Genomic DNA, 113,884 nt, shown 5'->3' with positions numbered 1-113,884 from the left:
CCTTGCCTTCCACCAGTGCGGCGGGGGCGGGCGCGGCCAGTACGGACAGCGGGCTCAGGGCCAGCAGCAACAGCATCAGGCGGGGCATCAACGTCATCTACATCCATCTCCATCGGAAAAAACAACGCCGGCCCAGTGCCGGCGTGGCGGTGAACATAACCCGCCGCCTGGGCGGGGCGCATCTGTCATCGGTCCCGGACAGCCGTCATTGGCGTGCACCGCCCACGGCCGAACGCGGCGCGGCGGTGGCCACGTCATCGGCGCGGTTGTGCAGGCCCTGCAGGTAGCTGCCCAGTGCCTGGATTTCCTGCTCGGTCAGCGACTTGGCAATGGTGGCCATGATCTGGAAGTGCGCCTTGTCGGTCTGTTGGGTCACGCCCGCCTGGTACTCCTGCAGCCGCCGCGCCACATACGAGGCGTGCTGGCCGCCCACGTGCGGGTAGGCCGGGCCCGGGTTGCCGGCCCCGGTGGGGCCGTGGCAGGCCATGCACGCCGGAATGCCACGCTGGGCATCGCCGCCGCGGTAGAGCTGCTGGCCGATTTCGTAGAACTTCTTGTCCTTGTAGGGACCTTCGGCCACCAGGCTGTCATCGGCAAGCCCGGCGCTGGCCTTCTGCGTTGCGAAATACGCACCGATGTCGCGCATGTCCTGCGGGCTGAGGTCCTGCACGAACGGCACCATCGCTGCCGATGCCCCCGACGTGCGCTGGCCGTTGGCGATCAGGGCCATCTGCTGCGAAGAATAGCGCTCGCTCTGGCCGGCGATGCTGGGGTACATCTCCACGGTCGAGTTGCCATCGGCCGAGTGGCACGCCGCGCACGCGGCAGCCTTGGTCTGGCCCGCCTTGGCATCGCCCCACGTGGTCTTGCTGAAATCGACTTCGAGCGACGCCGTCCTCACCGGCGTGTTGTCCGGCAGCGGGGTCACTGCGGTCTGGGCATAGGCAACAGCGGCGAGCAACGATACAGCGACAGCGGAAACGGCAAGAACGCGAGCATGGCGCATGCGGAAGCTCCGTGTGGACCGGCCTGGCGTGTGCAGGCTGCACACGCGGGGATCGCCCGATTATCCATGCCGTTTCACGCCGGGGTCAACGCGGCAGTGCGGCAAAACCCGTGACCGGCAGCACGCGGCGGGCCCGGACATGCGATCCTATGCCCATGTCATTGCTCCTCGAACGCGCCCATTACCTGCTCTCGGCCCACAATACCCGGCAATTGCCGGACGACGTGGGGGCCGAAGTGGCCTTTGCCGGCCGCTCCAACGCCGGCAAATCCAGTGCCCTCAACGCCCTGACCCGCCAGAACAGCCTGGCCCGGGTGTCCAAGACCCCCGGCCGCACCCAGCAGCTGGTGTTCTTCGAAGTCACCCCCGAGGCCAAGCTGGTCGACCTGCCCGGTTACGGCTACGCCAAGGTGCCGCTGGACCTGCAGGCGCACTGGCAGGCCTTCATCGACCAGTACTTCCGCACCCGCGAGGCCCTGCGCGGGCTGGTGGTGGTGATGGACATCCGCCACCCGCTGAAGGACTACGACCGGCAGATGCTGGCCTACGCGGTCCGGCGCGGGTTGCCGGCGCACGCGCTGCTGACCAAGGCCGACAAGCTCGGCCGTGGCCAGCAGGGCATTGCCCTGCAGAAGGTGCGCAAGGAACTGCAGTCCGCCTTTGGCGACACCGTCAGCGTGCAGACCTTCTCCGGCCCGGCCCGCCAGGGCGTGGACGAGGCGCGCGGGATCATCGGCGGCTGGCTGGGCCTGAACAAACCGGCGCCCGACGCGCCCTGATTGCTGTCACCCGACCAACGGTCGGGTGCTGCCGGCAGGTACCGACCGTTGCTCGGTGCATGCGTCAGCGCGCAGGCAAGGGTGCGAATTCGCCCGGTACCCAGGCGAAGGCTTCGCCTTCCCGACGGACATGCCCCAGGCCCGGGAACGGCAGGTGGGCACCGGCGACCCACCACCCCCCATCGGCGGCCTGCGCCATCATCGCGCGACGGCTGGCAATGGCGGCCGTGCGGTCGCTGTCGGCTTCGTAGGCGGCCTGCGGCTGGGCGAACTGCACGGCATGGAAGTGCACGATGTCGCCCCACACCAGGACCGCCTGCCGCTCACCGCCGTCGATCTTCCAGGACACATGGCCCGGGGTATGCCCGTGGCTGTCCAGCGCGGTGACGCCGTTCGGCAGCGCCTGCCCGGGACGGAAGCGGTGCAGCTTGCCGCTGGCCACGTAGGGCGCCACGGCCTTGCGGGCCAACGCGAAGGCAAAACGCACGCCCTGCGGCGCGCTGGCCTCGCTGGCCGGATCCAGCCAATACGCAGCATCGGCGTCGGACAGCCACACCGTGGCATTGGGATACGCGACCTGGTCCTGCGCATCGAGCAGGCCGCACAGGTGGTCGGGGTGGGCATGGGTGAGCAGGACATCATCCACCTCGGCCGGGTCGTAGCCGGCCTTGCGCAGGTTGCCCAGCACCTGGCCCAGCCCCGGGCCGAAGCAGCCGGCGGTGCCGGTGTCGACCAGGGTAAGGTGGTTGCCGCGCTGGATCAGGTAAGCGTTGACCGCGGTCTGCAGGCCCTTGCCGTCTTCGGGCACGTAGCGGTGGTCGAGCAGGCGGGTGACCGCGCCCGGTGCGATGCCGACCAGTTCCGAGCGACCCAGGGCCACGGTGCCGTCGAACAGGGCGGTGACCTCCAGGTCGCCGACCTGCTGGTGGTACACGCCGGGCACCTGTTGCAGCGGGTGGTGGGTGGTGGTGGCGAACGCAGGTGCGGCAACCGCGGCCAGCAGCAGGGCGGTGGCAAGGACACGCACACGGGGGAAGGACATGATCGTTTCCGTACAAGGCGGCAGCGCCGCGGTGCCTGCATGGTGCGCGGGGCGGGCGCGGCGTTCCGCTCAGAATGCGCGGCGAAACGCTCGCGGTGCGCTCAGCTGTTGCCGATCGCTGTCGGTTCCAGCCCGTAGCGCGCGGCGAAGCGCTTGCTGAAACTGCCCGGCGAGCGGTAGCCGACCCGCGCGGCCACGGTCTTGAGTGGCAGTTGGGTGGTGTAGAGCAGGTTCATGGCGTGGGCCAGGCGCGCATCGGCGAGCAGCTCGCGCACGCTGGACTGCTCGCTGGCCAGGCGCCGCCGCAGGGTGGCGCCGCTGAGACCGAGCTGGTCTTCGAAATCGCGCGATTGCCAGTCGCGTTCGGGCTGGGCGGCAATCAGGTCGCGGATGCGTTCGCCCAGGCTGGGCTCGGGTGGCACCAGCAGGCTGCCGTGGCCGCGCCGGCAGAACGCCAGCACCAGCGAAGCCAGGGCCAGGCGGGCTTCGGTGTACTGGGCGTGCTCCAGTGCCTGGCGCCATTGGCGCAGGGTGTCGGCATGGTCGTGCAGCGACAGTCTGGCCAATGCGTCGCCGGCCTCGGGCAGCGGCTCGTTCCACAGCACGCGTGCGGCCGACAGCGCTTCGGCGCACAGCGGCACGATCGCGCTGAGGTACAGCCCGGTCTGCGGATCGGGCGTGTTGACCACGTCGATCCGGCAGCGTCGGGTGATCAGGAACAGATCGCCGGGCACCAGTTGCAGGATCTGGTGCGCGGTGCGCACCTGCTTGCGCCCCTGCAGCAGGATGGCGAACTGCGGTTGCGGAATGTCCACCGACTGGGCGCCGTGTTCACGGCGGGCGGTGATGCAGGCATACCCGCCCGCGCGCTGGCAGTCGGCAAGGCTGGCCATCTCGGCCAGCAGCGGATCGGGGGTAACGGGCATGTCCATGAGGATGCAGTATCGGCCAAGCGGCCGCGCCATGCTGCTGCCACGCGCCGGGCCAACGCGCGCAAGCCAATGGCGGCGGGCATGGCAGGCGGTCAAGTCCCATCCAATAGGATGCAGAAAACCGTCACGGTGGCATGACGGCCGGAACCGCCACCCTATACTGCGCCCTTGCGATGCGGGGCGATCAGCCCCACATCCCCGTCCAGTCCAGAATCCCTGCGAGCCTCCCCTTGTCGAGCCCCAGCCACGTCGCCGAGACGCCGATCACCGACCGTAATGAACTGGTCGCCACGTTGGCCTCCGGCGAAAAGCCCAAGGCGCAGTGGCGCATCGGCACCGAACACGAGAAGTTCGGCTTCCGGCTGGACGACCTGCGCCCGCCCACCTTCGATGGCGAGCGCGGCATCGAAGCGCTGCTCACCGGGCTGACCCGCTTCGGCTGGGCGCCGGTGCAGGAGAACGGTCGCACCATCGCGCTGCTGCGTGACAACGCGTCGGTGACGCTGGAGCCGGCCGGGCAGCTGGAACTGTCGGGCGCGGCGCTGGAAAGCATCCACCAGACCTGTGTGGAAACCGGCACGCACCTCAACGAGGTGGCGCAGGTGGCGGCGGAGCTGGAGCTGGGCTTCCTGGGCATGGGCTTCCAGCCGAAGTGGACGCGCGAAGAGATGCCGTGGATGCCGAAGGGCCGCTACCGCATCATGCGCGATTACATGCCGAAGGTGGGTTCGCTTGGGCTGGACATGATGACGCGCACCTGCACGGTGCAGGTGAACCTGGATTACGCCACCGAAGCGGACATGGTGAAGAAGTTCCGGGTGTCGCTGGCGCTGCAGCCGATCGCCACCGCGCTGTTTGCCGATTCGCCGTTCACCGAGGGCAAGCCGAACGGTTACCTGAGTTACCGCTCGCACATCTGGACGGATACGGACGCGGACCGTACGGGCATGCTCGACTTCGTGTTCGAGGATGGCTTCGGTTACGAGCGTTACGTGGATTACCTGCTCGATGTGCCGATGTATTTCTCTTACCGCGATGGCGTGTACCACGATGCCAGCGGGCAGAGCTTCCGCGATTTCATGGTGGGCAAGCTGCCGGTGCTGCCGGGCCAGCTGCCGACGCTGCGCGACTGGTCGGACCACATGACCACGGCATTCCCGGAAGTGCGTTTGAAGAAGTACCTGGAAATGCGTGGGGCCGATGGTGGCCCGTGGGCACGGCTGTGTGCGTTGCCGGCGTTCTGGGTGGGCTTGCTGTACGACGATGCGGCGCTGGATGCGGCGTGGGACCTGGTGCGTGACTTCAGCCTGGTGGAGCGCCATGCGCTGCGCGATGGGGTGCCGAAGCATGCGCTGAACCTGCCGTTCCGCGGTGGCACGGTGCGCGACCTGGCGGCCGAGGCGTTGAAGATCGCTGTTGCTGGCCTGAAGCGGCGCGCGGCGCGCAATGCGGACGGGCAGGATGAAAGCCACTTCCTGGACGTGCTGCAGGAGATCGTGGCGTCGGGCATCACGCCGGCCGAGCGCAAGCTGGCGCTGTACCACGGTGAGTGGAACCAGAGCGTGGACCCGGTATTCAAGCAGTTCGCGTACTGAACCCCGAAAAAACCCCGGCCAGGCCGGGGTTTTTTCTTCTACATCATGCCGCCAACGTTGCCATGTCGATCACGAACCGGTAGCGCACATCGTTTTTCGCCATGCGCGCCCAGGCTTCATTGACGGTCTTGATGTCGATCACTTCCACGTCGCTGACGATGTTGTGTTCGGCACAGAAATCCATCATTTCCTGGGTTTCGGCCATGCCGCCGATCGCCGAGCCGGTCACGTGCTTGCGGCCGAAGATCACGCTGGAACCCATCAGTGGCGGGTCCAGTTCGGTGATCACGCCCACCAGGCACATGGTGGCGTCGCGCTTGAGCAGCTGCATGTACGGGTTGGTGTCGTGGCTGACCGGGATGGTGTTGAGCAGGAAGTCAAAGCTGTTGGCATGGGCCTTCATCTGCGCCGGGTCGCGCGAGACCAGCACTTCATCGGCGCCCAGGCGCTTGGCATCGGCACCCTTTTCCGGGGTGGTGGTGATCATCACCACGGTGGCGCCCATCGCCTTGGCGAACTTCACGCCCATGTGGCCGAGGCCGCCCAGGCCGATCACGCCGACCTTCTGGCCGGGGCCGACTTTCCAGTGGCGCAGGGGGGAGTAGGTGGTGATGCCGGCGCACAGCAGCGGGGCGGCCGCCTTCAGGTCAAGCGTGTCGGCGACCTTCACCACGAAGCGCTGTTCAACCACGATGTGGTCGGAGTAGCCGCCGAAGGTGAGCTGGTCGCTGCCGCGCTCCTTGCTGTTGTAGGTGTAGGTCGGGCCCTTTTCGCAGTACTGCTCCAGGTCGTGGTCGCAGGCGTCGCAATGGCGGCAGGAGTCGACCATGCAGCCGACGCCGGCGAAGTCGCCGACCTTGAAGCGGGTGACGTTGGCGCCGACTTCGGTGACCCGGCCGATGATTTCGTGGCCCGGCACCATCGGGAACTGGGCGCCGCCCCAGTCGTCGCGGGCCTGGTGCAGGTCGGAATGGCAGATGCCGCTGTAGAGGATCTGGATGCGGACATCGTCGGCACCGACCGGGCGGCGCTCGAAGGAGAACGGCACCAGCGGCGCGGTCTGGTCATGCACGGCATAGCCATGGGCGAGGGACATGGAGATATCCTGGGATTTATGGAAAGGCGCTTTACAATACGCCCGCTTTCCATGGGTATACAGTCAGTATATCGGCATGATTCATCAAGGCAGACTGCACAATCGTGGCTACTGACAACCTGACCCACCTGGCCGCGTTCGCGGCGGTAGCCCGCCACCGCAGCTTCCGCCGTGCCGGGGCGGAACTGGCGCTGTCGACCTCGGCGGTGAGCTACGCCATCCGCGCGCTGGAAGAGCGGTTGGGGGTGGGGTTGTTCCACCGCACTACCCGCAGCGTGGCGCTGACCGAGGCCGGGCAGCGGCTGCTTGATCGCCTGCAGCCGGCGCTGGGCCAGGTGCATGACGCGCTGGAGGAGATGAACCACTTCCGTGCGGCGCCGGCCGGGCTGCTGCGCATCAATGCCACCCGCGCGGCGGTGCATACCGAGCTGGGCCCCCGCCTGGCGCATTACCTGCGCGCGCACCCCGATGTACGGCTGGAGGTGGCGCAGGACGATGGCCTGGTGGATATCGTGGCCGAGGGCTACGACGCGGGGGTGCGGCTGCATGAGTTCGTGCCCGAAGACATGGTGGCGGTGCCGCTGGGGCCGCCGTTGCGCGGGTTGATCGTGGCGTCGCCGGCCTATCTGCAGGGCCGGGCGGTGCCACTGCACCCGCGCGAGCTCGTGGAGCATGAGTGCGTGCGCTTCCGCTTTGCCAGCGGCCATCTGTACAAGTGGCAGTTCGAGCGCGATGGACAGACGCTCGACATCGATGTGCCGGGCCGGCTCACGCTCGGGGATCAGCACACGATCCTGCAGGTGGTGCTGGACGGCCTGGGCCTGGCCTACGTGCTGGAGGATGCGGCGCGCCCGTACCTGGACGACGGCCGGCTGGTGGCGGTGCTGGAAGACTGGAGCGAACCGTTCGCCGGCTGGGTGCTGTACTACCCACGCCAACGGCAGATGTCCTCGGCATTGCGCGCGTTCGTGGATATGCTGCGCGGGACCGATTGAAAAAGGGGAACCTGCATGATCCGTTCGATCCTGGTGGTGCTGTGCACGCTGGCGTTGCTGCTACCGGGGGCGGTGAAGGCCACCGCGCAGATTTCGGACACGATCGAGGTGAACGGCGAGAAATTCCCGCTCAACACCAATCCGCTGTCCGCGCATCTGAAACGGATCGGCTGGACGCCGCCGGAAGACGCCGTGATATCCAGCGCGAACTGGCGCGGCTACGTGGCCCGCTGGCGCATCGACCAGGACCAGCTGGTGCTGGCATCGATGACCATCCGGGTATCCCCGGAGGAAACCAAGGAGCTGCTTCCGACCCTGTTTCCCAACGTTGCGCGCGTGTTGGCCGACTGGTACAGCGGTACGCTGGTGATCCCCGATGGGAGCCAGATCCGGCACGTGCACATGGGCTATGGGTCCCTCTACGACCACTACCAGCTGATCCGGGTGGAGGCCGGAAAGGTGGTCGAACGCAAGGCGATGGACGCTGCGGCGTTCGAGGCCTACCGCGCGGCGAAGTTCGAGGCTTACCAGAAAACAGCGGAATTCCAGCGCGATTTTGCCGACGCCCGCAAGAGCGGCATGTCCAAGCGAGAGGCAGATGATTTCCTGCGCGCTTTTTCCGCCGAACAGTACCTGTCGCACTGATGACGCGCGTCAGTCGCTGATCTCGTCGTAGCCACGGCCGAGGAACTGCAGCAGGCAGAAGCCGTGGCCGAACGGATCGGCGAGCAGGGCGATGCGTCCCCAGGCATGGGTTTCCGGCGGCCGTTCCACGCGTGCGCCTGCGGCCACGGCGCGTGCCAGGGCGACATCCAGGTCCTTCACTATCCAGTCCAGGTGCAGCGGCGTCCAATGCCGGCGGTAGTCGCGGCGGTCTCGCACCTGCGGCGTGGCCGAGGTGCCTGATGCCTTGACCAGCAGGTAGATCGGTGCCGGTCCACCCAGCAGCTCCACGCCGTCGCCTCCGAAGCGCCGTCCCGCGCGCAGCTCGAACGCGCGCGTGTAAAACGCCAGCGCGTCATCAAGGTTATCGACATCGATGTTGACCAGAAACTCCATACAGGATCCTCAAGAAGCCAACAGTCACCCCGGCGCCATCGTAGAGCCAGGCCCTGCCTGGCTGCCACGTTCAGTACATTTACTGACCTTCGCCGGCCAGAATGGTGCAACGATGGTTTCCAGATTAGCGGACCCGCACCACTCCCTTGAGCTCGGCCACCCCGGAGCACCGGTCATGTCGTTCTCCCTGCCGTCCCGCAACAGCCTCTTCATCCTCGGCCTGCTGACACTGGTGTTGGCGTTCGCCCCATGCGCCCACGCCGTAGAACCGCTGGACGCCGTCAGTGTACGTGTCAGCGGCTATGTGACGTCGTTCGATACCGAGATCCGTGCCGATGGCGAAGGCAGGCGCGGCACCGACATCGACCTCCACCGCGACCTGGGCCTGGGCGACGACAACCTGGTAGCCAACGTCGGCCTCACCTGGCGCCCGTGGGAAAAGCATGAGTTCGCACTCTCGTACTACACGCAGAGCGCCGATGCGACCCGCCAGATCAACCGCGACATCGAATTCGACGGCACGCTCTACGAAGCGTCCAGCACGATACGAACCGATGTGGATATCGATGCCTACGAGGCGTCGTATACCTGGTGGGCAGCATCGCGCAACCAGTGGGCATTGGGTCCGCGCGTCGGCCTGGTCTGGTACCGCATGGAGCTGGGCATCAAGCTCGATGTGGACGTGGGTGGCAACCAGGGCGGTGGCGCAGCCAGCAGCCGGGTATCGGCCGATGTGCCGGCGCCGATGATCGGCGCCGGCTGGCGTTGGACGCCGTCAGAGGACTGGCGCCTTTCCGCCGACGTGGGCTACTTCACCGTGAGCGTCGACGACATCGACGGCGACATCTACTTCGGCCGCGCCGGTGTGGAATGGTTCCCCTGGGAGCGCACCGGCTTCACCCTCGACTACACCTATACCCGCATCGAAGCAGACGCCGACAAGGACAGCTTCAGCGGCAACGTCGACTTCAAGGACGCAGGCCTGCGGCTCGGATTTGTGTATCGGTTCTGAGGCTATGTGGCGAGTAGTTTGCGGATCTGTGCTTCGGTTGCCGCGTAATCGCCTTCGCCGAAATGCCGGTAGACGATGCGGCCTTCCTGGTCGATCAGGTACAGCGCCGGCCAGTACTGGTTTCCGTACGCGCGCCAGGTCTGGTAGGCGTTGTCCTGCGCTACCGGCCAGGTGACACCGAGCCGCTTCACTGCCGCCGCCACGTTGCGCGGCAGCTTTTCATAGCCGAACTCGGGGGTGTGCACGCCGATCACGGTCAGGCCCTGGCTGGCGTAGGTGTCATGCCACCGCTTCACGTGCGGCATCACGTTGAGGCAGTTGATGCAGGAGTAGGTCCAGAACTCCACCAGCACCACCTTGCCGCGCAGCTGCTGCAGCGATTGCGGCGGGCCGTTGAGCCAATGCTCGATGCCGGTGAACTCCGGCGCCTGCGGCGCCGGCATGTTGGGGCTGGGCGGGACCGGGTCGGCCGCTGCGCCCGGCGTACAGGCGCTGGCGGAGATGCACGCGGCCAGCAGGGTGATGATCGGGCGAAGCATGCGCATGGTCCTTCTCCTCAGGCGAGTGAGAGCTGTACGTCGATGTTGCCGCGCGTGGCCTTGGAGTACGGGCAGGTGAGGTGCGCAGCCTCCACCAGTGCCGTGGCCTGCGCGCGGTCCATGCCGGGCACGCTGACAAGCAGCCGTGCCTGCAGCTGGTAATCCTCGCCGACCATGCCGAGGTCGACTTCGGCGTCAACGGCGGTGTCGGCGGGCAGGGTCAGGTTCAAGCTGCGCGCGGCCTTGGCCATCGCGCCCTGGAAGCAGGCTGACCAGCCGGCCGCGAACAGCTGCTCGGGATTGGTGCCCGGCTTGCCGCTTCCCGGCGGGGACAGGGCGATATCCAGTTGGCCGTCGTCGCTGTACGCGCGTCCGGCGCGACCGCCGACGGTGTGGGTCTTGCCGGTGTACAGAACCTTGTCGATTGCATTCATGGGAATTGCCTCGGTATGGATGAAGGGGGCGGATCAGAGTGCAGCGGCGTCAATCACCGCCTGGACGAACGCCTGCGGTGCTTCCTGCGGCGGGTTGTGGCCCACGCCGCCCTGCAGCAGGCGATGCTCATAAGGCCCGGTGAACTTGGCGGCATAGGCCTCGGCCTTGGGGTGCGGCGCGCCGTTGGCATCGCCCTCCAGGGTGATGGTCGGTACGCCGATGGTCGGCGCCTGCGCCAGGCGCTGCTCCAGCGCGGCGTACTTCGGCTCGCCATCGGCCAGGCCCAGGCGCCAGCGGTAGTTGTGCACGACGATGGCCACGTGGTCGGGGTTGTCGAGCGCGGCGGCGCTGCGCGCGAACGTGGCATCGTCGAAGCGCCACTGCGGCGAGGCCAGCTGCCAGATCTGGCGGGCGAAGTCGTGCGTGTAGCGTGCGTAACCGGCCTGGCCGCGATCGGTGGCGAAGTAGAACTGGTACCACCACTGCAGTTCGGCCTGCGGTGGCAGCGGCGTCTTGCCGGCTTCCTGGCTGCCGATGAGATAGCCGCTGACCGAGACCAGCGACTTGACCCGTTCCGGCCACAGCGCGGCAACGATGTCGGCCGAGCGTGCGCCCCAGTCGAAGCCGGCCAGGTTGGCGCGCGGGATGTGCAGGGCATCAAGCAGGTTCAGCACATCGGAAGCAAGCGCCGCCGGTTCACCATTGCGCGGCGTCTGCGCCGACAGGAAGCGGGTGCTGCCATAGCCACGCAGGTGCGGCACGATCACCCGGTAACCCTTGGCCGCCAGCTGCGGCGCGACCTCGGCATAGGCATTGATGTCATAGGGCCAGCCGTGCAGCAGTACGACCACCTCGCCGTCGGCCGGGCCCAGCTCGGCGTAGGCCACGTCCAGGTCGCCAGCGACGACATGCTTGTTCGCCTGCAGCGGGGGCGGCGCGTGTGCGACGGCCACCGTCGGCGCGGGGACGGGCAGGGCAGGTGATGCGATGGCGGATGCAGAGGCCGCCAGGGCCATCGCCATGCCCAGCAGGGAGGCGCCGAACGACCGCGGCGAATGGGACAGCGGGAAAGAAGAAGGGGTGTGCATGGTGCTCTCCGTTGACGTTCAGATGGCCCAGCCGCCATCGATGGTCAGGCTGGAACCGGTCATGTAGGCCGCTTCATGGCTGGCAAGCCAGGCGGTGAGTCCTGCGACTTCATCGGGCTGGCCGACCCGGCCAAGCGGGTTGCGCTGCACCAGCTGGTCGACGAAGTCGGCGGTGATGTCGGTGGCGATCGGTCCGGGCTGGATGTTGTTGATCGTGATCCGGCGCGGCGCCAGGTCCAGCGCCAGTTCGCGCACCAGCGTGGCCACGGCGGACTTGGTCATCGCATAGACGCTGCTGCCGACCGCACCGCTGCGCACGGCGGTGTTGCTGCCGATGGTGATCAGGCGACCCCCATCGTTCATGGCAGCGGCGGCGGCCTGCACGGCGAGGAACACGCCACGCACGTTCACGGCCAGCATCCGGTCCAGCAGGTCGGTGGGAAAGTCGGCCAGCGGGCTGCCCTGGTAGATGCCGGCATTGACCACCGCCACCTGCAGCGGGCCAAAGGTGTCCACCGCTTGTTTGACCGCTGACGCGATGGCCCGCGCATCGGCGCTGTCAGCCTGCAGGGCGATGGCCTGGCCGCCGTCGGCCTGGATCGAGGCGACCACCGCGGCGGCTTTCTCAGGCTGGGAGACGAAGGTCAGCGCCACGGGATGACCCTCGCGGGCCAGCCGCCTGGCAATGGCGGCGCCAATGCCACGGGAGCCGCCGAAGACCAGCGCGGTGTTGGAACGGGGGGAGACGGTGGCATTCATGCAGATGTCCTCGGGGTAGGCGGCCAGCGGAGGAGCCGCCGGCGTTGGAGGCCATTCAACGCCTGCCCCGTATCCGGCAGGTGTCGGCGAACCCGGAGATTTGTCGCCTTTCCGCACCACGGCGGCGGTTGATACACAGTCATACAAATGGATGTCCCCGCCGGCCCGCAGCACCGCGCCGGCGGCGATACCATGCGTCCACGGGCCCGCAGCGGGTCGCCGATGGCCACCACGCGGAGCAGGCATGAGCACCCACACCGACCACATACTGGTTGTCGATGACGACGCCGATATCCGCCAGCTGGTCGGCGACTACCTGCGCCGCAACGGCCTGCGCGTAAGCCAGGCGGCCGACGGGCGCGAGATGCGCGCCACGCTGGAGACCAGTGACGTGGACCTGATCGTGCTGGACGTGATGATGCCGGGCGAGGACGGGCTGTCGCTGTGCCGCAACCTGCGTGCCGGCAAGCACCGCGCCGTACCCGTGGTGATGCTGACTGCGCGCGATGATGAAACCGACCGCATCATCGGCCTGGAAATGGGCGCCGACGATTACGTGGTCAAGCCGTTCTCCTCGCGCGAGCTGCTGGCGCGCATCACTGCGGTGATCCGGCGCGCGCGCATGCTTCCCCCGAACCTGCAGGTGAGCGAGGCCGCACGGTTGATCCGCTTTGGCAGCTGGCGGCTGGATACCAGTGCGCGGCACCTGCTGGACGAGGCCGGCACGGTCTATCCGCTCAGTGGCGGCGAGTTCCGCCTGCTGCGCGTGTTCATCGACCATCCGCAGCGCGTGCTCAGCCGCGACCAGCTGCTCAACCTGACCCAGGGCCGCGACGCCGAACTGTTCGACCGCTCCATCGACCTGCTGGTCAGCCGCCTGCGCCAGCGCCTGGGCGATGGTGCGCGCGAACAGACCTTCATCAAGACCGTGCGCAGCGAAGGCTATGTGTTCAGCCAGCCGGTCGTGCTGCTCGACGAGGACGCATGAACGTCCCGGCGCATCGCCGTAGGTTCTCCTGGTTGCCGCGCACGCTGGGTGCCCGCCTGTTGCTGATCCTGGCCGCCGGCATGCTGCTCGCGCACGGCCTGTCGTTCGCGCTGCTGTTCCACGAGCGCGCCACCGCTACCCGCGCGATGATGTTGAGCAACATGGAGGACGACGTGCCGCTCAGCGTGGCGCTGCTCGAGCATCTTTCACCGGCCGAACGCACGGCATGGCTGCCGCAGCTGGAACGGCGCACTTACCGCTATCTGCTGCGCCCCGCCCAGCCGGGCAGCGCGCTGGCCAGCGAGCGCGCGCGCCAGGTGGCCGGGCTGATCGATGATTCGCTGGCGCATCGCTACGCATTGCGGCCGCGCGCGGTCTCCGCCTCGCCGGAGCGATACGAAGTGGAGCTGACCTTGGCCGACGGCCAGCCGTTGACCATCGAAGTCACCCCGTCGCTGCTTCCGATCGCGCGCTGGCTGCCGTGGGTGCTCGCCGCGCAGGTGCTGGTGTTGCTGGGCTGCGTGTGGCTGGCGGTGCGCCTGGCCACACGCCCGCTGGTACGGCTGGCCGAAGCCGCCGACCGCCTGGACGTGGCCGGGCAGGGCGATGCGATCAGCGAACAGGGACCGCAGGAAGTGGAGGCCGCGGCACGCGCGCTGAACGCGCTGCAATCGCGCGTGGCCGCCCACGTCAGCGAACGCATGCAGATACTGGCGGCAATCTCGCACGACCTGCAGACGCCGATCACCCGGCTGCGCCTGCGCATCGAATCGCTGGACGAGACGCCCACGCAGGAGCGCCTGCTGGGCGACGTGACCCAGCTCAGCCAGCTGGTGCGCGAGGGCATCGATTACGCGCGCAGCGCAACTGTCAGCATGGGCACTCCCGTGCAGCTCGACCTGCCCGCGTTCCTCGACAGCGTGGTGGGCGACTACGAGGAGGTGGGCAAGCCGGTGCGGCGCGTGGCCGGTGCGCAGGCCACGCTGCCGACCCATCCGCAGGTCCTGCGGCGGGTGGTGCAGAACCTGATCGACAACGCGCTGGCGTACGCCGGCAGCGCCGACGTGGGCCTGACCGTAGGCGCGCACGGCGAGGTGAGCATTGATGTGATGGACCGTGGGCCAGGCATTCCCGAGGCGTCGCTTGCGGCGGTGCTGCAGCCCTTCCATCGGCTGGAGCCTTCGCGTGGCCGCGCCAGTGGCGGCACCGGGCTGGGCCTGGCCATCGCCGACCAGCTGGCCCGGGCGCTGGGGGGGCGGTTGATCCTGGCCAATCGGGAGGATGGCGGGCTGCGCGCAACCTTGGAGCTGCGCCGGGAAAATGCTGCACTGCGCACAAAGCCGGCGCTTGAATCGATCTAAACTGGCCCCTCGATGATCTGGCATGGGAGGGCAGGGCATGGGGTTTCGCAGCACGATGATGGTGGCCGCAGCACTGGCGGCAGCAGTTTCATTTGGCGCGGTGGCCGCGCCGATGTCCGGCAACCCGATCCTGCCGGGCTGGTATGCCGATCCTGAGGCGGCGGTGTTCGGCAAGACCTATTGGATCTTCCCCACCAGCTCGCGACCGTATGCCGAGCAGACAGCGTTCGACGCGTTTTCGTCGCCCGACCTGGTGCAGTGGACCCGGCATCCGGGTGTGCTGAAGATCGAGGCGGTGTCCTGGGCAAAAGAAGCACTGTGGGCCCCGTCGGTGGTGGAGAAGGACGGAAAGTACTATTTCTTCTTCTCCGCCAACGACATCAAGAACGACAGCGAAGTGGGCGGCATCGGCGTGGCCGTGGCCGACCGGCCGGAGGGCCCGTACCGCGACCTGCTGGGCAAGCCGCTGATCGGTTCGTTCCACAACGGAGCGCAGCCCATCGACCAGTTCGTCTTCAAGGACGACGACGGCACCTGGTACATGCTCTACGGCGGCTGGAAGCACGCCAACATCGTGCGGTTGAAGGACGATTTCACCGGCATCGTGCCGCTGTCCGACGGCACGCTGTACAAGGAGATCACCCCCGCGCCGGAATATGTCGAGGGCTCGCTGATGTTCAAGCGCGGCGGCCGCTATTACTACATGTGGTCCGAGGGCGGCTGGGGCGAGCCGGACTATTCGGTGGCCTACGCCATTGCCGACGCGCCCACCGGGCCGTTCAAGCGGATCGGCCGGATCCTGCAGCAGGACCCGGCGGTCGCCACCAGCGCTGGCCACCACTCGCTCATCCATGCGCCTGACGATGACAGCTGGTACATCGTCTACCACCGCCGCCCGCTGGGCCGGACCGGCCGCAATGAACGGGCCACCGCCATCGATCGCATGGAGTTCGATGCGCAGGGGCATATCCTGCCCGTGAAGATGACCCACGAAGGCGTGCCGGCGCATCCTTTGCCCTGACGCGGTTTATGGCAAAGTTGCGCCATGGCTTACCCGCCATGGCTACAAGGAGAGCAGGGATGATGAACAGGAGCGTATGGGTGCTGGCGCTGTGCCTGATGGCCGGCGCGGCGATGGCTGACAGTGTCCGGTTCGGCAACAATCTGGTGAATTCGGGCGACAACGCAGGCCGGGTCGTCCAGGTGGCCGGCAAGCCGGACCGGGTCATCCAGGAAGAAAGTGACCAGGGCGGAAACCTGGGCGAGCGCTGGGAGTATTACCAGTCGCGCAAGACCGTCCAGATTGTTTTCCGGGACGGCCGGGTCACTGCCATCCGGGAAATCTTCAACTGACCACGCCGGCGGCGGACCATTCGTCCGCCAATACGTTGCGCACCCCCGTGATGTGCCATGCTTCCTCCTTCCAACAGGGAGCATGCCGTCATGGCCAAGGGTCTGGACAAGCAGAAAGAGCAGAAGAAGAAACCTGCCAAGACTGCGAAGGAAAAGAAGGCGGAAAAAAACGAGAAGAAGAACACGCGCGGTTTCGCACCGACCTGATCCCTTCCGTTCGCTTCACCGCTTTCACAACGTAGGGGCTCTACCCCCGGCAGTACAAGTACCGGTCGTGAAACCGTGCAAGTTCGGTTTCGCGGCCGGCGTTGCCGACGCATCCTGTCCCACCGGAACCGGGTAACTCCGATGCCGTTGCTGAGCTTCACCGACTTCGAGGCCTACGCAGACGCGCTCGCCGGCGTGGACGGCCTGATGCGCGTGACCGGACCGGTGGGCCGTGCATGGACACTGGACATCCTGGACGCCGGTGACGTCACCGCGATGCTCGGCGTGGACGGCGCCCCGGCGCTGTACAACGGGCTGAGCCAGCCCGGTCGATACGTGGTCCACATCTCGCTGCCCGGCAGCGATGCGTTCATGCAGGGGAGCGCGACCGCCGATGACCAGTTCGTCTGGTTCGCACCGGGTGTGGAAGTGCACGGCTTTACCCGCAGGCAATCACAGTTCCTCGCGCTGGACATGGACGCCGCTGCGGTGGTGCAGCGTGCGCGCGAAGTGGCCGGACTGTTCGACGACCATATCGATCGTACCTACGCGGTGAATGTCGGCCGTGCCGAGATGGCACCGATCATTACCCTGGTCACCCGCGCACTGGCGATCCATCGGCAGACCCCCAGCGTGTTCGATGAGCCCAGTGTGCGCCGCTCGTTCAGTGGCCAGGTGATCCACGCACTGCTGCGCTGCATGGTGCTGGCCAATCCCGAAGCCGTGCGGCGCACCCGCGGTCGGCCGACCTTGCCGCGCAACGAGATCATCCGCCTCAGCCTGGACCACATCCACAAGAGCATCCGGGGGGAAGCGGTGATCGGTGACCTGGTGCTGAGCGCGGGCACCTCGCAGCGTTCGTTGAGCCGCGCGTTCGATGAAGTGTTCGGCATGGGGCCGCACCAGTACTTCATGCTGGAACGGCTGCACGTGATCCGCAAGGCGCTGCGCGAGGCAACCCCGGGCGACACCGTCACCTCGGTGTGCGCACGCTACGGGGTGTGGGACCAGGGGCGCTTTGCCGGCATGTACCACCGCACGTTCGGCCTGCATCCGTCGATGGAGCTGGCGGCGGCGCTGGAGTCATGGCGGGCCAATACAACCGCCAGGGACAAACGCTGAGGCGCCGCGCCGCGGCCTAGCGTGTCTCAGCCAGTACCGCGCGCACGCGCGACGCCAGGGTATCCACGTTGAACGGCTTGCCGATCAGCTGTACGCCCGGGGCGATCACCCCATCGCGCTCCAGCGCGTTGCGGCTGTAGCCAGTGGTGAACAGCACCTTGAGATCCGGTCGGCGACGCAGGGCCTCGTCGGCCAGCTCGCGTCCGTTGACCTCCGGCATCACCACATCGGTGAAAAGCAGCGCGATGTCCGCATGCTGGTCAAGCAACACCAGCGCCGCGGCCGCGCCATCCGCGGCCAGCACGTCATAGCCCAGTGCAGTGAGCGCTTCCACCGAGAACTGCCGCACGGTCGGCTCGTCTTCCACCACCAGGATCAGCTCGCGGCTGCCTGCGGGCATCCGAAGCCCAGCCGGTGCCGCAGGCGCCACCGGCGCCACCTCGGCCACCAGTCGGGGCAGGTAGAGTTTCACCGTGGTTCCCCGGCCGATTTCCGAGCACAGCTTCACGTGGCCGGCCGACTGTTTGACGAACCCATAGACCTGCGACAGCCCCAGCCCGGTGCCCTGACCGACCTGCTTGGTGGTGAAGAACGGATCGAAGGCCTTGGCCACCACTTCGGGTGACATGCCGCAGCCGTTGTCGGCCACGGTGATGAGGATGTACTCGCCACGGGGCACCCCGGGGTGCTGCTCGGCGTTGCCGGCGTCGATCGTGCAGTTGGACGTCTCCACTGCCAGCCGCCCGCCACCGGGCATGGCGTCGCGCGCGTTGACCGCCAGGTTGAGGATGACGTTCTCCAGCTGGTTGGCGTCGGCGAAGGCCAGCCACAGGTCGGCCGCCAGCAGGGTTTCCAGCCGGATCGTGCCCCCGAGCGAGTGCACGAACAGGTCGGACATGCCCGACACCAGCCGGTTGGCATCCACCGGCACCGGCTGCAGCGGCTGCTGGCGGGAAAACGCGAGCAGCCGCTGGGTAAGCTGGGCGGCGCGGTTGGCGCCATCGATGGCCATGTCGATGTAACGGCTGACCAGCGGGTCGCTCTCGCCCAGGCGCAGTGACAGCAGGTCCAGCGGTCCGATCACGGACGCGAGCATGTTGTTGAAATCGTGCGCGATACCGCCGGTGAGCTGGCCTACCGCTTCCATCTTCTGGCTCTGCCGGAGCGCATCCTCGACCCGGGTGCGCTCGGCGACTTCCTCTGCCACCCGGATCTCAAGGTGCTCATTGAGTTCCTTCAGGCGGGCCTCGGCGGCTTTGCGCGCGGTGACCTCGATCGCCACGCCGACCACGCGCACGCAGCGGTCGCCCTCGAAGTGGCCCCGGCCCTTCGCCGCGACCCAGCGCACCACGCCGTCCTCCTTGCCGATGGTGCGGTATTCCACATCGTAAAGCGCGCGTTGCGCAGGATCGGCGGCGGCCGCGAAGGCGGCGCTGGTGGCCTCGCGGTCGAGCGGATGCAGGCCGTTGTAGAAATCGTCCAGGCGCACCGCAACGTCGGGTGAGATGCCGAACATCGCCTTGGTGCGCGGCGGCCAGATCAGCACGTCGTGCACCAGGTCCACGTCCCAGAAGCCCATGTCACCGGCCTCGGTGGCGAAACGCAGCCGTTCCTCGCTTTCGGCCAGGGCGGCTTCGGCTGCCTTGCGCCCGGACAGGTCGAGCATCGCGCCGATCATGCGCACCGGCTCGCCCGCCGTGCCGCGCAGCACCGCGCCGCGGTCCAGCACGTCCGCGTAGCTGCCATCGGCGCGGCGGAAGCGGTACTCGCCGTACCAGATCGTGCCGCCGCCGTCGATCACGGTGTGGATGTCGGCATCAATGCGCGGGCGGTCGTCGGGATGGATGTGGTCGAGCCACCACCGCGCGTCGGTTTCCATCCGGTCGTGGCCGAACAGGTCGGCCAGCGCCTCGTTCCAGACCACCTGGCCATCGGCCATGCGCCAATCCCAGATCGCATCGTTGGTGGCGCGTGCCGCCAACCGATAGCGCTCTTCGATCTCCCGGTGACGTGCTTCGGCGGCCTTGCGCTCGGTGATGTCCAGCGAGGTGCCGATCAGCCCCACCACGTTGCCGTCGGCATCGCGAAGGGGGGCCTTGGTCGAGAGCCAGTAGGCGCGACGGCCGTCCGGGAAGCTGATGTCCTCCTCCAGCTGCTGGGACTGGCCGGTGGCCATGATGCGTTCATCGGTGGCCATCACGGCAGCGGCCTGCACCGGGTCGTTGAGCAGTTCCGCATCGGTGCGCCCGACGTACTGCTCCGGCGGCAGCCCGATCAGCTCGGTCGTGCCGTGGTTGCCCATCAACAGCCGGCCCTGGCGGTCCTTGGCGTAGACCACGCCGGGGGCCGCGTCCAGGAAGGAGCGCAGCAACGTCTGCGCCTGGTCGCGCTCGGTCTCGATCAGGCGGCGTTCGTCGATATCGATCAGCACGCCCTGGAACCCGGTGGCGCGCCCCTGCGCATCCAGGTCGACCCGGCCGATGGCCTCGAGCCATCGGTACTCGCCGTCGGCATTGCGCGCGCGGTACTGGTGCGCATAACGCCCGCCGCGCATGAGCGCATCGCTGATGGCCGCTGCCAGCTCCGCATGATCGTCAGGGTGTACTGCGGACAGCACCTGTTCCAGGCGCAGCTCGCGATGCGATGAGCCCGGCTCCAGCCCGAACGCGTGGGTCAGCGCGTCGTCCACGGTCAGCCGGTCGTGGGCCACGTCCCAGAACCACGTGCCGACGATGGCGCCGGCGGCAAGCGCCATCTTCACCCGCTCGGTGTCGCGCCCGCTGTGCTTGTCGGTGGGATCGGTAACGTTCAAAGGGCTCTCGCGGGCGAAATGGGGCGTGCGCAGGCCGGGTAGATTATCTGATCGCGTGTAGCGACCATGAAGACGGGCCCGGCCCGGCCGGCGCGCGAGCTGAAGGCTTCATCCCGGGTCGCCCAACGCCGCGCGCCGCGCGCGGTACACCTCCGGCGTCTGGGGCTTGACGAACAGCGCCACCAGCTCCGGGTACTCCTGTTTGACCGCGCGTTCGATACGCGTGATGCATGCCTCGATCTGCGGGGTGGTGCGGTCGTCCTCGAATTCGGCGCTCAGCATCGCCACCACCTGGTCCGGGCCCATCTGCATGGTGGTCACCCCGTTGGCCTTGCGCAGGTCCGCATCGGTGTTGGCCACGGCCATGATGCGCTGTGCCACGTGCGGGTGGGCCGGCTCGCCGACCAGCAGCCCCTTGGTCTCGCGCGCCAGCAGGAACGCGGTGGCGGCCAGGACGCCGGCAATGCACAGCGAGGCCACGCCGTCGAGGACCGGCATGTCGAGCCATTGCGCCGCGGCCAGGCCGATGGCGGCGAACGCCAGGCCGAGCAACGCGGCGCTGTCTTCCAGCAACACGGTGAAGGTGGTGGGGTCCTTGCTGCGCCGGAAGGCTTCGAAATAGCCCTGCGACCCCTTGGTCGCGCGGAATTCGCGCAGCGCCACCCACCAGGAAACGCCCTCGAACACGAACGAGATACCCAGCACCACGTAGCTCACCGTGTGGTTGGTGGCCGGTTCCGGGTGGCGGATGTGCTGGATGCCCTCGTAGGCCGAAACCCCCGCACCGGCGGCGAACACCAGCAGCGCCACGATGAAGCTCCAGAAGTACAGCTCACGGCCATAGCCGAACGGGTGCAGGGTGTCGGGCTTCTTGTCGGCGCGGTGCAGGCCGTACAGCAGCAGGAGTTCATTGGTGGTGTCGACCAGCGAGTGCACGCCCTCGCTGAGCATCGCCGAACTGCCGGAAAGCCCGGCCGCGACGAACTTGGCGATGGCGATGCACAGGTTGCCGACCAGCGCGGCGTAGACAACAAGACGGGAGCCGGACGGCTTGGCCATGGCGTGCCTTCCGAGTGCAGGGCGCCGCTCAGAAGCGGATGGTGACCATCGGCGCGCTGCGGCGCGTGGCGCTGTCGCGCAGCACCGGTGCCGGGGCGGTACTGGCATCGAGTCGTGCGTGGCTGATGGCCTGGTGCGAGCCGCACTGTTCGCAGCGGAACAGCGCGCCACCGGGCAGGTGGATCAGCTGGCTGGATCCGCAGGAGGAGGTCGTACCGCAATTGCAGTCCACGGTCAGCGACAGGATCCGCTCGACACTGCCGGACGCGGCGTAGTTGGCTTCGAAGGAGCGGACAACGAAGGAGGGGGCGTCGGGCATCGTCGGTCCGGGTGGGGTGGGGTTGGAACGAGCATCCATGGACGGCCGTGACGGCCTCGTGCAGCACCCGGATTCGATCTGTGTATACTATCCCCCAGTATAGTTCTCTGGTCGCGCTGCCGTGCCGCATTCCCCGGAAGAAAAGAAAAAGGTCCTGGCCCGGGTGCGGCGCATCCGCGGCCAGTGCGATGCGCTGGACCGCGCGCTGGAATCCGGCGCCGAGTGCGGGCCGGTGCTGCAGCAGATCGCCGCCATCCGTGGCGCCGTCAACGGGCTGATGTCCGAGGTGATGGAAGCCCACCTGCGCGAAGAATTCGGCCAGCCGGCGCAGTCCGATGCGCAGCGTGCCGAGCGCGTGCGCGACATGAGCGCGCTGATCCGTTCCTACCTGAAGTAAGCGCGCGTCCTGCCGCGCGCTGTCCCGTCCTGTCATCTGTCCTGGAGCCTTCCCCATGAAATCCCGTGCTGCCGTTGCCTTCGCCGCTGGCGAACCGCTGAAGATCGTCGAAATCGACGTTGCCCCGCCGCAGAAGGGCGAAGTGCTGGTGCGCATCACCCACACCGGGGTCTGCCACACCGATGCCTTCACCCTGTCCGGTGATGATCCGGAAGGCCTGTTCCCGGCCGTGCTGGGCCATGAAGGTGCCGGCATCGTGGTGGAAGTGGGCGAGGGCGTGACCAGCGTCAAGCCGGGCGACCACGTCATTCCGCTGTACACCGCCGAATGTGGTGAGTGCCTGTTCTGTACCTCGGGCAAGACCAACCTGTGCGTGGCGGTGCGCGCCACCCAGGGCAAGGGCGTGATGCCTGATGGCACCACCCGCTTCTCCTACAACGGCCAGCCGATCTACCACTACATGGGCTGCTCGACCTTCAGCGAGTACACCGTGGTGGCCGAAGTCTCGCTGGCGAAGATCAATCCGGAGGCCAACCCGGAACACGTGTGCCTGCTGGGCTGCGGCGTCACCACCGGCATCGGCGCGGTGCACAATACCGCCAAGGTGCAGGAAGGCGATTCGGTGGCCGTGTTCGGGCTGGGCGGCATCGGCCTGGCAGTGATCCAGGGCGCACGCCAGGCCAAGGCCGGCCGCATCTTCGCTATCGACACCAATCCGTCCAAGTTCGAGCTGGCCAAGCAGTTCGGCGCCACCGACTGCATCAACCCGAAGGACTTCGACAAGCCGATCCAGCAGGTCATCGTCGAAATGACCACCTGGGGCGTGGACCACACCTTCGAATGCATCGGCAACGTCAACGTGATGCGCGCGGCGCTGGAATGCGCGCACCGTGGCTGGGGCCAGTCGGTGATCATCGGTGTGGCCGGCTCGGGCCAGGAAATCTCCACCCGCCCGTTCCAGCTGGTCACCGGCCGCTCGTGGAAGGGCACTGCCTTCGGTGGCGTCAAGGGCCGCAGCCAGCTGCCGGGCATGGTTGAAGATGCGATGAAGGGCGATATCGAACTGGCGCCGTTCGTCACCCACACCATGGGCCTGGAAGCGATCAACGAAGCCTTCGACCTGATGCATGAAGGCAAGTCGATCCGCTCGGTCGTCCACTACTGATCACGGCGGGAATGCCCATGGAACGCATCGAACACCGCGCCGCCTTCGGCGGTTGGCAGGACGTATACCAGCACCGCTCGGCGGTGCTCAACTGCGACATGAAGGTGGCCGTGTACCTGCCGCCGCAGGCGGCCACGCAGAAGCTGCCGGTGCTGTATTGGCTGAGCGGGCTGACCTGTACCGAGCAGAACTTCATCACCAAGGCCGGCGCGCAGCGGTACGCGGCCGAACACGGGGTGATCCTGGTCGCGCCCGATACCAGCCCGCGCGGCGATGATGTGGCCGATGCCGAGGGCTATGACCTGGGCAAGGGCGCTGGGTTCTACCTCAATGCCACCGAGCAGCCCTGGGCGGCGCACTACCGCATGCACGACTACATCGTCGACGAGCTGCCGGCGTTGATAGAGGCGCACCTGCCGGCCAGTGGCGCGCGCAGCATCAGCGGGCATTCGATGGGCGGGCATGGCGCGCTGGTGATCGCGCTGCGCAATCCGGGGCGCTACCGCAGCGTCTCGGCGTTCTCGCCGATCGTGGCCCCGACCCGGGTGCCGTGGGGGCAGAAGGCCTTCGGCGCGTACCTGGGCGAGGATCGCAGCGGCTGGGCGCAGTGGGATGCCAGCGAACTGGTGGCCACGGCCGCCGAAAAGCTGCCGCTGCTGGTCGACCAGGGCGCAGGCGATGAATTCCTGGACAGCCAGCTGCAGCCGCAGTGGCTGCAGGCTGCGTGCACCGCGGCAGGGCATCCGTTGCAACTGCGGATGCAGCCGGGGTATGACCACAGCTACTACTTCATCGGTACGTTCATCGGCGAGCACATCGCGTATCACGCCAAGGCGTTGTACGCCTGACGCTTACGCGTCCTCTTCTTCCGCCGCTTCGCGGCCCTGCTGGCGGATCAGCGCTTCTTCGCGCGCATCGTTGATGGCGTGGCGGACGCTGTCCAGGTCGATGGTGGATTCGTCGTGGACGAATTCACCGGTCAGCGGGCTGTCCGGCAGCAGGTCACCGGCCTCGAACAACGCCCACATCTCTTCGCCGTACCAGGTGTCCAGCAGCTCCGGGGCCGAACGCCCCAGGTAGGCGGTGAGGTTGTTGACGTCGCGCAGCAGCATGCTGCGCGCGGCGTTGTTGCCCCCGGCGCTCACCACCTGCGGGAAATCGATCACCACCGGGCCATCGGGGCCTACCAGCACGTTGTACGGCGACAGATCGCCGTGGATCAGGCCGCAGCACAGCATCAGGACCACCTGGCGCACCAGGATCCGGTGGAACTCACGGGCCTGGTCCGGCTCCAGTTCGACCTCGCCCAAGCGCGCGGCGGAGAAGCCTTCGGCATCGGTCACCAGCTCCATCACCAGCACGCCGTGGAAATACCCATGCGGCTCGGGAACGCGCACGCCGGCATCGCGCAGCTGGTACAGCGCATCGACCTCGGTGTTCTTCCAGGCGGTTTCCTGCTGCTTGCGGCCGTACTTGCTGGCCTTGCCCACCGCGCGCGCCTCGCGGCTGCCCCGCACCTTGCGGCCTTCCTGGTACTGCACGCGCTGCTGGAAGCTGCGCTGGGCCATGTCCTTGTATACCTTGGCGCAGCGCACGTCGTCGCCGCTGCGTACGACGTACACGGCCGCTTCCTTGCCGCTCTTGAGCGGGCGCAGTACTTCGTCGATCACGCCGTCTTCGATCAGCGCCTGCAGGCTTTCGGGGGTCTTCACGTAATCTCGGTCAGGAGGGCGGCGCCAATGCGCCAACCGGCAAGGGAGGGCCGGCGATTCTCGCACCTTCGCGGCGGCCGGGCCAATTGCGCACCCCATCCCGGTTCAGCCAGGCCGGCCGGGCAGGGCTCAGGGCAGGGCCTGCTCACCGCGCAGCACCGGGTAAGGATTGAGCGACTCGCCCTTCCACCACTGCTTCTCCGGGCCCAGCCGGTGGATCTCGAAGTGCAGGTGGGGGGCGTCCGGGCTGGCGTTGCCGGTATGCCCGACATAGCCGATCACGTCGCCGCGCTTGACCGCCTGCTTCTCGGCCAGCCCGTCGGCGTAGCGCTGCAGGTGGGCGTAGTAGTAACAGTAGGTACCGCCCGGCTCGAACTGGTACACGGTCAGCCCGCCGCGCTCGCTGTCGAACAGCTTCTCGATGGTGCCGTCGGCCACCGCCAGCACCGGCGTGCCCTCGGCGGCCAGGATATCGATGGCATCGTGCACCCGGCCCTGGCTGCGCGCATCGGTAAAGGTGTCCTGCAGCTGCGCGGCCGTGATCCCCTGCACCGGCAACAGCAGCCCCGACGGGGCTGCGGCAGCGCCTGGCCCTGCCTGGGTGCCTTCGGCAGGTGCTGCAGGTGCAAGCGGATCCGCCCCGGGTGCGCCAGGCCCTGCCTTGCGGCTTTCAGCCACGGGCGCCGCTGCCACCGGCGCGGCCATCACCTGCGCCGCAGTCGCCTTCTCCGGGACATCATTCCCGGACGCCAGCAACCACCACCCGGCCACGCCAATCACCACACCCAGTGCCAGCAATCGCGTCAGCATCGTCGTTTACTCCTGCATCACCACGGGCACCGAGGCGTCCACCGCATCGGCCACCTGCAGCGCGTCCCAGTTGGTCATCCGCACGCAGCCGTGCGATTCGGTCTTGCCCACGTGGCCCGGTTCGGGGGTGCCATGCAGGCCGTAATGCGGTTTGGAAATATCGATCCAGACCGGCCCCACCGGGTTGTTCGGGCCGGGCGGCAGCGTGGCCTTGCGGTCGCCGGCCTTGGCATCCCAGAACAGCTTCGGGTTGTAGTGGAACGGCGGATCGCGGGAGATGCCCAGGATCTTCCATTCGCCGATCGGCAGCGGGTCGTGCTGGCTGCCCGACGACACCGGGAACTGCGCGTACACCTTGCCCTGCGCGTCATACAGGCGCAGCGTCGAATCGGACTTGTCGATCACCAGCTTGGCCGCCTTCTGCAGCGCAGCCGGGGCGATGTTCGGCACCTGGATCGTGCTGCCGGCCTTGCCCAGGTCCACGCCCGGGTTGAGCGCCTGCAGCAGCTTGGGATCGGCATGGAAGCGCTCGCCGAGTGCCTCGCCTGCCGAGGTGAAGCCCATTGCCTTGAGCTTGGCCTGCTCGGCAGGCTTCTTCGGAATCGGCTGGAAGGGGCCCGCCACGTCTGCGGCGGTGAGGGTGTAGCTGGCCAGGGGCGGCGTGCTGTCCGGCTGCAGTGCCTGCCAGGTGGCGTCGTCCAGCTCGCCGGTCACCTTCAGCCCGCGCGCAGCCTGGAAGCCGGCCACCGCGCGCTTCTGGTTGGAGCCCACCCTGCCGTCGATCTGTCCCGGCGAAAAGTGCGCCCGGTCCAGCAGCACCTGCGCATGCAGGTCCGAGCGCGGGCCGGTGGCCACGGCGCCGTCTTCAGCGATGGGCGCGGGCAGGGTGGCCGGTGTCTGTGCCAGTGCCGGGGTTGCGGCGGCCAGGGCAAGGGCAAGCAGGGAAGCGGAAGCAGGCAGGCGCAGCGGCATCGAATACTCCAGGGCAGGTTCAACCCCACCATGCCGGAGCGCGCTGCACAGGCCCTGTGAAATGCCTGACGGGCAGCTGACCGGCAACGCGATGTGGTGGCGTCGCCGGTCGGGTCGGTTTTTTACCGGACGTCGCGCAGTTCCCAGTGGTGGCCGGCGAGCAGGCGCAGCCGCTCCTTCAGCACATCGCTGTTGATGGTGGTGCTGACCACCAGGTTGATGCGCAGGTCCTTCTGCTCACCCGTCACGGTCGCATTCGGGTCGGTTGCACCCCACTGCGGCTCGACGGCATCGGGATCCGGCTGCTTGGCGCGCCAGCGGTCGAACAGGCCGGTGGTGCGCAGCGCGGCCTGCAGCTCCTCGGCGAAGCCGCCGGCGCTCTGCGAACGGAAAGAAAGATCGGCGTCGTTGCCGTGTGCCTTGGAAGGGTCCGGCAGGCTGATGAAATACTGCGACATGGTGGTCTCCGTTGAATGCGCCAAGGCTGGCAGATGCGCGGTGGAATCGGTGTGCAGAAACCGGCCGCTCGTCCGCTGGCTCAAGCGCTGAAGGTATGCGGTTCGTCGGCAAAACCAATCGTGACCGCGCCCTTGCCCACGTTGACCATGCCGGTCAGGCTCATCACCGATTCGTACACGTCCACCCCGTGCGCCTTGCAGGTCTCGCGCAGGCTGGCATAGCCCGGCAGCGCCTGCAGGTCGGCCAGTTCGCCGCCATAGCTCACGCACACCGTGGGCGTCATCAGGCCACCCTTGACCCGCTGGCCGACGAAGTCGAACAGCTTCTGCACCGCGTTGTCGAAGCCCTTGATCTTGGCCACCGGGCCGGTGGTACCCCGGTAGCCGTGCAGCACTGGTTTGATGTCCAGCGCGCTGCCCAGCGCCGCGCTGATCAGGCCCACGCTGCGGTCGCCCTTGTGGCGGGCGCGGGCGCGCATGTAATACAGGTCGCGGGTGACCATGTACCCGTGCACGTTCAAGGCCAGCTGCTCCAGCCGCTCGCGGATCTGCTGCACGCCGGCGCCGCTGTCGCGCAGGCGCACCGCTTCCACTGCAGTCACGCCCTGCGCGGCGAACAGGTTCTGGGTGTCCAGCACGCGCAGCGCGAACGGCGAGTTGTGGCCCGCTGCCTGGCGCACCGGCTTGTAGTCGTTGAGGATGGCGAAGCTGGCCTGCATCGCGTTGTCGTGGATCGGGCTGCGGGTCTTGGTGATCGTCATGCAGAACACATGGTCGTAATCGATCACCAGCTTGCCCAGGAACAGATCACGGATCTGCACCACGCTGAAGGGAATGGTTTCGGCCTCGGCGCCATGCTCGGCCACGTGGGCGTGCAGGAAACTCAGGGTGGCCTGTTCGTCGCGGTGGTCGGCCAGCACGGCCTCGCCAATCCGGACGGTGATGGGCAGCAGCACGATGTTGTGCTGCTGGATGAAGTCCTGCGGTAGATCACAGGCAGAGTCGACCACGATTCCGATGCGCATCCTGTTTGCCCCCTCCAGGCAGGGTGTCCGTTCGAAAGTGTGAAAGCTATCTCAAATCGCGTCCGGCTGCCTGACCACGCCGGTCAGCTTGGCCGGCTGCGCTCCACCGCCACCGGCAGCGTGTCGATCCGCTGCCATTCCGGCTGCTGCAGCAGACCGGGGTCGGCCAGCACCGCCGCCATCAGCGCGTGGCTTTCGTTGCCCCAGAACAGCTCGCCATCGATGGACAGGGTGGGGACCCCGAACACACCGGCGGCGATGGCCGCCTCGGTGTTCTGGCGCAGCTGTTCCTTGACCGACGGCGCCGAGACGGCGACCACGACGTCGCCCACGTCCAGCATTGCCGCCGGCAGGGCCAAGGCCTGTGGCGTATCGGCCGCGCGGCCGTCGCGCCAGATCCAGTTGAACAGGATGTCCACCGACGCCGGCGTGGCGTCCGCCGCCAGGCACAGGCGCAGGGCCGCCAGCGGGTTGAACGGGTGGCCGGGCGGGAAGCGCAGCGGCACGCCCTGCTGCTGCGCCTGCCACAGCACCTGGCGGTAGGTGAAGCGGCGCTTGGCCGGGATTTCGGCCGGGCCCAGGTTGCCCAGGTGGTGCAGCACCGCGCCCAGCGCGATCGGCACCGGGGTGATGCGCTCGAACTGCGGCAGCGTTTTCAGCTGCTGCCAGTGCAGGTAGGCGAACGGTGAGACGAAATCGAAGTACCAGCGCAGGGTCATGGGATTCCTTGGCCTTCCGCCAGGCAGGGCCTGGCTCTACGGGTCGTGTGAGGGGACCTTATCGCGAATACGCCCTGGGTTCGCTGGTGGCGGGGGCGGCGTAGCGGTCGCGCAGTTCGGTCTGGCGCGAGCGCATCGGCATGGCGCGGCCCCCCAGCCAGACCTGCTCGGCGTAGTGGCCCACGTCCAGCGGGTCGCCTTCCCACAGCACCAGGTCGGCCAGCTTGCCCGGCTCGATGCTGCCCAGCGTGTCACCCACGCCCAGCACCTGCGCCGGCACCCGGGTCAGCCCGGCCAGGCCATCCTGCCAGGGCAGGCCGTTGGCCACGGCATTACCGGCCAGCTGCCGCATCTTGCGCGCGTTGTGCGAGGCATCGTCGCGCTGGGCGAAGCTGACCTGCACCCCGGCGGCGCGCAACCGTGCGGCGTTTTCCAGGGTCGCGCCGAGCTGGTCGAAACTGGTGGGCAGGTTGCCCAGCGCATCGACGAACACCGGCACCTTCGCCTGCGCCAGCAGCGGTGCCACCCGCCACGCCTCGGCACCGCCGGCAATGGCGATGCTCACCTTCTCGCGCGCCGCCCAGCGCAGCAGCTGGCGGATGTCCGCCGCGCGGTCCACCTCCACCACCAGCCGCCCCTGGCCGGCCAGGTAGCGGGCCAGCGTGGCGCGGCCGGCGGGGGTGAGCAGGGCATGCGGCGAATCGACCGGCACCCGGTTGCGCGCTTCGCTCACCATCTGCTCCAGCAGCATCCACTGCGCCGCCCGCGAGCTGCCGGTGAGTTCGGCACCGGACGCGCCGAGCCGGATGAACAGCGCGCGCGGGCCGATCGGATCGGCGCTGCCGTCCAGCCGCATCACCCCACCCTGGCCGGCGATGAAGCTGCCACTGGTGTTGGCCCCCAGGGCGGTGAAGCCGATGCCGTCCAGCCGTGCCACCGGGATCAGTACCGAGGCCGGGTTGTAGGCCAGCGTCACGTCGAACTCGGGGCGCAGCGGCTGGTCTTCCAGCTTGAGGCCGCTGTCCACCGTGGTGGACTCACCGGACACTTCGTCGATGCCGATGTCGGTGATGCCGCCAAACAACGCCGGGGTGAGCGGGCGACCGTTGGCCTCCACCACCGTGGCGCCGGCCGGCGCGACCAATCCGGTGCCCACGGCGCGGATCACGCCGCCCTGGACCAGCACATCGCCGTGCTCCAGGCTGCCGCGCGCGCTGGCGGTGTGTACCGTGGCATTGCGGATCAGCAGATCCTGCGCCCAGCTCGCCGGCGCGGCGCCAAGCAGTGCAAGAAGCAGCAGGCTGCGCTGCAGTACGCGGGTGGCGGTCATGGGCGTGCCTCCTGGCCAAGCATGAAGTCCGACAGTGGCTGCCGGCGCACGTCCTGACGGTCGTAGACCTGGTGACCGTCGATGTAGACCTTCTCGGCCAGCGCGTAGGAACTGAAGGGGCTGCCGTTCCACACCACCACATCGCCCATCTTGCCCACCTCCAGGCTGCCGGTCTGCTTCTCCACGCCCAGCGAGCGGGCGGCGTTGAAGGTCAGCCAGCCGATGGCGCGCTCGGGCGCGATCTGCATGCCGGCGCGGCGCGCGTTGGCGATCACCTTGGCCGCCTCCTGGTTGAGCCGCTGGATGCCTTCGGGCGAATCCGAATGCACGATCGCGCAGCTGTTGGCCGGGCGGTCCACCAGCGCGATGTTTTCCTGGATGCCGTCGAAGGCTTCCATCTTGAAGCCCCACCAGTCGGCCCAGAGCGCACCGCAGACGCCTTCTGCGGCCAGCCGGTCGGCCAGCTTGTAGGCCTCCACGCCGTGGTGGAACGCGGCGATCTTGAAGCCGAACTCCTTGGACAGGTCCAGCATGGTGGCCATTTCATCGGCGCGGTAGCAGTGGATGTGCACGCGGATGTCGCCGTCGATGGCGCCGGCCAGCGTGTCGAGCTTCAGGTCGCGCTTGCCACCGGTATCGCCGGCGCTGTCGCCCTTGTCGCTGCCGCCGAACCAGCGCTTCTTCTTGACCTTCTTCGGGGCGTTCTTGGCCAGGTATTCGCTGGCGTCGATGAAGGCAGCGCGGTAGCCGGCCACGTTGCCCATGCGCGTACCCGGCGCAACACCTTTGCCGCCGCCATACACCCGCTTGGGGTTTTCGCCGCAGGCCATCTTCAGGCCCCACGGCGCACCGGGGAACTTCATGGCCTGGTAGGTGGTGGCCGAGACGTTCTTCAAGGTCACCCCGCGCCCGCCGACCAGGTTGGCCGAGCCGGGCAGCACCTGCATCGAGGTCACCCCGCCGGCCAGCGCGGCGGCAAAGCCCGGGTCCTGCGGCCATACCGAATGCTCGGCCCAGACGTTGGCGGTCACCGGTGCAGTCATTTCATTGCCATCCGCATGCGCGCCGACCCCGGGGCTGGGATACACGCCCAGGTGCGAATGCACGTCGATGATGCCGGGGGTGACCCACTTGCCGGTGCCATCGACCTGCACCGCGTTGGCCGGTGCCTCCAGCGCGTTGCCCAGCGCGGCGATGCGGCCATCGCGCAGCAGCAGGTCGGCCTGCTCCAGGCGCGCGCCGGTGCCGGTAAGCACGGTGGCGTTGCGGATCAGCACCGGCGCCGAGGCGATCGGCGCATAGGTGCTGGGGTAGGGGTCCTGGGTGAAGCGCGATGCTGCCGGCGCCGAAGGCGCGGCCAAGGTGAACAGCGCCAGGCCCAGCCCGGCGGTCAATCGTGTACGCATGTCATCCCCGATGCGGCGTGAAAGATCCCCCGCGACGCTAGCCGCTGGCCGGCGCGTTGCCAAGTGGCCAAGTGCATGCCCGGTCCGCCGCCCTCTTGCCAAGAAAACCATATCCAGATCGGTATCGAGGCGCTTAAGCTTATACGGCGCAACGGCAAGTCGGTCCGCCACCTGCGCGTTGACGAATGATGGTAATGGCATGGGTGGGCGCCGGGATGGCGCGCCGCCCGCAGGGGTAGTGAATGGACGTGGCGGCAAAAGTAGTGGAATTCTGGCGCAGCGCGGGACCGCAGCAGTGGTTCGCGCGCGATGACGCGTTCGATGCGCGTTTCCGCGAGGCATTCCTCGACGAACACTTCGCTGCCGCACGCCGTGCGCGCGAGCATTGGCTGGAAACGGCCGATGGCGCGCTGGCGCTGATGATCCTGCTCGACCAGTTCCCGCGCAACTGCTTCCGCGACACCGCCCATTCCTACGCCACCGACGGCCTGGCCCGCCACTACGCCATGCGCGCGGTGGAAGAAGGCCTGGACCTGCAGCTGGTGCCCAAGCTGCGCGCCTTCATCTACCTGCCGTTCGAGCATTCCGAAGACCCGCAGGACCAGGAACGTTCGGTCGCCATGTTCGACGTGCTGGGCGACAAGGAATACCTGCAGTATGCCGAACTGCACCGCGACATCATCCGCCGCTTCGGGCGCTTCCCGCACCGCAATGCGGTGTTGGGGCGGATGCCAACGCCGGAAGAACTGGACTACCTCGCCGAAGGCGGGTTCGCCGGCTGACAAAAAAAACGCCGGCAATGCCGGCGTTTTTTTCATCCATCGCGGTTGAACCTGCGATCAGTACTTCGGCACGCTGTTGTCCACCGCATCCGACCAGGCATCGATGCCGCCGGTGATGTTGTAGACCTTGCTGAAGCCCAGCGCACGGAACTGTTCCGCCGCCTGCGCGCTGCGGCCACCGTGGTGGCACAGGAACGCCAACGGGGTGTCCTTGGGCAGGGCCTCCAGCTCGGCACGGTTGTTGCCGTCGAACGTCTTGAAGTCGCCGCCAATCGACGCAATCGCACGCTCATCGGCCGGGCGCACATCCACCACGGTCAGGGTGCCGGCACGGCGCTGGTCGTCGGCGTCGCGAACGGCCAGTTCCTGCACGGCCTTCGGTGCGTTCGGGTTGTCGATGGCCAGGCCCTTGCCACGGATGTCGTCCACCCAGTCGATGGTGATGCCCTCGGCGCGGCGCGCGCTGGCCAGGTCGAACTGCACGCGCAGGCCGTTGGATTCGGCGGCAATGGCGTTGTCGTCGTGCGGGGCCAGCTGGAAGTTCGGCTGGAAGCTGGCATCGATGCTCAGCTGCAGCGAGGCACCCGGTGCATCAGCCAGCGCACCGCGCAGCATTTCCACTGCGGCCGGGGTCACGGTGATGCGCGGCGGGGTACGGTCCGGCGCGGCCAGGCCCAGCACGCTGCTCAGCTCACCGCTGCTGGCCATCTGCAGGATGATGTCGCTGCCGCCCACCAGTTCGCTGTCGATGTACAGCTGCGGGATGGTCGGCCAGTCGCCGTAGGCCTTGATGCCTTCGCGGATTTCCGGGTCGGCCAGCACGTTGACGTGGGCAAACTCCACGCCCAGGTCCTGCAGCGCGCCCACGGCCTTGGCCGAGAACCCGCACTGCGGCATGGTCGGCTGGCCCTTCATGAACAGCACGACGCGGTTGGCGGTAAGAATGGATTCGATGCGCGAGCGCAGGGCAGGATCAAGGGACATGGTGGTCGGGTCCGGAGTTTCGAACCGTACATTCTACGCGGCATGGCATCATGGGGCATGACCGTACCGGAAACGTTGCATCGCATTCCCCGCCGCCCGTGGCGCTGGCTGCCCTGGCTGCTGCTGTCCCAGCTGGCGGTGGTGCTGGCCTGGTGGGCCTGGGGCTGGGCCATCGGGCTGCCGTTGATGGTGGCCTCGCACGCCCTGTTCCTGGTGCCGGTGTTCCTGCCCAACAGCCGCTTCTACGCCCCGGTGCTGAGCCACCTGCCGGCCCCGGCCGGACACGTCTGGCTGACCATCGACGACGGCCCCTCGGATGAGACGCCGGCGGTGCTGGACCTGCTGGACCGCTACCAGGCCAAGGCCACCTTCTTCATGGTCGGCGAGCGCGCCGCCGCCCGGCCGGAACGGGTGCGCCAGGTGCTGGCCCGGGGCCACGACCTGGGCAACCACAGCCACCGCCATCCGCAGACCCGCTTCTGGCGGCTCGGCCCGGCCGCCATGGCCGACGAGATCGCGCAGTGCCAGCAGACCCTGACCGGGATTGCCGGCACCCCGCCGCGCTGGTACCGCTCGGTGGTGGGCATGACCAACCCGTTCGTGGCACCCGCGTTGAAGCGCTGGGGCCTGACCCGGGTGGGCTGGAGCGCGCGCGGTTTCGACGGCGTGGACTGCCAGCCGCAGGCCGTGGTCGACCGCATCGTCGCCCAGCTGCGTCCGGGCGCGATCGTGCTGCTCCACGAAGGCGCCGCCCACGGCCATAACCTCGCGATCATCGAAGCGGTGTTGCAGGCCATCCAGGCCCGTGGCCTCAGTGCGGCGTTGCCTCTGCGTCCGCTGTCGGGTGCGCATCCACCCATTGCTGGTGAATCCAGCTCCCCAGCGACGCCTGCGCCCACAACAAGGTGATCGACAGCCCCAGCGCCAGCACGCCGGTGACCCGGCGGCGCTGGTGCTGCAGCGCGCTGCCGATGCCCAGCAGCAGGCCCACCACCGTGACGCCCAGCGCCACGAACAGCATCGCAAGCACCGCCACCGGCACCTCGTGCATGCCCGCATAGCGGGGCAGGTGGGCCACATGCGCGGTCACCGCGAACAGCACCAGCGCCACCAGGCTCACCACCAGCGCGGCGATGCCCAGCGCGGAATGGCGGGGGCGCGGCGTGTTCATGCCGGCTGCCCGCGTTCGGCGGTGACCAGCCAGTTGTTGAACGGCGTATTGCCGTACAGCGGCGTCATCTCCAACTGCAGCCCGGCGGCCTCCAACGGTGCGCGCACACTGGCCGCGTCGGGATAGTGCCGGGGGCGCGTGCCCATCCAGCCGACCAGATGCGCCAGCATGTCGGTGATCCGCGTCGTGCGGTCGCGCCCGCTGTTGTCGGCCAGCGTGGTGCGGATCACCAGCCGCCCGCCGGGGGCGACCCGTGCCGCCGCTTCACGCAGCAGTACCGGCTGTGCGTCGGCCGGCAGGTACTGCAGCACGTCCAGCAGCGCCACGCTGCCGTGGTGATCGGGCAGGGAAGCGCTGGCATCCACGCAGTCGAAGCGCGCATCGTGCAGTGCCGCGCGCGCACCGGCGCGCTGTGCACGGGCAATCTTGTCCGCGTCGATATCCACGCCATGGTAGGGCTGCGTGCGCTGGTTCTGTCGCAGCACATGGGCCAGCAGGCCCAGCCCGCAGCCGATGTCCAGCAGCGGCAGCGAACAGGGCGCGAGCGCGCCGAGTACGCCCGGATACAGCGGGTCGCTGCCGAGCTTGCCCCGGCTGTAGTAGTAATCGCGCCGGTTGCCGAAGCGCTGCGCCGGCATGAAGGCATCGGCGATGCGGTGGGCCTGTTCCCTGGCCAGTGGTAACGCGTCCGTGCTCAGCGTGCTGCCTCATCATCCAGGTGGGCGCGAACGACCGGGAAGGCCCGGCGCGTCCACTCGGTATACATCGCCGCCGACGGGTGCAGGCCATCGTCGACCAGCATGTCAGGTTGCGCACCGCGTTCGCGGCTGATCGCGGTGATGTCCACGAACGCCACCGCGTGCTCGGCACAGATCGCCTGCGCCGCGGCATTGTAGGCATCCAGCTCGCGTGCGATCTGCGCCGGATCGCGGTTGTTGTCGCGCGCATACGGGGTCACGCCCCAGTCCGGAATGGACAGCACGAACACCCGCCGGCGCTGCTGCCCGGCAAAGCCGAGCGCGCGCTGCAGCAGGGCGGTGAAGCGCGGGCGGTACTCCTCCACGCTGCGGCCGCGGTACTGGTCGTTGACACCGATCAGCAGGCTCACCAGGCCGTACGGGCCCTCGGGCGCTGCGGCATCGATGCCAGCGTCCAGCTCGTCGGTGGTCCAGCCGGTGGTGGCGATGATCTGCGGCTCGGCCACCACGTGGCCCGCTTCCTGCAACGCCGTCGCCAGCTGTACCGGCCAGCGTCCGGCCGGCGCCACGCCTTCACCGATGGTGTAGGAATCGCCCAGGGCCAGGTAGGACAGCGCCACTTCAGGCCACCGCGCTGCGCGGCTTGAGCGGCACCACCTTGGTGTTGGCCTCGGCGCGGCGGGCCAGCGCCCGGTCGATGCGTGCGAACACATCGCGCATCACCTCGGCTTCCGGCAGCAGCGTCACCCGGAAATGGTGGCGGTAGGGCACGTTGAAGCTCGAACCCGGCACCACCAGCACGCCTTCCTCGTTCATCAGTTCCAGCGCGAAATCGTGGTCGTCGAAGCTGCGCGCGGCCGCGCCCACCACCGCCGGGAACGCGTACAGCGCGCCGGCCGGGGCCACCAGCGACAGATGCTCGCTGGCGTTGCAGGCCTCGATCACCGCACGGCGGGTTTCATACAGGCGGCCACCGGGGGCGCACAGCGCCGACACCGTGTCCGGCCCGTTCACCGCCGCATCGATGGCGTACTGGCCCGGCACGTTGGCGCACAGGCGCAGCGCGCTGAGCAGGTCCATCGCAGCGCGGAACTCGCCCAGCCGTTCGGCCGCACCGGACAGCATCGCCCAGCCCACGCGCCAGCCGCAGGCGCGGTGCACCTTGCTCAGGCCGCTGAAGGTGATGCAGGGGTGCTCGCCGGCCAGCGGGGCCACCGGCTGGAACCGCGCGTCGTCATACAGGATCTGGTCGTAGATCTCATCGACCATCAGCAGCAGGTTGTGCTTCGCGGCGATGGCCACGATGCGCTCCAGCAGCTCGCGCGAATAGCTGGCGCCGCTGGGGTTGTTCGGATTGATCAGCACGATGGCGCGGGTGCGCGAGGACACCAGCGTTTCGATTTCCACCGGGTCCGGCTGGAAGCCGTTCTCCGGCGCGCAGCGGTAGTACACCGGACGGCCGTCGTTGAGGATGGTCGCCGCCGACCACAGCGGGTAGTCGGGCGAGGGCACCAGCACTTCGTCGCCCGGGTTGAGCAGGGCGCGCAGCGACAGGTCGATCAGCTCGCTCACCCCATTGCCGATGAACACCCGGTCCGGGTGCGCATCGGGTGCGCCACGGCGGGCGTATGCGGCGGCAATCGCCTCGCGCGCTTCGGGCAGGCCCTGCTGGTGGGTGTACGGATCGGTGCGGCCCATGTCGTCGGCAATGGCACGCTGCAGGTGTTCCGGCGCGCGGAATCCGAAGTTGCCGGGGTTACCGATGTTCAGCTTGATCAGCTTGCGGCCCTGCGCCTCCAGCTCACGCGCTCGCCGCGCCAGTTCGCCCCGGATCTCGTAGCGGACTTCGGACAGGCGCTCGCGGGTGGCAAGCGGCTTCAGCGGGGGCGTGGACATGACTGGGCCGTGGTTCGGGCATGGAAATCGCATACTAGCGGAAATGCTGCGTTGCAGGGCAAGGGCTCCGGGGCAAATTCCCAGTATTGGCGGGCAGTTGCCGCCGATGCCTCTAGAATGGGCGCATGAGCGAACCGATCGACTACCGCGCCCTGCAGACCATGGGCTGGCCCTGGGCAGGCGCCCCCGAACTGCCTGCCTGGCAGGCCCTGTTCGAGCAGTACCCCCAGGCCCGCCCGGGCCGGGTGGTGGAACAGCACCGTACCGGCTATGTGGTGGCCGATGCCCCGGGCGCGGCGATCAAGACCGAATCGCCCGCCGAATGGCAGCGGCCGCGTTTCCCCAGCCACGAACGCGCGGCGGTGGGGGACTGGGTGCTGCTGGACGGCATCCTGATCGTGGCCCTGCTGCCCCGGCGCACCGCGATCAAGCGCGGCGCGGCCGGCGAGCATTACCACCAGCAGGTGATCGCGGCCAACATCGATACCGTGTTCATCGTCTGCGGGCTGGATGCGGACTTCAACCCGCGCCGGATCGAGCGTTACCTGATGCTGGTGGGCGGTGGCGGCGCGCAGCCGGTGGTGGTGCTGACCAAGGCCGACCAGACCGAATACAGCGAAGATGCACTGGCCGTGCTGGAAGAACTGGCCGCGCAGGACATCCCGCTGCTGGCCATCAACGGCCGCGACCCTGCCAGCGCCAGCGCACTGCTGCCGTGGCTCGGCGCCGGGCAGACCGTGGTGCTGGTCGGTTCCTCCGGTGCCGGCAAATCGACCCTGACCAACACGCTGCTCGGCTACGAGCTGATGAAGACCGCCGAAGTGCGGGGCAACGATTCCAAGGGTCGCCACACCACCACCCACCGCGCGCTGATTCCGATGCCGTCGGGCGCCTGCCTGATCGACACCCCCGGCATGCGTGAGCTCAAGCCCACCGGCGAAGAGGCGCTGGGCGAAGTAGGGTTCGCCGATGTGGAAGCGCTGGCCGCACAGTGCCGCTTCCGCGATTGCGCCCACCAGCGTGAGCCGGGGTGTGCGGTGCGCGCGGCGATCGACTCCGGTGAGCTGGATGAAGAGCGGCTGCTCAACTACTTCAAGCTGAAGGACGAAGTGGCGGCCGCGGCCGCCAAGCTGGCGGTGCGCCAGGCCCAGCAGGCACTGGAGCGCAAGCATGTGAGCAAAGGTGCGCAGTGGCGCCCGCCAGGCAAAAAACGCTGACGAAAACCCGCTGGCAATCCACTGGTAGAGCCACGCCCTGCGTGGCTGCTGTTCACGGACCCATTGCGGCTTCGGGCATGCCATGCAGCCACGCAGGGCGTGGCTCTACGCAGGGCAGGGGCCGACAGCGCGGTTCGGGCCTGCTAATGTCCGCTTCATGAGCATCGCTCCTCACCGCCCGCCGATGACCGTGGACCGGGATGTGGCCCACCACACCGAGCTGGACGCCCGGCTGGTGGAGGCCGTGGGAGGGCTGCGGCTGCTGGGCCTGACCAGTTGGCCGGCCGCCCTGCAGGCCCCGTTCCTGGCCAGCGTGGCGCGTGGCCAGCCGGTGCTGCCGGTGCTGGACTACCCGAAGCTCGATTTCGCCCGCACCCGCCGCGAACTGGCCGCGATCAGCGCCCAGTGCGATGTCGACCACCCCATCGGCCTGTACATCCGCCGCTCCGCCCACAGCTGGGACCTGGCCGCCGGCCTGCTCGAATCGCTTGGCACCGCTGCCGTGGACCGTTACTCGGTGGAGCTGTTCGGCTCGCCCGAACAGCCGCTGCCGGGCAACGGCCCCAGCACCCGCGAAGCGGCCCGGCACTTCATCCAGATCGCGCAGGAACTGGACCACGAGCTGCTTGCCCCGGAAGAGCAGGTGCCGGTCTCGGCCACCGCATTGCAGCTCCAGCTGCAGAGCGACCTGGATGCGTTTTTTGAATCGCGCATCATCAGCGTGCAGCTGGATCCGGAGTTGATCTCCAAGGCCGCTGCCGGCCCCACCCGCATCCGCCTGCGTACCAGTGCGCGCTTCAGTGCCTACGACCGCGCGCAGCTGTTCCACCATGAAGCGCTGGTGCACTCGCTCACCGCGCTCAACGGGCGCGAACAGCCGCACTTGCCCAGCCTGGCCTTGTCCTCGCCCCGGGTGACCGCCACCCAGGAAGGCTTGGCCACGTTCGCCGAACAGATCACCGGCAGCATCGACATCGAGCGGCTCAAGCGCATCAGCCTGCGCACCGAAGCGATCGCGATGGCACGCGAAGGCGCGGATTTCATCCAGGTGTTCCGCTACTTCTGCGATGCCGGGCAGAACAACGAGGAAAGCTTCGCCTCGGCGCAGCGTGTGTTCCGCGGCGTGCCCGCCACCGGCGGCGCAGCCTTCACCAAGGACACCGTGTACCTGCGTGGGCTGGTGTCGGTGCATACCTTCTTCCGCCATATGCTGGCCGAAGACCGCCTGCAGAACTGCCGGTGGTTGTTTGCCGGCAAGATGTCACTGACCGACGCGGTGGATTTCGCGCCGCTGTTCGAAGAAGGCATCCTGCGCCCACCGCGCTGGTTGCCGCATTGGGTCAGCCGCGCCAACGGGCTGGCCGGCATGCTGGCGTTCTCCTTGTTCGCCAATCGCATTCGCATGGATCAATTGGCAGCCGAGTAGGTATTGGAGCAACCGGTAGGTACCCACCGTTGGTGGGTACGCCGTTGACCGCACGCAATTCATGCGCCGTGTCGCAATTTCTATGCTCGCTCGCCTGAGCGTAAGAATCCTTTCATCTTCCGTCTCCATCATGGCCGCGCACCTGCACCACGCAGGCACCTCCATCATGTAACGGACCCTCATGCTCAACCGACCCCTGACGATCGCCGTGGCGATCGCGCTGTGCGCTGCCAATGTGCACGCCGCCGACGTGGACAGTTCCCTCGACGCCAGCGGCGCGCCCAGCGCCCGCACCCTGGACGCCGTATCGGTGATCGGCCAGGGCGAAACCCGCCAGGTGCAGCGCATTACGGCCGTGGACAAGCAGGTGCTGCCGCCCGGCACCAGCGCCCAGAAGATCCTCGACCGCCTGCCCGGCGTGTCGGTACAGTCCAACGATGCCTTCGGCGCCAACGAGGAATCGCAGACCATCAGCCTGCGCGGCTTCGACAAGAGCCGCCTGGGCTATACGCTCGATGGCATTCCGCTGGGCGACAACAGCTATGGCAACTACAACGGGTTGAGCATCGCGCGTGCGCTGATCGCAGAAAACCTGGCCGGCGCCGAACTATCGCAGGGCATCGGCTCGCTGGGCGTGGCCTCCACCAGCAACCTTGGCGGCACCATCCAGTACTTCTCGCAGGACCCGTCCACCGAATTCGGCGGCCGTGCCAGCGTCACCGTGGGCGACGACAACCAGCGTCGTGGCTTCCTGCGCGTGGATACCGGCGACCTCAACGGCTTCTCGGCGTATGTTTCCGGTGTGCACCAGGACGCGGACATGTGGGCCGAACCGAACCAGAACCAGACCACCCGGCAGTTCAACGCCAAGGCCGTGTGGAACGTGGGTGACCACCGCTTCGGCGCATTCGCCGCCACCTCGCGCGTGAGCCAGGCCAACTACGCCTATCTGTCCAAGAGCATGCTTGAGCGCGGCCTGGGCTGGGACTGGAACATCTACGCACCGGACTGGGATCGCGCCCTGGCCGCGGCCTACTGCGCGCCGGCCACCTACAACGCGCAGCGCTGCGCCTTCAGCGGTGGTGTCAACAGCATCGACGATGCGTACTACCAGAGCCGTGCGCTGCGCGATGACAACCTGTACTCGCTGGATGCCGATCTGGCACTGGGCGACAGCGCCCGCCTGAAGCTGCTGGCCTACCACCACGAGAACCGTGGCCAAGGCCACTGGTGGGCACCGGGGCAGGCGTCCAATCCAGGTACGCCGCAGGCGCTGCCGATCTCCATCCGCAGCACCAACTACACCATCAACCGGCAGGGCGTCACCGCTGCGCTGAACTGGCAGCTGGGCCTGCACGAGCTGGAAGCCGGCCTGTGGTACGAGCGCAACGACCACAATGTGGAGCGCAACTTCTACTACATCACCGGGCCGTTCCTCGATGATGGGTACCTCAACTACCCGAACCGTCGCCTGTTCGACCAGGACTACGACATCCGCACCCGCCAGTTCTACGTGCAGGACCGCATGCGTTTCCTCGACGACAGGCTGACCGTGGACGTGGGCATCAAGAGCCCGAACACGCGCATGACCGCCGTGTCCAAGCCCGGCACCGAAGCCAGCTATGCCTCCGGTACGCTGACCGCCAAGGAATCGGTGCTGCCGCAGGCCGGTATCGGCTTCAAGCTCAGCCCCAGCAACGAGGTTTTTGCCTCGTACTCGGAAAACCATGCCGCGTTCGTCGGCGGTGGCAGTGGTGGCCCGCTGCAGGTGTCGCCGGAATCGTTCGCGGCCAGCGTGGACGATCTGGAGCCGGAGAAGTCGCGTTCGTTCGAAGCGGGCTTCCGTACCTTCGGCGAGAAGTACCAGGCCTCGATCGCGGCCTACCACGTGATGTTCGACAACCGCCTGCTGTCGCTCAATCCCTGCACCAGCATTGAAGTGGGCACGCGGCCGGAGTGCATCACCCGCTTCATCAACGTCGGCTCGGTGAAGAGCCAGGGCGCGGAGCTGACCTTCATCCTCAAGCCGGTGGATGGCCTGCAGTGGTACAGCGCGGTGTCGTGGAACAAGAGCACCTACGAGGATGATTACACCTCGGGCGGCGCGGTGGTGCCGGTGGCCGGCAAGATCACCGTGGATACGCCGCAGCGGATGGCCTCCAGCGAGATCAGCTGGAACCGGGATGGCTTCTTTGCCAGCCTGCGTGCCAAGTACACCGGCAAGCGGTATTACACCTACACGAACGATCAGTCGGTGCCGGGCGTGACCACCTTCGATGCGGGCATGGGGTATTCGTTCGGGCCGGGCCTGGGCCTGCGCGACGTCAAGGTCTCGCTCAACGCCACCAACCTGACCAACAAGCGGTATGCGGGGCAGCTGAGCTCATTCGCCCCGACCGACCCGACCGGTACGCGCTACGCGATCCATGCGAGCGCGCCACGGCAGTTGTTCATGACCGTAAGCGCGGAATTCTGACGGTGGGTCGCCGCCCGACCAACGGTCGGGCGCTACCGTCGAGGGCGAAATCGATCCAGGATGCAGGGTAGGTGCCGACCGTTGGTCGGCACATTGCCCATCATCCCGGCACTGCATCAGAACATATGCAACCCGCCGTTCACGGCGTAATCGGCACCGGTGACATACGCCGCATCATCCGACGCCAGCCATGCGCACAGGCTGGCCACCTCTTCGGGCTTGCCCAGGCGGCGGATCGGCACAGACCCGGCCAAGCGATCCAGCACATCCGGCGGAAAGCTGCTGATCGACTGGCTGGCGATGTAGCCCGGCGAAATGGTGTTGACCGTCACCCCGCGCGTGGCCACTTCATTGGCCAGCGCCCGGCTGAAACCGTGCATCGCCGCCTTGGCGGTGGCGAAGTTGACCTGGCCGATCTGGCCCTTGTGCGCACTGACTGAGCCGATGTTGATGATGCGGCCCCAGCCGCGGCCGGCCATGCCGTCGATCACCTGCTTGGTGATGTTGAACAGCGCATGCAGGTTCGAGCCCATCACCGCGTTCCAGTCGTCCTGGGTCATCTGCCGGAACAGTACGTCGCGGCTGCCGCCGGCGTTGTTGACCAGCACGTCGATCTCACCCACTTCGGCCTTGACCTTGGTGAAGGCCGCCACCGTGGATTGCCAGTCCGCCGCATTGCCTTCGGAGGCGATGAAATCAAAGCCCAGCTCACGCTGTTCGCGCAGCCAGCCGGCCTTGCGCGGCGAATTGGGCGCACAGCCGGCCACCACCGTGTGCCCGGTGCGAGCCAGCTTCTGGCAGATGGCGGTGCCCACGCTGCCCATGCCGCTGGTGACGTATGCGATACGAAGGGTCATCTCGGAATCTCCCGGGTCAAGCGGCAAGGGGATACAGCGCGAACAGCAGGCTGCCGGCCATCAGCACCAGCGACACCATCACCGCCCACTTCAGGGTGAACTTCTGGTGGTCGGCAAACTCCACCTTGGCCAGGCCCACCAGCAGGTAGGTCGACGGCACCAGCGGGCTGAGCAGGTGCACCGGCTGGCCGGCCAGCGAGGCGCGTGCCATTTCGACCGGGGTGATGCCGTAGTTGCCGGCCGCCTCGGACAGGATCGGCAGCACGCCGAAGTAGAAAGCGTCGTTGGACATGAAGAACGTGAACGGCATCGAGGCCAGCGCGGTGATCACCGCCAGGTAAGGGCCCCAGGCATCGGGAATGATGGCCAGGAAGCTGTGCGACATCGCCTCCACCATGCCGGTGTTGTTGAGGATGCCGGTGAAGATGCCCGCCGCGAAGATCAGCGACACCACCGACAGCACGTTGCCGGCATGGTTCACCACGCGGCGGCGCTGCTCGGCCAGGTTCGGGTAGTTGATCACCAGTGCGATCGCAAAGCCGACCATGAACAGCACCGGCATCGGCAGCACGCCCATCACCAGCGCCGTCATCAGCGCCAGGGTCAGGCCCAGGTTCACCCACAGCAGCCTCGGTCGCTTGGTGTCTTCGGCATCTTCCACGGTGGGCAGCGCGCCGTCATCGGAAACGCTGGCATCCATCCAGCTGCCCCCCTTGGGCAGCGTCACCACGCCCAGCCGGCGTCGTTCCTTCAAGCCCAGGTACCAGGCCAGCAGCAGCACCGAAATGCAGGCCAGCACCATCGCCGGGATCAGCGGAATGAACACATCGGCCGGGTCCACGTGCAGCGCCGTGGCCGCGCGCGCGGTCGGCCCGCCCCACGGGGTGAGGTTCATCACGCCACCCGCCAGGATGGTCACGCAGGTCATGTTCAACGCGCTCATGCCCAGTCGCTGGTACAGCGGCAGCATCGCCGACACAGTGATCATGTACGTGGTCGAGCCATCGCCATCCAGCGAGATCAGCATCGCCAATGCGGCCGTGCCCAGCACGATCTTCATCGGGTCGCCCTTGACCAGGCGCAGGATGATCCGCACCAGCGGGTCGAACAGGCCCGCATCGATCATCACCCCGAAGTACAGGATGGCGAACATCAACATCACGCCGGTGGGCGCGATCTTCTTGATGCCATCCAGCATCATCTGGTCGATATCCGCACCGAAGCCGCCCATCACCGCGAACACGATGGGAATGGTGATCAGCGCGACCAGGGGCGACAGTCGTTTGCTCATGATCAAGTACATGAACGTAATGACCATGCCAAAACCGAGGATGCTCAGCATCATCTGCGGGTTTCCTTGCAAGGGGGGTTAGAAATCGAACTGCAGGCGGCCGGTAACGGCTCGGGTGTGGTCCACGGTGGCCGCGGCGAGGTAATCGCGGTTGCGGCTGTCGATCAGGTTCAGCATGAAGCGCAGATTCGGGCGCAGGTACCAGTTGCCGCCCAGGGTCCAGGCGTCGGTGCGCGCATCGATCAGGTCCGGCTGGCCGGACAGGTGCTGCTCGCCGCGCATGTGGTCGTAACGCAGCGCCAGCTCGAACGCACCGGCCTTGTGGCGGATGTCCTTGATGCGCGCGAAGCGCCCGGTCTTGCGGTCGTAGCCGCGCGATTCGCCGGTGACGAACCAGCTCAGCATCCCGTAGCCCGCCAGCACCGTGCCGCGCTGGCTGCCGTCATCGAAGGTGGCGCCGCTGAACTCGCCCTGCCACGACAGCGGGCCGCGCACCTGCGCGTATTCCAGCGACCACTTGTTGACGTCGGTATCGCGCCCGGAAGAGAAATCGATCAGGGTCAGCCGGCTGTTGTCGGACAGGTGCCCAGCCGGGCGCGGGCGGATCCGCAGCGCCGGCACGCCGTTGGCGCCCGGGGTGTCGTAGCGCTCATGCGCCAGCGACAGCCCCAGGTGCAGCACGTCGCCGGCAGTGGCGCCCGGTGCCCAGGTGGCGCGGCCGCCGGCCGCACGGCCCTTCACCTGCCACGCATCGATGCTCTCCAGACTGTAGGCACTGGCGGCCCAGGTCATGTCGTTTTTGGCAGCCTGCCACGACGCGCCCAGCCGGTACAGCGGCGCCAGCGTGGTGCCCGCGTTGCCTCGCTCCAGAAAGCTGCCGTAGTTGGAGCCGGTGCGGTCATCCAGCGAGAAGAACTGCTTGAACTGGCCCACGCTGAGCTTGCCGCCGCTGAAATCACGGCTGACGTAGACATCCTTGGCTTCCACCTGGTCGCCGGAGAAGTCGGCTTCCAGCTTGTAGTCCACCACGAAGAACCTGCCCGACATGTCCAGCCAGGCACGGCGGATCTCAGTGTCGTCCTTGTTCGGGGTGCCGCGCGCGTCGTTGTTGAAGTCGGCGAAATCCAGGTGCAGGCGGCCGCCGAAGGTGGCGGTGACCGGGCGGTCAGCATCGACCTCATCGGCGGCCCAGAGCGGGGCGATGGGCAACAACAGGGCGCAGGCGGCCAGCCCGCGGCAACGCAGGAGATTGAAGTGCATGAACCCTCCCAGGTACATGGCGGTGGGCGGGCAGGGCGTGTGGGCCATGCCAACCCGCAGGTTGTCGGGACGCGTCCGCACGGGGGTGCCTGGCGATGGCGCAGCCTAGTGCGGGGAAGCTGTCATCCACCTGTCGGCGCCTGCTGCAGCGCAGCGCAACCCACGGCACACCCCGCTCGCGCTAGGATTCCCGCACCCCCGCCTGTTTCCGCCCGATGCGCATCCTGCTGGTAGAAGACAACCCGGACCTGGCCGACGCCATCGTCCGCCGCATGCGCCGCAGTGGCCACGCGGTGGACTGGCAGAACGACGGCCTGGCCGCCGCCAGCGTGCTGCGTTACCAGAGCTTCGATCTGGTGGTGCTGGATATCGGCCTGCCCAAGCTGGACGGCCTGCGCGTGCTGGCCGGCATGCGCGAGCGTGGCGATGCCACCCCGGTGCTGATGCTCACTGCACGCGATGGCATCGAAGACCGCGTGCAGGCGCTGGACGTGGGCGCGGACGATTACCTGGGCAAGCCGTTCGACTTCCGTGAATTCGAAGCGCGCTGCCGCGTGCTGCTGCGGCGCACGCGCGGGCAGGCCAGCGAAGTGGTGCAGATTGGCGGCTTCCAGTTCGACAACGCCTCGCACCGGGTCAGCCTGGATGGCCAGCCCATTGAATTGCCCAACCGTGAGTACCGCCTGCTGGAAATCCTGATGGGCCGGCTGGGCCACGTGGTCGGCAAGGACGAGATCGGCAACGGCCTGTTCGGCTTCGATGACGAAGCCGGCCCGAATGCCATCGAACTGTATGTGGGCCGCCTGCGGAGGAAGCTGGCCGATGCGCCGCTGCGCATCGTCACCGTGCGCGGCAGCGGTTATCTGCTGGAAGCCATCGACGGCACGCCCGATGCCGAAGGCTGAAACCCGCGCGCCCAGCTCGCTACGGCGCACGCTTACCCTGTACCTGGGCGTGCTGCTGGCGGTGTTCGCCGTGGCGTTGCTGTTTGCCGCCCGCGATTACGGCCAGCGTGCCGCCAACCGCTCCTACGATCACCTGCTGGTGTCGTCGGCGCTGTCCATCATCGATTCGGTGGCGCTGGTGGACGCGCAGTGGCAGGTGGACCTGCCGTATGCCTCGCTAGATCTGTTGTCGATGGCGCCGGACGACCGCGTGTTCTACCGCGTGTTCGACGGCCAGAACCGCACCGTGACCGGCTACGCCGATCTCCCTCCGCCGCCACGCACGCCTTCCGACGAACCGCAGTTGTTCGACGCGCACTACAGCGGTGAAACCGTGCGCTTCGTGGTGGTGTCGCGCCGCGTCTCTTCGCCCTCTGCGCAGGCCGAAGTGCGCGTGCAGGTCGGCCAGACCCGCCGCGCGCGCGAAGCGGTAGCGCAGGACATCGTCAACCGCGCGTTGCTCGCCATCGGCGTGCTCTCGCTGCTGTCGCTGGCGCTGGTGGCGTTCGGCGTGCACCGCGCGTTCCGCCCGCTGGTGAAGGTGGAGCGCGAGCTGTCGCGGCGCGAGCCGTCCGACCTGAGCCCGCTGGATGCGCGCGTGCCGCGCGAGATGGACCAGATGGTGGCCGCACTGAACCGCTTCATGGCGCGCCTGTCCAGCAGCAATGAAACCCTGCGCGCGTTCATGGCCGAAGCCGCCCACCAGATGCGAACCCCGCTGGCCGCCCTGCGTGCGCAGGCACAACTGGCGCTGGACGACGACGACCCCGAAGACATGCGCCGCAGCCTGGCCGCCATCGACCGCAACGCTACCCACATGAGCCGCCTGCTCAACCAGCTGCTCAGCGATGCGAGCGTGATCCACCGGTCCAACCTGCAGCGCTTCGCCCCGGTGGACATGGTGGAAACCGTGCACCAGGCGCTGCACGAAGCGCTGCCGCAGGCCTTGCCTGCACCACGCGTGCAGCTGGCCGTGGGCGTGGCGTCTTCGCGCGTGCAGGGCGACGCACTGCTGCTGCGCGAAGCAATCAAGAACCTCATCGACAACGCCCTAAAGTACGGCGGCGACGGCCCGTTGCAGGTCGCGCTCACCGAAGAGGGTACCCACTGCGTGGTCACCATCGCCGACCATGGCCCGGGCATTTCGCCGGGCGATGCCGAGCGCGTGTTCGAGCGCTTCGCGCGTGGCGAAGATGCCGCACCGGGCGGGGCAGGGCTGGGCCTGGCCATCGTCAAGCGCGTCGTGGACAGCCACGGCGGCCAGATCGACCTGAGCAACCGGCCAACCGGCGGGCTGGTGGCCACCATCCGTTTGCCGAGGCTGCACGCATGATGCGCACCCTGTTCCTGTTGTTGATGCTGGCGGCAGGGCCGGCGTTCGCCGACCCCGGCGATGTGCAGCGCTTTCCGGCCAAGGGCACCGCCACGGCCGAGCTGCGCATCCACGGCTCCACCGACATCGAAGTGTTCGCCACCGTCATCACCGATTACCAGCGCCTGCACCCCGGCACCGAGATCGTCTACGAAGACGTCATCACCCAGGACATGTACGCCCAGTACCTGCGCCAGCGCCACAGCCCCACCGGCCCAGACATGCTGATCAGCAGCGGCATGGACCTGCAGGCCAAGCTGGTCAACGACGGCCACGCCTTGCCACACCGCTCGCCGCAGACCGACGCACTTCCCGCGTGGGCGCAATGGCGGCATGAAGCATTCGGCATCAGCTACGAACCGGTGGCGATGGTCTACAACACCCGCACCCTGCCAGCGGCCCGCGTCCCGAAAACCCGCCGCCAGCTGCTCGAACTGCTGCGCGCCCCGGACGCCCCGCTGGCCGGAAAGGTTGGCACCTATGACGTCGAACGCAGCAGCGTGGGCTACCTGCTCGCCACCCAGGATGGCCAGCGCGGCAGCATGGCCGGCGCGCTGCTCGGCGCGCTGGGCGACAACCAGGTGCAGCTCGAAGAACGCACCGGCGTATTGCTGGACCGCGTAAGCAGCGGCCAGCTCTCGCTCGTGTACAACGTACTCGGCTCATACGCCCAGGCCCGAATCGACGCCGGCGCTCCACTGGGCATCGTCGAGCCCGAGGACTACACCCTCGTCGTCCTGCGCACCGCCGTCATCCCGCGCACGGCCCAGAACGCAGCAGAAGCCCGTCGCTTCCTCGACTACCTGCTATCCCCCCGCGGCCAGCAGGTGCTCTCCCGCGAAGCGCGCCTGATGTCGATCGTCCCCACCCAGCGCGGCCGCGCCCCCGGCCGCAGCTACCGCCCGATCCTGCTGGGCCCGGGCCTGCTGGTCTACCTGGATGCCCTCAAGCGCCGCCAGTTCCTCGACGCCTGGCGAGGTAGCACGCGCCAGCAACCTCCCGGGCCAGATATCCCCTGACGGGCACCATCGCGAACCGCAACGCCCCCGTGGCGGCGCTCCGCACGGCCCAACGCCCTGCGTCGCCGCGCTCCTGACGACCCGAACGCCTGCGTAGAGCCACGCCCTGCGTGGCTGCTCTTCGCCGCACCCCAAAATGCGACCTACAATGCAGGCATGAGCGAAACCACCATCCTCGTAGCCGACGACCACCCGCTACTCCGCGCCGCCGTCGTCCACTCCCTGCGCCAGGCTCTTCCGGCCGTCCAGGTCATCGAGGTGGCCAGCGCCCAAGCCCTCGAGGCCGCCCTCAACCAGCACCCGGAAATCGAACTGGTCCTCTTGGACCTGACCATGCCCGGCGCCCGAGGCTTCTCCTCACTCCTCCACGTACGCGGCTCCCACCCGGACATCCCGGTGGTCATCGTCTCCTCCAACGACCACCCACGCGTCATCCGTCGCGCCCAGCAGTTCGGCGCCGCCGGCTTCATCCCCAAATCCGCCCCGGCCGAAACCATCGGCCAGGCCGTAGCGGCAGTACTCGACGGTGGCCTCTGGTTCCCGGCGATGGCAGCAGAGCGCAGCGAATCCGACGCATTGCTCGCAGCCCGCCTGGCCCAGCTGACCCCCCAGCAATTCCGCGTGCTCCTGTGCCTCGCCGATGGCCTGCTCAACAAGCAGATCGCCTACGAGCTGGGGCTTGCTGAGAACACCGTAAAAGTCCACGTAACCGCCATCCTGAAAAAGCTCGAATGTGTCAGCCGCACCCAGGCAGCGGTACTGGTAAAGGCCCTTGAACCAGAAGGCGACGCAGGCGCAGACCTCACCTAGGCCCGGCGTGTGTGGCAACGCGGTGCAAACCATGCGTTGCCCAACCGGTAGGGTCGCATCCCAATCGACCGCCGACGTTGTTCGGCAGCGCGATTTCGGCATGACCCGAACCGAAGGCGGCCTTTCTCTGGGAGCCTAACGCGCATCAACGGCACCAGCGCCGCTCCCGGTTCCAGCCGAGCCGATTGACGCGTCAGGCTAGTTCTACGTGCAACGTAGGGTGCGCCCGATGGTGGAGAGAGAGTTCTGTCCGCAGAATGCCTGTGCGGATCGGTCGCGTCCCGTCTCGAAACCACCCAACTCAAACGCAAAAAACCCGCCAGCGGCGGGTTCCTGAGAAAAGAGTGGCGCCGCGAGCGGGGCCAGTACGTACCTAGTGTCATCACCAGTAATGGTGGCTGGGAGAGGACGTGTTCCAAGGGCTGCAAAAAACGAAGGCTAGCAGAGCTTCCCGTTGAACAAAGGTGAACTGCAACATCGAATGGCGCCAGATGGAGCGGAACTTGGGACTTCAGGCGGGTCATGGGATTGATCTGCTCGTCGAGCGCCATGAAAACCCTCTGGATATTGTCGGGAACAATGCGGACCGAATCCTTTCCTGTAATCACGGAGCCTGGTAGCTGCTACATCAAGGGGCTGGCCACGTCACGCCCTTGTATGCAACATTGTGATCGAAAGCTGAAGGCGGTACTCGCCTCGATTCATTAAAACGTGCGGCTCTTTCGACTTAAGGCGCGCGTCATGATCCCATCTCAACCTTCCCAGTCGGTTAACACCAGTGCTGCCGGAGCGCTGCGCTTAGCAGCAGCGTCGACAACTGCCGCCGACAGTGCGGGTTCGTCCACTGCGGCGGGCATTGCAGCTGGGAGGATAGTCTTGGTAGAGAATGCTCCGCATTCGGCGACATCACTTGTTGTTGCCTCAGCGCTACAGGCGAAAGCGTTGCCCGACTCGCTGCCCTCTTCTGCTGCGCCTGGGTGTGGCGTAGGCGATCAAGCTCTCGCTGAGGGCTCCCAGCCAAAGCGAACGCTCTTCGATGTAATGAAACCGCTGATTGAGGACAACGAGAAGATCGTTCTGGGACGAACGGTCAATGACTTCGCATTGGTGGGCGAGTCCATGCGCACCAACGTTTGCCAGGTGAGTCGCCGCGTAAATTCCTTTGAGTTTACCCCTCTGCATCTGGTCATCTTGAGGACGGTGGAGGATGTCGGTTTCTGCTCGGACCGGGTAAAAGAACTGATCGACTTGGGCGCCGACGTGAATCTGATGTCAACCTACGACTGGAGTTCAATTGGTGGTCATAAGCGAATTCCGCCGCTGAAATTGGCCGAAAAGCTGCTCGCGAAGCTCGAACATGATGAGGACGCCGAGTCATGGGTGATCGACGACATGAAGGACGTGATCGAGCACTTGAAAAGGGCTGGTGCCACAACTGAAGGTGCCGCGCTCAGAACGTGTGACTCTGATGACGAAGGAAAATCCGACTGGGATTCTGAAGTAGATGAAGTTCCCGGGCGGGACAGCTCGGACTGGTAACTCCGATGCGCTTGGGTGGCTGTTGGTACGACCCGGACGACCATCCCTGCATCATTCGCCATCGGCTTACGGCTGATTCGTAAGTAGATTGCCGGAATGGTTGGCATCTTTCACCGGGGAGATCGCTTGAAGGGCATCGAGAGCAGCAACGTATCTGCATGCATATGGGGCTAATTGCGACGCGTAGTAGTGTGCGCCTATTGATACTCCAATATCATTCAAAACAAGCGATTTAACTTTGCGCGCTGCATGGTGCATGGTGTTGCCTCGGAGCTTGAAATCTCCTCGAGCACAACGATTGTGGACGTCCCATGTCGGGAGGGTGGCCAAATACAACACCTTCGCGGGAATACGTCACGCCGTGTGTGCTCGAGCGGATTTCAACCTCCCGACTCCCTCGCCATTCCGGCGAGGGAGACTTCCTTGGAGGTGGCAAATGCGTCGTTCAAGTTCGAATCTGCATTCCAACGAACAGCCCCAAACCCGCATCGGCATGCATGTGCCGGAGAGTCTGCGTGTCGGATCGTTCTCGCATCCCGGTGGTCATCCCCTGCCGGACGGTGGTCGCATTCCATGCTTGGTACTACGCGGCATGTGGATGGACCGGTTCGAGCTGCCGGTAGGCAGTCGTGTGATCGTGGAAGTAGAGAGCAAGCGGATCACGTTGACGTTGGATGAAACGCCGATTCCGGTGCCGTATAGGTATCTGGACCACACCCCGAGGAAGAGCCGCCGGGTGGCGGTTACGACAGCCAAAGAAGCGTCGGAGTAGCGAGGATTGGTCCGGTATGGCGGGATGCACCCGGTAGGGTCGCATCCCGTTCTGCCGCCGACCATGTTCGATCGATCGGTTGTGGAATGACCGTCAGCTGTTCTATCTGTCGCCGTGGGATGACGAAGAAGGGCTGGTGAAAGCAGCACGAGAACTCAAGGAGGCGTGCGGGAAGCGAAACTGCTGATCAACTGGGGGAGCGTGTGCGCAGTACCATCGTCAAGCACAAGCTTCAGAAGACGACTCGCCTTTCAAACATGAACTTGGCCAAGCTCGAAGGCGATTCCCGGACATTTGTTCCGGTCATCTATGTACTTAAATCAGATGCTCATCCAAGCATCGAACCATGGCCACCTCCATTCCCTGTGGAAATTTCGCCTTATCGCGCACTTGAACGAAACAGGGGGGCGGTCGGAATAATCGCTTCGAACTGTCCCGACAAGCAGCTGATCTTCGTACTCCAGCTTTAGTGGAGGTGAAAGAAGTCGAAACGCTACAGCACTGTCATCATGTTCTCCGCGCTCAATTCGCTCAAGGCTTGGGGTCAGTTGCGTTGCTCCAGGTGAATCCATTTGAACTGACACGTTCGAGACCGAATGTCGATCATCGATGCCAGATGCTTCGATGGTGAGCCTATATGGGGCAGCGCGGGTTCGCGGCCTGCTCGGGTCATAAGAGCCCGTAAGCCTTGCGATAAGTCTCGCATCGCCTGCGGCGCATTGAGCGCTATGGTAGTCGTAATACGTGAATCTATCGAAGACAAGTAGGAACAGCGCGGCAAGTGCTGCGACGCTTGCTAAAAGCAGGAGGTGATTTGTCCAGCGATTGGCGGTCATTGAAGACTCCGGTAGTCCCTAGAAGCGGTTTCTTAACTCACGCTCAGGTGGAGGTTCAGGCGCGGGTGTAGGTTGGTCGGGGTTTTCAATCTCGCCTATGGTCACCACGGGTATTCGGTTCGATGCGTCCAGATCTGCTGGTGTAACGGCAATCGGTCCATTTCCCCAGAGGATGTATGGAAGGATGTCGAAGAACGCATGCCCGATGAATTCGTCGGGGGAAAAGTAATTGTACGTTCCGCCGTTCAGGCGATCTGTAATGAGGTTCCCATCTCCGTCGTAAACTGCCTCGTTGTGCCCCGTCATGTCCACCCATTTCGTATTGTTCTCCCCTCCCTCACCTTGGCGATGGAAGACGCTCTGTTCCCGACTGAGTTCACGCCAATTTGAAGTATCAGTACTCGCAGTCTTCTTGTCTGGCGGTGCGGTATTTAGTGCGTTTCTGTAGTAGTGCCGAAGGTAGGCCTCACCAAGTGGTGTAGATTGTCGCCCGTCGGGATCAACCATCGAGTAAGGATTGTTGTTGGCGTAACGGTACCGGTTAAATCCTGTCAATGGTTGAACTCTCGGTGTGATTGGGTCTGTTGATACGAATCTTCCAATGTCACCATCGTAGTATCGCTGTTGCATGTAGCTGAATCCAGTGGAGGCATCGGTCACGTGGCCTGCGAACCCGGGTGTGTCTTCGCCGGAGTTCGTCAGTGGCTTGCCATAAGGATCGTACGCGTTGAAATTGATGATATTCCCAGTCAAGTCCGAAGCCGCCACCGGCGAGCCTAACGCGTCTGTGTGAATATAGCGGATCTTTGTCTGCCCGATTGCCTCGCTGGCCATCAGGGCGAAAGGGAGTATGGCGAGTGCACTGTGCACTCTACGGCTCTGCAGCAGTCGAGCGTTCATGATCATCCTCCAGTTGCAGTGAAGACGGCGGACCAAGCAGAGCAGCCGATCGGCTTGCATGCACGAACCTGGAAAGTGGCGCCGGAAGGTACACCTGAGCAGTTGAGTACTGCGGATGTCGCCGCTCCACTGTGGGTGCCACGCCCAGTGAACTCATACCACGCGGCGCCAGGTACCGAGTTCCACCTGACTGTGGAACGAACCTGCCACGGCGGGAAGGAATTGGTGACGTGTGGCGCGCCGCAAGACCGCCCACAATTTCGACCTTCTTGCCGTTGAACTCGAGGTCAGCCGGAACGCCGTCGACCCACAAGTCGGATTGCCCAAGACCATCGCAGCAGAGGGGTCCGAAGAGACCGCTCTCTTCAAAATCAATGCGGAAATAACTTTTGATGGAAAGTTTCCCGCCATCCAGAAATGATGGGTCTGATGCGATGGCTGACACCTCGAAATCTGGTGGAATTCACCTTCAGTTATTCGGCGATGCGTGTTGTAACCAATACGTCGAAGCCGAGTATGGCCAGTCTGCGCATCAGTTGAGGTGAAAGCTCCATCTCAAACCCATTCTTTTGAGCCTTCGTACTCAGTGGCACGAAGATATCCAGCTCAGCCTTCTCGATTCCGACACGTCCGAGTACGGTCTCACATTGGATGGCGCTGATCATTTGAACAATAGTCCTGGAGAGGTTGTCCAGGGGTACCCGTACGCGGTGCTCCCAGAATCCAATCTTCTGGACGATCTGCGCCCCTGAGGAGGTTGTCCGCTCTTCCCCTCGGTTCCGTGTCCGGGTAGGGCTTAGCTCCAAAAGAATCGAGGCATCTTTCGTGTCTAATGAGTCTCCATAGAGCAGGATCGCAACAGCACAAGTATCGCCATCAATGTTCGTGGTCTGGCTATTCATCGTTAAGGTTTCCAACTAGCTCTCCGTTCTGATCGATCACGTCCCCGGTTTCCGGATTGACCCCGAAATCGTGATCACCTCTCGTCCCAGGTGTGTTCTCCTTTACCCCTTTGTGGAATCGGTCCGTTCCTTCGCGGGCACCCACTCCATTTCTCCTTCCCCATTCGGCTGAACCACTGTCGGCAGGCCAATAGCCAGGCGGGAACGCGCCTGACATCATCACCCCACAAGGCGGACCGCCAGGTAGTTCGCAAGGCGAAGCCCCCATTGGCGTTGGCCAAAGCAACGCAAGTGGACCGGAGACTCTGCCCAACAGTCTTCCCGCTATGCTTAGCCATGGTACTGGAGCCGCGGCCGGCATGGGGATCGGACGAGTCGCAACGACGAGGACTGTCGCTAACGTCTCAGGCTCAGGCGGCGGAGCCTCAGGTGTTGGCTGTTTGTCCTCAAGACCTACGCCGATGCGCCCGGTCGGATCACTGAAGCGATAGGGATTACTGTTGGCGTACCTGTAGCGACTGGACTGAACCACCTGCTGCTGATAGGGCGATACCGGGTCCACGGATAGGAAGATGCCTAGCTGTGGATCCATATATCGCTGCTGCATGTAGATCAGGCCGGTTTGCTCATCTGAGACATGGCCGGCATAAGAAGGACTGTTGTCTGGAATGCCAAGTGTTGATGAGCCGTAAGGCTCATAGAATTCCGACTCAATCAGGCTTCCGTTGATGTCCGTTATCGCCACTGGTGAACCCAGAGAGTCCGTATGGATGTATCTGATTGTGGTTTGAGCGCGAGCCTCCAGTATCGAGAACATTCCACAGATGAGCAGTGCTACCCACGCTGGTGCCGCTTGGCGATCGAAGTTCTGGAGTGAAGGTTGTCGTTGAGCGCTCATGATCAACCCCCGGTTGCGGTGACGATTGCGGACCAAGCCGAACAGCCAATCGTCTTGCATGCACGAACCTGGAAAGTGGCGCCGGAAGGTACTCCTGAGTAGTTGATTACTACGGATGTCGCCGCTCCACTGTAGGTGCCACGCCCAGTGACCTCATACCACGCGGCGCCAGGTACCGAGTTCCAGCTGACTGTGTAACGAACCTGCCACGGCGGGAAGGAATTGGTGACGATGTAGCGCGCCGTAAGACCGGTAGGGGTCGTCGGAGGGACGTTCACCGTGATTGCGGCGCTGGCGCTGTACCCGCTGCACCCACCTTGATTGCAGGCAGCTACGCGGTACGCATAGGTTCCGTCACCTCGGGCTAGCCCGATCGAGGTTGATGCGTTGTTCTGCACTGCTGTCCATGCACCGCCATTGGAACTCTCCTCGATTAAATAGGTGCTCGCCCGATCAACACTACCCCAGGTCACCGTGAAGCTTCCGGTGGCCGAGCTCCCAGGTACTGAAATTGAAGGCGCGCCCGGAGGACGCATGACGACGACTGCGGTAGTTGAACCTTGGGCGCCGCAACCACCGTCATTGCAGGCCGCAGCACCATAGTAGATGGTGGCATCGGGTCGACCAGACAGCGTGGCACTTGTGCTGCCTGTGGTGAGCACCGCAGTCCAACCAGCACCTCCTACGTTCTCGTACACGGTGTAGTAGGTGGCCGCTGACACCGGCGGCCAGCTCAACGCGATGCTGCCGTCATTGGACAATGCAGGGCCGGATAGCGTGGTCGTCCCAACGGGCGGGCGAACAACCCGAATGGTCGCGATTCCGCCAGAAGGTCCGCACCCGCTGCTGTTACATGCCGAAGCGCGGTAGTTGTAGCTCCCGTCCGCCTTCTGTGAGTAGGCAGAGGATGTCGAAGCCCCGGAGTAAGCGATGGTCCAGCCGGAGCCGCCGATGCTTTCTTCCAGCCGATAGCTGCTCGCGCCCGCAACGCTTGTCCAAGTTACCGAGTAGTTACCATTTGCCGAAAGGGTCGGTGCACTAGTGGTGGGTGCCGTTGAGGGCAGTCGCAGTACCTGTACGCTACTCACAGTTCCGTACGCCCCGCATCCTGCCTCGTTGCACGCGCGGGCGCGATAGCCGTACGTACCGTCTGGCTTGGAGGCAAAACTGCGCGCCAAGGTTGCAGCGTTCTGAATCTCCGTCCAGGCGCCACCGCCTGCGCTCTCTTCCAGTCGGTAGGTGGAAGCACCTGCAACAGACTGCCATGCCACAGTGTACGTTCCATCCAACGAAAGCCCGGGAGCGCTGATGGCAGGGCCGGAAGACGGCGACGATTGCACCACGACCGAGGCGGTCGCACTCCACCCGCCGCAGACCGTGTTCCGGCACGCGCGCACGCGATACCCATAACTTCCGCCTGACCTGCCGGTGATGTTCTGCAGGTGGTCGGGCCCTGAGTAGATGTTCGACATAGGGCCGCTACCGGCCTGCTCCTGCAACTCGTAGCGGGTAGCTTGTGCGGTTTCGTTCCAACTGACCACAAAGTTCCCGTTGCTGCTCTGGGCTGGCGCTGTAATCACTGGAACCGCTGGCGCAGTAGACGTGGCGATCTCCGCCAACAGACTTCCGTTCAGGTACACATACTCGGTGCTGCTGGCGTTACGATCGTTGTCCTGCCTGCGAAGCACGCCATCCTGCCCGTAGAGGGCGGTGATCGGCCCCGTAGCTGAAGACGAAAGCACGCGGCGCCCGTGTCCGTCATAACGGTAGTTATCCTTGCCGACGACGGTGCGAAGGCGATTTCCGTAGTCGAACTGGAAACCTTGCCCGTTCTTGCTGGCAAGGTTTCCCTGGGCGTCGAAGGCAAGGCCCATCACGGTGGAGCCGCTACCATCCAGCACGTTGCTCATTCTATTGCTCGCGTCATACCAGTAGCTGTGATTGCGTACAGCCCCCAGAGCGGCGGTACGGATGTTGTCCAGAGCATCGTACGTATAAGCCATCTGGCCGTTGCCACCGAAGGCAGGTGAGTTCGCGGTAATCAACCGGTCGGCCGTGTCGAACGACATTGAGCGGGTGCGCTGAGAATTCAATCCATCCGTGATCTGAGTGACATTTCCTGCAGCGTCATAGCTGTAGCTGTTGTTCATGACCCCGCCGTCCACCACTTGCGCGGGCAGCTGTCGGTCGTTCTGCTGCATGGTGTGAACGATGCCATTGCCGTACACGAATCGCTTTACTCCACCATTTGGATGGTAAGTGACCGCAGTGGCGAAAGCACCGACATGGGTAGGTTGGCCCAAGGCGTTCGGCCCGTAGTCCAGTGTCAGCCCGCTGGGATATTGAATTGCGGCCAGCGACGCATTGGAGTCGTAGAAATACCCTACGGATTGGCTGGGAAATCCGGTCTGTACAATGGACTCGCTGGTTAACAGGCGTCGCTTGTTGTAAGTATAGTTGTTGACCACCTGGCTGCCGCCGCCATCGTTGCGGGTGGTGATCTGGCTGACCTTTCCGTCGGGCGTGTAGGTCCAGCTCTGGTCACCATTTCCGTCCGGGAAGGTGAGGGTTCGCAGGCGGTTGCGCGTATCGTAAGAGCGAGTTGCGCGTCGCGCCGCAACTGCCGGGGAGCTGCCGTCCTGCTCGCAGTCTGTTAAGCCAGGCAGACCGCCAGCAGACCAGGCTACATTGCCGGCGCCGTCATAGCCGGTCAGGGTTGCTCCGGTTTCCGGCTCCACTGTCCGGCAGAGTTCCTGATAACTGTTGTATGTGTAACTGCGGGTGACCTGAAGGCTTCCGTCGGCATTGCCGCGGGTAATACTCAGCGGTTTTCCAAAGGCATCGCGTGGAATGGTGGTAACTGCCTCCTCCGGTTGAAGGATCCGTACAGGACGCTCGAACGAGGGCGTGTCGAGCATCTGGTACCACGTACGCGTTTCAGCCCCGCGCGGATTTCTGACCAGCGCGAAAACGCCCGATGCGTCACTGAGGTAGCGGGTGGTGGTGGTAAGGGGGCCTAGTTCGGAGTCCTGAACCACCGAGACCGCCCGGCCCAGTACATCATATGTTGTCCAAGTGCCCCGATCCACATTGGCTGTTGTTGCCGGGTACGCGGCAAAGACGACCCTGCCGTCGTTGTCGTATTCGTTCCCGGAGAAGCGTGTAGTGGACGCGTCAAGGCTGTCATACTCGACACCAACAAGCGGGCGCCACAGTGCATCGTAATAGGCCACCGAGGTTCGGTTGCCCGCGGTGGTCGTTCTTCGCCAGTGCCCCGCTGCGATGCCGTACTCATCACCAGCCACCTGCGTGAAGCTTTGGTTCATCGCGTTCCACGCCGTGGAGTCCGCACTGGGGTAGTCAGTGCCCGCAAGCCTTCCCATCGCGTCGAACCGATAGGCCGTCGTATACCCGTTCTGATCCGTTACTTGGTTGATCCAGCCGCGATCATCAACCGTTGCGGTGAGGCTGGTGGCGTCGGGGAAGCCAATCGCCTGGGGAATGCCGCGCTTCCACGACCCCAGTGTGATTGTGTTTCCGTTGCCGTCGCGCAGAGACGCAATGGTACCATCGGAGTTGTAACTGATCGCTTGCGCGAACTTGCCAAACGACCAGAACTGCAGCGGGCGTGCAGTCGTTGGGTCAAAGGATGCCTGGTCGGTCAGGATGCCGTTAACTGAACGCGTTGCGACCTGTCCCAGTATCCACTTGGACTCATTGTCGTGGTAGCTGAGCGTCTCAACGGTTGTTGCCGCCAAGGCGGGAGTGAGGGCGGAAACTGTAATCAGGGTGAGAGCTCCCCACCCTTCGAGTGTTCTCAGTGTGCGATGACGCAATTTGCAATCCATATGCTTCCCCGTACATGGTTGCGGCGCGGCTCTTTCAAGCTGCGGCTCTACAGTGCGCTGTGGTCTGCCCTCAGGGCGAGCTGGACCGGGTAACCTGCGTTGGTCGGGCGTACGCGTCGAATTGATCGACGCGGTACATGAATGACTGGCCGTCCTGCGTGGTGATGCGCGACTGCAGAGGCTTTGGAACTTCCTCTTCCTTCGAGCACGCCCAGCAAGGGTTGTTTCCGATCCTTGCGTAGCTGCCGTCGGGGTTGCGCCGATACTGAAGATCAATTCGCCGGGCGACGCCCTGTGCGTTGCCGCGCTCTTCAGTAAGCATCCGCCCCTCGAGATCCCCGTACTTCTGGCTAAAGGTGTAGCGATTCCAGCTTCCATCTTCCCGGGCGACCGTGACTGTTCGGGTCTCTGGGCATGGTGTGGTGGAACAGTAGATGTGCTGTCCTGTATCGAGGCTCGCAGCGAGCGGCGAGTACTGGTAGTCCCACGTAAGGGGACTGAGGCCGGGCCCGGAGATGGTCTTGCGGTTGAGAGCGAGGACTGTCAGCAGGTGCGACTCGACTGGATAGAAGACCTGAGTAAAGGATCGGCAGGTATTCGGTGCGTTTGTCCTTCCATGGATCCTGTAGCTCAACTCAAACGTTCCGGTGGCTCCAGACGGATGGGTCATGACGACGGTCGCCGAGGAGCTCGGTCCTGGCGTGAAAGACACGAAGTCTGCGCAGTTTCGCCAGCCCCCGATGGGGTTGTCGAATGCAGCTCCCGCATTGATTGACCAGCTGGAACCGTCAGGCAAGATAACTCGGCTCAGCTTGCGTCCACCGGCTGTACCCGAATATTCGTAGTTCCATGTGCGGCCATCGGCAACTACGCTTGCTACCCCGTCTGGGCCGCGATTGATGACCATTGAGCGGCCATCGCTGGCGCTTACTACGGTCTGGTCGGTGCTGTAGGTGAAGGTGACAAAGTTGCCTTCCCGGTCCTCGACTCGCGTGACCATCGCGCGAAACTCACGCAGCCCCATTGTGCTCGTGTAATTGAACGAGCCGTTGCCGTAGTTCGCCGTCATCGTTCCGCGCGGAATGGCGATGATGCGGTCGAACCAGTAACGGTCTCCATTCGGGGCGTGCGCCATGAAGGCTTCGCCAGAAACACCGTTGCTCGTCCCAGGGAGGCAGGAGAAAACCCAGCGGTCTGCGGTAGTCCAATGATATGAATTCCCGTCTGTAGGTTGCTTTGCAGCCGCGTCCAAGATGATCATCGGCTTGCTCTCAGTGCCAGGAAGATTTAGAGAAAGGCCTCCCCAGAAGAAGTAGGGGTCAAATGCGAAGCCCACGCTTCCCTGTCCGCTTCCTACGAACTCAGAGGGTGCGCTTGCCTGCTGTGGCGCGTTCAACGGAATTGAGCATCGCCGGAGCGGCTCTCCGGGCACCATGGATACCCAGCCGCTTTGACCAAACATGCCTGAGATGTAGGGAATGTCCAAGTCCCAGTCGCTCATGGACTTGAAGGTGTCCCTTCGGCCGCCCATCTTCAGTGTGCGGGAGAACCGAACAGGAAGCGCATTGTTCCCGGGCAGATCGACGTCCACCTGGGTGAACTGCATTCCCCCTGTGTAAAGGCTGATGCGGTCCCCAAAAAGGTCGTTCCCCAGCGAGGTCAGCTCACCCAAGCCTTTTAGCCTGTCCTCATAGAAGACACCCGCCTGTGAAGATGTCAGCGGGGCGCCCGTTTGGGACAGGGCATGAGCGCAGAAGCACGAGAGGAATACCGCCAGGATAATGCTGAAGGTTCTGGATTGCGACGACACGAACGTCCCCCTGTAGTGCCGGTCGTTACCAACCGGACATGGTTCCAGTAGTGCTTCGACGCCAACAGGACAAGCTCAAGACATTTGCAATTCGAACGAGACATTAAGTTTGTCTCCTTCGTGGTTTCTGGTGCGCTGCGCGAAAACTGACCCACAACTTGCCGCGCCGCTATTGCAGTGCAGTAAATAAGGAGGTCGCACTCCCCGTGCGATGTGGCGGACATTAACTCACGTTTACATGCTGCGCAACTGGCGTGTGGAGAGTGCGCGGTGAGCTTGGCGGGATGGGTCTCGATCGCACAAGTTGCAGAGGAGGTCGCGGATATTCCATGGCGCAATCGTTGATCACGATGTGTGCGCTGGATCACGCTATGTTGGTTGCGTGTCTACCATGACGTTCGGTAGTGCGTGCCTATCGAAATCCAATATTATGCGAAACAAGCAATTTCACTTGGCGTGCGGATTAGGGCATGGTGTCGCCTCGGAGCTGGAACTTCACTTATAGCAATCGTTGATGTCCTATGTGGGAAGGGTGGCGGAGTACAACACCGTCGCGGGATTGCGCCGCGCCGTGTGCCATCAAGCGGGTTTCAGCCTCTCGAACCCCTCGCCATCACGGCGAAGGAGACTTCCACGGAGGTGGCAAACGCGTCGTTCGAATTCCGAAGTTCCCTCAATTGAGCAACTCAAGGCCTATGTCGGATGGCGGGCGCATTCCGTGCCTGATGTTGCGAGGTACGTGGATGGACCGATTTGCGCTGTCGGTAGGCGGCAAGGTAATCGTGGAAGTGGAGTCCAAGCGGATCACGTTGACGTTGGATGAAACGCCGATTCCGGTGCCGTGCCGGTATCGGGATCATTTGCCGAAGAAGAAGCGGCGGGCGACCGGTTCCGATGGGCAGGCGTGATCGGTAGGATCGCATCTCGATCGACCGCCGACCAACGCCGAACGTTCGGTAATGGCATGACCATCAACGAAGAACAGCATTGCGCACCGGTTGAGTTGCACACCGGTTTACGCCCGGTGCCGCACCAGCAGCTGCGTCATCAGCGCCCGCAAGGCCGGCGGGCGCACCGGCTTCGAGAGGAAGCCCCAGCCGTTCTCCACTGCCTGCGCCTTCAACGCATCATCCCGCTCGGCAGTAACCAGAATCACCGGCGGCCGTGCCTTCCACAGCTCGCACAGCTGCTCGTACAGGTCCGGCCCATGCCACTGACCCATGCGCACATCCAGCAGCACCAGCTGCGGCACGTTCAATGCAGAGGCAATCTCGAGCGCGGCATGCGGGCCATCAGCCAGCTCCACCCGGCAGCCCCAGCGTTCCAATAGTGCACGGGTGGCCGCACACACACGCGGATCATCATCAATGCTCCACACCCGGCACTGCCGCAGTGGGCTGTCATCGCCCGAATCCGCCGACACCGCCGGGGCAGGGGCGGGCGCCGGTATCGCATCGGCGCTGCCCAGCGGCACGGTCACGGCAAACACGCTGCCGCTGCCCAGCGTGGAGCGCAGGTTGATGCGGTGCCCCAGCAGCCGCCCGATGCGCTCCACGATCGCCAGGCCCAGCCCGGCGCCGCGCTCCTGGTCCACGCCATCATCCAGCCGCCGGAATTCCTCGAAGATCTCGCCCTGCAGGCTCTCCGGAATACCCGGGCCCTGGTCATGCACCTCAATGCGCAGCTGGTCGCCCACCCGGCGGCACCCGATCAGCACCCGCCCACGCGGCGTATAGCGCAGTGCGTTGGAGAGGAAATTCTGCAGGATGCGACGCAGCAGCGCCTCATCACTCACTACCACCGCACGGGTATCCACCCAGTCCAGCTGCAGCCCACGCGCTTTGGCGGCAATGCCAAACTCACGCGCCAGTGTTTCCAGCAGCGGCGACAGCGCAAACGCACGCACATGGGTCTGCAGCGTGCCAGATTCCAGCCGCGAGATATCCAGCAGGCTGTTGAGGATGGCATCCTGCGCGGCCAGCGCCGCATCCACATGCTCGCTCAGCTCGCGGGCGTCGCCACTCAGCTTGCCGCGCAGCACCGAGACGAACATGCGCGCCGCATTGAGCGGCTGCAGCAGGTCATGCACGGCCGAGGCCACGAAGCGGGTCTTGTAGCGGTTCGCGCGCTCGGCCTCGCGCCGCGCCTCGTCCAGGTCGCGGGTACGCTCGGCCACGCGGTGTTCCAGCGCATCGGCCAGCGAGCGCAGCTCACGCGCGGTGTTCTTGTAGGCGGTGATGTCCGCGTAGCTGGTGACGAAGCCGCCATCGGGCAGCGGGTTGCCACGAATCTCCAGCACCGTGCCGTCGTCCTTCTCGCTCTCGCGCATGTGCGGCCGGCCGCTGCGCAGGTGGTTCAGGCGACGTTCGATGGCCTCGTCAATCGGCCCCGGGCCGAGCAGGCCACGGCGGGCGTTGTACCGAAACGCCTCGGCAATGGGCACACCCACCCGGATCAGGTCCGGCGGGAACCGGAACAGCTCCAGGTAGCGCGCATTCCACGCCACCAGCCGCTGCTCGCTGTCGATCACCACCACGCCCTGCGGCAGGTGCGCCAGGCTGCGGCTGAGCCCGCTGTCGGCCTGCTGGGCGGCCTGCAGCACGCCATCCTGCGCGGTGCGCAGTTCCTGTGCGTGCTGCTGCAGCACCGCTTCCAGCTCCAGGCGGCTGCGCTGCCGGTGCGAGGCCAGGCGGCGGCGCTGCTGCACGAACAGCGCCAGGAAACAAAGCGCCAGCCATATGCCGCCGGCGGCCAGCGCGGTACTGCGGCCCACGGCGGCGCTGGCGCCGGCATCGTGCAGCAGGTGCAGCTTCCACTGCGGGTCATCCAGCACGTAGGTCTGCCACAGCATCGGGCGCGGAATGGAGGGCTGCTCCAGCCGCACCATGCGGCCGCCATCGGCCAGAACATCCAGCGTGCGCGCCTGCAGCGGTTGCAGTGAACGGTCGGCGTACTGGCGGGTGGCCAGCATCTCGTTGCGCTCTGCCGGGGAAAGCGGGCGCAGCAGGCGGTAGCGCCAGGCATCGCCGTTGGCCAGGAACACCACGTCATGCGCATCGCTGGCCATCACGATGTCGGTGCTCTGCAGCCATTCCTGCTCCAGCGCCCGCAGCTCGATCTTGATCGCGATGACACCCAGCACGTCGCCGTCGTGGTTGAGGATCGCCTGCGACAGGAAGTAGCCCGGCACCGCCGTGGTCATGCCGATGCCGTAGAAGCGCCCGGTGCCCTTGGCCATGGCCTGCTGGAAGTAAGGCCGGTAGCTGTAGTCCTCACCCACATTCGTGGTGGGCTGGTCCCAGTTGCTGGCGGCCACCGCTACGCCATGGCGGTCGATCAGGGTCAAGGTGGAGGCGCGGGTGACGTTGTTGGCCTGCTGCAGTTTCAGGTTGAGCCGGTGGCGCTCGGCGTCATCCAGCGGGTTGCTCACCGCCTGCAGCAGTTCCGGGTCCAGCGCCAGCAGCTGGGGCAGGGTGCGGAAGCGGTCGATGCGCTGCTGCAGGGTCTGCGCGTACAGGTCCAGCTGGCGGCGCACCTGGCTGCTTTCGGCTGCGAGGGCGCGCTGCTGGGCATAGCGGCCGGCAACCAGGCCAGCCAGGAGCGTACCGCCCACCATGACCAGCAGGGTCAACAGCAACGGGCGGTAGCGGGAGACGCGGTACATGGCGTCAGTTTACGGCGTGCCGGCGGGTGCGCGTTGCACGCACCCGCCGTTGAACATCAGAAGTGAACCTGCGCCCGAAGCTCGAAGATCTCCGGCTTGGTCCGCACGCCACGGCGGCTGGCATCAGCCCACACGTAGTTCGCCTGGAACTTGAAGTGGCTGGTCAGGTACCAGTTCGCACCCACGGTCCAGTCGTGCTGGCGGCCACCGAATACGTCGGCGTCGTCCAGGTCGATGCGGCTGTAACGGGCCAGCAGTTCCACCGCGCCGTAATCGTGCGCCGGCTTCACGTTGGCCACGGCGCCCGCGCTGTACGGACGCGATTCGCCGGTGACGATCCAGCTGCCCATCACGTACTGGCCATCACCGGTGTAATCCGGCTTGCCATCACGGGTGACGGTGGTGCGCAGCGCTTCGGCCTGCACCGAGAACGGGCCATGGATGTAGATGCCCTCCAGGCCGGTGCGGCGGATCTGGTCGGCGGTGACCAGCGAGCCCGAATCCACGAGGCGGATGTCGGTCAGGCCGGCTTCCGGGCGTGCGCGCAGGCGGGCGCTGGCATTGAAGTGCACGTCACGGCCGTCGCGGTAGCCGCGCGGGTTTTCCTGCGAATAAGCCAGGCCCAGGTGGATCACATCGCCCGGTGCCTTCACCGGGGTCCACACGCCGCGCACGGCCTGGGTGGTGCCGGGATTGTCACCCTGCAGGTCCTTGCCGCCATAGGCGCCCACCTGCATCAGGTACTGCGGGCGCTCCAGCACCCACTCGGCACCGGTGCGGCGGCCGGCGTAGAAGGCCTGCACGGGCAGGGCGGTTTCCACGAAGCTGCCGGCGCGCGAAGAAGTGTTGGAATCCAGGCCGACCGGGGTCTTCATGTAGCCGAAGCGGAAGCGGCCGATGTCCTTGCCGAACACAGCCTTGCTCTCGAAGCGGAAGAACACGTCCAGCCAGGTGTCGGCCTGGAAGTCGTAGTACACCATCGCGTCGTACACGCCCTTCTTCTTCAGGGTCGCGCCAAACTCCTTGCGGCGTACCGCATCGTCATCTTCGAACGCGTCGGCGCCGGAGAAATCGTTGAGGTCGTAGGCGATGTTGGCAGTGGCGGCCAGTTCGGTGCCGTCGCTGAAGGACACCTTGGTCGGCCAGTTGTCCCAGTCCGCGGCGGACGCGGCGAGGGGGGCGGACAGGGCGGTGAGGGCGATAAACAGGGGGGTCAGGCGCATGGATATGGTCTGGCTTCTAAAAAGTGGGGCAGAACAACAACGGCCGCGAGCGGGAAAACTGTTGGGCCACAAGGCCCGGAACGACACGGCCACCCGCCGCCGTGGGGGCGCGGTGCCCGTGCAGTGTAGGCACTGGGCTTGGCTGAACAGGGGGGCTAGTACCAATAGGTTATCTGCGTGGGGATGCAGCGGGCGTAAAAAGACCACGCCCGATGCCGCCGCCTGCGGCCGGCATCCCCGTGACACTGCCGGAGTTTCCCATGCACGTTCCCACCGCTGCCCCGCTTGCAGCCAAGCCGTTGCCGTTCTACCGCCATCTGTATTTCCAGGTGGTAGTGGCGATCGTGCTGGGCGCCATCCTTGGCCATTACGAGCCGGCCTTCGCCGAATCGCTCAAGCCGCTGGGCGATGGCTTCATCAAGCTGGTGAAGATGATCATCGCCCCGGTGATCTTCCTGACCATCGTCACCGGCATCGCCGGCATGACCCACCTGCGCACCGTGGGCCGGGTGTTCGCCAAGTCGATGGCCTACTTCCTGTTCTTCTCCACCCTGGCGCTGATCGTGGGCATGGTGGTGGCGCACGTGGTGCAGCCCGGCGCCGGCATGAACATCAACCCGGCCGACCTGGACCAGACGGCGGTGCACAGCTACGTGGAAAAATCCCACGAGCTGACCCTCACCGGCTTCGTCATGGACATCATCCCGGCCACCCTGGTCAGCGCATTCGTGGATGGCAACATCCTGCAGGTGCTGTTCGTGGCGGTGCTGTTCGGCATTTCGCTGGCCCTGGTGGGTGAGCGCGGCCGCCCGGTGCTGACCTTCCTGGAGGCGCTGACCGCCCCGGTGTTCCGCCTGGTCCACATCCTGATGAAGGCCGCGCCGATCGGTGCGTTTGGTGCCATCGCCTTCACCATCGGCAAGTACGGGGTGGGCTCGCTGATCAACCTGGCCTGGCTGGTGGGCTCGTTCTACCTCACCGCGTTCCTGTTCGTGGCGGTCATCCTGGGCGTGGTCTGCCGCCTGTGCGGGTTCTCGGTGTTCAAGCTGGCCCGCTACCTGAAGGCCGAACTGCTGCTGGTGCTGGGCACTTCCTCCTCGGAATCGGCGCTGCCGTCGCTGATGGAGAAGATGGAAAAGGCCGGCTGCAGCAAGTCGGTGGTGGGCCTGGTGGTCCCCACGGGCTACTCGTTCAACCTGGACGGCACCAACATCTACATGACCCTGGCGGCGCTGTTCATCGCCCAGGCCACCAACACCGAACTGACCCTGGGCCACCAGATCGCGCTGCTGCTGGTGGCGATGCTCAGCTCCAAGGGCGCCGCTGGCGTGACCGGGGCGGGCTTCATCACCCTGGCGGCCACCCTGGCGGTGGTGCCGGAAGTACCGGTGGCCGGCATGGCGCTGATCCTGGGCGTGGACCGCTTCATGAGCGAATGCCGCTCGCTGACCAACTTCATCGGCAATGCGGTGGCCACGGTGGTGGTGTCGCGCTGGGAAGGCGCGCTGGACCGCAACCGCCTGGCGCTGGCCCTGGATGGCCGCGAGGCCGAGCTGCCGCCGCTGGCCACCGACGACCTGCCGTCGCCGCTGACCGCTCCGGCGCGCTGAACACGCCCCTCCCCCTGATGTGTGTGCAGCAGGTCCGTGCCGTCCCCCCTTGGGCGGCACGGCCTGCTTTTTCATAGGGGTTTCCGGTGATGTAAGTTGTCATCGGAGCCCGTCAGGCTGGCGTGGCATACGCCGGCGCACGGCCTGCCTGATGTGCGGTCGCAGCATGATCGCGACAGCGTAGCGACAGGTCCAACACCGCCAACGGGGGTATGATCCCCTGTTCCTCTCGCCCATTCATCTGCAGAAAGCGATGTCCAACGAAGATTTCAAACAGGCCGCCCTCGACTATCACCGCATGTCGCCGCCGGGCAAGATCAAGGTCACGGCGACCAAGCCGATGCTGACCCAGCGCGACCTGTCGTTGGCCTATTCGCCGGGCGTGGCCCACGCCTGCGAAGCCATCCTGGCCGACCCGCAGCAGGCCAGCGAGCTCACCGCCCGTGGCAACCTGGTGGCCGTGATCTCCAACGGCACCGCCGTGCTGGGCCTGGGCAACATCGGCCCGCTGGCCGGCAAGCCGGTGATGGAAGGCAAGGGCGTGCTGTTCCAGAAATTTGCCGGTATCGATGTGTTCGACATCGAAATCAATGAAAACGACCCGGACAAGCTGGTCGACATCATCGCCTCGCTGGAGCCGACCTTCGGCGGCATCAACCTGGAAGACATCAAGGCGCCGGAGTGCTTCATCGTGGAGCGCAAGCTTCGCGAGCGGATGAACATCCCGGTGTTCCATGACGACCAGCACGGCACGGCGATCATCGTCGGCGCCGCGGTGCTCAACGCCATGGTCGTCACCGGCAAGAAGATCGAAGAAGTGAAGCTGGCCACCACCGGCATGGGCGCCGCCGGTGTGTCGTGCGTGAACATGCTGGTCTCGCTGGGCCTGAAGCCGGAAAACATCCTGGCGTTCGACCGCGAAGGTGTGATCCACACCGGCCGTGCCGACCTGGACCCGGAAAAGAAGCGCTATGCCCGTGATACGGACAAGCGCACGCTGGCCGAGATCGTCGATGGCGCTGATATCTTCCTGGGCCTGTCGGCCCCGGGCATCCTCACTGCGGACATGGTCAAGACCATGGCCAAGGACCCGGTGATCTTCGCGCTGGCCAACCCCACCCCGGAAATCATGCCGGAAGTGGCGCGCGCAGTGCGCCCGGATGCGCTGATCGGCACCGGCCGTTCGGACTACCCGAACCAGATCAACAACGTGCTCTGCTTCCCGTACCTGTTCCGCGGTGCGCTGGACGTGGGCGCCACGGCGATCAACGAAGAAATGAAGATCGCCTGCGTGCACGCGATCGCCGCGATGGCGCGCCGCGAAGCCAGCGACCTGGGTTCGGCCTATGGCGATGACACCCCGAGCTTCGGCCGCGACTACCTGATTCCGCGCCCGTTCGACCGCCGCCTGCTGGTGGAGCTGTCGGCCGCCGTGGCCCAGGCCGCGATGGATTCGGGCGTGGCCACGCGCCCGGTGGCCGACATGGGGGCCTACCGCGAGAAGCTGGCCCAGTTCGTCTACCGCACCAGCCTGATGATGAAGCCGGTGTACGACCGCGCGCGCGCCGATAAGCAGCGCGTGGTGTACGCCGAAGGCGAGGAAGAAGTGGTGCTGCGCGCGGTGCAGAACGTGGTCGACGAAGGCCTGGCCTTCCCGATCCTGATCGGCCGCCCGGACGTGATCGAATCGCGCATCGAGCGCATGGGCCTGCGCATGAAGGCCGGCGTTGATTTTGACGTCACCAACATCAACGACGACCCGCGTTTCAACGACTACTGGCAGTACTACCACAACCTCACCGGCCGTCGCGGCGTGACGGTGGCGGCGGCCAAGAACCTGATGCGCTCGCGCCCGACCCTGATCGCGGCGGTGATGGTGGCACGCGGCGAAGCCGATGCGCTGCTCACCGGCGTGGTGGGCCGCTTCCACAAGAAGCTGGGCTACGTGCGCAGCGTGCTGCCGCTGGAATCGAAGGTTACCTCGACCTCGGCCATGACCGGTGTGATCAACCAGCAGGGCGTGTTCTTCTTCGTGGATACGCACGTGCAGGAAGACCCGACCGCCGAGCAGATCTGCGAAGCCACGCTGCAGGCGGCCTACCGCATGAAGCTGTTCGGGATCGAGCCGAAGGTGGCGCTGCTGTCGCACTCCAACTTCGGCAGCCACGATTCCAAGGACGCACTGAAGATGCGCACCGTGCGCGAGCTGCTGCTCAAGCGCAACCCGCGTCTGAACGTGGACGGTGAAATGCAGGGCGATACCGCGTGGGATGAAGCGCTGCGCCAGAAGCTGCTGCCCGACAGCACGCTGAAGGGCCGCGCCAACCTGTTCGTGCTGCCCAACCTGGAAGCGGCCAACATCGCCTACAACCTGGTGCGCGTGTTCACCGACGGCGTGGCGATCGGCCCGATCCTGATGGGCGTGGCCAAGCCGGCGCACATCCTGACCACCAGCGCCACCTCGCGCCGCGTGCTCAACATGACCGCCATTGCCGCGGTGGATGCGCAAATCCGCAAGCAGCTGGAAGCAGAGAAGGCGTAAGCGCCTTCGCTGCATCCGGCGCGAAACGCGAATGGGTAGCTACCGACCGTTGGTCGGTAGACCTTGAAGAAGGGGCCGGTGCACCGCACCGGTCCCTTTTGCATTTGATGTTTCCCCGTGTACCGACCAACGGTCGGCACCTACCGTGTGCACGTCGTCCGTGCTTCACGGCCGCAACATCGCCGCAGTCCCGGCGTCACCGGCCTGCAACCTCCAACGGGCCAAATACCCCCACGCGGCCCGGCCGTGGCGGTGGTCCGCTGGACCCCGCCACCCTGGGCCCGACCACTTCCCCCCCTCTGGAACGGCGCCATGCGCACTCGTCCTGCAAAGCGGTACTTCAAGCAGTTGTTCGCGTTGTATGCGGGTCTTGTAAGCGGCAGGTAAACCGAAAAGGGGGCGCATCGCGCCCCCTTTTCTTCACGGCGCGGCAGGCGCCAGCAACTCCACTTCCGCCAGCTGCATCCGCCCCGGCCCTTCAATCCGCAACCGGTACTCGGCATAACGGCCCGGCTTGGCAATCCGGAACGGGCGGGTCTGCTGCTGCCACTCGAACGTTTCACCGCTGCGCTGGTCCAGCGTGACCCAGCTGCCACCGGCCGTGCGCGCTTCCAGCGTCCACTTGCCGCCCCGGATCGGCGCATTGCCGCTGGTCAGGGTGTACATCGACGGCGTGCCGTCAGACACCCCGGTGAACACCACGCTGCCCTTGCCGCCGAACGGCACCACGGTGCCGGCGTCATCATCGGTCAGCGCCGCCAGCACCTTCCGATCATCCAGCTGCGCACGCGCGCCGCTACCCAGCAGGTCATGCAGAATCGCCGGGCGTTCACCGCGCGCGGTCAACGAGCGCGGCGCATCGTCCGGCCCGGTGCCCCACCTGGACGGCGCCGGACCCATCTCGAAGTCCAGCGTGGCGCCCTTGGCAATAACCTCATGCGGCACCCACGTTTTCGTCCACGGCTGGCCGTTGATCTTCAGCGACTGCACGTAGATGTTGCGGTCCGAATTTTCCGGGGCATTCACGGTCAGCACCGCGCCGCCCTGCAGTTCCACCTTGGCATGCCTGAAGGCCGGCGAGCCGATCGCATATTCCGGCGAGCCCATGCGCAGCGGGTACAGGCCCAGCGAGGCCAGCACATACCACGCCGAGGTTTCGCCGTTGTCCTCATCGCCCGGGTAGCCCTGGCCGATCTCGCTGCCCACGTACAGCCGCGACAGGATCTCGCGCACGTGCTGCTGGGTCTTCCACGGCTGCCCGGCGTACAGGTACATCCACGGAATGTGGTGCGAGGGCTGGTTGCTGTGCGCGTACATGCCCATGCGCACATCGCGCGCTTCGGTCATTTCATGGATGGTGCCGCCGTAGGAACCGGAGAATTTCGGGTCGGCGGTTTCCGGGGTGCTGAAGAACGTATCCAGTTTTTCAGCCAGCTTTTCGCGGCCACCGTACAGGCCGGCCAGGCCTTCGCCATCGTGCGCGGCGGTGAAGGCGAACGTCCAGCCGTTGGATTCGGTGTAATCGTGGCCCCACACGCGCGCATCGTAGTCCTTCGCAGCCACGCGCCAGCTGCCATCGTCCTTGCGGCCCTGGAAGAATCCGGCGGCCGGGTCGAACACGGTGGCGTAGGTGCCGGCGCGGGCGCGGAAATACGCCGCTTCGGTACTGTAGCGCTCGCGTGCGGCCGGGCTGCCGGCGGTTTTCGCCAGCGCGGTGGCCATGTTGGCGATGCCGAAATCGTTGAGCGCGCCTTCCATCGTCCACGACATGCCTTCGTGCACGTCGGCGCTGGCGTAGCCACGGAACGTGGATTTATCCATGCCCTTGCGCCCGACATGGCGGTCCGGCGGCACGACGGTGGCGTTCTTCAAGGCGGCCTGGTAGGCCTCATCCGGATCGAAGCCCTTGATGCCCTTGAGGTAGGCATCGGCGAAGGCCACGTCCGAACTGGTGCCCACCATCAGGTCGGCATAGCCCGGCGAGGACCAGCGCGCCACCCAGCCACCGGCGCGGTACTGCTCCAGGAAGCCCTGCACCAGCTGCCCGGCATCGTCCGGGGTGAACAGCGCATACGCCGGCCAGGTGGTGCGGAAGGTGTCCCAGAAGCCGTTGTTGACGTACACCTTGCCATCGCGGATCGGTGCGAAGCTGCGCACCGCGCTGCCATCGGTGTTGTCGTCGGCGGCGCTGGCCTGGCTGGCGTACCGCCAGTCCGGGGCGGCAGCGGTACCGGCATTCTCAAACCCGGAATTCGGGTACAGGTACAGGCGGTACAGGCTGGAATACAGCGTGGTCTTCTGGTCGTCGCTGGCTTGGCCGATGTCGAAGCGGGCCAGGCGCTGGTCCCAGGCGTCCTGTGCGCGGGCGGCGACGGTAGCGAGCGTGTCGTCAGCAGCCAGTTCCAGCGCCAGGTTGTGGCGGGCCTGCTCGACCGAGATCAGCGAGGTGGCGATGCGCATGGTGACCCGACGGTCGCTGCCCGGGTCGAACTTGACGTAGCCGGTGGGCCGGCCGCTGTTGATGGTGCCGCTGCTGCGCCAGGGCCGGTCGAAGCTCGCCACCACGTACATGCGGGTAGCGCCGTTGGACAGCCCGCTGCGCGTATCGGTGTAGCCCGACAGCGTCTGCGTGGCTGCATCCAGGGTCAGTCCGCCACGCGCGTCGACATTGTCGAACAGCAGGTTGGCATCGCCGTCCTTGGGGAAATCAAACTGGAACAGCGCGGCGTGGTCGGTCGGGGCGATGGCGGCGGCAACGCCGTTGTCGAAGCGCACCGCATAGCGGTACGGGCGCGCGCTTTCGTTGTCGCGCGAGAACGACAAGGCACGCTTGGCGCGGTCCGCTTCCGGCACGCCACGGGTGGCCGACGGCATCACCTGGAAGGTCTGGCGGTCGCCCATCCACGGGCTGGGCTGGTGGCTCAGGGCCAGTGCCTGCAGCTGCGGGCGGTTGGCCGCGTTGTTCTGTTCGTTCCAGCGATACAGCCAGTTCAGCGCGCCGGCATCGGTCACCGGGGTCCAGAAGTTGAACCCGTGTGGCACGGCGGTGGCGGGGAAGTTGTTGCCGCGCGAGAAGGTGCCGTTGGCCTGGGTGCCGCGGGTGGTGAGCACCCAGTCGGACGGACGGGCCGGGGCGGTGCGCGGCTGGCTGTCCAGGCGTACATCGTCGATCCAGCCGGACACCGGCGCGTTGGCGGCGCTGCCCAGATCCAGTTCGATGGCGACCACGCGCCGGCCACGCAGTGCTTCCACATCGCCCAGGCGCACCGACTTGTGCGCCCACTGCTGCGGGTAAAGGGTCTTGGAATCCCCTTGGGCCTTGGCGCCGAGCGCAATCCCGTGCAGGTCGCGCGCGGCGCTGGCCGAGACCCGGCTGCCATCGTCCAGCACCAGGTCCAGCGAAACGTAGGTGGAGGCCACCGTGTCCTCGCCCACGATCTCCGGCAGCACCAGCCAGGACAGCGTGGTGTCGGCGTCGATGGTCACATCGGTGGTGAACAACGTAGTGGTGGCGGTGCCGCCGGCACTGGCGTAGTGCAGGGCACGCAGGCCGCTGTAGCCCACCCCGGGCTTGGCCGCATACGGCGCTTCCGGGCCCTTGCCGATCTTCACCTGCACGCCGCCCTTGCTGGCCTGCGGGGCGGGTTCGCCGGGCTCGAAGGAGGTCTGCAGGCCCTGCGCGAAGACGGGCAGGGCAACCGGCGCGCAGGCCAGGGCGAGGGCCAGCGGAAGCAGGGCGCGGCGGGCAGGGCGGGGGTGCGGCAGGGTCATGCAGGGATCTCCCGGGTGGGACAGGCGGCAGGCGGAGCCCGCATCGGCGACCTCGGCAGACAGCACCGCGCCGGCCGCCTGGAAGGGCAGTCGAAGCGATGCAGGTCCGGCGGGGGACGGGCCATGCGATCGGGTGTTTGATCGGAACGCCCCCGATCCTGCAACACCCGGAGCGGGCTTGGCAAGTGAAATTAGTTCGATCTAAACCCGGAAAAATCGCATATTGGCGTTTTGCCGGTGGCGTCCCGCGCGTAACCGGCCGCGCCGCGCTCGGCGCCCCGGGTGCTAGAATCGAGCCCCTCGCAATTCCTTTCCGTGCCCCGCCATGAGCCATACCGCCACCGCGCCCGCCAATGCCGAAAAGCGTTACACCGTGCACCGCAGCGACCTGCCGCTGAGCTGCCCGACGCCGGAGATGGCGCTGTGGAACTCGCACCCGCGCGTGTACCTGCCGATCGAAGACGAGCCGAACTGCGAAGCCGCGTGCCCGTACTGCGGTTCGGTCTTCGTGCTGGCCGACTGAGCAGGCGGAACCGAACGTGCGCCGACTGACCGTGGTGCAGCTGCTGCCGGCGCTGCACTCCGGCGGGGTTGAGCGCTCGACGCTGGAAATTGCCTCCGCGCTGGTCGCGGCCGGGCACCGCGCCATCGTGGTCTCCGCCGGTGGGCGGCTGGTCGAGCCGCTGCTGGCCAGTGGCGCCGAACACCTCACTCTGGATATCGGCCGCAAATCGCTGTGGACGCTGCGCCACGTGCGCACGCTGCGCAACCTGCTGGCCGAAACCGGCGCGGACATCGTGCACGCGCGCTCGCGGCTGCCGGCCTGGCTGGGCTACTACGCCGTGCGCAACCTGCCGGCGGCCACCCGCCCGCACTGGGTGACCACCGTGCATGGCTTGAATTCGCCCAGCCGCTACAGCGCGGTGATGACCAGCGGCGAACGGGTCATCTGCGTGTCCAACTGCGTGCGCGAATTCGTGCTCCAGCACTACCCGAGCGTGCCTCCGGAGCGCCTGCAGGTGATTCCGCGTGGCGTGGATACCGCGCAGTTCCCGCGCGTGGGCCGCCAGGACCGGCGCCCGCGCCTGGCGGTGGCCGCGCAGCATCCAACGCTGGCCGGCGATGCGCCGCTGCTGTTGTTGCCGGGCCGTGGCACCCGCCTCAAGGGGCATCACCATGCGCTGGGGCTGCTGGCCGGGCTGCATGCGGCCGGGGTGCGGGCGCTGCTGTGGATGCCGGGCACCCGCGAGCCGGGGCGTGAGCGCTACGTGGCCGAGCTGGAGGCGCAGGCGCGCAGCCTGGGCATCGCCGATGCGGTGCTGATGACCGCGCCGACCTCGCGCATCGCCGAGGCCTACGCCGCCAGCGATCTGGTGCTGCAGCTGTCCGACAAGCCCGAGGCCTTTGGCCGCACCGTGGTCGAAGCGTTGTCGGTGGGCCGACCTGTACTGGGCTGGAACCAGGGCGGGGTGGGCGAGCTGCTGCAACACCTGCAGCCATCCGGCGCGGTACCCTTGGGCGACGCCGGGGCATTGCAGGCGCGTGCGCTGCAGTTGCTGGCGCAGCCGCCGTCGCTGCCCTCGCGTATTCCGTTCACCCTGCAGGCGATGCAACGTGACACGCTCCAGCTCTATACCTCCCTCGCTGGCTGAGCCGGTCAAGGCGCCCGGTTCGCCGGGCTTCCGCGCGGGCCGCTGGGCGCCGTGGTGGGTCATTGCATTCGTGGCACTGCTGCCGCTGCCCGGGATTGCCGAAACCGTACTGGGCCTCGGCGCGATCTACGCCGCCGCGCGCATGGTCCAGCTGCGTCTGCAGGGCAAGCAACGCATGCTCAGCAGCCCGGCCTGGGCACTGACCAGCATCCTGTTCCTGGGCTACTGGCTGCCGCAGGCGTTCTCCGCCTTCGATGCGATCGATCCGGGCGCGGCGTGGCGCAAGACCGCTGCCGGCCTGCGCTATCTGCCCTTCATGTGGCTGGTGGCGATCGCGGTGGCCACGCCGGAGCGACGCGCACTGACCCTCAAAGGCATTGCGCTGATTACCGGTGTCTGGACGCTGGACGGACTGGCGCAGGCCGTGCTCGGTACCAGCCCGCTGTTCTGGTCGATGGACCAGTTGAAGTGGGCGATCAGCGGGCATGGCTTGTGTCCACCGGCGGAGATGGCTGCAGCCGATCGCCTGAGCGGCGTGCTGGGGCCGTGCAATCTCAAATTCGGCCAGGTGCTGGCGAGCCTGTCACCGTTCCTGCTGTTTGCCGCCGCCGCGCGCTTCGGCCGTTGGGGCTGGATGCTGGTGGCGGCTGCCGTGGGCGTGGTACTGGTGCTGGCCGGTTCGCGCGCGGCGTGGCTGACCTATGCGCTGGTGCTGGTGTTTTCCGGCTGGCGCCTGCTCGGCGCGCGCGGCCTGCTCGCGTGCCTGGCGGTGGGCCTGGTGGCGGCGGTGGCACTGGCCGCCGGCTCGCACCAGGTGCGCGATCGGTTGGAGCGTACCGCGATGGCGTGGGAAGGCGAGAGCGATGGCGTGAACCAGGCGTTGTCCGGGCGCGCGCAGATCTGGGCCGCGGCGGGCTGCATGATCGAGCAGCATCCGATCAACGGCGTAGGCGCACGGGGTTTCCGCGATGCCTACCCCGACTGCAATCCGCGCCCTGAAGAACAGGAAGTGTGGGGCGCCGGCCCGGCGTTGCACGCACATCAGATCCTGCTGGAGATCCTGGCCGAAACCGGCGTGCTCGGGTTGTTGCTATGGCTGGCCGCTGCGGCACAGGCGTGGCGCGCGTGGCGCTTCGCACCGCTACCGGCACGCGAGCGCGCCCGCCCGGCGATGCTCGCCCTGGCGTTCACCGTGTTCCCCATCAACACCCACCTGGCGTTCTATTCCACCTTCTGGGGCGGCCTGACGCTACTGCTCGCCGCCCTCTACGCAGGCAGCCTGCTGGCCAGCGACGAACCGTAGAGCCACGCCCTGCGTGGCTTCGCCATGTGTGGAATTGCCTCAACCCGCCGTAGAGCCACGCCCTGCGTGGCTGCCCTTGGTCGGAAACCGCGCCAGCCACGCAGGGCGTGGCTCTACGTCGCGGCAGGACGTGCACCTATGCGTCAATGTGTCTTTCAGCGATACGGCCCCGCTCGAGGCACCTCCATCGTGGAGGCATGTCCAGTCCACGACTCCGTCTCGGCCGCGTGTCGCAACCCGGCTATGTGTATGTCCTCACCACCGTCGTAGAGGGTCGACGCCGGCTGTTTGAAGACCCTGGCAACGCAGAGCTGGTGATCGACGCGCTACGCCATGTTGAACGCTGTGGGCGCAGTCGTTCCATGGCGTGGGTAGTGATGCCTGATCATGTGCATTGGCTGATGGAGCTGCGGCGCGGCACGCTCGCCACCTGCATGAATGTGTTCAAGTCGTACAGCAGCCGGAAACTCGGTGTTGGCAAGATCTGGCAACTGGGCTACTACGACCACGCCGTGCGTACAGACGAATCGTTGGAACATGCAGCGCGTTACATCATCGCCAACCCGCTGCGAGCCGGCCTCGCTGAAAACATGGGGGAATACCCCTACGCATGGTGCCGCTGGGACCTGTAGAGCCACGCCCTGCGTGGCTGCGCGCGGTGCCCGACGAAGAGCAGCCACGCAGGGCGTGGCTCTACTTGTAATAGTCGCTGCGGCCGCCCGGCTGGCGCTTGAAGCGGCGGTGGATCCACAGGTACTGGTCCGGGGCCTCGCGCACCATCGCTTCGATGGCCTGGTTGACCCGTGCGGTATCGGCTTCCACATCTTCGCTGGGGAAGTTCTCCAGCGGCGCGCCGATCTTCAGGAAGTACTTCCCGCCTTCGCGGCGGTGGAAGTACGGAATCACCGCGCAACCGGTCATCCGCGCCAGCTGGTGGGTGGCGGTAATGGTCGAGGCGGTGTGCCCGAAGAACGGCACGAACACGGTGTCCTTGCCGCGCATGTCCTGGTCCGGCGCGTACCAGAGGAAGCCGCCCTTCTTCAGGTGACGCACGGTGGCGCGGATATCCTCGTTGGCATACATCGCCTTGGCATACCGCAGCCGGCCGAACTTCACCGCCCACTCGTACACCGGGTTGCGGTGCTTGCGGTACATGCCCGACAGGTCGACGTGGTCGCACAGCAGCCGCCCGCACATCTCCAGGGTCATGAAATGGCCCGATACCAGCAGCACGCCGCGGCCTTCGGCCTGCATGCGGTGCAGGTGCTCCAGGCCTTCCACCTGCACCTTCGGGCGGATGCTGTCGATGCTGCCCCACCAGGCCCGGGCGAATTCGAAAATGCCCACGCCCAACGCGTCGAAGCTGTCACGCAGCAGGCGCTGGCGCCAGGCGTCGTCCTTCTCGGGGAAGCACAGCTTGAGGTTGACCTCGGCCGCGCGCCGGCGGCTGCTGGCCACATGGTAGGCCACCGTGCCCACGCCCCGGCCGAGCGCGCGCTGCAGGCCCCAGGGCAGCCGGGCGATGACGAAGGCGGCCAGGATGAAGGCGAAGGTCGGCCAGTGGCGGGGATTGCGCAGGGACGGCCGGGTAGCGGTGGAAGCGTTATCTGACATGCCCCGATTCTAAGTCATGCGTCCCCGCAGGTGCGTCAGCGCGGGGATCGGCCCGCTCCTGCATGTTTTTCCCGGTGCCGCTCCCGTATCCTCTGCGCATGCGTAAAAGTCCCGTCGAATGGATCCTGCGCGGCCTGTATTCGGTCGTGCTGTACCTGTTGTTGCCGATCACCGTGTACCACCTGGTCTGGCGCGGATTCCGGGTGCGCGAGTACTTCCAGCGCTGGGACGAGCGCTACGCTTCCTACCCCGATTCCACCGCGCAGCCGCGGGTCTGGCTGCATGCGGTATCGGTGGGCGAGGTGAACGCGGCCGCGCCGCTGGTCAATGCGCTGCGCCAGCTGCGCCCGGACATCCGCTGGGTGATCACCACCATCACCCCGACCGGGTCGGAAAGGGTGCGCTCGCTGTGGGGCGATGCGGTGGACCACGTGTACCTGCCCTACGACGTGCCGGGCAGCGTGGGCCGTTTCCTGGGCCACTTCAAACCCAGCCTGGCGCTGATCCTGGAAACCGAACTGTGGCCGAACCTGCTGTTCGGCTGCCGCGACCGTGGCATTCCGGTGTACATCCTCAATGCCCGGCTGTCGGCGCGCTCGCTGCGCGGCTACCGCCTGCTGCGCCCGCTGATCGGGCGCACGCTGCGCACCGTCACCTGCGTGGCCGCGCAGTCGGCCGACGACGCCGAGCGCTTCATCGAACTGGGCGCGCTGCCCGAACAGGTCAAGCCGCTGGGCAACCTGAAGTTCGACATCGCCACGCCGAACGTGCGCGAGTTCACTGCCAGCTTCCATGCCGCCGTGCCCGGCACGCGCCCGGTATGGATTGCGGCCAGCACGCACGAGGGCGAGGAGCAGGCCACCATCGACCTGCACCGTCGCCTGCGTGCTGAAATACCCGGCCTGCTGCTGCTGTGGGCGCCGCGCCATCCCGAGCGCTTCCCGCGCGTGGAAGCGCTGGCGCGCGAGCAGGGCTGGAAGGTCAGCACGCGCCGCCAGCAGCACTGGCCGCAGGCCGACAGCGACGTGTTCGTGATCGATACGCTGGGCGAACTGATGGCGTTCTATGGCTGCGCGCAGGTGGCGTTCGTCGGTGGCAGCCTTCAGCCGATCGGCGGGCACAACCTGCTCGAGCCGGCGGCGATGGGCACCGCCACGGTGACCGGCCCGCACCTGCACAACTTCGCCGAGATATCCCGGCGCATGCGCGAAGCGGGCGCTGTGTTGATTGCCGATGACGTGGCCGGGGTGGGCGATGCACTGCTTACCCTGCTGCGCGATCCGGAAGCACGGGAAGACATGGCCAGTGCAGGTTGCGCACTTGTCAGCAACGGACGTGGCGCGCTCAAACGCACGGTCGAATTGATCGCCCCGCAGCTCCCGCCGCCGCTGGACCCATGAAAAAAGCCACCCTTGCGGGTGGCTTTCTCGTTTCGGGTGACGCCTGGGTTACTGGCTGTTGACCGTGGTGCTGGGCGTCGCGGCCTGCTGGGTGAGCAGGCGGTTGATGTCCTGCAGTTCGGCGATGTCCAAGGTGCCGATCGCCTGGCCCAGCTGCAGGCGGTTCTGCAGGAAGGTGTAGCGGGCATTGGCGTATTCGAGCTGGGCCGAGAACAGGATGCGCTGGTTCTGGATCACGTCCAGCACGGTGCGGGTACCCACTTCCAGGCCGACCTGCGACGCGTCGTAGGCGCTCTGTGCCGAGACCACCGCCAGGCGGCGCGCTTCCACTTCGCTGATGCCGGCCACCAGGGTCTGGTAGGCGTTGCGGGTGTTGCGGTCCAGGGCGCGCTTCTGCTGCTCGTAGCCATCCTGGGCAATGTCACGCTGGGCCAGCGCCTGGCGCACGCCGGACTGGGTGGCGCCGCCGGAGAAGATCGGCACGCTCAGGGTCAGGCCGACGCTGTTGCTGCGGGCATCCGGGCTGAAGTTCGACCCGCTGCCGACCACGTCGCCCCAGCTGGCCTGGCGACCGACGCTGGCGCCGAGCGAGAGGGTGGGGAGGTGGCCCGCACGCGCCGCCGACACGCTGGCTTCTGCCGCGCTCACCTGCAGTTCCTGCGCCTTCAGCGCCGGGTTCTGGGCGACCGCCTCGTTGACCAGCTGGTCAACGGTGGCGTACTTGGCCGGCAGTTCCGGGCGGAAGTCGGCCGGCAGTGCACGCAGGTCGGTAACCGGCTGGCCGGTCAGTTCGGTCAGCGCCTGGTAGGCGTCGGCCAGGGTGTTCTGCGCGATGATCGTGTTGGCACGGGCCTGGTCGTACTGGGCGCGGGCTTCATGCACGTCGGTGATGGGGGCCAGGCCCACTTCCAGCCGCTTGTCGGCGAAGTCGAACTGCTTCTTTGCCGCCGCTTCGTTGGTCTGCGCCGCCGACAGCGATTCAATGCCCACCAGCACGTTGAAGTACGCCGCCGAGGTGCGCACGATCAGGTCGTCGTTGGCCGAATCCAGGTTGAAGTCGGCCGCCTTGCTGAGCTCGCGCTGCGCACGCAGGTTGGCGAACTGGGTGAAGTTGACCAGCGTCTGCGAACCACTGATACCGTAATTGCGGTTCTTGGTGGTGTACGAGGTCGAACTCACATCGTGGTTCGGGTTGGTGCGGTTGCGGGTGAGCGAGGCTTCGCCATTGATCTGCGGCAGCAGCGCGGCACGGGCCTGCACGGCGCCTTCCTTGTCGAACAGACGGGTCGATTCAGCCGCAGACAGCTGCGGATCGCCGTTGCGCGCCATTTCGTAGACCTGCAGCAGGTCGGCGGCAGAGGCGGTCATGGGCAGCAGGGCGGCGGCCAGCGCAATAGCGAGGGATCGGCGGATCATTGCGGCTTCCTTGGACTCAGAGGTGGAACTGGGGTGCCGGCGCGGCACCGCGCAGGTAATCGATATCGGTTTCAAACAGCGAATCGCTGATGCTGCCATCGGTCTTGACCAGCACCGCTTCCATTGCCGGCGAATGGCCACGGATCACGAACAGGCGGCCACCGGAACGCAGCCACTGGGTGAAGCGGGCGGGGATGGTCTCCACCGCGCCGGTGACGCAGATGGCATCGAAGCGGCGCTCGGTGTCCCAGGTCAACGCGTCGGCGGTTTCAATGCGGACATTGGTGCCCAGGCCGGTTGCATCCAGGCGCGCACGCGCGGCCACGGCCAGTTCCGGGTCGATTTCCAGGCTCAGCACTTCGCGCGCCAGGGCGCCCATGCAGGCGCTGAGGTAGCCGCTGCCGGTGCCGATTTCCAGCACTTCATCGCCCGGCTGCAGGTTCAGCGCCTGCAGGGTGCGGCCTTCGATGACCGGCTTCATCATCTTCTGGCCGTTACCGAGCGGCAGCTCGACATCGGTATAGGCGAGGGTACGGTTCGCATCGGCGACGAACGCCTCGCGCGGCAAACGTGCCAGTACGTCGAGCACACGGATGTCCAGCACGTCCCAGGGACGGATCTGCTGTTCAACCATCAGTTCGCGGGCGTGGGCGTAATCGATCGTCATGAGGTTCTTAATCCAGCGCAGTGGGCCGGCCATTTTACCGGTGCCGGGAGCCGGCGGCGCGCTGAGAGCATCGCTGCCGTCGCGCCGGGGTCGCAGTGCCGGAAGTCACCGCGACCTCCGGTCCATTCATGTTGTCATCACCGCCCGGGGCGGGTGGCGTAAGCCCTCAGGAAGAAGGTCACGCTGGCCTCGACATGGGCGTCGGCGTCGCACTCGGCCGGGGCCGTTCGCAGCCCGCACATCATATGCGTATGCAGCTCACCTTTGATGAGGGTGAAGAACTGCAGGGCGGCGGTCTGGAAGTCGGTGATCTCCAGTTCGCCACGCTCGGTGCGGGCCCGCAGGAACTCGGCCAGGGCATCGCTGGTGCGCTGCGGGCCGGCCACCCAGAACATCTCGCGGATACGGTCGTCGGTATCGGGGGCCATCATCACCCGCTGCACGGCCACGGCCGCCGGCGAGGTGATCATGGTGAAGAAGGCCCGGCCGATGCCCAGCAGCTGCTCGCGCAGCGCGCCATCGGCGTCGGTGACGAACAGCGCGTCCGGCAGCATCTCGACGCAGGTCGACTTCACAGCTTCGGTGAAAAGCGTCTCTTTGTCGCCGAAATGGCTGTAAACGGTCAGCTTGGACACGCCGGCCTGGGCCGCGATGCTGTCCATGCTGACGCCGCCATACCCCTGGTCCACGAACAATGCCTTGGCCGCATCAAGGATGGCCGCGCGCTTGCCCAGATCCTTGGGACGGCCGGGCCCGGCTGCCTTGGCGGCAGGCTTGGACGGCACGGCGGAAGTGGTCGGATCGGTCATGCAAACAATACTAGACCAATCGGTTCGATATTTATACTATACCGACTGGTTCACTATTAGCCGTCATGGAATAGAGTGTTGCTTCCAGACGGTTTCCCCCGGCAATTCAAGGTCCAGGACCTCATGAACAACTTGCGATGGATGGGCGGTAGCCTGCTGGCGTTGATGCTGGCGGCGTGTGGCAAACAGGACGCCGAGCCGGCCGCGCCGATCCCGGTGCTGGTGGTGCAGCCGGGCACGGTGAGCGGCCAGGAAGTGGCGGCCTACCCGGGCGAGGTGCATGCACTGCAGGAAAGCCCGCTGTCGTTCCGGGTCGGGGGCAACCTGGTCAAGCGGCATGTCGATGCCGGCCAGCGCGTGCGCAAGGGCGACCTGCTGGCCGAACTGGATGCCGCCGATTTCGCCTCGCAGGCAAGCGCCTCGCAGGCGCAGCTGGCCGCGGCCGAAGCCGACCTGGTGCGCGCCCGCGATGACCAGAAGCGCTACGCCACGCTGGCCGAGCAGCAGCTGGTCAGCCAGTCCACCCTGGATGCACAGACCGCCGCGTTCAAGGCCGCGCAGGGGCAGGCCAATGCCGCCCGCGCCAACCTGGCGGTGGCCCGCAACCAGACCGGTTACGCGCAGCTGCGCGCGCCGGCCGATGGCGTGATCGCCAGCCGCCAGGCCGAAGCCGGGCAGGTAGTCGGCGCCGGGCAGACGGTGTTCACCCTGGCCGCCGATGGCGGCCGCGAGGTACTGATCGCCCTGCCGGAAAGCAACATCCGTGATTACCAGGTTGGCCAGGACGTGCAGGTGGAGTTGTGGAACAAGCCGGGCCAGATGCTGCCGGGCACGATCCGCGAGATCGCCCCGGCTGCCGATGCACAGGCGCGTACCTACGCCACCCGGGTCAGTCTGGCGCCGGAGGCGGCCGCTGAAGTGGAACTGGGCCAGAGCGCGCGCGTGTTCGCCACCGCCGGCCGCACCGGCACATTGCAGCTGCCGCTGGGCGCGGTGCTGCGCGGCGCCGATGGCAAGGCCAGCGTGTGGGTGGTGAACCCGTCCAATGGCGCGATCAAGGCCACGCCGGTGACCGTGGGTGCCTATGGGCCCGACGCGGTGCCGGTGCTGTCCGGCGTGGCCGCACAGGATTGGGTGGTGGCCGCCGGCGGGCACCTGCTGCGCGAAGGCCAGGCGGTCACCCCGGTGGACCGGCAGAACCGCCCGGTGCTGAAGCCGGCCGCCGCGCCTGCTGCCACGGCCAAGGGGCACTGAGCCCGTGCGCCGGTTCAATCTTTCCGAATGGGCGCTGGGCAACCGCGCGCTGGTGCTGTTTGCCATGCTCGCCTTCGCCATCATCGGCGCCTGGTCGTACAAACACCTGGGCCAGTCCGAGGATCCGCCGTTCACCTTCAAGGTGATGGTGGTGCGCACGATGTGGCCGGGCGCCACCGCCGAGCAGGTCTCGCGGCAGGTGACCGAGCCGATCGAAAAGGCGCTGCTCAATACCGGGCAGTACGAATTCATCCGCTCGTACTCGCGCCCGGGCGAATCGCAGGTGATCTTCGCGGCCAAGGACAGCCTGCGTTCCAAGGCGATCCCGGAACTGTGGTACCAGGTGCGCAAGCGCGTGGGCGACATCAAGCCGACCCTGCCGCGCGAAATCGTCGGCCCGTTCTTCAACGACGAGTTCGGCGATACCTTCGGCAACATCTACGCACTGACCGGTCAGGGCTTCGACTACGCGGTGATGCGCGACTATGCCGACCGCATCCAGCTGGAACTGCAGCGGGTGCCGGACGTGGGCAAGATCGAGCTGGAGGGCCTGCAGGACGAGAAGGTCTGGATCGAACTGTCCAACACCAAGCTGGCCACGCTGGGCGTGTCGCTGCAGCAGGTGCAGCAGGCGCTGGCCGACCAGAATGCGATTGCCGCCACCAGCTTCTTTGAAACCCCTACCGACCGCGTGCAGCTGCGCGTCACCGGGCAGTTCCAGAGCGTGGACGACATCCGCCGCTTCCCGATCCAGGCCGGCGACCGCACCGTGCACCTGGGCGACATCGCCGAGGTCAAGCGCGGCTTTGCCGACCCGGCCTCGCCGAAGATGCGCTTCATGGGCGAAGACGCCATCGGCATCGCGGTGGCGATGAAGGACGGCGGCGACATCCTCAAGCTGGGCACCACCCTGGATGCCGAGTTCGAGCGCCTGCAGAAGACGCTGCCCGCCGGCATGCAGCTGCGCAAGGTCTCCGACCAGCCGCATGCAGTGGAAGAATCGGTGGGCGAGTTCGTGCAGGTGCTCACCGAAGCGGTGGTGATCGTGCTGCTGGTGAGCTTCTTCTCGCTGGGCCTGCGCACCGGCCTGGTGGTGGGCGTGACCATTCCGCTGGTGCTGGCGATGACGTTCTTCGTCATGCACTACTTCGACATCGGCCTGCACAAGATCTCGCTGGGCGCGCTGGTGCTGGCGCTGGGCCTGCTGGTGGACGATGCGATCATCGCGGTGGAGATGATGGCCACCAAGATGGAGCAGGGTTACGACCGCCTGCGCGCGGCCAGCTTCGCGTGGGAGAGCACCGCGTTCCCGATGCTGACCGGTACGCTGATCACCGCCGCCGGCTTCCTGCCGATTGCGACTGCTGCGTCCAGCACCGGTGAATACACCCGTTCGCTGTTCCAGGTGGTGACCATCGCGCTGGTGGTGTCGTGGATCGCGGCGGTGCTGTTCATTCCGTACCTGGGCGACAAGATGCTGCCGGACCTGTTCAATCCGCAGCCGCCCAAGCCGGGCAGCGCCGCCGCGCGCTGGCAGGCCCGCCGCGCGGCATGGGGCGACCGCTACCCCGCGTTGGCACGCTGGATCGTGCCCAAGCAGCACGCACACGACCACGACCCGTACCAGCGTCCGTTCTATACCCGCTTCCGGCGCTTCCTGGATACCTGCCTGCGGCATCGCTGGTGGGTGATCGGGGCCACCGCGGCGCTGTTCGTGTTCTCCCTGCTGATCTTCCGCTTCGTGCCGCAGCAGTTCTTCCCGGACTCGACCCGGCCGGAACTGATGGTGGACATCGAGCTGGCGGAAGGCGCCTCGCTGGAGGCGACCAAGGCGCAGGCGGCAAAGCTGGAAAAGCTGCTGCACGGCCGTGAGGGCATCAGCAACTACGTGGCCTATGTGGGGACCGGTTCGCCGCGTTTCTACCTGCCGCTGGACCAGCAGCTGCCCGCGACCAATTTCTCGCAGTTCGTGGTGCTGACCGAAAACGCCGACGCGCGCGAGGCCACGCGCGACTGGCTGATCAAGGAGGTCATCCCGCAGTTCACCGACGTGCAGATGCGCGTGACCCGCCTGGAAAACGGACCGCCGGTGGGCTACCCGGTGCAGATGCGCATTTCCGGCGAGCACATCGACCAGGTGCAGGCGATCGCGCGGCAGGTGCAGGCCAAGGTGCGCGAGAACCCGCACGTGATCAACGTCAACCTGGACTGGAGCGAGCCGAGCAAGGTGGTGCGGCTGGTGATCGACCAGGATCGTGCGCGCGCGCTGGGCGTGAGCAGCGCGCAGGTGAGCCAGTTGCTGGGCACCTCGCTGTCGGGCATGAGCGTGAGCACGTACCGCGAAGGCAACCGCCTGATCGAGATGCTGCTGCGCGGGCCGGAGAACGAGCGGGTACGGCTGGACATGCTGGGCAGCCTGGCGATTCCGACCGCCAGTGGCACCTCGGTGACGCTGTCGCAGGTCGCGCGGCTGGAGTATGTGTTCGAAGACGGCATCATCTGGCACCGCAACCGGCTGCCGACGGTGACGGTGCGTGCCGATGTCGGCGACGCCACGCAGCCGCTGGACGTGGTGCAGCAGATCCTGCCGACGCTGGACGGCATCCGTGCCGAGCTGCCGTCGGGGTACCTGCTGGAGACCGGCGGTACGGTGGAAGATTCGGCGCGCGGACAGGATTCGATCAAGGCCGGCATGCCGCTGTTCCTGATCGTGGTGGCCACGCTGCTGATGCTGCAGCTGCGCAGCTTCTCGCGTGCGGCGATGGTGCTGGTGACCGCACCGCTGGGCATCATCGGGGCGACGTTGTTCCTGCTGCTGTTCCGCGCCCCGTTCGGGTTCGTGGCGTTGCTGGGCACGATCGCGCTGGCGGGCATGATCATGCGCAACTCGGTGATCCTGATCGACCAGATCCAGCAGGACATCGATGCCGGGCATGACCGCTGGCATGCGATCATCGACGCAACCGTGCGCCGCTTCCGCCCGATCGTGCTGACTGCGCTTGCCGCGGTGCTGGCGATGATTCCGCTGTCGCGCAGTGCGTTTTACGGCTCGATGGCGATCTCGATCATGGGCGGGTTGATTGTCGGCACCGTGCTGACGTTGGTGTTCCTGCCGGCGTTGTATGCGGCGTGGTTCCGGGTGAAGCCGGACGAGGCCCGGTAGGGTCTCGTCCGGCGCTGCCATGCCCAGGGGGCATGGCAGCCTTGTGTATCCCGAACGGGATGCACAAGGGGTAGAGCGGACTGTCAGTCCGCTGCCGTTCGCGCGGTGTGTGGGTCTGCGCCGAGAGCAGCGGACTAACAGTCCGCTCTACCGGTCCGCTGCTGTTCGCGCGGTGTGTGGGTCTGCGCCGAGGGCAGCGGACTGACAGTCCGCTCTACCAGTCCGCTCTACCTCTGCGCCGCCGCTTATCCCAGACGCGCCAATACCGCGTCGGTGGCCTGCGTGGTGCTCACCGCCTGGCCCTTGGCGGCCAGGTCGGCGGTGAACACCCCATCGTCCAGCGCGGCATGTACGGCCGCTTCCACGGCGGCTGCTTCGGCTTCCAACCCCAGCGAATGGCGCAGCAGCATCGCAGCGCTGAAGATCGTGGCGTACGGGTTGGCGATGCCCTTGCCAGCGATATCCGGCGCCGAGCCGTGGATCGGCTCGTAGATCCCGACCGCACCCGGCTCACCCAGCGACGCCGACGGCAGCAGGCCCAGCGAACCGGCCAGCATCGAAGCCTCATCGGTGAGGATGTCGCCGAACATGTTCTCGGTCACGATCACGTCGTACTCGCGCGGCTTGGCCAGCAGGTGCATGGCCATCGAATCGACCAGCTGGTGCTCCAGCGCGATCTCCGGGAATTCCTCACGGCCGATCCGCGCCGCCACGTCACGCCACAGGCGCGAAGTTTCCAGCACGTTGGCCTTGTCCACCGAGGTGACCTTGCCACGGCGCTGCCGTGCCAACCGGAACGCGCTGCGCATCACCCGCTCGATTTCGCCCACGCTGTAGCTGCACAGGTCACTGGCGGTGTCGGCGGTGCGCGTCTTCTCGCCGAAGTAGATGCCGCCGGTGAGTTCGCGCACCACCACGAAGTTCACGCCCTCCAGCAGCTCCGCCTTGATCGGCGAGGCGCCCAGCGCGGCCGGGTGGGTGCGCACCGGGCGCAGGTTGGCATACAGCCCCAGCGCCTTGCGGATGGCCAGCAGGCCCTGTTCCGGGCGCACTTTCGCGTTCGGGTCGGACCACTTCGGGCCGCCCACCGCGCCCAGCAGGATCGCGTCGGCCTGGCGGCAGGCCTCCAGCGTGGCCGCCGGCAGCGGCTCGCCGTGGCGGTCGATGGCGATGCCGCCGATATCGTGTTCGCTGAAATGGAAGGTGTGGGCAAAGCGTTCGGCCACCGCGCCCAGCACCGCAACCGCGGCCGCGGCGACTTCCGGACCGATGCCATCACCGGGCAATACGACAATCTCAGCGTGCATGTTCACTCTCGTAACGTTCAATGTCAGGGGTACGACCCAACAGATACCCCAACTGGTCCACGCCTTCCAGCAGACAGGTCTGCGAGAAGCCGTCCAGCGGGAAGGAATACACCCGGCCATCGGGCGTGCGCAGCTCGCGCGCGGCGATGTCCACGGTCAATGCGTCGTCGGGGCGCTGCATCAGCGTCTGCACGTCGGCTTCGTCGAGCACGATCGGCAGCAGGCCGTTCTTCAGCGCATTGCCGCGGAAGATATCGGCGATTTCGCTGCTGACGATCGCGCGCAGGCCCAGGTCGGCCAGTGCCCACGGGGCGTGCTCGCGCGAGGAGCCACAGCCGAAGTTGCGCCCGGCCAGCAGGATGCTGCGCCCGGCGTTGTGCGGCTGGTTGAAGGCGAAACCCGGGTTCGGGCTGCCATCGGCCTGCCAGCGCCAGTCGTTGAATGCGTGCTTGCCCAGCCCGGCGCGTTCGGTGGTGGACAGGAACCGCGCCGGAATGATCTGGTCGGTGTCGATGTTGGTCTCGCGCAGCACCACGCTGGTCGAGGTCAGGGTGCGGAAGCCGCTCATCAGGCCACCTCCTGGCTGGCGTACAGTTCACGCGGGTCGGCCACGTGGCCATTCACCGCTGCCCAGGCGGCCGTCATCGGCGAGGCCAGCAGCGTGCGCGAGCCCGGGCCCTGGCGACCTTCGAAGTTGCGGTTGCTGGTGCTCACCGCCAGCTGCCCCGGAGCGACCAGGTCGCCGTTCATGGCAATACACATCGAACAGCCCGGCTCGCGCCATTCGGCGCCGGCGGCGCGCACGATGGCATCGATGCCTTCGGCTTCGGCCTGGCGCTTGACGATCTCCGAACCCGGCACCACCAGCATGCGCACGCCATTGGCAACGCGGCGGCCCTGCAGCACCTGCGCCACTTCGCGCATGTCGCTCAGCCGGCCGTTGGTGCACGAGCCGACGAACACCACGTCCACCGGCGTACCGGCCAGCGTCTGCCCGGCGTGGAATTGCATGTAATCCAGGCCCTTCTGGTCGGCCGCGTCGTTGGCGGCCGGGATCGGGGCGTCCACGGCGATCGCCGTGCCCGGATGCGTTCCCCAGGTCAGGGTCGGGCGGATGTCGGCCGCGTCGATGTGCACTTCCACGTCGAAGCGCGCGCCGGCATCGCTGCGCAGCTGCTTCCACTGCGCCACGGCGATGTCGAACTCCGCGCCCTTGGGGCCGCGCGGCGTATTGGCTACCCAGTCGAAGGTGACCTGGTCCGGCGCGACCATGCCGGCGCGCGCGCCGGCTTCAATGGACATGTTGCACAGGGTCATGCGCTGCTCCATGTCCATCGCGGTGATCGCGCTGCCCCGGAACTCCAGCACATGGCCGGTGCCGCCGTTGACCCCGATCACGCCGATGATGTGCAGCACCACGTCCTTGGCGCCCACGCCCGGCGCCAGTGCGCCATCGACGGTGATCGCCATGGTCCGGGCCTTGCGCTGCAGCAGGCACTGGGTCGCCAGCACGTGGCCCACTTCGCTGGTGCCGATGCCGAACGCCAGCGCGCCGAACGCACCGTGGGTGGAGGTATGGCTGTCACCGCACACGATGGTCATGCCCGGCTGGGTGAAACCCTGCTCGGGTGCGATCACGTGCACGATGCCGCGGTTGGCCGACTGCAGGTCGAACAGCTCGATGCCGTGCTCGGCGCAGTTGCGCGCCAGCATGGCGACCTGCGCTTCCGAAGCGGCACTGGCGTACGGCAGCTTGCCGTCGGCACCGGCCGGCAGGGTCGGGGTGGAGTGATCCATGGTGGCCTTGGTCCGGTCCGGGCGGCGCGGCGACAGGCCGCGCTCGCGCAGTTCGGTGAAGGCCTGCGGCGAGGTCACTTCATGGATCAGGTGCAGGTCGATGTACAGCACGGCGGGCGCGATGTCCGATTCGGGCACGACCACGTGGGCGTCCCACAGTTTGTCGTACAGGGTGCGGGGAGCTGGGGTCATGGAATGGCCTTGCTGTGGTTCATGTGACGATAGGGCGGTTCGGGTCGGTCAGGAAGTGCGCAGCCGCGCCTCGAAGCGCAGCCGCACGTAATCGGCGGTCCATTGGCCGTGCGCATTGCGCTGGGTCGGCGCCAGCAGCGCCACGGTGTCATCCAGCACGCGCTGGCGCTGGGCGGCATCCAACCCCACCAGGAACGGCGAGGCGAAGGTGCGCAGCCAGCCCTGCATGCCGGTGGGCAACACGGTCGGGCGCGCCAGGCATTCGATATGGCGGACCTGGAAGCCGTGCGCGCGCAGGCGGTCGGCGTACGCGTCCGCGCTGGGGAAGTACCACGGGAACGCCGGCACCGCATGGCCGTTGCTGCACAGGGCGGCCTGCAGTGCGCTGGTGATGGTGGCCACGTTGCCCTGGCCGCCCATCTCGGCGACGAAGCGGCCACCGGGCCGCAGCGCACGGCGCACGCCGTCGATCACCCTGTCCGGTTCCCGCATCCAGTGCAGCGCCGCGTTGCTGAACACCGCATCGAAGCAGCGCTCGAAGGTCATCGCATGCGCATCCATCAGCCGTGCATCGATCCCACGCGCACGCGCGCCACCGATCAGCTCCGGCGAACTGTCCACGCCGGTCACGTGCGCACCGCTCAGTGCCAGATCGAAGCTCAGCACGCCATCGCCGCAGCCCAGGTCAAGGATCCGCTCGCCGCGCTGCGGGTCGAGCAGGCGCGCCACCGCACCGCCGAGCAGCGGCACGAAGCCGGCGTCGATGGCGTAGTCGTGCGCGTTCCAGTGTTGGGAAGCATCGGCGGTGTAGGGGCTGTCGAAGGCACTCATGCGTGGGTTCCTCAGGCGGCGGCAGTGGCCGCGGGGTGTTCGGCGCTGGCCTGGCGCTGGCGCAGCAGGCGGTTGGCCACGTCCAGCCAGGCCAGCGCCGAGGCTTCGATGATGTCGCGGCTGGTGCCGGTGCCTTCGTATTCCACGCCATCGTGGCGCACGCTCAGGTTGGCTTCGCCGCGCGCGTCGGCGCCGATGCCCACGCTGTGCACGTGGTAGCTGTCCAGCATCAGCTGTACGCCGGTGGCGGCCGACAGCGCGCCGAACAGCGCGTCCACCGGGCCATCGCCCTGCGCGGTTTCGGCCACGCGGTTGCCGTCCGGGTCGGACAGTTCGACCAGCGCGTTGGCGCGGCTGCCCACGTCGCTGATGGTCATCGAGGCCAGCCGGTAGCCGTTCTGGGTGGAGCTGCCCTGCATGAGTACCTGCAGGTCGGCGTCGGTGACCACGCGCTGCTGCTCGCACAGGGTCTTGAACTGCTCGAACACCAGCTTCAGCTCTTCTTCCTCCAGCCAGAAGCCCAGGGCACGCAGGCGCGCTTCAACCGCCGCGCGGCCACTGTGGCGGCCCAGCACCATCTGCGAATTCTCCCAGCCCACGTCTTCCGGGCGCATGATTTCGTAGGTGCCGCGGTGGCGCAGCATGCCGTGCTGGTGGATGCCCGATTCGTGCGCGAAGGCATTGGCGCCCACGATCGCCTTGTTGCGCTGGACCGGCATGCCGACCAGGCGCTGCAGCAGCTGCGAGGTGGACACGATGCGCGGGGTGTTGATGCGGGTGTCTTCCTCGTAGAAGGCGTTGCGGACCTTCAGCACCATGGCCAGCTCTTCCAGCGAGCAGTTGCCGGCGCGCTCGCCGATGCCGTTGATGGTGCACTCCACCTGGCGGGCGCCGCCTTCGATGGCCGCCAGCGAATTGGCCACGGCCAGGCCCAGGTCGTTGTGGCAGTGCGTGCTGAAGATGATGCGGTCGCTGTCGGGCACCCCGGCGATGACCCGCTGGAACATGCCGCGGATCTCTTCCGGGGTGGTGAAGCCCACGGTGTCGGGCAGGTTGATGGTGGTGGCGCCGGCGGCGACGGCCACGCGGGCCACTTCGATCAGGAAGTCTTCTTCGGTGCGGGTGGCATCCTCGGCCGAGAATTCCACATCGTCGATGTAGCTGCGCGCCAGGTTCACGTGCTTGTGCACCGATTCCAGTACCTGCTCGCGGCTCATGCGCAGCTTGTGCTCGCGGTGCAGCGGGCTGGTGGACAGGAACACGTGCAGGCGCGCATTGGCGGCTGCGTCCAGGGCCCTGGCCGAGGTTTCGATGTCGGCGGCCAGGCAGCGCGACAGCACCGCCAGGGTCGGCCGGCGCACTTCGCGGCCGATCATCGCCATCGCGTCGCGGTCGGACTGCGAGCTGGCCGGGAAGCCGGTTTCGATGACGTCCACGCCCAGCTCGTCGAGCGCGCGTGCCATCACCAGCTTCTGCTGCGGGCTCATGCTGCAGCCGGGCGATTGCTCGCCGTCACGCAGGGTGGTGTCGAAAATTCGAATTCGGGGGGAGTTGGGCGTATTCACCAGGAGGTCTCCTCGACGGCAAGGTCGGATGGCAAGGCAGGGGAAGGAAGGACGATGGAATTCGGGGGTGGCGCGAGCACGGTCGGTAGCGGTGGCCGTGTTCGCTCGCTGGCGCGGCGGCGCGGTTTGCGCGGCGGGCGCGGGCGGATGTCGGACAGGAGCTGGGCCAGCACCATGGCGTCGATGTTGCCGCCGGAGACCACCGCGCACTTGCGCTTGCCCGCCACGCGGCGACCGGCGGCCAGCGCCAGCGCGCCGGCGCCTTCGGCGATGATGTGTTCTTCCAGCGCCAGCCGGACCAGGGTTTCGCGCAGTTCGGCTTCGCGCACGATCACTACGTCGTCCAGCAGCGCACTGCACAGGCGGCGGGTCAGGGTGCCAGGGATCTTCACTTTCACGCCGTCGGCCAGGGTGGCCACCGGTGCGATCTCGCGCGTGTCGCCGCGGATCGCGCGGGCCATCGAATCCACGCCCTCGACCTGCGCGCCGACGATGCGCACGCCCTGCGATTTCAGCGCCAGCGCGACGCCGGAGGCCAGCCCGCCACCGCCGATCGGCACGATCACCACGTCCGGCGCATGCGCGGCCAGTTCGATCCCCAACGTGCCCTGGCCGGCGATCACGTCGGGATCGTCGAAGGCGGACAGGAAGCGGTAGCCGTGCTGGTCGGCCAGGGCGCGCGCGAAGGCGTACGCCTCGTCGTAACTGCTGCCGTGCTGGCGCACGGTGGCGCCCCAGTGGGCAACGCCGGCGATCTTGGTCGCCGGGGCACCGTGCGGCATCACCGTGATGGCCGGGATATCCAGCCGGTAGGCCGACCACGCCACGCCCTGGGCATGGTTGCCGGCCGAGGCGCAGATGACCGGGCGGTCATCCCCGCGTTCGCGCCCGGCCAGCAGCGCGTTCAATGCGCCGCGCACCTTGTACGAGCCGGTGCGCTGCAGGTTTTCCAGCTTCAGCCAGGTGCCGAACCGCTCCGCATAATGCAGCGGCGTGGGTGGCAGGAACCGGCGCAGCCGCGCCTGCGCGGCCAGCACGTCGGCGACGCTTACGTCGCCTACTTCGGATTCCTGCGGGGCACGGCTAGCCGGCATGGCGGCTCCGCAGATCGCACGCGGGATGACGGACGCGGTCGTGCGTGGGCGACGGGCCTTGAAGAAGACCCCTCCGTACCGGCACCGGAATCACGGCGCGGGCGTTCATACGGTTACTCCAGTCCCCGGCTCCAGCGCGCTGATCCGCACCGAAACGCAGTCATAGATCTTCTCGATCTGGCGGCACAGCGTCTCCGGCGGACGGGTGCTGTCCACCACCAGCTGCAGGTGCCAGCGACCATCGTCGGCCGCATTGGGCGCACCCACGATCGCGCGCGGCGCAAAGCCACGGCGTTCGGCCATGCCGATAACGCGCAGCAGCGCGCCTTCGGCGGGAACCAGCACCAGGTCAAGCCGGTATTGCATGGGGGAACTCCTGGGGCTGATGGGCGGGGTTGCTTTCCAGCATCGTGCTGTTGGCGTTGTTGGGCGGCACCAGCGGCCATACGTTGGCGCGCGCATCGATGGCCACATGCAGCAGCGCCGGGCCGGGTTCGGCCAGCAGCGCGGCCAGGCCGCCTTCGACGTCGTCGCGGTTCTCGATGCGGGTGGCCGGAATGCCGAACACCTTGGCCAGCGCGGCGAAGTCCGGGTTGTCGGACAGGTCGATCTCGCTGTAGCGCTCGGCGAAGAACAGCTCCTGCCACTGGCGGACCATGCCCAGCGAGCTGTTGTCCAGCAGCACGATCTTCACCGGCAGGCGGCAGCGGGCGATGGTGGCCAGCTCCTGCACGTTCATCATGAAGCTGCCGTCGCCGGAGACCAGCACCACGGTGCGGTCGGGGCAGGCGAACTGCGCGCCCATCGCCGCCGGCAGGCCGAAGCCCATGGTCCCCAGCGCACCGCTGGTCAGGTGGTTGCGCGGGTGGTTGAACCGACAATGCTGCGCCACCCACATCTGGTGCTGGCCGACATCGCAGGCAATGATCGCGTCGGCCGGCGCCACTTCGCTCAGGCGCTTCAGCAGCGCCGGGGCATAGATGTGCGCGCCCGGCGCGTCGTAGCGCGCGGCGAAGCGCTCGCGGTGCCCGGCGCAGCGCTTGCGCCATGCCTCCTGCGATGCGGCGGCGCGCGGCAGGGCCGCCGTCAGTGCGCGCAGCGCGGTGCCGACATTGCCCGGCACCGCCACATCGGCGGTACGCAGCTTGGAAATCTCATACGCGTCGGCATCGATATGGATGACGCGGGCGAACGGGGCGAACTCGTTCAACTTGCCGGTAGCGCGGTCGTCGAAGCGTGCACCGACCACCACCAGCAGGTCGCTCTCCTGCACGGCCATGTTGGCTGCGCGGGTGCCGTGCATGCCCAGCATGCCCAGGTAATGCGGGTGCTGCGCCGGCAGCCCACCCAGACCGCGCAGGGTCAGCACGGTGGGAATGGCGGTGGCATCGACGAAGGCACGGAAGTCCTCCACCGCATCGCCCAGTGCGACACCGCCGCCGGCGTAGATCACCGGCTTTTCGGCGGCCTGGATCGCGGCGATGGCATCGGCCAGCGCGGCGTCGGCCGGGGCCACCGGCGGGTTGACCGTTTCCGGCACGTGCGCCGGCAGGTGGCTGGCGTCGGCGATCTGCACATCCTTGGGCAGGTCGATCAGCACCGGGCCGGGGCGGCCTTCGCGCGCAATGCGGAACGCCTCACGGACGATCCGCGGCAGGTCGTCGACCGAACGCACCAGCCAGCTGTGCTTGACGATCGGCAGGGTCAGCCCGAACACGTCCAGTTCCTGGAACGCGTCGGTGCCCAGCAGCGGGGTGGCGACCTGGCCGGTGATGCAGACCATCGGCACCGAATCCAGCATCGCATCGGCGATGCCGGTGACCAGGTTGGAAGCGCCCGGGCCGGAGGTGGCCACGCAGACGCCAACGCGGCCGCTGGCGCGGGCATAGCCGTTGGCCGCCAGGGCCGCGCCCTGTTCGTGGCGCACCAGGATGTGCTTCAGCCCTGAATCCACCAGGGCGTCGTAGAAGGGCATGATGGTGCCGCCCGGATAGCCGAACAGCGTATCGACGCCCTCGGCTTCCAGGGCCTGCGTCAACCAGCGTGCGCCGTTGCGGGGCGCGGTGCTGTGTGCGGAGGTGTTCATGCGGTGACCTTTGCGAAAGCGGTGGGGGAGCCGCGCGGTTACGCGGCTTGACTTTGCAACCAGACCATCTTGGCGCGCAGTTCCTTGCCTACCTTCTCGATCGGGTGTTCCAGGTCGGCCTGCTTGAACTTGTTGTAGTTCGGCAGGCCCGCTTCGTATTCGGCCACCCAGTTCTTGGTGAACGTGCCGTCCTGGATGTCGGCCAGCACCGCCTTCATGCGCTCCTTGGTGCCGGCGTCGATCACCCGCGGGCCGCTCACGTAATCGCCGTACTGCGCGGTTTCGGAGATGAATTCCAGCATGCGGGTGATGCCGCCTTCGTAGAACAGGTCCACGATGAGCTTCAGTTCGTGCAGGACTTCGTAATAGGCGATTTCCGGCTGGTAGCCGGCTTCCACCAGCGTTTCGAACCCGGCCTGGACCAGTGCCGAGGCGCCGCCACACAACACGGCCTGTTCACCGAACAGGTCGGTTTCGGTTTCTTCCTTGAAGGTGGTCTGGATCAGGTTGGCGCGTGCGCCGCCCAGGCCGGCGGCATAGGCCAGGGCGTACTCGGCGGCCTTGCCGCTGCGGTCCTGGTAGACCGCCCAGATGCACGGCACGCCGCGGCCGATTTCGTATTCGCGGCGGACCAGCGCGCCCGGGCCCTTGGGCGCAACCAGCACCACGTCCAGGTCTTCGCGCGGGGCGATCATGTTGAAGTGCACGTTCAGGCCGTGGGCGAACAGCAGCACCGCGCCCTGTTTCATGTTCGGCGCCAGCACGTCTTCGTAGAGTTTCTTCTGCACCATGTCCGGGGTCAGCACGGCGACCAGGTCCGCATCCTTGACCGCCTCGGCCGGTGCCTTGACGGTGAAACCGTCGGCCTGTGCCTTGACCTCGGTCGGGCCGCCCGGACGCAGGCCGATGACCACGTCGAAACCGGATTCACGCAGGTTCAATGCGTGGGCGCGGCCCTGGCTGCCGTAGCCGACAACAGCGATCTTGATCTGGGGCAGGTCGTTGGTGCTCATGGGGGAGGTCCTTTGGAGGAAAAAATCGGAGGGTTCTGAAACGAAAAAACCCGCACCAGGGTGGGTGCGGGTTTTGATGGATACCTGGCAGTTCTACTTACACGCCGGTCCGTCCCGCACCTGTTGGTTGGGTAATAAGTACGAGGACAAGAAGCGAACGGATGGAGGCCGCGCCGGGACCGGCGTGCTCGATGGATTCGCGAATGGGCGTGTGGCGCTGCAACATGTGATCGAGAAAACCACAGCGGTTTTGCCGCTGTCAACCGTGTTTGGACAATTTCCAACGGTTTCCGCTGTATCCAGCGCAAAGCCCCGCCGCATAAGGATGGTTGCGCGTGAAAGCGTTCCGGTGAACGTCAATTCAAGTTTTGAAGCCCGGTTTCTGCGCGGATCAGGCTGTCGTGGATGGCCCCGTGCATGACCATTGTCGGATGTGCGCAGCACGCCTCAACCGCCACCATCGAACGCTTTCCACCCCTCCAGGAAACTCCTCCGTGACCCGACCCCTTGTCCGTGCCGCCCTGGCTGCCGCGCTGCTGTGCGCCCTGCCGATGCTGTCTTCTGCCGCCGACCGGGTCACCGGGCATGGCTTCGCCACCCGCTCGGAAGTGATCGCCCCGCACGCGATGGCGGCCACCTCGCAGCCGCTGGCCACGCAGATCGCGCTGGATGTGATGAAGGGCGGTGGCTCGGCGGTGGATGCGGCGATCGCCGCCAATGCCGCGCTGGGGCTGATGGAGCCCACCGGAAACGGGGTGGGCGGGGACCTGTTCGCGATCGTGTGGGATCCGAAAACGCAGAAGCTGTACGGCTACAACGGCTCGGGCCGTTCGCCGAAGTCGCTGACCCTGGCCGAGTTCCAGCGCCGGGGGCTGAAGGACATCCCGGCCACGGGTCCACTGCCGGTGTCGGTGCCGGGCGCGGTGGATGGCTGGTTCGCGCTGCATGACCGCTTCGGCCGCAAGCCGATGGCCGACAACCTGGCGCCGGCGATCCGCTACGCGCGCGAGGGCCACCCGGTGGCGGAGGTGATCGCCTACTACTGGGACCGGTCGGTGCCGAAGCTGTCGCAGTACCCAGGCTTCAAGGAGCAGTTCACGATCAACGGGCATGCGCCGCGCAAGGGTGAGCTGTGGAAGAACCCGAACCTGGCCAACACGCTGGAGCAGATCGCGCAGGGCGGCCGCGATGCGTTCTACAAGGGCGACATCGCGCGCACGATCGGCACCTACTTCAAGGCCAATGGCGGTTACCTGAGCTACGACGACATGGCCAGCCACCACGGCGAGTGGGTGGAGCCGGTGAGCAGCAACTACCGGGGGTATGACGTGTGGGAGCTGCCGCCGAACAGCCAGGGTATCGCGGCGCTGCAGATCCTGAACGTGCTGGAGGGGTACGACTTCTCGAAGATTCCGTTCGGCTCGCCGGAGCATGTGCACCTGTTCGTGGAAGCCAAGAAGCTGGCCTTCGCGGACCGCGCGCGCTTCTACACCGATCCGGCGTTCCAGCCGGCGCCGGTGGCCAAGCTGGTGTCGAAGGAATATGCGGCTGAGCGGCGCAAGCTGATTTCAATGGACAAGGCGCTTCGCGAGGTGCAGCCGGGCACGCCGAAGCAGCTGGAAGAGGGCGACACGATCTACATGACGGTGGCCGATGCGGACGGGATGATGGTATCGCTGATCCAGTCCAACTACCGCGGCATGGGCAGCGGCATGGCGCCGCCGGGGCTGGGTTTCATCCTGCAGGATCGCGGCGAGATGTTCGTGCTGCGCAAGGACCACCCCAATGGCTATGCGCCGGGCAAGCGTCCGTTCCAGACCATCATTCCGGGCTTCGTGACCAAGGATGGCAAGCCGTGGATGAGCTTTGGCGTGATGGGCGGTGCGATGCAGCCGCAGGGGCACGCGCAGATCGTGATGAACCTGGTGGATTTCGGCATGAACCTGCAGGAAGCCGGTGATGCGCCGCGCATCCAGCATGAAGGCTCGACCGAACCGACCGGGCAGGCCACGGCGATGAGCGACGGCGGCGAGGTGAACCTGGAAACCGGCTATCCGTATGAAACGGTGCGCGCGTTGATGCGCAAGGGGCACCGCGTGACGTTCGCTGACGGTCCGTACGGCGGGTACCAGGCGATCATGCGCGACCCGGAAACCGGGGTGTATTACGGTGCTTCGGAAAGCCGCAAGGATGGGCAGGCAGCCGGATACTGAGCAGTGCGGTGTAGCCACGCGGTGCGTGGCTGCTTCATGCATCTTTGCGAACAGCCTTTGGTTCTCGCATGCCCTGAGCTGGGCCGGCGGGTGCGGGGGTACGGGGGGTGCCGTGAACCCATCCATGGGGGCTCTTGCGAAACATCCATGTTTCGCAAAGCCCCCGTACCCCCGCCCCCGCCGACCCTCGACGGTGTGTTGGTGGCCATGGAAGATCAACGGCAGTGCCGATCATTTCCGTGCGTTACCGGACGGTGGTGCGTTCCGTGCGTTCGTTCGGGAACCGAACCCACCAGCGCACCGCACCGCGTAGAGCCACGCCCTGCGTGGCTACCTTTTGCATCCGCATGCGACCATCTGTCGGGGGCGGCCGGCGGGTAGCCACCGGAGGGACTGTCAAAAACATGGATGTTTTTGCCAAGCCCCCATGGATGGGTTTACGGCGTGTCCCGGAGCGTGGCTGGCCGACGGCCGCCCTGCACGGATGAACTGAAACGCTGCTCTTACCTCTTACGTATCCGCCCGCGACGCCTCATCACGCGTCTCTTCCTGCGCGGCGATCTCTCGCTCGATCCAGGCATCCATCATCCGCCGCGCGCGCAACGCGCGTCGGCGCTGCAGGGCGTATTCCATGTCGAGGACGCGGTACAGCGACCACATGACGGCCAGCATCAGCAGTGCGAAGGGCAGGGCGGCGATGGTGATCATGCCCTGCAGCGCGTCCAGGCCGCCGGCCAGCAACAGCACGGCGGCGATCAGGGCAATCGCCACGCCCCAGGTGATCTTCCGCGACAGCGGCGGGTCGCCGGCTTCGTCGGTGGACATGCTGGCCAGTACCAGCACCGCCGAGTCTGCCGAGGTGACGAAGAAGATGATCAGCAGCACCAGTGCGATCACCGAGAGCACGGTGGGCATCGGCAGGCTGTCGAACATGGTGAACAGCACGGTTTCGTAGCCGGTGCCCAGTGCCTGCACCAGGTCCACATGGCCGAAGATCTGCGACCACAGCGCGGTGCCGCCGAACACCGAGAACCACAGGAAGCCCAGCACGCTGGGTGCGATCACCACGCCGAGCACGAATTCGCGGATGCTGCGCCCGCGCGAGACGCGGGCGATGAACGAGCCCACGAACGGTGCCCAGGCAATCCACCACGCCCAGTAGAAGATCGTCCAGTCGGCCACCCAGGTGCTGCCCGAGAATGGCGACATGCGCAGGCTCATGGTCACCAGCTGGTTGAGGTAGGCGCCGATGGTGGTGGTGAAGGTATCGAAGATGAAGGCAGTGGGGCCCAGCACCAGGACCAGCGCCAGCAGTAACGCGGCCAGGCCGAGGTTGAGGTTGGAGAGCCACTTGATGCCGCGGTGCACGCCGCTGGCGGTAGAGGCCATGTACAGCACGAAGGCGACGGCGATGATGGTCAGCTGCAGCGGCGCGCCGGCGTGCAGGCCGAACACGCGGTCCAGCCCGGCGGCGATCTGGATGGTGCCAAAGCCCAGCGTGGTGGCCACGCCGATCGCGGTGGCCACCACCGCCGCAACATTCACCACGGTGCCGATCCACCCCCGGTGGTGCGCGCCGATCAGTGGCTGCAGCAGGTCGCTGATCAATCCACGTCCGTTGCGGTTGAACTGGAACCAGGCCATCGCCAGCCCGATCAGTGCGTAGATCGCCCACGGGTGCAGGCCCCAGTGGAAGAACGCATAGCGCATCGAGGCGCGTGCCGCTTCCATGCTCTGCGGGGGCAGGCCTTCGGGTGGGGTGACGAAGTGCGAGACCGGTTCGGCCGCGCCCCAGAACACCAGGCCGATGCCCATGCCGGCGGCGAACAGCATCGACATCCAGCTGGCGTTGGAGAAATCCGGTTCGGCATCTTCACCGCCGATCCGCAGCGAGCCCAGCCGCCCGAAAGCGAGATAGAGCAGGAACGAGAGCGTGATGAACACCACCAGCAGGTACAGCCAGCCGGCACTGCGGACGATATGCACCAGTCCGCCGCGCACGATTTCGTTGAACGGGTCGGGTGCCACCCCAGCGGCCAGCACCAGCAGTACCACCAGGGCGATGGAGAGTCGAAATACCATGCGCGGCAGTCTAGCCAAGGCGGCATGACATGGCTGTTCACACTTCCGGTGCAGGTGTGGTCTAATCCGCCCCGAAGCGGGGGTACCGCGGCCATGTGGCCTCGGTTGAGACAGTCCCTTCGAACCTGATCCGGTTGATACCGGCGTAGGGAAGCTTCGCAACAGCCGATGCACCGCGCCGCCCAGCCCCCCGCCTGGGATCCGCGCGCCATGCGCCGGCCGTGCGCCGCCGCTTCGTCCCTCGCCGTGCGAACCCTCGCACCGACAACCCAGGACGATGCCCGATGAACGCACACCCTTCCGCCCTGCAGCAACAGGCCCAGCAGCTGTCCGAGTCGGTCACCCGACCCATTCCCGGCTCACGCAAGATCCACGTGCCCGGCTCGCGCTGCGACCTGCAGGTGCCGATGCGCGAGATTGCGCTGAGTGGCGGCAACGCCCCGCTGACTGTGTACGACACCTCCGGCCCTTACACCGACCCCGAGGCCCGCATCGACCTGTCCACCGGCTTGCCGACCCTGCGTGCCGGCTGGGTCGCCGAGCGTGGCGACACCGAACTGCTGGACCGGCCCAGCTCGGCGTTCGGGCGTTCGCGCGAAATCGATGCGCGGCTGGACGCGGTGCGCTTCCCGTCACGGCTGCGACCGCGACGCGCGGTGGCCGGCGCCAACGTCACCCAGATGCACTATGCCCGTCGCGGCATCATCACTCCGGAAATGGAGTTCGTGGCGATCCGCGAGAACCAGCGCCTCGAGGCCATCCGCGACGAGGCGCTGCTGATGCAGCACCCCGGCCAGTCATTTGGTGCCTCCATCCCCGCCTCGATCACCCCGGAGTTCGTGCGCGAGGAAATCGCGCGCGGGCGGGCGGTGCTGCCCAACAACATCAACCACCCCGAGAGCGAGCCGATGATCATCGGCCGCAACTTCCTGACCAAGATCAACGCCAACATCGGCAACAGCGCGGTGTCCTCGGGCATCGCCGAGGAAGTGGAGAAACTGGTGTGGGCGATCCGCTGGGGCGGTGACACCGTGATGGACCTGTCCACCGGCAAGCACATCCATGAAACCCGCGAATGGATCCTGCGCAACTCGCCGGTGGCGATCGGCACGGTGCCGATCTACCAGGCGCTGGAAAAGGTCGATGGCCGTGCCGAAGACCTGAGCTGGGAAATCTTCCGCGATACGCTCATCGAGCAGGCCGAGCAGGGCGTGGATTACTTCACCATCCATGCCGGCGTGCTGCTGCGCCACGTGCCGCTCACCGCGCGCCGGGTGACCGGCATCGTCTCGCGCGGCGGCTCGATCATGGCCAAGTGGTGCCTGGCCCATCAGCGCGAGAACTTCCTCTACACGCATTTCGAGGACATCTGCGAGATCATGAAGGCCTACGACGTGACCTTCTCGCTGGGGGATGGCCTGCGCCCCGGTTGCATCGCCGACGCCAACGATGCCGCGCAGTTCGGCGAACTGGAAGCGTTGGGCGAGCTGACGAAGATTGCCTGGAAGCACGATGTGCAGACCATGATCGAAGGCCCCGGCCATGTGCCGATGCAGTTGATCAAGGAGAACATGGACAAGCAGCTGCGTGAGTGCGGCGAGGCGCCGTTCTACACGCTGGGGCCGCTCACCACCGACATCGCGCCGGGCTACGACCACATCACCAGCGCAATCGGCGCGGCGATGATCGGCTGGTACGGCACCGCGATGCTCTGTTACGTCACCCCCAAGGAGCACCTGGGCCTGCCCAACCGCCAGGACGTGCGCGACGGCATCATGGCTTACCGCATCGCGGCCCACGCCGCCGACCTGGCCAAGGGCCACCCAGGTGCGCAGGTGCGCGACAACGCGCTGAGCAGGGCGCGCTTCGAGTTCCGCTGGGAAGACCAGTTCCACCTGGGCCTGGATCCGGAGAAGGCGCGCGGGTTCCATGACGAAACCTTGCCCAAGGACGCCCACAAGGAGGCCCATTTCTGCTCGATGTGCGGCCCGCACTTCTGTTCGATGAAAATCACCCAGGACGTGCGTGACTACGCGGCCGGGGCGGCCGTCATGCCGCCCGGGCGCGACAGCCGTTAAGCTTCGGCCATCGACACAGGGGCAGGGACACCACGATGGCCATAGCGCGCACCACCCGATGGCTGGCCATTGCCCGTCGGCACCCTTCGGCCTGGTTGCTGGGGGTGCAGCTGCTGGGCGTGCTGCTTTACCCGGCCATGGACGAGTCCGGGGCCGGGCGGGCGCTGTTCGGCGCGTTCGGCATCGCGGTGCTTGGCCTGGCGTTGTGGGTGGTGCGGCGCAGCCCGCTGGGCATGTGGGTGGCGTTGCTGCTGGCCATTCCCTCGGTGGTGTTCTCCCTGTCCGGGGCACTGCTGGGGCGGCCGGCGCTGGTCACCACCGCGCAACTGCTGGAATGCCTGCTGTATTTCTATACGGCCGGCAGCCTGATCGCGTACATGCTGCAGGACCACAAGGTGACCCGTGACGAGCTGTTCGCCGCGGGCGCCACCTTCACCCTGCTGGCCTGGGCGTTCGCCTTCGCGTTCGCCGTCTGCCAGCAGTGGTTCCCGGGCAGCTTCGTGGCCACCAGCGAGAGCGAACTGCGCACCTGGATGGAGCTGCTTTATCTCAGCTTCAGTTTGTTGTCCGGGGTGGGCCTGAGCGACGTGGTGCCAGTGCATCCACAAGCACGCGCACTGGTGATGCTGGAACAGTTCGCAGGCGTGATGTACGTAGCGTTGGTGGTGTCGCGACTGGTCGGATTGACCATGATCCGCAATGCCCGAAACTGAATCGTCGATAAAAAATTACTGAATCAACGTTAAAAAGTTGCTGAATCGCAGATAAAAAATTCGCGCCAAGCGGCGCGAATGTTGAAGCAGTTTATGTGGATTCGTCGGCGAGAGAGGCCTGATGTCCTCTGCGCGCACAGGCGCAGTTAACCGGCATAGGCTAGTATTCGCGCGCTTCAGTGTCTTTGCCCTTTGCACTGATGACGTGTGCGGAATCTGGCGGTTCGTTCGATCTGTGGTTGATTCGATGAATGCTGCGTTCCTGTTGTTCAGTTGTATTACGTAGCGCCGGAATGATCAGCCTGGATAGTGAGACACCCGCTGCCGACCGCCTGAGGATCGGCGATTGCACCATCACGCTGTCGTCGCGTGAGGTGGTGGTGGAGGGCGCGCGTCGTCCGCGCCGGCTCACGCCCAAGGCGCTGGGTGTGCTCAAGGTGCTCATGCGCGTGCCCGGTGCGGTGGTGACCCGCGAGGAACTGTTCGCCGAGGTCTGGCCGGACACGCTGCCCACCAACGATGTGCTGACCCAGGCCATCACCCAGCTGCGCAAGGCGTTCTCGCGCGACGACGACGGCGGCACCGCCTATATCGAAACCATCGCCAAGACGGGTTACCGGCTGCTGCAACCTGTGTCGGTCGTGGTCGAGCCCGGCCCGGACGTCGATGCCGCGCCCAACGAAGACGAACGCGATGCGCTGGCCGCCGTGTTCGCCGCGGCAACCCCGGCGCCGCGCCCACGCAGCCGCTGGCGGCGCAACCGGCGCTATGTGTTCCTGGCCATCGGCCTGGGCATGTTCATCGCCCTGCTGGTGATGGCCGCACTGCTGCTGCAGCGCCCGCCGCGCGGGCCTGAAGGCAGTGGCGTGCTGGAAGACGGCAGCCGCGTGGTCGGCAGCCCGCAGCGCCCATATCGTTTGATTACCGCCACGGCCGGCTTCGAGACCTACCCGACCGTATCGCCGGATGGATCGCAGGTGGCTTACGAGGCCGACGACGCGACTGGCGGCGGCAGTGCGATCAAGGTGCAGACCTCCGGCAACGCGCCCGCGCGCCTGCTGACCGATACGCCTGCGGGCCATTCCGACCGCTTCCCGAACTGGTCGCCGAACGGCCGCGATATCGCGTTTGCGCGGTTCGGGCCGGAGGGCAGCTGCGAAGTACTGATCGCCAGTGCGACCGGGGGTGCGATCCGCCACGTCACGCGCTGCGACGGCACCGAGCTGCTCAGCTTCGACTGGACGCCCAACGGGCGTGGCCTGGTGTTCGGCTCGCTGTCCGGCCGCCATGCCCATCGCGGCATCCGCGTGCTGGACATCGCCAGCGGTGCCTGGACCCCGGTGGACTACCAGGTTGCCGACGACAGCTTCGACTACGCCCCGCGCTTCTCGCCGGACGCCCGCTGGATCGTGTTCGTGCGCAACCCGCAGATCGGCGACCTCTGGCGGCTGCCGGCCACTGGCGGCGTGCCCGAGCAGCTGACCAACGATTCGGCCGAGATCCGAGGTTGGGCCTGGCGGGGCGACAGCCGGCACATCGTGTTCGGGCGCCGCGTGGACAGCGAAGCACGCCTGTACGAACTGGATACTGAAACGCGCACGCTGCGCGATGTGGGCCTGGACGACGCGCAGTCGCCGGCGTTGTCGCGCAGCAATAACATGCTGGCCTTCGTGCACCGCAAGGCGCAGTTCGGCCTGTTCCGCGTGCCGGTGAAGGACGGCCGTCCCGGCACGCCCGAACGCCTGTTCCCCTCCAATGGCCGCGATGGCCAGCCGATGCTGGCGCCCGATGGCCGGCAGCTGGTGTTCACCTCCGATCGTTCCGGCAATTACGGCCTGTGGTGGGCGGACCTGTCGCGCCCCGAATCGCTGCGGCCGGTGGAAGGCCTGCGTCCTGAAACCCGGCAATCCGCCGACTGGTCGCCCGACAGCACCCGTCTGCTCGTATCGGGCCGTGATGCCCAGGCGCGGCCGGTGATCTACGAGGTGTCGCCGCGCGACGAACAGATCGTGGCGCTGCCGGTGCCGGTGGCGCAGCCCCTGCAGGCCTTGTACGCCGGTGACAACGACCACGTGCTGGTCGTGGAACGCGATCACGACGAGCGCATGCGCCTTTCGCTGTTCGATCGGCGCGCCACGCCCTGGAAACTGCTGGGCCACGTCGATGGGGTGTCCCAGGCGCGGCTGGATGCGGCCCACCAGCGCGTGCTGTTCACCCGGCTGGCCGCGGGCGGGCTGTGGTCGGCCGATCTGCGCCTGGATCCGGCCAGCATCCAGCAGGTCAGCGAGGACCGGCCGTCGCGTTGGCGCTATCGCACCTGGGCGGTGGCCCGCGATGGCAGCCTGGATTACCTGTCCAGCCGGGCCGACTGCTCCACCGTGTTCGCACGGATCAACAGCCCATCGCAGGGGGCGGAGTACTGCCTGGACGCCGATCGGCTCAGCGCCGGCAACGGCTTCAGCGCGCAGCCCGATGGCAGCGCGCTGTACCTGGCCCTGGCGGTCGCCGACGGCGCCGACATCGGAGTGATGACGCTGCCCGAACCGCCCCGCCCGGTGTTCTCGTCGGTGCCCAACCTGTTGTTCTGGAAAGGAAAGTAGTCGTCGTACTTCTTTCGTAACGGCGTCGTGACGAATTCGCATCAATCTCGTCGAAACGTCCTGACGCAGACCGCCTGACTTGGCAAAACGGTTGCCCCGTAACGGCAAACCCCGGTGTACGTCATGCGTCAGCTTTCCCTCGCCGATCGCGGCCAATCGCTCTCCCTGGACAAGATCGTCGATGACGGTCCGCTGCCCACCTGCCTGGGCGTGGCCCGGCTGGGCAGCCTGCAGACGGCTGGCACCACCTTCACCGTGTGGATGCAGCTGCGTGGCAGCGCGTGGGTCGAATCAAAGGAAGGCCGCTTCCGCCTGCGCCAGCGCGAGTGGATCGCGTTCGAGAAGGAATCCAAGCCGATGATCCAGGCCGGCCGCGATGGCCTGTGCATCGGCCTGAGCCTGGCCCCGGAAGCCCTGCGCGCGCTGGGCGAACTGGCCGACTGCAGCCTGTACGCCGGCCGCGGCAGCATGAGCCGCAGTGAAGTGCGGGTGGCGCTGCGCCTGTGGCGCGATGCGCTGGCCAGCGGCCAGCCCGCGCAGGCCCTGCGCCCGGTGCTGCTGCACCTGGCCTCGATGCAGCGTGGCATGGCCACCGGCGTGCAGCGCTGCCCGGGCCGCTCGCGCATCCGCAAGCGCCAGGTGTTCGGCCGCATGCAGCGCGCGCGCCTGTACCTGGAAGGCAACAGCCACCGGGTGGTGCGCATCGGCGAACTGGCCGAGTTGACCAACTTCTCCAGCTGGTACCTGTCCAAGACGTTCCAGAGCCTTTACGAAGAGAGCCCGCAGTCGCTGTCGGCGCGCCTGCGCCTGGAGCGCGCCGCAGACCTGCTGCGCGACACCGACATGATGATCGGCGAAGTGGCCGCCGCCAGCGGCTTCGACAACTGCTGCAGCTTCGCGCGTGCGTTCCGCGCCCGTTATGGCCAATCGGCATCGGGCTTCCGGCAGACCGGTGGATCGCTTTCGCCAAAGTCGGCAAAGAGTCCGGTGGCATCGCGCAAATAATTAACGGTAACGCAATCGTAACTTTCCGAGGCGGTTTAACACGCTACTAACGTACCTTGGAGAGATTGATGAATTTTCGTACTCCCGCAGTGCGGCTGGGTCTTCTGCCGGCCGGCATTGCGCTGGCGCTCGTGCCGAGCTTCGCTTCGGCACAGGAAGCAGCCTCCGGCACCACTGACCTGGATCGCATCTCGGTCACCGGCTCGCGTATTCGCGGCGCCAACATGGAGACCCAGCAGCCGATCCTGACGATGACCCGTGAAACCCTGGAAAAGCAGGGCTTCTCGAACGTCGCAGACGTGCTGAACAACCTGACCTCGGCCGGCTCGCCGGCCATCTCGCGTTCGGACTCCCTGTCTTCGGGCGAGAACGTGGGCGGTTACTACGTCGACATCCGCAACCTGGGCGCCCAGCGCACCCTGGTGCTGATGAACGGCAAGCGCCTCGGCGCCACCACCGGCGGCTACCAGGATCTGAGCCAGATCCCGATGTCGGCCGTTGAGCGCATTGAAGTCCTGAAGGACGGCGCCTCCTCGATCTACGGTTCCGACGCCATTGCCGGCGTGGTCAACGTGATCACCCGCAAGAACTTCGACGGCGGTGAAGTCAACGTCTACTTCGGTCAGTACGACCAGGGCGACGGCGAGAACCAGCAGTACTCGATGACCCTGGGTGCTACCGGCGAACGCGGCAGCCTGACCCTGTCGGCCGAATACTCCAAGCAGGATCCGGTGTGGGCCAAGGACCGTTGGTACAGCCGTGATGGCGGCCGTGGTCCGAACTCGGTGGCCGCCGATGGCAGCCCGATCAGCCAGTACGGCAGCTGGTGCAACCCGCTGCAGGTCAACTGCGCCGATTCCAAGACCGCCGTGTGGCAGACCCTGAACCAGGGTGGCAACCCGAACAACCCGAACGACTACCACACGCTGACCGCCGAGGAGTACGCCAACTCCAACGAGCAGATGAGCCTGCTGACCGGTATCGAGCGCAAGTCGCTGTACGTCAACGGCACCTACGACTTCACCGACACCATCAGCCTGAACACCGATGTGCTCTACAACGAGCGCAACACGTTCCAGCAGATCGCCGGCTACCCGTACCAGTCGTCCTCGTTCGGCACCCCGCTGACCGCTGAAAGCGCCTTCAACCCGGTTGGCCAGAACGTCGACTTCCGTCGCCGCCTGTGGGAAGTGCCGCGCACCACCGACAGCCAGCTGAAGACCCTGCGCTTCGCCCCGACCATCAGCGGTTACTTCGAGCTGGCCGGCAAGTCCTTCGATTGGGACGTCGGCGCGCTGTGGAACCGCAACGAGTCGATCAAGACCCAGCGCGGCGACATGAGCCTGATTGCTTCCGAGCAGGCCCTGGGTGCGTCCTTCATCAACGCGCAGGGCGTGGCACAGTGCGGTACCGCTGCCAACCCGATCGCACTGGGCGACTGCCGTCCGTGGAACCCGCTGCTGCCGTACGGCGTTGCAGGCCAGGGTTCGCTGGCGGATCCGGAGCTGCAGGACTTCCTGTTCCCGACCTACACCACCCGTGGCGTGACCAAGACCACCAGCTTCACCGCCAATCTGTCGGGTTCCATCGTGACCCTGCCGGCCGGCGACCTCGGCTTCGCCGTGGGCGTGGAGCACCGCAAGGAAGAAGGCAGCTACGTGCCGGACGCCTTCGCACAGTCGGGCATGTCCACCGGCCTGGGCCAGAAGCCGACCCAGGGTGAGTACGATCTGAACGAGGTCTACCTCGAACTGAACGTGCCGATCCTGGCCGACATGGCGTTCGCCAAGGAACTGACCCTGAACCTTGCGAGCCGTTATTCGGACTACAGCAACTTCGGCGGCACCACCAACAGCAAGTTCGGCCTGACCTGGCGTCCGATCGACGAGCTGCTGGTCCGCGGCACCTACGCCGAGGGCTTCCGCGCTCCGACCATCGCCGACCTGTACGGTGGCCTGAGCTCGAGCTTCGAGCGTTACACCGATCCGTGCGCCGTTGGCGTGTCGGGCAGCGTGGCCGGCAATGCCGCCTGCCTTGCTGGTGGCGCTCCGGCCGACTACGTGCAGCTGGGCCAGGGCAACGTCCCGTGCTCGACCACGCCGTGCCAGTCGGGTGACCAGTTCATCTCGGGTGCCAACCCGAACCTGGCCCCGGAAACCTCCAAGAGCAAGACCGTCGGTCTGGTCTGGAGCCCGCGTTGGGTGCAGGGCCTGGACGTCTCGCTGGATTGGTACCGCTACGAAATCAGCAACATGATCATCGACGACTCCGTCGATCGCATCCTGCGTGATTGCTACGTGCTGGGTGATTCCAGCCGTTGCGGCAGCGTGACCCGTGCGGCCGATGGCCACATCAGCGCGATCACCTACGGCACCGCCAACCTCGGCAAGATGGACACCGAAGGTTACGACCTGGGCATCAAGTACCGCCTGCCGGAGCTGGCCATCGGTCAGTTCGCCATTGACTGGCAGACCAGCTACCTGTCCAAGTACGACGAAGCCGCACAGAACGCCGCTGGCGACGACATCATGATCGGCCGCGTCGGTCAGGATGCGCTGTTCCGCGTGCGCTCGAACCTGGGCGTCAACTGGTCGCTGGGCAGCTTCGGTGTGAACTACACCGCGCGCTACTACTCGGGCCTCAACGAGCCGTGCATCGCGATCGGCTGCACCGATCCGGACCGCATCGCTTACGGCGAAACCGCTCCGCTGCGCAAGACCGGCTCCAACACCTTCCACGACCTGCAGGTCAGCTGGAAGGCACCGTGGGATGCCACCATCGCCCTGGGCGCGAACAACGTGTTCGACCACAAGGGTCCGCTGATGTACTCGCAGCAGAACTCGAGCTTCGCCTACTACGGCGGTTTCGATATCGGCCGCTTCCTGTACATGAAGTACACCCAGAAGTTCTGATCCATCGAACCCCTGGTGCAATAAAGAGAGGGCGGCCCGCAAGGGCCGCCCTTTTTCTTGATCACGACCCACGGTCGTGATCCACCGCTTGCATGGCGCAAAAAAAATGGCGTGCCGAGGCACGCCATCATCGTTTCTCAAACCATCGCCGGTAGGCAACGACCGTTGGTCGTTGCGCCTTATGCGTCCGCCGTAGCGAGTCCCATCAACCCATTGGCGTGATCGCGCCACTGCGGCAGCTTGGCCAGCACGCCCGCGCGCTGCAGGTAGTCCTCGTCCACCGGGTCGCCGTTGACCAGCGCCAGCGCCACGTGCACCGCACCGGTCACCCAGAAGCTGCGCGTGTTGGAGCGCTGCGGCTGCAGGTGGAAGGCCACCGCCTCGATGATCGGCATCGGCAGGCCCCACAGCCCCAGCAGGTAGGCACCGGCTTCGCTGTGGCCCGGGCGCGGGTCGGCGTCGTCGGCCGGCTCACTGCGCTCGTTGCGCACGCCGGGCAGCAGCAGGCCGATATCGGCCAGCAGTGCGGCGGTCGCGCCCAGTTCAGCGCTGGAATCGGGCAGCAGCTTGGCGGCCAGCCGCGAAGCGAGCAGCGCGCGCTGCTGCAGCGCGTTGCGTTCACCGCTGGACAGCGGCGAAGCCGAGAACACCTCGCTGGCCAGCACCAGGTCGCGCAGGGTCGACAGGCCCAGCCGGGTCACGGCGGTGCGCAGGTCGGAAATGGTGCGGCCGCTGTTGAAGAAGGCGGAGTTGGACAGCTGCAGCACCTTGGCCGCGATCGCCGGATCGGCCGACACCAGCTTGGAGACATCGGCCGTGTCGGTGTCGTCGTCATGCTCCAGCGCCTGGGTCAGGCTCAGGTACAGGTGCGGCGGCGAGGGCAGCTTCTCGATGCGGCCGATGGCGCTGCGCAGGCGCGCGCTGTCGAGCAGTTCGCGCAGCTCTTCCAGGCTGGTGAGCGCTTCAAGCAGCACTTCCGGTGCCAGCGGCAGCGGCAGGAAACGGTGGGCAACGCCGATCAGGCGTGCCGGCGGCGGGCGGTTGCCCTGGGCCGCGTCGACCAGCGCGATGCGGATCGTCTCCGGACGCAGCGTCCGGATCTGGCCCAGCAGCGTGGTCGCGTTGAGATCGGGCAGGGCGGGGCAGGCGATCACCGCATCCACCGGCGTGGACGCCACCATGTTCATGGCCGTCTGGCCATCGGGTGCCCGCAACGGCTGCCACTCTTCCCCAAGATCGGCAATGAAATCCATCAGCTCAGCCGACAGGCTGGCTTCGTCCCCAACTAGCAGAATACGCACGACACAATCCCCTGGGTGACCACGGTGAACCCCACCGTGGACGGTGTAGAAGTCGCAATGTACCCAATCCGGCGCAAACAGTGATGCGCCGCATTGTAAAAACGTGATGCCCATCGCTCCGGCGACCAGCGCCGGAGCAGGGTCATTCAGCCTCAGCTGTTGCTGGACAGGTAGCGCTGGTGCGCTTCAACCAGAATCTGCTTGGCTTCGGCGGCGCCGCCCCAGCCATCCAGCTTGACCCACTTGCCCTTCTCCAGGTCCTTGTAGTGCTCGAAGAAGTGGCCGATGCGCTCCAGCCAGTGCTTGGACACCTGCTCGATGTCTTCCACGTGCGCGTAGCCGCTGAACACCTTGGAGATCGGCACCGCCAGGATCTTTTCGTCGCCGCCGGCTTCGTCGCTCATCTTCAGCACGCCCACCGGACGGCAGCGCACCACCGAACCCGGAACCAGCGGCAGCGGCAGCACGACCAGCACGTCGGCCGGATCGCCGTCGCCGCACAGGGTGCTCGGCACGTAGCCGTAGTTGCAGGGGTAGCGCATCGGGGTGGAGAGGATGCGGTCGACGAAGATCGCGCCGGTTTCCTTGTCCACTTCGTACTTGACCGGCTCCGAGTCCTTCGGGATCTCGATGATGACGTTGATTTCTTCCGGCGGGTTCTTGCCGGGCGAGACGAGTTCCAGACCCATGGTGTGCTCCGAGAGGGGGGATGGCGCGATAAGACCTCCCATTTTATGCCTTTGCCGGCCAACGTGCAGGGTGGGGACTATCCGACCCGCCGCAGTGGCGATCGCCGACCGCCACCAGCGCACCCGGCTGATCCCGCCCGGACCTGGGCAGGCGCACGGTGGAGGTCCCTTCACGGAGTACGCCCATGACCCTTCCACTGCCTTCCCGCCACCCCTCCAACGCCCTGGCCGCGTTGATCCTGCTGGCGCTGGCCGTTGCCGGCCCGGCCGCCGCCAGTCCGCCGCCCGCTGCGCCCCTGCACGTCGATCTGGTCGATTACCCCACGCCGCAGGCGAACTGGTCCGCCTTCCGCGACCTGCGCCATCGTCTTGAAGCCGGCTTCGACGATGTCTGCCCCGATACCTTCTGCGAAGGCGAGTACACCGATTACCAGCCGCTGAAACTGCGCTGCTCGGTCGAACGGGCCACGGGCAGGGTCAATGTCTGCGGCTGGGCCTTCGCCGCAAGCGAGCTGCGGGTGGACCCGGCGACCGGCACCCTGGAGCGGCAGCAGCCCACCTGGCTGTGCCACTTCCCGACCGGCGGCGGCACCACCGTAGCGGCATTGCTGGCGGCACTGGACGGACCGCAGCCTTTGTTCCAGCGGCTGCCCGCTACGGGAAAAACCGTGTTCGAGGCACTGGGAGACTGCCTGCGCTAGCCTGCGCGCATGGACTCCCTGCTCGCCGCCGCCGCGCGCGCCCTTGCCGCTGGCGACGTACTGACCGCACTGGGCCACGTGGCCCTGCGCAGCGACCCGCCGGCACTGGCGCTGCGCGGTGTGGCCATGGCCCAGCTGGGCGAGCTGCAGCGGGCCCGGGAACTGCTGCGGCTGGCCCACCGCGGCTTTGGCGCCGATGAGGTGCTGGCCCGGGCGCGCTGTGTGGTGGCGGAGGCGGAAGTGGGGCTGGCGCTGCGGGATCTTGCCGGTACCCCCGCGCCGCTGCTGGCCGCCGCCCACGCATTGGAGGAGCGCGCCGATCCGCACAATGCGCTGCAGGCCTGGTTGATCCTGGCA

General features: G+C 66.4%; 95 protein-coding genes, 2 pseudogenes and 1 riboswitch (1 of these 98 cut by a window edge). Of the genes and pseudogenes, 44 read left to right on the top strand and 53 right to left on the bottom strand.

Annotation, left to right across the window (positions count from 1 at the left end):
* Nucleotides 1-97 carry the beginning of a thiol:disulfide interchange protein DsbA/DsbL gene (locus tag ACQG3P_RS04155; protein ID WP_426804293.1) on the bottom strand. 551 nt of this gene lie to the left of the window's left edge, so the window shows 97 of its 648 coding nt (coding positions 1-97); the start codon lies at nt 95-97; its stop codon lies off the left edge, out of view.
* Nucleotides 98-205: 108 nt separating this feature from the next.
* On the bottom strand, nt 206-1,006 hold the full coding sequence (locus tag ACQG3P_RS04150) for a c-type cytochrome (protein ID WP_095362934.1): 801 nt from the start codon (nt 1,004-1,006) through the stop codon (nt 206-208).
* Nucleotides 1,007-1,161: 155 nt separating this feature from the next.
* Here ACQG3P_RS04150 and yihA point away from each other — a divergent pair, with 155 nt between their 5' ends.
* A complete protein-coding gene (yihA, locus tag ACQG3P_RS04145; protein ID WP_068853999.1) occupies nt 1,162-1,785 on the top strand; it encodes a ribosome biogenesis GTP-binding protein YihA/YsxC in 624 nt (207 codons plus the stop codon).
* 64 nt (nt 1,786-1,849) lie between these two features.
* On the opposite strand, the gene ACQG3P_RS04140 is transcribed toward yihA, so the two are convergent.
* Together ACQG3P_RS04140 and ACQG3P_RS04135 are read right to left on the bottom strand one after the other, a co-directional pair.
* Entirely contained in the window at nt 1,850-2,827 is a 978-nt protein-coding gene (locus ACQG3P_RS04140) for an MBL fold metallo-hydrolase (RefSeq protein WP_426804292.1), read from the bottom strand.
* Nucleotides 2,828-2,928: 101 nt separating this feature from the next.
* Nucleotides 2,929-3,753 carry a helix-turn-helix transcriptional regulator gene (locus tag ACQG3P_RS04135; protein ID WP_426804354.1) on the bottom strand — a complete coding sequence of 275 codons (825 nt, stop codon included), beginning with the start codon at nt 3,751-3,753 and terminating at the stop codon, nt 2,929-2,931.
* A 236-nt stretch (nt 3,754-3,989) separates the two neighbouring features.
* Here ACQG3P_RS04135 and ACQG3P_RS04130 point away from each other — a divergent pair, with 236 nt between their 5' ends.
* Nucleotides 3,990-5,354: a glutamate--cysteine ligase gene (locus ACQG3P_RS04130; RefSeq protein WP_068853996.1), complete on the top strand. Its 1,365-nt coding sequence runs from the start codon at nt 3,990-3,992 to the stop codon at nt 5,352-5,354.
* Nucleotides 5,355-5,397: 43 nt separating this feature from the next.
* Here the strand turns inward: ACQG3P_RS04130 and ACQG3P_RS04125 are convergent, their stop codons facing one another.
* Nucleotides 5,398-6,450 carry an NAD(P)-dependent alcohol dehydrogenase gene (locus ACQG3P_RS04125; RefSeq protein ID WP_093533557.1) on the bottom strand — a complete coding sequence of 351 codons (1,053 nt, stop codon included), beginning with the start codon at nt 6,448-6,450 and terminating at the stop codon, nt 5,398-5,400.
* 104 nt (nt 6,451-6,554) lie between these two features.
* On the opposite strand from ACQG3P_RS04125, the gene ACQG3P_RS04120 reads away from it, so the two are divergent.
* A complete protein-coding gene (locus tag ACQG3P_RS04120; RefSeq protein ID WP_426804291.1) occupies nt 6,555-7,445 on the top strand; it encodes a LysR family transcriptional regulator in 891 nt (296 codons plus the stop codon).
* Nucleotides 7,446-7,460: 15 nt separating this feature from the next.
* Nucleotides 7,461-8,090, top strand: coding sequence for a hypothetical protein (locus ACQG3P_RS04115; protein WP_426804290.1), 630 nt, complete (start codon nt 7,461-7,463; stop codon nt 8,088-8,090).
* A 9-nt stretch (nt 8,091-8,099) separates the two neighbouring features.
* On the opposite strand, the gene ACQG3P_RS04110 is transcribed toward ACQG3P_RS04115, so the two are convergent.
* Entirely contained in the window at nt 8,100-8,504 is a 405-nt protein-coding gene (locus ACQG3P_RS04110; RefSeq protein ID WP_426804289.1) for a VOC family protein, read from the bottom strand.
* Between the two features lie 175 nt (nt 8,505-8,679).
* Between ACQG3P_RS04110 and ACQG3P_RS04105 the strand changes: the two genes are divergently transcribed.
* Entirely contained in the window at nt 8,680-9,516 is an 837-nt protein-coding gene (locus ACQG3P_RS04105) for an outer membrane beta-barrel protein (RefSeq protein WP_426804288.1), read from the top strand.
* 2 nt (nt 9,517-9,518) lie between these two features.
* On the opposite strand, the gene ACQG3P_RS04100 is transcribed toward ACQG3P_RS04105, so the two are convergent.
* The 4 genes from ACQG3P_RS04100 to ACQG3P_RS04085 are packed head-to-tail and all read right to left on the bottom strand — an operon-like array spanning nt 9,519 to nt 12,337.
* A complete protein-coding gene (locus ACQG3P_RS04100; protein WP_426804287.1) occupies nt 9,519-10,061 on the bottom strand; it encodes a thioredoxin family protein in 543 nt (180 codons plus the stop codon).
* Between the two features lie 11 nt (nt 10,062-10,072).
* Nucleotides 10,073-10,489 carry an organic hydroperoxide resistance protein gene (locus ACQG3P_RS04095; protein WP_426804286.1) on the bottom strand — a complete coding sequence of 139 codons (417 nt, stop codon included), beginning with the start codon at nt 10,487-10,489 and terminating at the stop codon, nt 10,073-10,075.
* 33 nt (nt 10,490-10,522) lie between these two features.
* The gene (locus ACQG3P_RS04090) at nt 10,523-11,578 is read right to left on the bottom strand and encodes an alpha/beta fold hydrolase (RefSeq protein WP_426804285.1); all 1,056 of its coding nucleotides are present in this window, start codon (nt 11,576-11,578) and stop codon (nt 10,523-10,525) included.
* Nucleotides 11,579-11,596: 18 nt separating this feature from the next.
* On the bottom strand, nt 11,597-12,337 hold the full coding sequence (locus ACQG3P_RS04085; protein ID WP_354276383.1) for an SDR family NAD(P)-dependent oxidoreductase: 741 nt from the start codon (nt 12,335-12,337) through the stop codon (nt 11,597-11,599).
* Nucleotides 12,338-12,581: 244 nt separating this feature from the next.
* Between ACQG3P_RS04085 and ACQG3P_RS04080 the strand changes: the two genes are divergently transcribed.
* The 5 genes from ACQG3P_RS04080 to ACQG3P_RS04060 all read left to right on the top strand — a co-directional run bounded on the left by ACQG3P_RS04080 (nt 12,582) and on the right by ACQG3P_RS04060 (nt 17,368).
* The gene (locus ACQG3P_RS04080) at nt 12,582-13,325 is read left to right on the top strand and encodes a response regulator (RefSeq protein ID WP_083214210.1); all 744 of its coding nucleotides are present in this window, start codon (nt 12,582-12,584) and stop codon (nt 13,323-13,325) included.
* On the top strand, nt 13,322-14,686 hold the full coding sequence (locus ACQG3P_RS04075; protein ID WP_426804284.1) for a sensor histidine kinase: 1,365 nt from the start codon (nt 13,322-13,324) through the stop codon (nt 14,684-14,686). Before ACQG3P_RS04080 ends, ACQG3P_RS04075 begins: the two co-directional genes overlap by 4 nt.
* Nucleotides 14,687-14,723: 37 nt before the next feature.
* A complete protein-coding gene (locus ACQG3P_RS04070) occupies nt 14,724-15,707 on the top strand; it encodes a glycoside hydrolase family 43 protein (RefSeq protein ID WP_249833089.1) in 984 nt (327 codons plus the stop codon).
* A 62-nt stretch (nt 15,708-15,769) separates the two neighbouring features.
* Nucleotides 15,770-16,039: a DUF2845 domain-containing protein gene (locus ACQG3P_RS04065; protein ID WP_143584386.1), complete on the top strand. Its 270-nt coding sequence runs from the start codon at nt 15,770-15,772 to the stop codon at nt 16,037-16,039.
* 348 nt (nt 16,040-16,387) lie between these two features.
* The gene (locus ACQG3P_RS04060) at nt 16,388-17,368 is read left to right on the top strand and encodes an AraC family transcriptional regulator (protein ID WP_068853987.1); all 981 of its coding nucleotides are present in this window, start codon (nt 16,388-16,390) and stop codon (nt 17,366-17,368) included.
* Between the two features lie 16 nt (nt 17,369-17,384).
* Here the strand turns inward: ACQG3P_RS04060 and ACQG3P_RS04055 are convergent, their stop codons facing one another.
* The 3 genes from ACQG3P_RS04055 to ACQG3P_RS04045 all read right to left on the bottom strand — a co-directional run bounded on the left by ACQG3P_RS04055 (nt 17,385) and on the right by ACQG3P_RS04045 (nt 21,558).
* Nucleotides 17,385-20,180: a PAS domain-containing protein gene (locus ACQG3P_RS04055; RefSeq protein WP_426804283.1), complete on the bottom strand. Its 2,796-nt coding sequence runs from the start codon at nt 20,178-20,180 to the stop codon at nt 17,385-17,387.
* 108 nt (nt 20,181-20,288) lie between these two features.
* The gene (locus ACQG3P_RS04050) at nt 20,289-21,239 is read right to left on the bottom strand and encodes a cation diffusion facilitator family transporter (protein ID WP_426804282.1); all 951 of its coding nucleotides are present in this window, start codon (nt 21,237-21,239) and stop codon (nt 20,289-20,291) included.
* 28 nt (nt 21,240-21,267) lie between these two features.
* Nucleotides 21,268-21,558 (bottom strand): hypothetical protein, encoded by a 291-nt coding sequence (locus ACQG3P_RS04045; protein WP_217538555.1) that lies wholly within the window; start codon nt 21,556-21,558, stop codon nt 21,268-21,270.
* A gap of 121 nt (nt 21,559-21,679) precedes the next feature.
* On the opposite strand from ACQG3P_RS04045, the gene frmR reads away from it, so the two are divergent.
* From frmR to fghA, 3 genes are read left to right on the top strand one after another with little or no spacing between them, the layout of a single operon-like run.
* A complete protein-coding gene (frmR, locus tag ACQG3P_RS04040; RefSeq protein ID WP_426804281.1) occupies nt 21,680-21,955 on the top strand; it encodes a formaldehyde-responsive transcriptional repressor FrmR in 276 nt (91 codons plus the stop codon).
* Between the two features lie 55 nt (nt 21,956-22,010).
* Complete coding sequence (locus ACQG3P_RS04035; RefSeq protein ID WP_068853983.1) at nt 22,011-23,120, top strand: S-(hydroxymethyl)glutathione dehydrogenase/class III alcohol dehydrogenase; 1,110 nt, start codon at nt 22,011-22,013, stop codon at nt 23,118-23,120.
* A gap of 17 nt (nt 23,121-23,137) precedes the next feature.
* Nucleotides 23,138-23,968: an S-formylglutathione hydrolase gene (fghA, locus tag ACQG3P_RS04030; RefSeq protein WP_426804280.1), complete on the top strand. Its 831-nt coding sequence runs from the start codon at nt 23,138-23,140 to the stop codon at nt 23,966-23,968.
* A 3-nt stretch (nt 23,969-23,971) separates the two neighbouring features.
* Here fghA and ACQG3P_RS04025 read toward each other — a convergent pair whose 3' ends face one another.
* The 8 genes from ACQG3P_RS04025 to ACQG3P_RS03990 form a co-directional block, all read right to left on the bottom strand.
* Entirely contained in the window at nt 23,972-24,832 is an 861-nt protein-coding gene (locus tag ACQG3P_RS04025) for a PA4780 family RIO1-like protein kinase (protein WP_068853981.1), read from the bottom strand.
* Nucleotides 24,833-24,961: 129 nt separating this feature from the next.
* Entirely contained in the window at nt 24,962-25,642 is a 681-nt protein-coding gene (locus ACQG3P_RS04020) for a M23 family metallopeptidase (RefSeq protein WP_426804279.1), read from the bottom strand.
* A 6-nt stretch (nt 25,643-25,648) separates the two neighbouring features.
* Entirely contained in the window at nt 25,649-26,614 is a 966-nt protein-coding gene (locus ACQG3P_RS04015; RefSeq protein WP_426804278.1) for a L,D-transpeptidase family protein, read from the bottom strand.
* A gap of 122 nt (nt 26,615-26,736) precedes the next feature.
* Nucleotides 26,737-27,072, bottom strand: coding sequence for a hypothetical protein (locus ACQG3P_RS04010; RefSeq protein ID WP_093533574.1), 336 nt, complete (start codon nt 27,070-27,072; stop codon nt 26,737-26,739).
* A gap of 80 nt (nt 27,073-27,152) precedes the next feature.
* Complete coding sequence (locus ACQG3P_RS04005; RefSeq protein WP_068853977.1) at nt 27,153-28,097, bottom strand: DegV family protein; 945 nt, start codon at nt 28,095-28,097, stop codon at nt 27,153-27,155.
* Nucleotides 28,098-28,180: 83 nt separating this feature from the next.
* Complete coding sequence (locus ACQG3P_RS04000; protein ID WP_426804277.1) at nt 28,181-28,816, bottom strand: 2-hydroxychromene-2-carboxylate isomerase; 636 nt, start codon at nt 28,814-28,816, stop codon at nt 28,181-28,183.
* Nucleotides 28,817-28,874: 58 nt separating this feature from the next.
* A complete protein-coding gene (locus tag ACQG3P_RS03995) occupies nt 28,875-30,146 on the bottom strand; it encodes an amidohydrolase family protein (protein WP_426804276.1) in 1,272 nt (423 codons plus the stop codon).
* Nucleotides 30,143-31,552 (bottom strand): amidohydrolase, encoded by a 1,410-nt coding sequence (locus tag ACQG3P_RS03990; protein WP_426804275.1) that lies wholly within the window; start codon nt 31,550-31,552, stop codon nt 30,143-30,145. Before ACQG3P_RS03990 ends, ACQG3P_RS03995 begins: the two co-directional genes overlap by 4 nt.
* Nucleotides 31,553-31,654: 102 nt before the next feature.
* Between ACQG3P_RS03990 and ACQG3P_RS03985 the strand changes: the two are divergent.
* Nucleotides 31,655-31,741, top strand: a pseudogene (locus ACQG3P_RS03985) (AMP nucleosidase); the annotation flags it as partial.
* 53 nt (nt 31,742-31,794) lie between these two features.
* A complete protein-coding gene (locus tag ACQG3P_RS03980) occupies nt 31,795-32,334 on the top strand; it encodes a DUF924 family protein (RefSeq protein ID WP_426804274.1) in 540 nt (179 codons plus the stop codon).
* Between the two features lie 57 nt (nt 32,335-32,391).
* On the opposite strand, the gene grxD is transcribed toward ACQG3P_RS03980, so the two are convergent.
* On the bottom strand, nt 32,392-33,318 hold the full coding sequence (grxD, locus tag ACQG3P_RS03975) for a Grx4 family monothiol glutaredoxin (protein WP_184125556.1): 927 nt from the start codon (nt 33,316-33,318) through the stop codon (nt 32,392-32,394).
* A 57-nt stretch (nt 33,319-33,375) separates the two neighbouring features.
* Here grxD and ACQG3P_RS03970 point away from each other — a divergent pair, with 57 nt between their 5' ends.
* Nucleotides 33,376-34,227, top strand: a complete 852-nt coding sequence (locus ACQG3P_RS03970; RefSeq protein ID WP_426804273.1) for a polysaccharide deacetylase family protein — start codon at nt 33,376-33,378, stop codon at nt 34,225-34,227.
* Here ACQG3P_RS03970 and ACQG3P_RS03965 read toward each other — a convergent pair.
* The 4 genes from ACQG3P_RS03965 to ACQG3P_RS03950 are packed head-to-tail and all read right to left on the bottom strand — an operon-like array spanning nt 34,130 to nt 37,083.
* Nucleotides 34,130-34,489 carry a hypothetical protein gene (locus tag ACQG3P_RS03965; RefSeq protein ID WP_068853971.1) on the bottom strand — a complete coding sequence of 120 codons (360 nt, stop codon included), beginning with the start codon at nt 34,487-34,489 and terminating at the stop codon, nt 34,130-34,132. The two genes, ACQG3P_RS03970 and ACQG3P_RS03965, sit on opposite strands and share 98 nt — an antisense overlap.
* Complete coding sequence (locus ACQG3P_RS03960; RefSeq protein WP_083214206.1) at nt 34,486-35,127, bottom strand: methyltransferase domain-containing protein; 642 nt, start codon at nt 35,125-35,127, stop codon at nt 34,486-34,488. The genes ACQG3P_RS03965 and ACQG3P_RS03960 overlap by 4 nt, the downstream gene beginning before the upstream one ends.
* A 56-nt stretch (nt 35,128-35,183) precedes the next feature.
* Entirely contained in the window at nt 35,184-35,807 is a 624-nt protein-coding gene (locus ACQG3P_RS03955) for an SGNH/GDSL hydrolase family protein (RefSeq protein WP_426804272.1), read from the bottom strand.
* A 1-nt stretch (nt 35,808) separates the two neighbouring features.
* Nucleotides 35,809-37,083 (bottom strand): pyridoxal phosphate-dependent aminotransferase, encoded by a 1,275-nt coding sequence (locus tag ACQG3P_RS03950; protein ID WP_068853968.1) that lies wholly within the window; start codon nt 37,081-37,083, stop codon nt 35,809-35,811.
* A gap of 125 nt (nt 37,084-37,208) precedes the next feature.
* On the opposite strand from ACQG3P_RS03950, the gene rsgA reads away from it, so the two are divergent.
* The 3 genes from rsgA (at nt 37,209) to ACQG3P_RS03935 (ending at nt 42,202) form a co-directional block, all read left to right on the top strand.
* Complete coding sequence (gene rsgA / locus ACQG3P_RS03945) at nt 37,209-38,300, top strand: ribosome small subunit-dependent GTPase A (RefSeq protein WP_068853967.1); 1,092 nt, start codon at nt 37,209-37,211, stop codon at nt 38,298-38,300.
* 157 nt (nt 38,301-38,457) lie between these two features.
* Nucleotides 38,458-39,726: a flavohemoglobin expression-modulating QEGLA motif protein gene (locus ACQG3P_RS03940; RefSeq protein ID WP_426804271.1), complete on the top strand. Its 1,269-nt coding sequence runs from the start codon at nt 38,458-38,460 to the stop codon at nt 39,724-39,726.
* Nucleotides 39,727-39,907: 181 nt separating this feature from the next.
* Nucleotides 39,908-42,202, top strand: coding sequence for a TonB-dependent receptor (locus tag ACQG3P_RS03935; protein ID WP_426804270.1), 2,295 nt, complete (start codon nt 39,908-39,910; stop codon nt 42,200-42,202).
* Between the two features lie 116 nt (nt 42,203-42,318).
* On the opposite strand, the gene phbB is transcribed toward ACQG3P_RS03935, so the two are convergent.
* Genes phbB through ACQG3P_RS03920 form a run of 3 tightly spaced genes read right to left on the bottom strand, consistent with a single transcriptional unit; the run spans nt 42,319 to nt 45,610 of the window.
* Nucleotides 42,319-43,059, bottom strand: coding sequence for an acetoacetyl-CoA reductase (gene phbB / locus ACQG3P_RS03930; protein WP_068853963.1), 741 nt, complete (start codon nt 43,057-43,059; stop codon nt 42,319-42,321).
* Nucleotides 43,060-43,075: 16 nt separating this feature from the next.
* The gene (locus tag ACQG3P_RS03925; protein WP_426804269.1) at nt 43,076-44,401 is read right to left on the bottom strand and encodes a CitMHS family transporter; all 1,326 of its coding nucleotides are present in this window, start codon (nt 44,399-44,401) and stop codon (nt 43,076-43,078) included.
* Nucleotides 44,402-44,428: 27 nt separating this feature from the next.
* Complete coding sequence (locus ACQG3P_RS03920) at nt 44,429-45,610, bottom strand: OprO/OprP family phosphate-selective porin (protein WP_426804353.1); 1,182 nt, start codon at nt 45,608-45,610, stop codon at nt 44,429-44,431.
* A 215-nt stretch (nt 45,611-45,825) separates the two neighbouring features.
* Here ACQG3P_RS03920 and ACQG3P_RS03915 point away from each other — a divergent pair, with 215 nt between their 5' ends.
* From ACQG3P_RS03915 to ACQG3P_RS03890, 6 genes are all read left to right on the top strand, one after another.
* Entirely contained in the window at nt 45,826-46,515 is a 690-nt protein-coding gene (locus ACQG3P_RS03915) for a response regulator (RefSeq protein WP_426804268.1), read from the top strand.
* Nucleotides 46,502-47,887, top strand: a complete 1,386-nt coding sequence (locus ACQG3P_RS03910) for a sensor histidine kinase N-terminal domain-containing protein (protein ID WP_426804267.1) — start codon at nt 46,502-46,504, stop codon at nt 47,885-47,887. The genes ACQG3P_RS03915 and ACQG3P_RS03910 overlap by 14 nt, the downstream gene beginning before the upstream one ends.
* A complete protein-coding gene (locus tag ACQG3P_RS03905; protein ID WP_426804266.1) occupies nt 47,884-48,945 on the top strand; it encodes an ABC transporter substrate-binding protein in 1,062 nt (353 codons plus the stop codon). Before ACQG3P_RS03910 ends, ACQG3P_RS03905 begins: the two co-directional genes overlap by 4 nt.
* A 156-nt stretch (nt 48,946-49,101) precedes the next feature.
* Nucleotides 49,102-49,755 (top strand): LuxR C-terminal-related transcriptional regulator, encoded by a 654-nt coding sequence (locus ACQG3P_RS03900; RefSeq protein ID WP_093533592.1) that lies wholly within the window; start codon nt 49,102-49,104, stop codon nt 49,753-49,755.
* Between the two features lie 741 nt (nt 49,756-50,496).
* The gene (locus tag ACQG3P_RS03895; RefSeq protein WP_426804265.1) at nt 50,497-51,294 is read left to right on the top strand and encodes a hypothetical protein; all 798 of its coding nucleotides are present in this window, start codon (nt 50,497-50,499) and stop codon (nt 51,292-51,294) included.
* Nucleotides 51,295-51,730: 436 nt separating this feature from the next.
* Nucleotides 51,731-52,066 (top strand): hypothetical protein, encoded by a 336-nt coding sequence (locus ACQG3P_RS03890; protein ID WP_426804264.1) that lies wholly within the window; start codon nt 51,731-51,733, stop codon nt 52,064-52,066.
* A gap of 854 nt (nt 52,067-52,920) precedes the next feature.
* Here ACQG3P_RS03890 and ACQG3P_RS03885 read toward each other — a convergent pair.
* Nucleotides 52,921-53,802, bottom strand: coding sequence for an RHS repeat-associated core domain-containing protein (locus tag ACQG3P_RS03885; protein ID WP_426804263.1), 882 nt, complete (start codon nt 53,800-53,802; stop codon nt 52,921-52,923).
* A gap of 232 nt (nt 53,803-54,034) precedes the next feature.
* Here ACQG3P_RS03885 and ACQG3P_RS03880 point away from each other — a divergent pair, with 232 nt between their 5' ends.
* Complete coding sequence (locus tag ACQG3P_RS03880; protein WP_426804262.1) at nt 54,035-54,223, top strand: hypothetical protein; 189 nt, start codon at nt 54,035-54,037, stop codon at nt 54,221-54,223.
* Nucleotides 54,224-54,275: 52 nt separating this feature from the next.
* On the opposite strand, the gene ACQG3P_RS03875 is transcribed toward ACQG3P_RS03880, so the two are convergent.
* The 4 genes from ACQG3P_RS03875 to ACQG3P_RS03860 all read right to left on the bottom strand — a co-directional run bounded on the left by ACQG3P_RS03875 (nt 54,276) and on the right by ACQG3P_RS03860 (nt 61,260).
* The gene (locus ACQG3P_RS03875; RefSeq protein WP_426804261.1) at nt 54,276-54,704 is read right to left on the bottom strand and encodes a DUF4279 domain-containing protein; all 429 of its coding nucleotides are present in this window, start codon (nt 54,702-54,704) and stop codon (nt 54,276-54,278) included.
* Nucleotides 54,697-55,521: an RHS repeat domain-containing protein gene (locus ACQG3P_RS03870; RefSeq protein ID WP_426804352.1), complete on the bottom strand. Its 825-nt coding sequence runs from the start codon at nt 55,519-55,521 to the stop codon at nt 54,697-54,699. Before ACQG3P_RS03870 ends, ACQG3P_RS03875 begins: the two co-directional genes overlap by 8 nt.
* A gap of 83 nt (nt 55,522-55,604) precedes the next feature.
* Complete coding sequence (locus ACQG3P_RS03865; protein WP_426804260.1) at nt 55,605-59,450, bottom strand: wall-associated protein; 3,846 nt, start codon at nt 59,448-59,450, stop codon at nt 55,605-55,607.
* 70 nt (nt 59,451-59,520) lie between these two features.
* Nucleotides 59,521-61,260: a hypothetical protein gene (locus ACQG3P_RS03860; protein ID WP_426804259.1), complete on the bottom strand. Its 1,740-nt coding sequence runs from the start codon at nt 61,258-61,260 to the stop codon at nt 59,521-59,523.
* Nucleotides 61,261-62,003: 743 nt separating this feature from the next.
* Between ACQG3P_RS03860 and ACQG3P_RS03855 the strand changes: the two genes are divergently transcribed.
* A complete protein-coding gene (locus ACQG3P_RS03855) occupies nt 62,004-62,168 on the top strand; it encodes a hypothetical protein (RefSeq protein WP_426804258.1) in 165 nt (54 codons plus the stop codon).
* 107 nt (nt 62,169-62,275) lie between these two features.
* Here ACQG3P_RS03855 and ACQG3P_RS03850 read toward each other — a convergent pair whose 3' ends face one another.
* Nucleotides 62,276-64,924, bottom strand: coding sequence for a hybrid sensor histidine kinase/response regulator (locus ACQG3P_RS03850; RefSeq protein ID WP_426804257.1), 2,649 nt, complete (start codon nt 64,922-64,924; stop codon nt 62,276-62,278).
* Nucleotides 64,925-64,980: 56 nt separating this feature from the next.
* Nucleotides 64,981-66,147: an OprO/OprP family phosphate-selective porin gene (locus tag ACQG3P_RS03845; RefSeq protein ID WP_068853954.1), complete on the bottom strand. Its 1,167-nt coding sequence runs from the start codon at nt 66,145-66,147 to the stop codon at nt 64,981-64,983.
* A 260-nt stretch (nt 66,148-66,407) separates the two neighbouring features.
* On the opposite strand from ACQG3P_RS03845, the gene ACQG3P_RS03840 reads away from it, so the two are divergent.
* Both ACQG3P_RS03840 and ACQG3P_RS03835 read left to right on the top strand, forming a co-directional pair.
* Nucleotides 66,408-67,757, top strand: a complete 1,350-nt coding sequence (locus ACQG3P_RS03840; RefSeq protein ID WP_426804256.1) for a dicarboxylate/amino acid:cation symporter — start codon at nt 66,408-66,410, stop codon at nt 67,755-67,757.
* Between the two features lie 253 nt (nt 67,758-68,010).
* A complete protein-coding gene (locus ACQG3P_RS03835; protein WP_068853953.1) occupies nt 68,011-70,299 on the top strand; it encodes an NADP-dependent malic enzyme in 2,289 nt (762 codons plus the stop codon).
* A gap of 420 nt (nt 70,300-70,719) precedes the next feature.
* On the opposite strand, the gene ACQG3P_RS03830 is transcribed toward ACQG3P_RS03835, so the two are convergent.
* On the bottom strand, nt 70,720-74,070 hold the full coding sequence (locus ACQG3P_RS03830) for a GH92 family glycosyl hydrolase (protein ID WP_426804255.1): 3,351 nt from the start codon (nt 74,068-74,070) through the stop codon (nt 70,720-70,722).
* Nucleotides 74,071-74,395: 325 nt separating this feature from the next.
* Here ACQG3P_RS03830 and ACQG3P_RS03825 point away from each other — a divergent pair, with 325 nt between their 5' ends.
* From ACQG3P_RS03825 to ACQG3P_RS03810, 4 genes are all read left to right on the top strand, one after another.
* Nucleotides 74,396-74,593 carry a zinc-finger domain-containing protein gene (locus ACQG3P_RS03825; protein ID WP_068853951.1) on the top strand — a complete coding sequence of 66 codons (198 nt, stop codon included), beginning with the start codon at nt 74,396-74,398 and terminating at the stop codon, nt 74,591-74,593.
* Nucleotides 74,594-74,609: 16 nt separating this feature from the next.
* A complete protein-coding gene (locus ACQG3P_RS03820) occupies nt 74,610-75,722 on the top strand; it encodes a glycosyltransferase (RefSeq protein ID WP_426804254.1) in 1,113 nt (370 codons plus the stop codon).
* Nucleotides 75,703-77,025, top strand: coding sequence for an O-antigen ligase family protein (locus ACQG3P_RS03815; protein WP_426804351.1), 1,323 nt, complete (start codon nt 75,703-75,705; stop codon nt 77,023-77,025). The genes ACQG3P_RS03820 and ACQG3P_RS03815 overlap by 20 nt, the downstream gene beginning before the upstream one ends.
* A gap of 197 nt (nt 77,026-77,222) precedes the next feature.
* Nucleotides 77,223-77,657, top strand: a complete 435-nt coding sequence (locus tag ACQG3P_RS03810) for an REP-associated tyrosine transposase (RefSeq protein ID WP_426804253.1) — start codon at nt 77,223-77,225, stop codon at nt 77,655-77,657.
* Nucleotides 77,658-77,718: 61 nt separating this feature from the next.
* Here ACQG3P_RS03810 and ACQG3P_RS03805 read toward each other — a convergent pair whose 3' ends face one another.
* Nucleotides 77,719-78,639: an LpxL/LpxP family Kdo(2)-lipid IV(A) lauroyl/palmitoleoyl acyltransferase gene (locus ACQG3P_RS03805; RefSeq protein ID WP_426804252.1), complete on the bottom strand. Its 921-nt coding sequence runs from the start codon at nt 78,637-78,639 to the stop codon at nt 77,719-77,721.
* Nucleotides 78,640-78,737: 98 nt separating this feature from the next.
* On the opposite strand from ACQG3P_RS03805, the gene waaA reads away from it, so the two are divergent.
* On the top strand, nt 78,738-80,039 hold the full coding sequence (gene waaA / locus ACQG3P_RS03800) for a lipid IV(A) 3-deoxy-D-manno-octulosonic acid transferase (RefSeq protein WP_068853948.1): 1,302 nt from the start codon (nt 78,738-78,740) through the stop codon (nt 80,037-80,039).
* A gap of 48 nt (nt 80,040-80,087) precedes the next feature.
* Here the strand turns inward: waaA and ACQG3P_RS03795 are convergent, their stop codons facing one another.
* The 3 genes from ACQG3P_RS03795 to ACQG3P_RS03785 form a co-directional block, all read right to left on the bottom strand.
* Complete coding sequence (locus ACQG3P_RS03795) at nt 80,088-81,455, bottom strand: TolC family outer membrane protein (protein WP_217538622.1); 1,368 nt, start codon at nt 81,453-81,455, stop codon at nt 80,088-80,090.
* A gap of 16 nt (nt 81,456-81,471) precedes the next feature.
* Nucleotides 81,472-82,122, bottom strand: a complete 651-nt coding sequence (locus ACQG3P_RS03790; RefSeq protein ID WP_426804251.1) for a protein-L-isoaspartate O-methyltransferase family protein — start codon at nt 82,120-82,122, stop codon at nt 81,472-81,474.
* Nucleotides 82,123-82,259: 137 nt separating this feature from the next.
* Complete coding sequence (locus ACQG3P_RS03785) at nt 82,260-82,931, bottom strand: TetR/AcrR family transcriptional regulator (protein WP_068853945.1); 672 nt, start codon at nt 82,929-82,931, stop codon at nt 82,260-82,262.
* 123 nt (nt 82,932-83,054) lie between these two features.
* Here ACQG3P_RS03785 and ACQG3P_RS03780 point away from each other — a divergent pair, with 123 nt between their 5' ends.
* Both ACQG3P_RS03780 and ACQG3P_RS03775 read left to right on the top strand, forming a co-directional pair.
* Nucleotides 83,055-84,185, top strand: a complete 1,131-nt coding sequence (locus ACQG3P_RS03780) for an efflux RND transporter periplasmic adaptor subunit (RefSeq protein ID WP_217538624.1) — start codon at nt 83,055-83,057, stop codon at nt 84,183-84,185.
* A 4-nt stretch (nt 84,186-84,189) separates the two neighbouring features.
* Nucleotides 84,190-87,348 (top strand): efflux RND transporter permease subunit, encoded by a 3,159-nt coding sequence (locus ACQG3P_RS03775; RefSeq protein WP_426804250.1) that lies wholly within the window; start codon nt 84,190-84,192, stop codon nt 87,346-87,348.
* Between the two features lie 245 nt (nt 87,349-87,593).
* Here ACQG3P_RS03775 and leuB read toward each other — a convergent pair whose 3' ends face one another.
* From leuB to ilvC, 9 genes are all read right to left on the bottom strand, one after another.
* The gene (gene leuB / locus ACQG3P_RS03770; protein ID WP_426804249.1) at nt 87,594-88,655 is read right to left on the bottom strand and encodes a 3-isopropylmalate dehydrogenase; all 1,062 of its coding nucleotides are present in this window, start codon (nt 88,653-88,655) and stop codon (nt 87,594-87,596) included.
* Nucleotides 88,645-89,223 carry a 3-isopropylmalate dehydratase small subunit gene (gene leuD / locus ACQG3P_RS03765; RefSeq protein ID WP_068853941.1) on the bottom strand — a complete coding sequence of 193 codons (579 nt, stop codon included), beginning with the start codon at nt 89,221-89,223 and terminating at the stop codon, nt 88,645-88,647. Before leuD ends, leuB begins: the two co-directional genes overlap by 11 nt.
* On the bottom strand, nt 89,223-90,644 hold the full coding sequence (leuC, locus tag ACQG3P_RS03760) for a 3-isopropylmalate dehydratase large subunit (protein ID WP_426804248.1): 1,422 nt from the start codon (nt 90,642-90,644) through the stop codon (nt 89,223-89,225). Before leuC ends, leuD begins: the two co-directional genes overlap by 1 nt.
* Nucleotides 90,645-90,692: 48 nt before the next feature.
* A complete protein-coding gene (locus ACQG3P_RS03755; RefSeq protein ID WP_426804247.1) occupies nt 90,693-91,475 on the bottom strand; it encodes a class I SAM-dependent methyltransferase in 783 nt (260 codons plus the stop codon).
* An 11-nt stretch (nt 91,476-91,486) separates the two neighbouring features.
* Nucleotides 91,487-93,040, bottom strand: coding sequence for a 2-isopropylmalate synthase (locus ACQG3P_RS03750; RefSeq protein WP_426804246.1), 1,554 nt, complete (start codon nt 93,038-93,040; stop codon nt 91,487-91,489).
* Complete coding sequence (locus tag ACQG3P_RS03745; RefSeq protein ID WP_093533609.1) at nt 93,037-94,134, bottom strand: threonine dehydratase; 1,098 nt, start codon at nt 94,132-94,134, stop codon at nt 93,037-93,039. Before ACQG3P_RS03745 ends, ACQG3P_RS03750 begins: the two co-directional genes overlap by 4 nt.
* Nucleotides 94,135-94,239: 105 nt before the next feature.
* Nucleotides 94,240-94,500: an ACT domain-containing protein gene (locus tag ACQG3P_RS03740; RefSeq protein WP_068853936.1), complete on the bottom strand. Its 261-nt coding sequence runs from the start codon at nt 94,498-94,500 to the stop codon at nt 94,240-94,242.
* Nucleotides 94,484-96,220: an acetolactate synthase 2 catalytic subunit gene (ilvG, locus tag ACQG3P_RS03735; RefSeq protein WP_184125506.1), complete on the bottom strand. Its 1,737-nt coding sequence runs from the start codon at nt 96,218-96,220 to the stop codon at nt 94,484-94,486. Before ilvG ends, ACQG3P_RS03740 begins: the two co-directional genes overlap by 17 nt.
* A gap of 38 nt (nt 96,221-96,258) precedes the next feature.
* On the bottom strand, nt 96,259-97,233 hold the full coding sequence (ilvC, locus tag ACQG3P_RS03730) for a ketol-acid reductoisomerase (protein ID WP_320458023.1): 975 nt from the start codon (nt 97,231-97,233) through the stop codon (nt 96,259-96,261).
* Between the two features lie 494 nt (nt 97,234-97,727).
* On the opposite strand from ilvC, the gene ggt reads away from it, so the two are divergent.
* Complete coding sequence (gene ggt / locus ACQG3P_RS03725) at nt 97,728-99,446, top strand: gamma-glutamyltransferase (RefSeq protein WP_095362889.1); 1,719 nt, start codon at nt 97,728-97,730, stop codon at nt 99,444-99,446.
* Between the two features lie 510 nt (nt 99,447-99,956).
* Here ggt and ACQG3P_RS03720 read toward each other — a convergent pair.
* Nucleotides 99,957-101,528 carry a BCCT family transporter gene (locus ACQG3P_RS03720; RefSeq protein ID WP_249833064.1) on the bottom strand — a complete coding sequence of 524 codons (1,572 nt, stop codon included), beginning with the start codon at nt 101,526-101,528 and terminating at the stop codon, nt 99,957-99,959.
* A gap of 68 nt (nt 101,529-101,596) precedes the next feature.
* A riboswitch (TPP riboswitch) is annotated at nt 101,597-101,698 on the top strand.
* Between the two features lie 114 nt (nt 101,699-101,812).
* Between ACQG3P_RS03720 and thiC the strand changes: the two genes are divergently transcribed.
* The 5 genes from thiC (at nt 101,813) to ACQG3P_RS03695 (ending at nt 110,836) form a co-directional block, all read left to right on the top strand.
* On the top strand, nt 101,813-103,606 hold the full coding sequence (thiC, locus tag ACQG3P_RS03715) for a phosphomethylpyrimidine synthase ThiC (protein ID WP_426804245.1): 1,794 nt from the start codon (nt 101,813-101,815) through the stop codon (nt 103,604-103,606).
* Nucleotides 103,607-103,641: 35 nt separating this feature from the next.
* Nucleotides 103,642-104,319, top strand: coding sequence for an ion channel (locus tag ACQG3P_RS03710; RefSeq protein ID WP_068853930.1), 678 nt, complete (start codon nt 103,642-103,644; stop codon nt 104,317-104,319).
* A gap of 293 nt (nt 104,320-104,612) precedes the next feature.
* Nucleotides 104,613-106,919, top strand: a complete 2,307-nt coding sequence (locus ACQG3P_RS03705; RefSeq protein WP_426804244.1) for a winged helix-turn-helix domain-containing protein — start codon at nt 104,613-104,615, stop codon at nt 106,917-106,919.
* A 123-nt stretch (nt 106,920-107,042) separates the two neighbouring features.
* Entirely contained in the window at nt 107,043-107,924 is an 882-nt protein-coding gene (locus ACQG3P_RS03700; protein ID WP_068853928.1) for a helix-turn-helix transcriptional regulator, read from the top strand.
* 68 nt (nt 107,925-107,992) lie between these two features.
* Nucleotides 107,993-110,836 carry a TonB-dependent receptor plug domain-containing protein gene (locus tag ACQG3P_RS03695; protein ID WP_426804243.1) on the top strand — a complete coding sequence of 948 codons (2,844 nt, stop codon included), beginning with the start codon at nt 107,993-107,995 and terminating at the stop codon, nt 110,834-110,836.
* Between the two features lie 179 nt (nt 110,837-111,015).
* On the opposite strand, the gene ACQG3P_RS03690 is transcribed toward ACQG3P_RS03695, so the two are convergent.
* Together ACQG3P_RS03690 and ppa are read right to left on the bottom strand one after the other, a co-directional pair.
* Complete coding sequence (locus ACQG3P_RS03690) at nt 111,016-112,137, bottom strand: HDOD domain-containing protein (protein WP_093533618.1); 1,122 nt, start codon at nt 112,135-112,137, stop codon at nt 111,016-111,018.
* A 152-nt stretch (nt 112,138-112,289) separates the two neighbouring features.
* Nucleotides 112,290-112,826 (bottom strand): inorganic diphosphatase, encoded by a 537-nt coding sequence (gene ppa / locus ACQG3P_RS03685; protein ID WP_068853925.1) that lies wholly within the window; start codon nt 112,824-112,826, stop codon nt 112,290-112,292.
* A gap of 185 nt (nt 112,827-113,011) precedes the next feature.
* On the opposite strand from ppa, the gene ACQG3P_RS03680 reads away from it, so the two are divergent.
* Together ACQG3P_RS03680 and ACQG3P_RS03675 are read left to right on the top strand one after the other, a co-directional pair.
* Nucleotides 113,012-113,527, top strand: a complete 516-nt coding sequence (locus ACQG3P_RS03680; RefSeq protein WP_426804242.1) for a hypothetical protein — start codon at nt 113,012-113,014, stop codon at nt 113,525-113,527.
* 9 nt (nt 113,528-113,536) lie between these two features.
* Nucleotides 113,537-113,884, top strand: a pseudogene (locus ACQG3P_RS03675) (helix-turn-helix domain-containing protein); the annotation flags it as partial.

Origin of the sequence: Stenotrophomonas sp. SrG (genome assembly GCF_050031795.1) — a bacterium.
GTDB classification, from domain to species: domain Bacteria; phylum Pseudomonadota; class Gammaproteobacteria; order Xanthomonadales; family Xanthomonadaceae; genus Stenotrophomonas; species Stenotrophomonas rhizophila_A.
Note: the sequence above shows the minus strand (reverse complement) of the source record. Positions and strands in the feature narration are given on the sequence as shown.

Bases quoted from the DNA above. Each gene is read 5' to 3' on its own strand.
- ACQG3P_RS03925 (WP_426804269.1), bottom strand. From the start codon at position 44,401: ATGCTGAGCATCCTCGGTTTTGGCATGGTCATTACGTTCATGTACTTG.
- ACQG3P_RS03710 (WP_068853930.1), top strand. From the start codon at position 103,642: ATGGCCATAGCGCGCACCACCCGATGGCTGGCCATTGCCCGTCGGCAC.
- ACQG3P_RS04020 (WP_426804279.1), bottom strand. From the start codon at position 25,642: ATGCTGACGCGATTGCTGGCACTGGGTGTGGTGATTGGCGTGGCCGGG.
- ACQG3P_RS04015 (WP_426804278.1), bottom strand. From the start codon at position 26,614: ATGCCGCTGCGCCTGCCTGCTTCCGCTTCCCTGCTTGCCCTTGCCCTG.
- ACQG3P_RS03885 (WP_426804263.1), bottom strand. From the start codon at position 53,802: ATGAACGCTCGACTGCTGCAGAGCCGTAGAGTGCACAGTGCACTCGCC.
- ACQG3P_RS04065 (WP_143584386.1), top strand. From the start codon at position 15,770: ATGAACAGGAGCGTATGGGTGCTGGCGCTGTGCCTGATGGCCGGCGCG.
- ACQG3P_RS03865 (WP_426804260.1), bottom strand. From the start codon at position 59,450: ATGGATTGCAAATTGCGTCATCGCACACTGAGAACACTCGAAGGGTGG.
- ACQG3P_RS03875 (WP_426804261.1), bottom strand. From the start codon at position 54,704: ATGAATAGCCAGACCACGAACATTGATGGCGATACTTGTGCTGTTGCG.
- ACQG3P_RS03700 (WP_068853928.1), top strand. From the start codon at position 107,043: ATGCGTCAGCTTTCCCTCGCCGATCGCGGCCAATCGCTCTCCCTGGAC.
- grxD (WP_184125556.1), bottom strand. From the start codon at position 33,318: ATGTCCCTTGATCCTGCCCTGCGCTCGCGCATCGAATCCATTCTTACC.
- waaA (WP_068853948.1), top strand. From the start codon at position 78,738: ATGCGTAAAAGTCCCGTCGAATGGATCCTGCGCGGCCTGTATTCGGTC.
- fghA (WP_426804280.1), top strand. From the start codon at position 23,138: ATGGAACGCATCGAACACCGCGCCGCCTTCGGCGGTTGGCAGGACGTA.
- ACQG3P_RS03910 (WP_426804267.1), top strand. From the start codon at position 46,502: ATGCCGAAGGCTGAAACCCGCGCGCCCAGCTCGCTACGGCGCACGCTT.
- ACQG3P_RS03855 (WP_426804258.1), top strand. From the start codon at position 62,004: ATGGACCGATTTGCGCTGTCGGTAGGCGGCAAGGTAATCGTGGAAGTG.
- ACQG3P_RS04125 (WP_093533557.1), bottom strand. From the start codon at position 6,450: ATGTCCCTCGCCCATGGCTATGCCGTGCATGACCAGACCGCGCCGCTG.
- ACQG3P_RS03905 (WP_426804266.1), top strand. From the start codon at position 47,884: ATGATGCGCACCCTGTTCCTGTTGTTGATGCTGGCGGCAGGGCCGGCG.
- ACQG3P_RS03825 (WP_068853951.1), top strand. From the start codon at position 74,396: ATGAGCCATACCGCCACCGCGCCCGCCAATGCCGAAAAGCGTTACACC.
- ACQG3P_RS04070 (WP_249833089.1), top strand. From the start codon at position 14,724: ATGGGGTTTCGCAGCACGATGATGGTGGCCGCAGCACTGGCGGCAGCA.
- leuC (WP_426804248.1), bottom strand. From the start codon at position 90,644: ATGACCCCAGCTCCCCGCACCCTGTACGACAAACTGTGGGACGCCCAC.
- ACQG3P_RS04115 (WP_426804290.1), top strand. From the start codon at position 7,461: ATGATCCGTTCGATCCTGGTGGTGCTGTGCACGCTGGCGTTGCTGCTA.
- ACQG3P_RS04010 (WP_093533574.1), bottom strand. From the start codon at position 27,072: ATGTCGCAGTATTTCATCAGCCTGCCGGACCCTTCCAAGGCACACGGC.
- ACQG3P_RS04150 (WP_095362934.1), bottom strand. From the start codon at position 1,006: ATGCGCCATGCTCGCGTTCTTGCCGTTTCCGCTGTCGCTGTATCGTTG.
- ACQG3P_RS03940 (WP_426804271.1), top strand. From the start codon at position 38,458: ATGAGCATCGCTCCTCACCGCCCGCCGATGACCGTGGACCGGGATGTG.
- ACQG3P_RS03965 (WP_068853971.1), bottom strand. From the start codon at position 34,489: ATGAACACGCCGCGCCCCCGCCATTCCGCGCTGGGCATCGCCGCGCTG.
- ACQG3P_RS04095 (WP_426804286.1), bottom strand. From the start codon at position 10,489: ATGAATGCAATCGACAAGGTTCTGTACACCGGCAAGACCCACACCGTC.
- ACQG3P_RS03740 (WP_068853936.1), bottom strand. From the start codon at position 94,500: ATGCAATACCGGCTTGACCTGGTGCTGGTTCCCGCCGAAGGCGCGCTG.
- ACQG3P_RS04140 (WP_426804292.1), bottom strand. From the start codon at position 2,827: ATGTCCTTCCCCCGTGTGCGTGTCCTTGCCACCGCCCTGCTGCTGGCC.
- rsgA (WP_068853967.1), top strand. From the start codon at position 37,209: ATGAGCGAACCGATCGACTACCGCGCCCTGCAGACCATGGGCTGGCCC.
- ACQG3P_RS04085 (WP_354276383.1), bottom strand. From the start codon at position 12,337: ATGAATGCCACCGTCTCCCCCCGTTCCAACACCGCGCTGGTCTTCGGC.
- ACQG3P_RS03785 (WP_068853945.1), bottom strand. From the start codon at position 82,931: ATGACCGATCCGACCACTTCCGCCGTGCCGTCCAAGCCTGCCGCCAAG.
- ACQG3P_RS03890 (WP_426804264.1), top strand. From the start codon at position 51,731: ATGCGTCGTTCAAGTTCGAATCTGCATTCCAACGAACAGCCCCAAACC.
- ACQG3P_RS03960 (WP_083214206.1), bottom strand. From the start codon at position 35,127: ATGCCGGCGCAGCGCTTCGGCAACCGGCGCGATTACTACTACAGCCGG.
- ACQG3P_RS03995 (WP_426804276.1), bottom strand. From the start codon at position 30,146: ATGACCGCCACCCGCGTACTGCAGCGCAGCCTGCTGCTTCTTGCACTG.
- ACQG3P_RS03795 (WP_217538622.1), bottom strand. From the start codon at position 81,455: ATGATCCGCCGATCCCTCGCTATTGCGCTGGCCGCCGCCCTGCTGCCC.
- ACQG3P_RS03780 (WP_217538624.1), top strand. From the start codon at position 83,055: ATGAACAACTTGCGATGGATGGGCGGTAGCCTGCTGGCGTTGATGCTG.
- ACQG3P_RS04000 (WP_426804277.1), bottom strand. From the start codon at position 28,816: ATGACCCTGCGCTGGTACTTCGATTTCGTCTCACCGTTCGCCTACCTG.
- ACQG3P_RS03935 (WP_426804270.1), top strand. From the start codon at position 39,908: ATGCTCAACCGACCCCTGACGATCGCCGTGGCGATCGCGCTGTGCGCT.
- ACQG3P_RS04005 (WP_068853977.1), bottom strand. From the start codon at position 28,097: ATGCGCATCGGAATCGTGGTCGACTCTGCCTGTGATCTACCGCAGGAC.
- ilvC (WP_320458023.1), bottom strand. From the start codon at position 97,233: ATGAGCACCAACGACCTGCCCCAGATCAAGATCGCTGTTGTCGGCTAC.
- ACQG3P_RS04105 (WP_426804288.1), top strand. From the start codon at position 8,680: ATGTCGTTCTCCCTGCCGTCCCGCAACAGCCTCTTCATCCTCGGCCTG.
- phbB (WP_068853963.1), bottom strand. From the start codon at position 43,059: ATGACCCTTCGTATCGCATACGTCACCAGCGGCATGGGCAGCGTGGGC.
- ACQG3P_RS03915 (WP_426804268.1), top strand. From the start codon at position 45,826: ATGCGCATCCTGCTGGTAGAAGACAACCCGGACCTGGCCGACGCCATC.
- ACQG3P_RS04135 (WP_426804354.1), bottom strand. From the start codon at position 3,753: ATGCCCGTTACCCCCGATCCGCTGCTGGCCGAGATGGCCAGCCTTGCC.
- ACQG3P_RS03680 (WP_426804242.1), top strand. From the start codon at position 113,012: ATGACCCTTCCACTGCCTTCCCGCCACCCCTCCAACGCCCTGGCCGCG.
- ACQG3P_RS03950 (WP_068853968.1), bottom strand. From the start codon at position 37,083: ATGTCCACGCCCCCGCTGAAGCCGCTTGCCACCCGCGAGCGCCTGTCC.
- ACQG3P_RS03695 (WP_426804243.1), top strand. From the start codon at position 107,993: ATGAATTTTCGTACTCCCGCAGTGCGGCTGGGTCTTCTGCCGGCCGGC.
- ACQG3P_RS03980 (WP_426804274.1), top strand. From the start codon at position 31,795: ATGGACGTGGCGGCAAAAGTAGTGGAATTCTGGCGCAGCGCGGGACCG.
- leuB (WP_426804249.1), bottom strand. From the start codon at position 88,655: ATGCACGCTGAGATTGTCGTATTGCCCGGTGATGGCATCGGTCCGGAA.
- ACQG3P_RS03720 (WP_249833064.1), bottom strand. From the start codon at position 101,528: ATGGTATTTCGACTCTCCATCGCCCTGGTGGTACTGCTGGTGCTGGCC.
- ACQG3P_RS04050 (WP_426804282.1), bottom strand. From the start codon at position 21,239: ATGGCCAAGCCGTCCGGCTCCCGTCTTGTTGTCTACGCCGCGCTGGTC.
- ACQG3P_RS03895 (WP_426804265.1), top strand. From the start codon at position 50,497: ATGATCCCATCTCAACCTTCCCAGTCGGTTAACACCAGTGCTGCCGGA.
- ACQG3P_RS03990 (WP_426804275.1), bottom strand. From the start codon at position 31,552: ATGCGTACACGATTGACCGCCGGGCTGGGCCTGGCGCTGTTCACCTTG.
- thiC (WP_426804245.1), top strand. From the start codon at position 101,813: ATGAACGCACACCCTTCCGCCCTGCAGCAACAGGCCCAGCAGCTGTCC.
- ACQG3P_RS04110 (WP_426804289.1), bottom strand. From the start codon at position 8,504: ATGGAGTTTCTGGTCAACATCGATGTCGATAACCTTGATGACGCGCTG.
- ACQG3P_RS04045 (WP_217538555.1), bottom strand. From the start codon at position 21,558: ATGCCCGACGCCCCCTCCTTCGTTGTCCGCTCCTTCGAAGCCAACTAC.
- ACQG3P_RS03850 (WP_426804257.1), bottom strand. From the start codon at position 64,924: ATGTACCGCGTCTCCCGCTACCGCCCGTTGCTGTTGACCCTGCTGGTC.
- ACQG3P_RS04080 (WP_083214210.1), top strand. From the start codon at position 12,582: ATGAGCACCCACACCGACCACATACTGGTTGTCGATGACGACGCCGAT.
- ACQG3P_RS03755 (WP_426804247.1), bottom strand. From the start codon at position 91,475: ATGAGTGCCTTCGACAGCCCCTACACCGCCGATGCTTCCCAACACTGG.
- ACQG3P_RS04090 (WP_426804285.1), bottom strand. From the start codon at position 11,578: ATGCACACCCCTTCTTCTTTCCCGCTGTCCCATTCGCCGCGGTCGTTC.
- ACQG3P_RS03900 (WP_093533592.1), top strand. From the start codon at position 49,102: ATGAGCGAAACCACCATCCTCGTAGCCGACGACCACCCGCTACTCCGC.
- yihA (WP_068853999.1), top strand. From the start codon at position 1,162: ATGTCATTGCTCCTCGAACGCGCCCATTACCTGCTCTCGGCCCACAAT.
- ACQG3P_RS03745 (WP_093533609.1), bottom strand. From the start codon at position 94,134: ATGCCGGCTAGCCGTGCCCCGCAGGAATCCGAAGTAGGCGACGTAAGC.
- ACQG3P_RS03970 (WP_426804273.1), top strand. From the start codon at position 33,376: ATGACCGTACCGGAAACGTTGCATCGCATTCCCCGCCGCCCGTGGCGC.
- ppa (WP_068853925.1), bottom strand. From the start codon at position 112,826: ATGGGTCTGGAACTCGTCTCGCCCGGCAAGAACCCGCCGGAAGAAATC.
- ACQG3P_RS03835 (WP_068853953.1), top strand. From the start codon at position 68,011: ATGTCCAACGAAGATTTCAAACAGGCCGCCCTCGACTATCACCGCATG.
- ACQG3P_RS04035 (WP_068853983.1), top strand. From the start codon at position 22,011: ATGAAATCCCGTGCTGCCGTTGCCTTCGCCGCTGGCGAACCGCTGAAG.
- ACQG3P_RS03810 (WP_426804253.1), top strand. From the start codon at position 77,223: ATGTCCAGTCCACGACTCCGTCTCGGCCGCGTGTCGCAACCCGGCTAT.
- ACQG3P_RS03805 (WP_426804252.1), bottom strand. From the start codon at position 78,639: ATGTCAGATAACGCTTCCACCGCTACCCGGCCGTCCCTGCGCAATCCC.
- ACQG3P_RS03845 (WP_068853954.1), bottom strand. From the start codon at position 66,147: ATGCGCCTGACCCCCCTGTTTATCGCCCTCACCGCCCTGTCCGCCCCC.
- ACQG3P_RS03870 (WP_426804352.1), bottom strand. From the start codon at position 55,521: ATGTTCTCGATACTGGAGGCTCGCGCTCAAACCACAATCAGATACATC.
- ACQG3P_RS03830 (WP_426804255.1), bottom strand. From the start codon at position 74,070: ATGACCCTGCCGCACCCCCGCCCTGCCCGCCGCGCCCTGCTTCCGCTG.
- ACQG3P_RS04100 (WP_426804287.1), bottom strand. From the start codon at position 10,061: ATGCGCATGCTTCGCCCGATCATCACCCTGCTGGCCGCGTGCATCTCC.
- ACQG3P_RS03920 (WP_426804353.1), bottom strand. From the start codon at position 45,610: ATGCACTTCAATCTCCTGCGTTGCCGCGGGCTGGCCGCCTGCGCCCTG.
- leuD (WP_068853941.1), bottom strand. From the start codon at position 89,223: ATGAGCGGCTTCCGCACCCTGACCTCGACCAGCGTGGTGCTGCGCGAG.
- ACQG3P_RS03840 (WP_426804256.1), top strand. From the start codon at position 66,408: ATGCACGTTCCCACCGCTGCCCCGCTTGCAGCCAAGCCGTTGCCGTTC.
- ACQG3P_RS03705 (WP_426804244.1), top strand. From the start codon at position 104,613: ATGATCAGCCTGGATAGTGAGACACCCGCTGCCGACCGCCTGAGGATC.
- ACQG3P_RS04075 (WP_426804284.1), top strand. From the start codon at position 13,322: ATGAACGTCCCGGCGCATCGCCGTAGGTTCTCCTGGTTGCCGCGCACG.
- ACQG3P_RS03790 (WP_426804251.1), bottom strand. From the start codon at position 82,122: ATGACGATCGATTACGCCCACGCCCGCGAACTGATGGTTGAACAGCAG.
- ilvG (WP_184125506.1), bottom strand. From the start codon at position 96,220: ATGAACACCTCCGCACACAGCACCGCGCCCCGCAACGGCGCACGCTGG.
- ACQG3P_RS04060 (WP_068853987.1), top strand. From the start codon at position 16,388: ATGCCGTTGCTGAGCTTCACCGACTTCGAGGCCTACGCAGACGCGCTC.